Source organism: Pseudomonadaceae bacterium SI-3 (assembly GCA_004010935.1).
Taxonomy (GTDB): Bacteria; Pseudomonadota; Gammaproteobacteria; order Pseudomonadales; family Pseudomonadaceae; genus Stutzerimonas.
The window spans coordinates 3387861-3500759 of record CP026511.1 but is presented as its reverse complement, the minus strand read 5'-3'; the positions used below and the strand labels follow the sequence as shown (position 1 = coordinate 3500759).

The 112899-nt window shown below is 60.0% G+C and carries 111 protein-coding genes and 1 tRNA gene (1 of these 112 cut by a window edge); 61 read left to right on the top strand and 51 right to left on the bottom strand.

The window, feature by feature from the left end; translation table 11 throughout:
* Both C1896_16370 and C1896_16365 read right to left on the bottom strand, forming a co-directional pair.
* On the bottom strand, window positions 1-571 hold the 5' portion of the coding sequence (locus C1896_16370; protein ID AZZ46344.1) for a hypothetical protein. The gene continues 71 nt to the left of window position 1, outside the view; 571 of the gene's 642 nt are visible here — the first part of the coding sequence; its start codon is at window positions 569-571; its stop codon lies off the left edge, out of view.
* 238 nt (window positions 572-809) lie between these two features.
* Window positions 810-1427 (bottom strand): serine recombinase, encoded by a 618-nt coding sequence (locus tag C1896_16365; GenBank protein AZZ46343.1) that lies wholly within the window; start codon window positions 1425-1427, stop codon window positions 810-812.
* A 408-nt stretch (window positions 1428-1835) separates the two neighbouring features.
* Here C1896_16365 and C1896_16360 point away from each other — a divergent pair, with 408 nt between their 5' ends.
* The gene (locus C1896_16360) at window positions 1836-3194 is read left to right on the top strand and encodes a hypothetical protein (GenBank protein ID AZZ46342.1); all 1359 of its coding nucleotides are present in this window, start codon (window positions 1836-1838) and stop codon (window positions 3192-3194) included.
* A 309-nt stretch (window positions 3195-3503) separates the two neighbouring features.
* On the opposite strand, the gene C1896_16355 is transcribed toward C1896_16360, so the two are convergent.
* The 3 genes from C1896_16355 to C1896_16345 are packed head-to-tail and all read right to left on the bottom strand — an operon-like array spanning window position 3504 to window position 5724.
* Window positions 3504-4013 carry a hypothetical protein gene (locus C1896_16355; GenBank protein ID AZZ46341.1) on the bottom strand — a complete coding sequence of 170 codons (510 nt, stop codon included), beginning with the start codon at window positions 4011-4013 and terminating at the stop codon, window positions 3504-3506.
* Window positions 4014-4073: 60 nt separating this feature from the next.
* Window positions 4074-4256, bottom strand: a complete 183-nt coding sequence (locus C1896_16350; GenBank protein ID AZZ46340.1) for a hypothetical protein — start codon at window positions 4254-4256, stop codon at window positions 4074-4076.
* Window positions 4222-5724, bottom strand: coding sequence for an integrase (locus C1896_16345; protein AZZ46339.1), 1503 nt, complete (start codon window positions 5722-5724; stop codon window positions 4222-4224). The genes C1896_16350 and C1896_16345 overlap by 35 nt, the downstream gene beginning before the upstream one ends.
* A gap of 93 nt (window positions 5725-5817) precedes the next feature.
* On the opposite strand from C1896_16345, the gene C1896_16340 reads away from it, so the two are divergent.
* Window positions 5818-9915 (top strand): ATP-dependent RNA helicase HrpA, encoded by a 4098-nt coding sequence (locus C1896_16340; GenBank protein AZZ47706.1) that lies wholly within the window; start codon window positions 5818-5820, stop codon window positions 9913-9915.
* Window positions 9916-10087: 172 nt separating this feature from the next.
* On the opposite strand, the gene C1896_16335 is transcribed toward C1896_16340, so the two are convergent.
* Both C1896_16335 and C1896_16330 read right to left on the bottom strand, forming a co-directional pair.
* On the bottom strand, window positions 10088-12205 hold the full coding sequence (locus tag C1896_16335; protein ID AZZ46338.1) for a TonB-dependent siderophore receptor: 2118 nt from the start codon (window positions 12203-12205) through the stop codon (window positions 10088-10090).
* Window positions 12206-12327: 122 nt separating this feature from the next.
* A complete protein-coding gene (locus C1896_16330) occupies window positions 12328-13338 on the bottom strand; it encodes an MBL fold metallo-hydrolase (GenBank protein ID AZZ46337.1) in 1011 nt (336 codons plus the stop codon).
* A gap of 200 nt (window positions 13339-13538) precedes the next feature.
* Between C1896_16330 and C1896_16325 the strand changes: the two genes are divergently transcribed.
* Both C1896_16325 and C1896_16320 read left to right on the top strand, forming a co-directional pair.
* Entirely contained in the window at window positions 13539-14321 is a 783-nt protein-coding gene (locus tag C1896_16325; protein AZZ46336.1) for a hypothetical protein, read from the top strand.
* A 76-nt stretch (window positions 14322-14397) separates the two neighbouring features.
* Window positions 14398-15141: a twitching motility protein PilT gene (locus C1896_16320; protein ID AZZ46335.1), complete on the top strand. Its 744-nt coding sequence runs from the start codon at window positions 14398-14400 to the stop codon at window positions 15139-15141.
* A gap of 882 nt (window positions 15142-16023) precedes the next feature.
* Here C1896_16320 and C1896_16315 read toward each other — a convergent pair.
* From C1896_16315 to C1896_16305, 3 genes are all read right to left on the bottom strand, one after another.
* Complete coding sequence (locus C1896_16315; protein AZZ46334.1) at window positions 16024-16443, bottom strand: VOC family protein; 420 nt, start codon at window positions 16441-16443, stop codon at window positions 16024-16026.
* An 18-nt stretch (window positions 16444-16461) separates the two neighbouring features.
* Entirely contained in the window at window positions 16462-16881 is a 420-nt protein-coding gene (locus C1896_16310; protein ID AZZ46333.1) for a dehydrogenase, read from the bottom strand.
* Window positions 16882-17042: 161 nt separating this feature from the next.
* Entirely contained in the window at window positions 17043-17345 is a 303-nt protein-coding gene (locus C1896_16305; protein ID AZZ46332.1) for a hypothetical protein, read from the bottom strand.
* A gap of 117 nt (window positions 17346-17462) precedes the next feature.
* Here C1896_16305 and C1896_16300 point away from each other — a divergent pair, with 117 nt between their 5' ends.
* The 3 genes from C1896_16300 to C1896_16290 all read left to right on the top strand — a co-directional run bounded on the left by C1896_16300 (window position 17463) and on the right by C1896_16290 (window position 19391).
* Window positions 17463-17993 (top strand): hypothetical protein, encoded by a 531-nt coding sequence (locus C1896_16300; GenBank protein ID AZZ46331.1) that lies wholly within the window; start codon window positions 17463-17465, stop codon window positions 17991-17993.
* Between the two features lie 100 nt (window positions 17994-18093).
* Window positions 18094-18666, top strand: a complete 573-nt coding sequence (locus tag C1896_16295; protein ID AZZ46330.1) for an RNA polymerase subunit sigma — start codon at window positions 18094-18096, stop codon at window positions 18664-18666.
* Complete coding sequence (locus C1896_16290) at window positions 18663-19391, top strand: RNA polymerase subunit sigma-70 (GenBank protein ID AZZ46329.1); 729 nt, start codon at window positions 18663-18665, stop codon at window positions 19389-19391. The genes C1896_16295 and C1896_16290 overlap by 4 nt, the downstream gene beginning before the upstream one ends.
* A gap of 32 nt (window positions 19392-19423) precedes the next feature.
* Here C1896_16290 and C1896_16285 read toward each other — a convergent pair whose 3' ends face one another.
* From C1896_16285 to C1896_16275, 3 genes are all read right to left on the bottom strand, one after another.
* A complete protein-coding gene (locus C1896_16285) occupies window positions 19424-20623 on the bottom strand; it encodes a 6-aminohexanoate hydrolase (protein ID AZZ47705.1) in 1200 nt (399 codons plus the stop codon).
* 265 nt (window positions 20624-20888) lie between these two features.
* A complete protein-coding gene (locus C1896_16280) occupies window positions 20889-21593 on the bottom strand; it encodes a glutathione S-transferase (GenBank protein ID AZZ46328.1) in 705 nt (234 codons plus the stop codon).
* Window positions 21594-21700: 107 nt separating this feature from the next.
* A complete protein-coding gene (locus C1896_16275) occupies window positions 21701-22279 on the bottom strand; it encodes a hypothetical protein (protein ID AZZ46327.1) in 579 nt (192 codons plus the stop codon).
* Between the two features lie 88 nt (window positions 22280-22367).
* Between C1896_16275 and C1896_16270 the strand changes: the two genes are divergently transcribed.
* From C1896_16270 to C1896_16255, 4 genes are all read left to right on the top strand, one after another.
* A complete protein-coding gene (locus C1896_16270) occupies window positions 22368-22814 on the top strand; it encodes an HIT family protein (protein ID AZZ46326.1) in 447 nt (148 codons plus the stop codon).
* Between the two features lie 113 nt (window positions 22815-22927).
* Window positions 22928-23938, top strand: coding sequence for an ABC transporter substrate-binding protein (locus C1896_16265; GenBank protein ID AZZ46325.1), 1011 nt, complete (start codon window positions 22928-22930; stop codon window positions 23936-23938).
* Window positions 23935-24696: an ABC transporter permease gene (locus C1896_16260; GenBank protein AZZ46324.1), complete on the top strand. Its 762-nt coding sequence runs from the start codon at window positions 23935-23937 to the stop codon at window positions 24694-24696. Before C1896_16265 ends, C1896_16260 begins: the two co-directional genes overlap by 4 nt.
* Window positions 24689-25363: an ABC transporter ATP-binding protein gene (locus tag C1896_16255; GenBank protein AZZ46323.1), complete on the top strand. Its 675-nt coding sequence runs from the start codon at window positions 24689-24691 to the stop codon at window positions 25361-25363. Before C1896_16260 ends, C1896_16255 begins: the two co-directional genes overlap by 8 nt.
* On the opposite strand, the gene C1896_16250 is transcribed toward C1896_16255, so the two are convergent.
* Both C1896_16250 and C1896_16245 read right to left on the bottom strand, forming a co-directional pair.
* Entirely contained in the window at window positions 25345-26610 is a 1266-nt protein-coding gene (locus C1896_16250) for a DUF445 domain-containing protein (protein ID AZZ46322.1), read from the bottom strand. The genes C1896_16255 and C1896_16250 overlap by 19 nt on opposite strands.
* A 129-nt stretch (window positions 26611-26739) precedes the next feature.
* Window positions 26740-27132 (bottom strand): hypothetical protein, encoded by a 393-nt coding sequence (locus C1896_16245; GenBank protein AZZ46321.1) that lies wholly within the window; start codon window positions 27130-27132, stop codon window positions 26740-26742.
* On the opposite strand from C1896_16245, the gene C1896_16240 reads away from it, so the two are divergent.
* The 3 genes from C1896_16240 (at window position 27131) to C1896_16230 (ending at window position 28271) form a co-directional block, all read left to right on the top strand.
* Window positions 27131-27331, top strand: a complete 201-nt coding sequence (locus tag C1896_16240) for a hypothetical protein (protein AZZ46320.1) — start codon at window positions 27131-27133, stop codon at window positions 27329-27331. The two genes, C1896_16245 and C1896_16240, sit on opposite strands and share 2 nt — an antisense overlap.
* A gap of 204 nt (window positions 27332-27535) precedes the next feature.
* On the top strand, window positions 27536-27757 hold the full coding sequence (locus C1896_16235) for a hypothetical protein (protein AZZ46319.1): 222 nt from the start codon (window positions 27536-27538) through the stop codon (window positions 27755-27757).
* 85 nt (window positions 27758-27842) lie between these two features.
* On the top strand, window positions 27843-28271 hold the full coding sequence (locus C1896_16230) for a 3-isopropylmalate dehydratase (GenBank protein AZZ46318.1): 429 nt from the start codon (window positions 27843-27845) through the stop codon (window positions 28269-28271).
* Window positions 28272-28305: 34 nt separating this feature from the next.
* Here C1896_16230 and C1896_16225 read toward each other — a convergent pair whose 3' ends face one another.
* On the bottom strand, window positions 28306-28545 hold the full coding sequence (locus tag C1896_16225; protein ID AZZ46317.1) for a hypothetical protein: 240 nt from the start codon (window positions 28543-28545) through the stop codon (window positions 28306-28308).
* Between the two features lie 10 nt (window positions 28546-28555).
* Between C1896_16225 and C1896_16220 the strand changes: the two genes are divergently transcribed.
* Window positions 28556-29542 carry an alpha/beta hydrolase gene (locus C1896_16220; protein AZZ46316.1) on the top strand — a complete coding sequence of 329 codons (987 nt, stop codon included), beginning with the start codon at window positions 28556-28558 and terminating at the stop codon, window positions 29540-29542.
* A 61-nt stretch (window positions 29543-29603) separates the two neighbouring features.
* Here the strand turns inward: C1896_16220 and C1896_16215 are convergent, their stop codons facing one another.
* Entirely contained in the window at window positions 29604-31463 is a 1860-nt protein-coding gene (locus C1896_16215; GenBank protein AZZ46315.1) for an SLC13 family permease, read from the bottom strand.
* A gap of 296 nt (window positions 31464-31759) precedes the next feature.
* Here C1896_16215 and C1896_16210 point away from each other — a divergent pair, with 296 nt between their 5' ends.
* Window positions 31760-32662 (top strand): alpha/beta hydrolase, encoded by a 903-nt coding sequence (locus C1896_16210; GenBank protein ID AZZ46314.1) that lies wholly within the window; start codon window positions 31760-31762, stop codon window positions 32660-32662.
* A gap of 38 nt (window positions 32663-32700) precedes the next feature.
* On the opposite strand, the gene C1896_16205 is transcribed toward C1896_16210, so the two are convergent.
* A complete protein-coding gene (locus C1896_16205) occupies window positions 32701-33648 on the bottom strand; it encodes an alpha/beta hydrolase (protein AZZ46313.1) in 948 nt (315 codons plus the stop codon).
* A gap of 175 nt (window positions 33649-33823) precedes the next feature.
* On the opposite strand from C1896_16205, the gene C1896_16200 reads away from it, so the two are divergent.
* Entirely contained in the window at window positions 33824-34549 is a 726-nt protein-coding gene (locus C1896_16200; protein ID AZZ46312.1) for an SIMPL domain-containing protein, read from the top strand.
* A gap of 171 nt (window positions 34550-34720) precedes the next feature.
* On the opposite strand, the gene C1896_16195 is transcribed toward C1896_16200, so the two are convergent.
* From C1896_16195 to C1896_16180, 4 genes are all read right to left on the bottom strand, one after another.
* Window positions 34721-35944 (bottom strand): MFS transporter, encoded by a 1224-nt coding sequence (locus tag C1896_16195; GenBank protein ID AZZ46311.1) that lies wholly within the window; start codon window positions 35942-35944, stop codon window positions 34721-34723.
* Between the two features lie 177 nt (window positions 35945-36121).
* Window positions 36122-36853, bottom strand: coding sequence for an amino acid ABC transporter substrate-binding protein (locus C1896_16190; GenBank protein ID AZZ46310.1), 732 nt, complete (start codon window positions 36851-36853; stop codon window positions 36122-36124).
* Between the two features lie 175 nt (window positions 36854-37028).
* Complete coding sequence (locus C1896_16185) at window positions 37029-38018, bottom strand: general stress protein (GenBank protein AZZ46309.1); 990 nt, start codon at window positions 38016-38018, stop codon at window positions 37029-37031.
* Between the two features lie 134 nt (window positions 38019-38152).
* Entirely contained in the window at window positions 38153-38686 is a 534-nt protein-coding gene (locus tag C1896_16180) for a hypothetical protein (protein AZZ47704.1), read from the bottom strand.
* 187 nt (window positions 38687-38873) lie between these two features.
* Here C1896_16180 and C1896_16175 point away from each other — a divergent pair, with 187 nt between their 5' ends.
* Window positions 38874-39086 carry a hypothetical protein gene (locus C1896_16175; protein ID AZZ46308.1) on the top strand — a complete coding sequence of 71 codons (213 nt, stop codon included), beginning with the start codon at window positions 38874-38876 and terminating at the stop codon, window positions 39084-39086.
* 1 nt (window position 39087) lies between these two features.
* On the opposite strand, the gene C1896_16170 is transcribed toward C1896_16175, so the two are convergent.
* Window positions 39088-39618, bottom strand: coding sequence for a hypothetical protein (locus tag C1896_16170; protein AZZ46307.1), 531 nt, complete (start codon window positions 39616-39618; stop codon window positions 39088-39090).
* Window positions 39619-39890: 272 nt separating this feature from the next.
* On the opposite strand from C1896_16170, the gene C1896_16165 reads away from it, so the two are divergent.
* The 3 genes from C1896_16165 to C1896_16155 all read left to right on the top strand — a co-directional run bounded on the left by C1896_16165 (window position 39891) and on the right by C1896_16155 (window position 43891).
* On the top strand, window positions 39891-41012 hold the full coding sequence (locus C1896_16165) for a beta-ketoacyl-ACP synthase III (protein ID AZZ46306.1): 1122 nt from the start codon (window positions 39891-39893) through the stop codon (window positions 41010-41012).
* 421 nt (window positions 41013-41433) lie between these two features.
* On the top strand, window positions 41434-42684 hold the full coding sequence (locus C1896_16160; protein AZZ46305.1) for a hypothetical protein: 1251 nt from the start codon (window positions 41434-41436) through the stop codon (window positions 42682-42684).
* A gap of 82 nt (window positions 42685-42766) precedes the next feature.
* The gene (locus tag C1896_16155; GenBank protein AZZ46304.1) at window positions 42767-43891 is read left to right on the top strand and encodes a GNAT family N-acetyltransferase; all 1125 of its coding nucleotides are present in this window, start codon (window positions 42767-42769) and stop codon (window positions 43889-43891) included.
* A gap of 1 nt (window position 43892) precedes the next feature.
* Here C1896_16155 and C1896_16150 read toward each other — a convergent pair whose 3' ends face one another.
* On the bottom strand, window positions 43893-44819 hold the full coding sequence (locus C1896_16150; GenBank protein ID AZZ46303.1) for a LysR family transcriptional regulator: 927 nt from the start codon (window positions 44817-44819) through the stop codon (window positions 43893-43895).
* Window positions 44820-45209: 390 nt separating this feature from the next.
* On the opposite strand from C1896_16150, the gene C1896_16145 reads away from it, so the two are divergent.
* Together C1896_16145 and C1896_16140 are read left to right on the top strand one after the other, a co-directional pair.
* On the top strand, window positions 45210-47510 hold the full coding sequence (locus C1896_16145; GenBank protein ID AZZ46302.1) for a 5-methyltetrahydropteroyltriglutamate--homocysteine S-methyltransferase: 2301 nt from the start codon (window positions 45210-45212) through the stop codon (window positions 47508-47510).
* 130 nt (window positions 47511-47640) lie between these two features.
* Window positions 47641-48111, top strand: a complete 471-nt coding sequence (locus C1896_16140) for a Cys-tRNA(Pro) deacylase (GenBank protein AZZ46301.1) — start codon at window positions 47641-47643, stop codon at window positions 48109-48111.
* Window positions 48112-48135: 24 nt separating this feature from the next.
* Here C1896_16140 and C1896_16135 read toward each other — a convergent pair whose 3' ends face one another.
* Window positions 48136-49596, bottom strand: coding sequence for a membrane-bound lytic murein transglycosylase MltF (locus C1896_16135; GenBank protein AZZ47703.1), 1461 nt, complete (start codon window positions 49594-49596; stop codon window positions 48136-48138).
* A 274-nt stretch (window positions 49597-49870) separates the two neighbouring features.
* Between C1896_16135 and C1896_16130 the strand changes: the two genes are divergently transcribed.
* Together C1896_16130 and C1896_16125 are read left to right on the top strand one after the other, a co-directional pair.
* Window positions 49871-50170 (top strand): hypothetical protein, encoded by a 300-nt coding sequence (locus C1896_16130; GenBank protein AZZ47702.1) that lies wholly within the window; start codon window positions 49871-49873, stop codon window positions 50168-50170.
* Between the two features lie 66 nt (window positions 50171-50236).
* Entirely contained in the window at window positions 50237-51175 is a 939-nt protein-coding gene (locus C1896_16125) for a glutathione S-transferase (protein ID AZZ46300.1), read from the top strand.
* A 49-nt stretch (window positions 51176-51224) separates the two neighbouring features.
* Here C1896_16125 and C1896_16120 read toward each other — a convergent pair whose 3' ends face one another.
* Both C1896_16120 and C1896_16115 read right to left on the bottom strand, forming a co-directional pair.
* Window positions 51225-52022, bottom strand: coding sequence for an undecaprenyl-diphosphatase (locus C1896_16120; protein AZZ46299.1), 798 nt, complete (start codon window positions 52020-52022; stop codon window positions 51225-51227).
* A 168-nt stretch (window positions 52023-52190) separates the two neighbouring features.
* The gene (locus C1896_16115) at window positions 52191-53198 is read right to left on the bottom strand and encodes a nucleoid-associated protein YejK (protein AZZ46298.1); all 1008 of its coding nucleotides are present in this window, start codon (window positions 53196-53198) and stop codon (window positions 52191-52193) included.
* A 149-nt stretch (window positions 53199-53347) separates the two neighbouring features.
* On the opposite strand from C1896_16115, the gene C1896_16110 reads away from it, so the two are divergent.
* Together C1896_16110 and C1896_16105 are read left to right on the top strand one after the other, a co-directional pair.
* Window positions 53348-54559, top strand: a complete 1212-nt coding sequence (locus C1896_16110) for an MFS transporter (protein ID AZZ46297.1) — start codon at window positions 53348-53350, stop codon at window positions 54557-54559.
* Window positions 54560-54829: 270 nt separating this feature from the next.
* Window positions 54830-55021, top strand: a complete 192-nt coding sequence (locus C1896_16105) for a hypothetical protein (GenBank protein AZZ46296.1) — start codon at window positions 54830-54832, stop codon at window positions 55019-55021.
* 34 nt (window positions 55022-55055) lie between these two features.
* Here the strand turns inward: C1896_16105 and C1896_16100 are convergent, their stop codons facing one another.
* The 8 genes from C1896_16100 to C1896_16065 all read right to left on the bottom strand — a co-directional run bounded on the left by C1896_16100 (window position 55056) and on the right by C1896_16065 (window position 64972).
* The gene (locus C1896_16100) at window positions 55056-56060 is read right to left on the bottom strand and encodes a 23S rRNA (adenine(1618)-N(6))-methyltransferase RlmF (GenBank protein ID AZZ46295.1); all 1005 of its coding nucleotides are present in this window, start codon (window positions 56058-56060) and stop codon (window positions 55056-55058) included.
* Window positions 56061-56102: 42 nt separating this feature from the next.
* Complete coding sequence (locus C1896_16095; GenBank protein AZZ46294.1) at window positions 56103-57272, bottom strand: MFS transporter; 1170 nt, start codon at window positions 57270-57272, stop codon at window positions 56103-56105.
* A 174-nt stretch (window positions 57273-57446) separates the two neighbouring features.
* Window positions 57447-57740, bottom strand: a complete 294-nt coding sequence (locus C1896_16090; GenBank protein ID AZZ46293.1) for a hypothetical protein — start codon at window positions 57738-57740, stop codon at window positions 57447-57449.
* A gap of 71 nt (window positions 57741-57811) precedes the next feature.
* A complete protein-coding gene (locus C1896_16085) occupies window positions 57812-59194 on the bottom strand; it encodes a sodium:proton antiporter (protein ID AZZ46292.1) in 1383 nt (460 codons plus the stop codon).
* 357 nt (window positions 59195-59551) lie between these two features.
* A complete protein-coding gene (locus C1896_16080; protein AZZ46291.1) occupies window positions 59552-62386 on the bottom strand; it encodes a valine--tRNA ligase in 2835 nt (944 codons plus the stop codon).
* A gap of 158 nt (window positions 62387-62544) precedes the next feature.
* Window positions 62545-62910: a DNA polymerase III subunit chi gene (locus C1896_16075; protein ID AZZ46290.1), complete on the bottom strand. Its 366-nt coding sequence runs from the start codon at window positions 62908-62910 to the stop codon at window positions 62545-62547.
* A 126-nt stretch (window positions 62911-63036) separates the two neighbouring features.
* Window positions 63037-63456 carry a DNA polymerase III subunit chi gene (locus C1896_16070; protein ID AZZ46289.1) on the bottom strand — a complete coding sequence of 140 codons (420 nt, stop codon included), beginning with the start codon at window positions 63454-63456 and terminating at the stop codon, window positions 63037-63039.
* 22 nt (window positions 63457-63478) lie between these two features.
* Window positions 63479-64972 (bottom strand): leucyl aminopeptidase, encoded by a 1494-nt coding sequence (locus tag C1896_16065; protein ID AZZ46288.1) that lies wholly within the window; start codon window positions 64970-64972, stop codon window positions 63479-63481.
* A 185-nt stretch (window positions 64973-65157) separates the two neighbouring features.
* Between C1896_16065 and lptF the strand changes: the two genes are divergently transcribed.
* Together lptF and lptG are read left to right on the top strand one after the other, a co-directional pair.
* The gene (lptF, locus tag C1896_16060; GenBank protein AZZ46287.1) at window positions 65158-66279 is read left to right on the top strand and encodes an LPS export ABC transporter permease LptF; all 1122 of its coding nucleotides are present in this window, start codon (window positions 65158-65160) and stop codon (window positions 66277-66279) included.
* Window positions 66272-67333 (top strand): LPS export ABC transporter permease LptG, encoded by a 1062-nt coding sequence (lptG, locus tag C1896_16055; GenBank protein ID AZZ46286.1) that lies wholly within the window; start codon window positions 66272-66274, stop codon window positions 67331-67333. The genes lptF and lptG overlap by 8 nt, the downstream gene beginning before the upstream one ends.
* A 77-nt stretch (window positions 67334-67410) precedes the next feature.
* Here lptG and C1896_16050 read toward each other — a convergent pair whose 3' ends face one another.
* The 3 genes from C1896_16050 to C1896_16040 form a co-directional block, all read right to left on the bottom strand.
* Window positions 67411-67908, bottom strand: a complete 498-nt coding sequence (locus C1896_16050; GenBank protein AZZ46285.1) for an RDD family protein — start codon at window positions 67906-67908, stop codon at window positions 67411-67413.
* Window positions 67909-68006: 98 nt separating this feature from the next.
* On the bottom strand, window positions 68007-68219 hold the full coding sequence (locus C1896_16045) for a cold-shock protein (GenBank protein AZZ46284.1): 213 nt from the start codon (window positions 68217-68219) through the stop codon (window positions 68007-68009).
* Between the two features lie 439 nt (window positions 68220-68658).
* Window positions 68659-68745 (bottom strand) — tRNA-Leu (locus C1896_16040).
* A gap of 113 nt (window positions 68746-68858) precedes the next feature.
* Here C1896_16040 and C1896_16035 point away from each other — a divergent pair.
* From C1896_16035 to C1896_16010, 6 genes are all read left to right on the top strand, one after another.
* Window positions 68859-69908 carry a tRNA preQ1(34) S-adenosylmethionine ribosyltransferase-isomerase QueA gene (locus tag C1896_16035; protein AZZ46283.1) on the top strand — a complete coding sequence of 350 codons (1050 nt, stop codon included), beginning with the start codon at window positions 68859-68861 and terminating at the stop codon, window positions 69906-69908.
* Window positions 69905-71038: a tRNA-guanine(34) transglycosylase gene (locus tag C1896_16030; protein ID AZZ46282.1), complete on the top strand. Its 1134-nt coding sequence runs from the start codon at window positions 69905-69907 to the stop codon at window positions 71036-71038. Before C1896_16035 ends, C1896_16030 begins: the two co-directional genes overlap by 4 nt.
* 41 nt (window positions 71039-71079) lie before the next feature.
* On the top strand, window positions 71080-71409 hold the full coding sequence (locus C1896_16025; protein AZZ46281.1) for a preprotein translocase subunit YajC: 330 nt from the start codon (window positions 71080-71082) through the stop codon (window positions 71407-71409).
* Between the two features lie 67 nt (window positions 71410-71476).
* A complete protein-coding gene (gene secD, locus C1896_16020; protein AZZ46280.1) occupies window positions 71477-73345 on the top strand; it encodes a protein translocase subunit SecD in 1869 nt (622 codons plus the stop codon).
* A gap of 12 nt (window positions 73346-73357) precedes the next feature.
* Entirely contained in the window at window positions 73358-74266 is a 909-nt protein-coding gene (secF, locus tag C1896_16015) for a protein translocase subunit SecF (protein AZZ46279.1), read from the top strand.
* 72 nt (window positions 74267-74338) lie between these two features.
* A complete protein-coding gene (locus C1896_16010) occupies window positions 74339-74872 on the top strand; it encodes a hypothetical protein (GenBank protein AZZ46278.1) in 534 nt (177 codons plus the stop codon).
* Window positions 74873-74921: 49 nt separating this feature from the next.
* Here the strand turns inward: C1896_16010 and C1896_16005 are convergent, their stop codons facing one another.
* Window positions 74922-75737 carry an inositol monophosphatase gene (locus C1896_16005; protein AZZ46277.1) on the bottom strand — a complete coding sequence of 272 codons (816 nt, stop codon included), beginning with the start codon at window positions 75735-75737 and terminating at the stop codon, window positions 74922-74924.
* A 152-nt stretch (window positions 75738-75889) separates the two neighbouring features.
* On the opposite strand from C1896_16005, the gene C1896_16000 reads away from it, so the two are divergent.
* The 19 genes from C1896_16000 (at window position 75890) to der (ending at window position 92475) form a co-directional block, all read left to right on the top strand.
* Complete coding sequence (locus C1896_16000) at window positions 75890-76666, top strand: tRNA (cytosine(32)/uridine(32)-2'-O)-methyltransferase TrmJ (GenBank protein ID AZZ46276.1); 777 nt, start codon at window positions 75890-75892, stop codon at window positions 76664-76666.
* Window positions 76666-77442, top strand: a complete 777-nt coding sequence (cysE, locus tag C1896_15995) for a serine O-acetyltransferase (protein AZZ46275.1) — start codon at window positions 76666-76668, stop codon at window positions 77440-77442. The genes C1896_16000 and cysE overlap by 1 nt, the downstream gene beginning before the upstream one ends.
* Before the next feature lie 183 nt (window positions 77443-77625).
* Entirely contained in the window at window positions 77626-78117 is a 492-nt protein-coding gene (iscR, locus tag C1896_15990) for a Fe-S cluster assembly transcriptional regulator IscR (protein ID AZZ46274.1), read from the top strand.
* A 30-nt stretch (window positions 78118-78147) separates the two neighbouring features.
* Window positions 78148-79362, top strand: a complete 1215-nt coding sequence (locus C1896_15985; protein AZZ46273.1) for an IscS subfamily cysteine desulfurase — start codon at window positions 78148-78150, stop codon at window positions 79360-79362.
* A gap of 47 nt (window positions 79363-79409) precedes the next feature.
* Window positions 79410-79802, top strand: a complete 393-nt coding sequence (locus tag C1896_15980; GenBank protein AZZ46272.1) for a Fe-S cluster assembly scaffold IscU — start codon at window positions 79410-79412, stop codon at window positions 79800-79802.
* Window positions 79803-79812: 10 nt separating this feature from the next.
* Entirely contained in the window at window positions 79813-80136 is a 324-nt protein-coding gene (iscA, locus tag C1896_15975; GenBank protein ID AZZ46271.1) for an iron-sulfur cluster assembly protein IscA, read from the top strand.
* 7 nt (window positions 80137-80143) lie between these two features.
* The gene (hscB, locus tag C1896_15970) at window positions 80144-80665 is read left to right on the top strand and encodes a co-chaperone HscB (GenBank protein ID AZZ46270.1); all 522 of its coding nucleotides are present in this window, start codon (window positions 80144-80146) and stop codon (window positions 80663-80665) included.
* A 41-nt stretch (window positions 80666-80706) separates the two neighbouring features.
* A complete protein-coding gene (gene hscA / locus C1896_15965) occupies window positions 80707-82569 on the top strand; it encodes a Fe-S protein assembly chaperone HscA (GenBank protein AZZ46269.1) in 1863 nt (620 codons plus the stop codon).
* A gap of 5 nt (window positions 82570-82574) precedes the next feature.
* A complete protein-coding gene (gene fdx, locus C1896_15960) occupies window positions 82575-82913 on the top strand; it encodes an ISC system 2Fe-2S type ferredoxin (protein ID AZZ46268.1) in 339 nt (112 codons plus the stop codon).
* Window positions 82914-82926: 13 nt separating this feature from the next.
* Window positions 82927-83124 carry a Fe-S assembly protein IscX gene (iscX, locus tag C1896_15955; protein ID AZZ46267.1) on the top strand — a complete coding sequence of 66 codons (198 nt, stop codon included), beginning with the start codon at window positions 82927-82929 and terminating at the stop codon, window positions 83122-83124.
* 161 nt (window positions 83125-83285) lie between these two features.
* Window positions 83286-83717, top strand: coding sequence for a nucleoside-diphosphate kinase (locus C1896_15950; protein AZZ46266.1), 432 nt, complete (start codon window positions 83286-83288; stop codon window positions 83715-83717).
* A gap of 20 nt (window positions 83718-83737) precedes the next feature.
* A complete protein-coding gene (gene rlmN / locus C1896_15945; protein AZZ46265.1) occupies window positions 83738-84886 on the top strand; it encodes a 23S rRNA (adenine(2503)-C(2))-methyltransferase RlmN in 1149 nt (382 codons plus the stop codon).
* Between the two features lie 11 nt (window positions 84887-84897).
* Window positions 84898-85656 (top strand): type IV pilus biogenesis/stability protein PilW, encoded by a 759-nt coding sequence (locus C1896_15940; protein ID AZZ46264.1) that lies wholly within the window; start codon window positions 84898-84900, stop codon window positions 85654-85656.
* Window positions 85653-86642: a DUF4115 domain-containing protein gene (locus C1896_15935; protein ID AZZ46263.1), complete on the top strand. Its 990-nt coding sequence runs from the start codon at window positions 85653-85655 to the stop codon at window positions 86640-86642. The genes C1896_15940 and C1896_15935 overlap by 4 nt, the downstream gene beginning before the upstream one ends.
* Window positions 86643-86644: 2 nt before the next feature.
* Window positions 86645-87757, top strand: coding sequence for a 4-hydroxy-3-methylbut-2-en-1-yl diphosphate synthase (locus tag C1896_15930; GenBank protein AZZ46262.1), 1113 nt, complete (start codon window positions 86645-86647; stop codon window positions 87755-87757).
* 14 nt (window positions 87758-87771) lie between these two features.
* Complete coding sequence (locus C1896_15925) at window positions 87772-89055, top strand: histidine--tRNA ligase (GenBank protein AZZ46261.1); 1284 nt, start codon at window positions 87772-87774, stop codon at window positions 89053-89055.
* A 40-nt stretch (window positions 89056-89095) separates the two neighbouring features.
* The gene (locus tag C1896_15920; protein ID AZZ46260.1) at window positions 89096-89737 is read left to right on the top strand and encodes a GTP-binding protein; all 642 of its coding nucleotides are present in this window, start codon (window positions 89096-89098) and stop codon (window positions 89735-89737) included.
* A 4-nt stretch (window positions 89738-89741) separates the two neighbouring features.
* Complete coding sequence (gene bamB, locus C1896_15915) at window positions 89742-90890, top strand: outer membrane protein assembly factor BamB (GenBank protein AZZ47701.1); 1149 nt, start codon at window positions 89742-89744, stop codon at window positions 90888-90890.
* A gap of 106 nt (window positions 90891-90996) precedes the next feature.
* Window positions 90997-92475 (top strand): ribosome biogenesis GTPase Der, encoded by a 1479-nt coding sequence (gene der, locus C1896_15910; GenBank protein ID AZZ46259.1) that lies wholly within the window; start codon window positions 90997-90999, stop codon window positions 92473-92475.
* Window positions 92476-92479: 4 nt separating this feature from the next.
* Here der and C1896_15905 read toward each other — a convergent pair whose 3' ends face one another.
* A complete protein-coding gene (locus tag C1896_15905; protein AZZ46258.1) occupies window positions 92480-92671 on the bottom strand; it encodes a hypothetical protein in 192 nt (63 codons plus the stop codon).
* A gap of 168 nt (window positions 92672-92839) precedes the next feature.
* Between C1896_15905 and C1896_15900 the strand changes: the two genes are divergently transcribed.
* Both C1896_15900 and C1896_15895 read left to right on the top strand, forming a co-directional pair.
* Window positions 92840-93988 (top strand): aminotransferase, encoded by a 1149-nt coding sequence (locus C1896_15900; GenBank protein ID AZZ46257.1) that lies wholly within the window; start codon window positions 92840-92842, stop codon window positions 93986-93988.
* The gene (locus tag C1896_15895) at window positions 93976-94770 is read left to right on the top strand and encodes an amidohydrolase (GenBank protein ID AZZ46256.1); all 795 of its coding nucleotides are present in this window, start codon (window positions 93976-93978) and stop codon (window positions 94768-94770) included. The genes C1896_15900 and C1896_15895 overlap by 13 nt, the downstream gene beginning before the upstream one ends.
* A 51-nt stretch (window positions 94771-94821) precedes the next feature.
* Here the strand turns inward: C1896_15895 and C1896_15890 are convergent, their stop codons facing one another.
* The 6 genes from C1896_15890 to leuA all read right to left on the bottom strand — a co-directional run bounded on the left by C1896_15890 (window position 94822) and on the right by leuA (window position 100783).
* Complete coding sequence (locus C1896_15890; GenBank protein AZZ46255.1) at window positions 94822-95202, bottom strand: DUF2784 domain-containing protein; 381 nt, start codon at window positions 95200-95202, stop codon at window positions 94822-94824.
* 3 nt (window positions 95203-95205) lie between these two features.
* Window positions 95206-95868 carry a hypothetical protein gene (locus C1896_15885; protein ID AZZ46254.1) on the bottom strand — a complete coding sequence of 221 codons (663 nt, stop codon included), beginning with the start codon at window positions 95866-95868 and terminating at the stop codon, window positions 95206-95208.
* A 65-nt stretch (window positions 95869-95933) separates the two neighbouring features.
* Window positions 95934-96665: a deoxyribonuclease gene (locus C1896_15880; GenBank protein ID AZZ46253.1), complete on the bottom strand. Its 732-nt coding sequence runs from the start codon at window positions 96663-96665 to the stop codon at window positions 95934-95936.
* Between the two features lie 98 nt (window positions 96666-96763).
* The gene (locus C1896_15875; protein AZZ46252.1) at window positions 96764-97621 is read right to left on the bottom strand and encodes a hypothetical protein; all 858 of its coding nucleotides are present in this window, start codon (window positions 97619-97621) and stop codon (window positions 96764-96766) included.
* 119 nt (window positions 97622-97740) lie between these two features.
* A complete protein-coding gene (locus C1896_15870; protein ID AZZ46251.1) occupies window positions 97741-98799 on the bottom strand; it encodes a hydroxyacid dehydrogenase in 1059 nt (352 codons plus the stop codon).
* Window positions 98800-99112: 313 nt separating this feature from the next.
* Window positions 99113-100783, bottom strand: a complete 1671-nt coding sequence (gene leuA / locus C1896_15865) for a 2-isopropylmalate synthase (protein ID AZZ46250.1) — start codon at window positions 100781-100783, stop codon at window positions 99113-99115.
* Window positions 100784-101080: 297 nt separating this feature from the next.
* Between leuA and C1896_15860 the strand changes: the two genes are divergently transcribed.
* On the top strand, window positions 101081-101482 hold the full coding sequence (locus tag C1896_15860) for a DUF2946 domain-containing protein (protein AZZ46249.1): 402 nt from the start codon (window positions 101081-101083) through the stop codon (window positions 101480-101482).
* 54 nt (window positions 101483-101536) lie between these two features.
* Window positions 101537-103726 carry a TonB-dependent copper receptor gene (locus C1896_15855; GenBank protein ID AZZ46248.1) on the top strand — a complete coding sequence of 730 codons (2190 nt, stop codon included), beginning with the start codon at window positions 101537-101539 and terminating at the stop codon, window positions 103724-103726.
* 57 nt (window positions 103727-103783) lie between these two features.
* On the opposite strand, the gene C1896_15850 is transcribed toward C1896_15855, so the two are convergent.
* From C1896_15850 to C1896_15835, 4 genes are read right to left on the bottom strand one after another with little or no spacing between them, the layout of a single operon-like run.
* Window positions 103784-105091 carry a mechanosensitive ion channel protein MscS gene (locus C1896_15850; protein AZZ46247.1) on the bottom strand — a complete coding sequence of 436 codons (1308 nt, stop codon included), beginning with the start codon at window positions 105089-105091 and terminating at the stop codon, window positions 103784-103786.
* 54 nt (window positions 105092-105145) lie between these two features.
* On the bottom strand, window positions 105146-105688 hold the full coding sequence (locus tag C1896_15845; GenBank protein AZZ46246.1) for a hydrolase: 543 nt from the start codon (window positions 105686-105688) through the stop codon (window positions 105146-105148).
* 19 nt (window positions 105689-105707) lie between these two features.
* Window positions 105708-106526: a peptidase M23 gene (locus tag C1896_15840; GenBank protein AZZ46245.1), complete on the bottom strand. Its 819-nt coding sequence runs from the start codon at window positions 106524-106526 to the stop codon at window positions 105708-105710.
* A gap of 23 nt (window positions 106527-106549) precedes the next feature.
* Window positions 106550-107929, bottom strand: a complete 1380-nt coding sequence (locus C1896_15835) for an exodeoxyribonuclease VII large subunit (GenBank protein ID AZZ46244.1) — start codon at window positions 107927-107929, stop codon at window positions 106550-106552.
* A gap of 137 nt (window positions 107930-108066) precedes the next feature.
* Here C1896_15835 and C1896_15830 point away from each other — a divergent pair, with 137 nt between their 5' ends.
* The 3 genes from C1896_15830 (at window position 108067) to guaA (ending at window position 111895) form a co-directional block, all read left to right on the top strand.
* Window positions 108067-108612, top strand: a complete 546-nt coding sequence (locus tag C1896_15830; protein AZZ46243.1) for a sugar ABC transporter ATPase — start codon at window positions 108067-108069, stop codon at window positions 108610-108612.
* Window positions 108613-108744: 132 nt separating this feature from the next.
* Window positions 108745-110214, top strand: a complete 1470-nt coding sequence (locus C1896_15825; protein ID AZZ46242.1) for an IMP dehydrogenase — start codon at window positions 108745-108747, stop codon at window positions 110212-110214.
* Window positions 110215-110314: 100 nt separating this feature from the next.
* Window positions 110315-111895 carry a glutamine-hydrolyzing GMP synthase gene (gene guaA / locus C1896_15820; GenBank protein AZZ47700.1) on the top strand — a complete coding sequence of 527 codons (1581 nt, stop codon included), beginning with the start codon at window positions 110315-110317 and terminating at the stop codon, window positions 111893-111895.
* 69 nt (window positions 111896-111964) lie between these two features.
* Here the strand turns inward: guaA and C1896_15815 are convergent, their stop codons facing one another.
* Entirely contained in the window at window positions 111965-112813 is an 849-nt protein-coding gene (locus tag C1896_15815) for a hypothetical protein (protein AZZ46241.1), read from the bottom strand.
* Window positions 112814-112899: the final 86 nt, after the last annotated feature.

Below are 112899 nucleotides of genomic sequence, written 5' to 3'. Positions count from 1 at the left end.
AAGGCGGTTCGGGATTCGTGTCTTCCCAATACGTCGCCAGCCCAACCGGCAGGTTCCCTTCCATATCGTCAATAAGCCGCCTTGGGCGGGATCTCATCAAAAGCGGGAGCGCCAATTGGATCGCCTTGACGTAACGCTGGGCATGACGCGCTCCGACCCCAAGCAACTCGCTGACGGTGGCCGTGGTGACTACTTCGACGACCTCAAGAAGCAGCATCAAGTTTTTGACCGAAAGTGGCTTGCTGACCTCATCCGGCCCGTGGTCATGCCAATCCAACCGAGCGATTCCCTCAACGATGTCCATAGCGAAATATGGGTAGCGCCCGAAGCCCGTAGTGGGTCCGATCAGGTCAGCGAACGGATTGGTGATGATCCTGGGCGGCCGGCCTCGATTGGATGTCTTCGCGGGGGTCAGGGAAGCAGCAGCGGGAGCCTTGGGCTTAACGGCGTTCTTCGCCCTTATTGAAATCAAGAAGTCCGCTCGGCGGCGAAGTTTGTCGTCCAGCTCGGTCAGCTCGACAGGGGAAAGCAGTGGTGGCAAATCGGTGGAAATGGAAGCTGGGTTGGGCATGGGTGGTCCTCCTGAAAAGTGGTTGTTCCTTTCAGTGAGGATTTCTCGAAGCCACGGAGCGGCCTCAGGTTGAACGCGACTGACGACCCATCCAACTGCATTGGGCACCTGCCGAACGGCCCGTGGTGCGCTTCCTGGACTTGAGGGTTTTTGGCTACAGCCGTGCTACAGGGCGTTCCTACGTTTACGCAGCAAGGGAATCACCCAGCGAGCGCCTCAGATTTCACCCAGGAACGCTCTACAGCGTCGCTCGGACCCGCTGGACCGTATTTGTTGAGCAGCCCAAGAGGCTCGCAACCGCCCGGATCGATTTCCCTTCATCGAGTAGCGTCCGAATGCGCTTGTGAAGGCCCTCGTCCGTTTTCCTTCCTCGATACGCCCCATCGGCCTTGGCCTTCTCGATTCCCTGGGCCTGCCTTCTACGTCGATCTTCGTAATCTTTGCGGGCAACTGCGGCCAGCATGTCGAGTAGCATCGTATTGATAGCCGCCAGCATTCTCCCGGTGAAGTCATCTGGTGCCGCTCGGTTGGCGCTCATGGCTTGGTGGGATGTCGGCAGATCGAGTGCGACCACAAGAACGCCCTTCCCCTGGAGTTCGGCCCGCAGCTTGGACCAGTCAGATTCATTCAGGCGGGCCAGCCGATCCACTTGCTCAACCAGCAGGACATCCCCAGGCTCGCTATCGGTCAGCAGGCGGAACAACTCGGGGCGTTTGAGGGTGGCTCCGGATTCATTCTCGACGTAGTAGCCAGCCACTCGATGACCGTGGGCCTGGGCGAACTCCCGAAGCTGGTCCTTAGCGCGGGTGGCGTCTTGCTCGGTAGTGGAAGCGCGGAGGTAAGCGCGGATCATCATGGAGGGATGCTCTGTAGCGATTTGGATGTAGCTACATTATGTGCATCGAAAAGAATAGTCAACCGACATTATCGCTACAGCTCAACGCCACGGTTTCAGTTGGGTCCCGGTGTGGCCCTTGATGTATACCCAAATGAACATAGCTGCGAGTCATAGATGGAACAGGGATGCGACATGTCTTGACTGGCCCAACGATGCATAGACCGGTCGGAAATCACTGAAAGGAGGAGCGGCGGCTGGGGGAAGGCCTAAAGGGCATATCGTGGGATAACCTCTGGGATTTTTTTAGCTTTTCACTCGATGTTAGGGCTGCGCTAAAGCTCACACCACTGTGACCGATAGATTTACGGGTTAGGTCTTCCACTATCCGTCGAGCAAGTTATTGTGGGCGGGCCACAGGTGCAAAAAATGAGAAAGCTATTGTCGACTACTGACAGCCTTGGGGCCTACGATTTTATTTCTAACCTTATCGAGTTAAAACACTATACGGCCGGAGCCAAAAAATTTATTGAAGAAGCGCTCCGAGATCCTCTGCCAACATCATGGAGTGACGCCTGGCCCGCCAAAGTAAATATCAGATCTCTGGTTATCCATGAGTTAACCCACTTTACTGATTGCACAACTACCCTTTGGGGCTTGGAACTAACATATCGAAAGTTCCGCTTGATGAATGCGATCTCCGATGGCCACTCAACCAACGACCCACTATCAGTTTTTTTCATTAATATTTCAGAGTTGACATCTCACGCAGACTTAGTCGTAGTAGGCGATCGCCCATTATCCGACGCAACGTCAATGGTACACAGAGTTGAAATACATAAAAAGTTTGGCCCTGTGATATATGTAGATTTCAAATGCGGCGAGGCGGTTTTCCACACTGTACCTTTAAGCATGCTTGCAGTAATTGAAGCTAATGCCTACGCCAACGAAATCCTTGTAAAAATAAAAGCTTGTGAGGAATTGCAAGAGTGTCAAGAAAAAACACAGTACGCACGTAAGGTTGAGAGAGACTTTGAAGCCATTCTGGCAGATAGGGAACAGTCGGAGTATACGGTGCTCTTGCGCCTTTCAAGGACTCACTTTCCCACGCTGTCTTTAAAAGAGCTTTTGATTTTCGTAAGCACTTTATGCCGATTTACACTCGACCTAAGTGATCCGGCGTGCTCGGTGATCAGCAATATTATTGAGCGATCCATAACCAACAGAGCTGGTGGAAGCACTATCAGTCAGGACCTACGCCGCTCAAGCTCAAGAGCAGTGATTTTCTTCAAAACTGTCCTGTTTTTATATGGCTGGATGACGCATTCTAACTATTCAACACGCACGAATATAATGAGACTCCTGCAAACCGAACCAAAGCGGGCCATTTCTAAGCTATGGAATTACCTTCATAGTTCTTTTTCTTTGACCGAGGACATTTCAGAGCTATTTATCTTTGAATCTATGCTCAGTGCCACCATTAATATAGCCAAAGAAACTGATAAAAATATATTAGAGTGCTGCAGTCGCCAAAATAGAGCGCTCATAAATGAAAACCCCTTAGGTCTTTGTGATTTAGATAAACTCCAGTTCTTAGGCTTTTTCTTGGATGACGGTACTGAAATAGAGATGCCAAGCGGGCCCAATATAAACATATCCGGCTATCTTGATGGTCGTTTAGATATCATTTCTAAAGTCGAGTTAATGTGCCGAAGGGAGCTTATTAAAAAGTTCTTTTTAGAGCTCGATGGGCCAATTCAGTATTTTCCAATAAACGATCCAGACTAAGCGCAACCCCTTGTGCCGAAAACTCGGGACGCCCAATACAAAATACATCGCAACGCATCCATGGAGCTTTAGCAAGAAGCGAGGCACCCGTGGTGCTGAAGAGCGCCCAATCTTTACTTACCGATATCCCGCCTCAGGCCGTAAGTAAAGAAGTGTTGTAGTGGTCAACAATTTCCGGGCACAGAATTGAGTTTTCTGACAAAATAACAGAACTAATTAAAGCTATCTGTTTTAAGGTGGGCATCCGACTGCTGGGGGGCTTAGGAGACTTTTGATTGAAAGCCCATACCATGCATAACTATGAGTAAATCAGGTCGCCTGGATCTGTCCTTCGCTCTTCAAGCCCAGGTTTAAAGCTCCAATGAGGGCCTTGCATACCTCTGCGTCCATCTTCATATTGAAGTGTTTTACGTCGTCAATGGATATTATAAAAACTCCACTGACCTTCCACGCAGATTCCTTTTTTGGCAGGCGAACCTTGTCTCGCACAAGCATCTCCCCAAGCTGACTGGCAAAATCGTAGGAACTTACCGAGAGGGTGCAAGACTGGCCGTCCATTAACTCCGTCTGCGGCGAAGTTACTTCATGGAGGACACTGTACCTTTGGCCTAATAAGGAGAAACCTATGTGCGTAACTGTGACGGGGCGTGATCCTCGATTCAAAAACCGGACCTGAATATCAGGCCTATCCTTCCGGGGCCAAACTGAACGGGTTGCTCGGGCCTCAACGATCGGCCTTCGGCTAAACCAGTAAAGACCAACGGCGACAAACACGCCGGCGATCGTGAAGACCGAAGCAAGGTCGGTGAGGGTCAACATCAGGCTTCTACTCGATTGAAGTGTTGATTGCAGCATACGATAGGACCAGCCTGTCGGCACCTACAACAGGTACACATAACGTCCAGTCTCCAGGTGCTTCAACACCTGCGAATACTGGGCTTGGCGATCCATGTAGCGTGTCTGCGGTTCGATTCCCTTGATCAGCGAGCCGAAGGAAATGGTGGCCTCCAGCACGACAGTAGTTTTGCTATCGAGGCTCGTCAGCAGGACCGGTGAGGGCATAAACCGGGAGTTTCTCTTTCAGAATTACAGCCAGCCTATCGACTGGAACCCCGGAGCCATATGTATCAAACGCCAGGGTGCCCGATGACTGCCCAAGGATCGCCTGTACGTACGCCACTGGGACCCCCTCAGCTTGCAGCAGGGACGTGATTGAGTGCCGCAGTGAGTGAAGGGTCAGATCGGGATCATCGTTGCTCAGGATGTCCCGTAGAGCGAAGTTAAGCCCTCGACCAGCAAGGCGGTAGTTCACGCCCAGCACAGTATCCCCCTCGGAGTTCTCAACGAAGCGCAGGAAGGCCCCCAGGTCGAACCCATAGGCCCCATCGGTCAACGGAACGAGCCTCTTGGACTGAGCCGTCTTGAGTTCCTTACCGTTGTTGTCGTTGATGTCGAGAACCCAGACATCCCCCTCTTTGCGTATGTCCTCTTTGGTCAGCTGGGCGTATTCATTCAGCCTTGCCCCGGTGATGACTCCCAGGGACAAAGCCCATCGCTTCCAAGAGTCAGCCGGGAGGTTGTTAACGTGGGCCATCAGAGTAGCTATCTGCTCCTGAGTGAACGCCTTTCTGGTGCTCTCTGCGCCCTTCTTGTACTTGAGGTTCTGGGTGTATGCCTTGGGAATCAGATCGTTGCTCACAGCCCAGCTGAGGACCGTGGAGAGCTTGGTTAGCAGGTTGTTCACACTAATCGGACGCCGGGTCTCCGAGAGCGTCTCCCGAAGGGCAATGAGATGGGCCCGTGTGTGGGTCCTCATGTCCAGATCGCCAAGAGCCTCCGAGAGGGTGCCATGGCAATAGCTGATTTCCGTGAAGCTACTCGGCTTGGTGTTCGCCCGGTGCTCGTTTCGGTAGGACTCAGCGAGGGACTCGAAGCGGACTGGAGGAAGGGCTTGAGGTGGAGCCTGAGGTGGACTTACAGATAGGGAAACAGGTGATGCCTTGAGGCTATCACGATCGGACTCCCTATCTATTTTGTCTATTAACTTCACCAGCTGCCTTGGGTCACCTCCCAGCCTCCGCTCAGCCGCCTGCATGATCTGCCTCGCCATAATCACCCCTTTGGTCTGAGGGACGGTCAGAGCGGCAGTCGACGCGATTCGCCCCAGGTCATCATTGAGGTCCGAGTAAGTCAGACCCATGACATCCAACAATTCCCACTCTGTAGGAGTCGCCAGGAGGTCCTCAGCTATGGACCGAAGGTGGTCGCGTAGCTCAGGCCATGTCGAGTCGGGATTGTCGAGGTGGAAGGCCCTGAGAGACGTCTGGAGCTGCTTACTGGTGGTCATTGCGGTAGGTCGGTCGGTAGTGCGGAGCGAGACAGTACAGGATGCCACAGTGGAGCCCTTGGGTCGGACCCTCAACTGATAAACGCCCTGCTTCCTGAAGTGCCAAGGAGAGGCCAAAACGACCTGAACTTGTGACCGACTTGTGACTGGGTTGTGACTGAGTGTAGCTTCGTGAAGGCCCATGATTGCTGGAGTCCGCGTGGTTCCTGGGGACCCACCACATCCATGCCAAATCTGCGACAATCGCGGCCTTCACGCTATCGCTTACGGCTGTCCATGACCGACGCAACGCCCGCCTTTGATCAACTCCTGAAAAACCTCGACCAGGCGATGTACGCCGATCGCCATCGCTTGCGGCGTCAGCTGCATGACCTGCGCAAGAAAGTTGGCGATGCACCGCTCGAAGACGAGCGCCTCGCCCAGTGGCTCGAACGTTTCCACGCCTCTGCCGCCAAGGCCGAGGCGCGGCGGCAGAGCGTGCCGACCATGCGCTACGACGACAGCCTGCCGATTGCCGCCAAGCGCGAGGAGATCAAGGCCGCGTTGGAAAAGCACCAGGTGTTGGTGATCGCTGGGGAAACGGGTTCTGGCAAGACCACCCAGTTGCCGAAGATCTGCCTGGAAATCGGCCGTGGTGTTCACGGGCTGATCGGTCATACCCAGCCGCGCCGACTGGCTGCACGCAGCGTCGCGACGCGGGTAGCCGAGGAAATCGGCACGCCATTGGGTGAGCTGGTGGGTTATCAGGTCCGCTTCGAGGACCAGAGCAAAGACAGCTCGCTGATCAAGCTGATGACCGACGGCATCCTGCTGGCCGAAACCCAGCACGACCGTTTCCTTGAGCGCTACGACACGATCATTGTCGACGAGGCCCACGAACGCAGCCTCAACATCGATTTCCTGCTCGGCTACCTCAAGACCTTGCTGCCACGGCGGCCGGATCTCAAGGTCATCATCACCTCGGCGACCATCGATCTGCAGCGCTTCAGCGAGCACTTTAATGGCGCGCCCATCGTCGAGGTGTCCGGCCGAACCTTCCCGGTCGAAACCTGGTATCGCCCGCTGGCTGCTGAGACTGACGAGGACGGCAACCGGGTCGAGGACGATCTTACTGTCGACCAAGGCATTCTGGCGTCGCTGGACGAAATCGAGGCGCATGAAAAAAGCATCGGCAAGCGTCCTGGCGATGTGCTGGTGTTTCTGCCCGGTGAGCGCGAGATCCGCGATGCCGCCGAAGTGCTGCGCAAGGCCAACCTGAAGTTCACCGAGGTGCTGCCGCTGTATGCGCGTTTGACTCCGGCCGAGCAGCAGAAAATCTTCCGCCCCGCGGCCGGTCGCAAGATCGTACTGGCAACCAACGTGGCTGAGACGTCATTGACCGTGCCCGGTATCCGTTACGTGATCGATTCGGGCACGGCGCGCATCAGCCGCTACAGCTATCGCGCAAAAGTGCAGCGTCTGCCCATCGAGGCTGTGTCCCAGGCCAGCGCCAACCAGCGCAAAGGCCGTTGCGGGCGGGTCGAGCCAGGCATCTGTATTCGCCTCTACAGCGAGGAGGATTTTCTCGGTCGGCCGGAATTCACCGATCCGGAGATCCTGCGCACCAACCTCGCGGCGGTCATCCTGCAGATGCTGCATCTGCGCCTTGGTCAGATCGAGGATTTCCCCTTTATCGAACCGCCGGATGGCAGGGCGATCAGCGATGGCTTCAACCTGCTGCAGGAACTGTCAGCGGTCAATCGCGAAAACCAGCTGACACCGCTGGGCCGACAGCTGGCGCGTTTGCCCATCGACCCGCGCCTGGGCCGCATGCTGCTCGAAGCGGCGCAGCTGGGCAGCATGGCCGAGGTGCTGATCGTTGCCAGTGCGCTGTCGGTGCAAGACGTGCGCGAGCGACCAGCCGACCGCCAACAACAGGCCGATCAGGCCCATGCGCAGTGGAAAGACCCGGATTCTGACTTCGCCGCGCTGATCAATATCTGGCGCGGCTTCGAGGAACAGCGCCAGGCGCTGGGTTCCAATCCGTTGCGCACTTGGTGCCGGAAGAATTTTCTCAACTATCTCCGCCTTCGTGAGTGGCGTGATGCGCATCGGCAACTGACACTTATCGTGCGGGAGTTGAAGCTCAACGATAACGCGAACAACCGTAGGAGCCAGCTTGCTGCCGATCATGCGAAGCCCGCGCAAACTGCAGCCCCACGTAGGGTGGAAGACGGCGAAGCCTCTTCCACCGACAGACCAGCCCTGACGAAGGATAAGAAGGTCAACGTCAAGCTGGCCGAGCAAGCCGAAGCCAACGAGGCTGCGCAGAAGGCCAAAAGTTACGCGGCCGTGCATAAGGCGATCCTGTCCGGCCTGCTCAGCCAGGTCGGCCACAAGACCGAGGAGGGCGACTTCCTGGGTGCCCGCCAGCGACGTTTCTGGGTGCACCCGTCCAGCGTCATCGGGCGCAAGAAGCCCAACTGGATCATGGCGGCGGAACTGGTCGAAACCACCAAGCTGTTCGCCCGCATGGTGGCGAAGATCGAGCCGGACTGGATCGAGCCGCTGGCCAAGCACCTGATCAAGACCAACCACTTCGAGCCGCACTGGGAGAAGAAGCGCGGCCAGGTGGTGGCCTTCGAGCAGGTCACCCTGTACGGCATGATCGTGGTGGCGCGGCGCCCGGTGCATTTCGGGCCTATCGACCCGCCTGCCGCACGGGAGCTGTTCATTCGCGAAGGACTGGTGCGCGGGGAGATGCACAGTCGCGCCAAGGCACTCACCGCCAACCGCGAGCTGCTAGAGCTGTTCGACGAACTGGAAGCCAAGGCCCGGCGGCGGGACATCATTGCCGATGAAGACACGCTGTTCGCTTATTACGACGCGCGCGTGCCGCAGGACATTTACCAGACCGCCAGTTTCGAAAGCTGGTACAAGCGCGAGAGTGTCAACGATCCGCAGCTGCTGATCATGCGCGACGAAGACGTGCTGGCGCGTGACGCCAGCGAAGTCACTGCGGCGATGTATCCGGATCATCTGCGCATCGGCGAGCTGCAACTGCCGCTGGAGTACCATTTCGAACCCAACCATCCGCGCGACGGCGTGACTCTGCGTGTGCCGGCGCCATTGCTGCCGCAGTTGCGCAGCGAACGGCTGGGCTGGCTGGTGCCAGGGCTGATCGAGGCAAAGGCGGTGGCGCTGGTGCGCAACCTGCCGAAAGCGATCCGCAAGAACTTCGTGCCGGTGCCCGACTTCGTCAAGGCGGCACTCTCGAAAGTCAGCTTTGCGGAAGGCGCGCTGCCTGAGGCGCTGGGTCGCGAGCTGCTGCGCATGACCGGCGCACGGGTTCCGGACGAGGCCTGGGCCGAAGCCGCAGCGGGCCTGGAAAGTCATCTGAAGATGAACATTGAGGTGGTGGACGCACGCGGCAAGTTTCTTGGTGAAGGTCGTGATCTTGCCGAGCTGACCGCACGCTTCAATGAAGCTAGCCAGGCCGCGCTGGCGCCCCCGCAGCAAAAGGCTGAACAGAAACCGGTGGAGGCCAAGGGCTTCGCCCAGGTGGCGGAAAAAGCCCAGGCGAAAATGGCGGGGCTGTCCATGACGGTTTACCCGGCACTGGTGGAAGAAGGCGGGGTGGTCAAAGAAGGCCGCTTCCCGACCCAGGCCGAAGCCGACTATCAGCACCGCCGCGCCCTGCAACGACTGCTGCTGCAGCAACTGGCCGAACCGGCCAAGTACTTGCGCAACAAGCTGCCGGGACTGACCGAACTGGCGTTGTTGTACCGCGACATGGGCAAGATCGATGCGCTGGTCGAGGACATCCTTCTGGCCAGCCTCGACAGCTGCATCCTCGACGGCGAAGCGCAACTGCCACGCGATGGTGCTGCGCTTGCGTCATTGGCGGAACGCAAGCGTGGCGACTGGGCGACCCATGCTGAGCGTCTGGCCCGCCTGACGCTGGACATCCTCAAGCTCTGGCATGGCCTGCAGAAGCGCTTCAAGGGCAAGATCGACCTTGCTCAGGCGGTCGCGCTCAACGACATCAAGGCGCAGCTGGGCAATCTGGTCTATCCCGGCTTCGTTCGCGAAACACCGGGCGAATGGCTCAAGGAATACCCGCGCTATCTCAAAGCCGTCGAACAGCGCTTTGAGAAGATCGGCGCGCAGCTGCAGCGCGATCGGGTGTGGTCCGGCGAATTGGCTGGCTACTGGGAGCAGTACCAGGCGCGGTTGAAAAAGCATCAGCAGGAAGGCAAGCGCGATCCGGAACTGGTGCTGTACCGCTGGATGCTGGAGGAGTATCGCGTGTCGCTCTGGGCCCAGCAGCTGGGCACGAAGATGGCGGTATCGGACAAGCGCTTGAACAAGCAGTGGAGCCAGGTGGAGGCTTGACCGTAGAGCGTTGCAGTCGCGGCTGTTCTTCAGGCCGTCATTGTTTTTCAGGCGTACCCTAAGCAGCCCGCATCATTGCAAGTCGGACCAGTGCTGACGGTGGCATAGGCCGCTAATAAAACGAGGCGCTTATCAACAAGCGCCTCGCTTGTTTCGGGTAGCCGAAGGGCGTTTAGAATCGGTAGTTCGCGCTCAGCTCAAGGGTGCGCGGCGCGCCAGAGGTAATCAGGTCGACCGAACCATGGGCCGAGGCGTAGTACTCCTTATCGAAGACGTTGAACAGGCGCAGTGCCGCATCCCATTGCTCTTGCTGATAGAACAGCGCTGCATCGAATGTGGTGTAGCCGGGTAACTCGGTTTCGTTATCCAGCGAGGTGTACCGGCTGCCGACGTAGTTGGCGCCCATGCCAACACGCCAGTCGGGAGTGAGTGAGCGCACCGCCCACAGGTTGGCGCTGTGGCGCGGCGTGAGCGTTGGCACCTGGCCCTCGTTGGCAATACCGTTGGTCTTGCTGTTCGATTTGGTGATCTCCGCATCCAGGAAGGCATAGCCACCATAGAGCTGCCAGTTGTCCGAGACCTGACCCATGAAGGTGGTTTCGAACCCGTCAGTGCGTTGCTCACCCGCCAGTACCAGCTTGGCCGGGTTGACTGGGTCAGTGGTCTTGATCTGAGTACGCTCCAGGCGGAATACCGCTGCGGTCAAAGTAAGCTGATCCTGCAACAGGTTCCATTTAGCGCCGATCTCGTAGTTGGTGGTTTCCTCAGGCTCCAGTTCCACGTTGGCTGCGCTGACCTGGAACATTTCGCCTGAGGGCTGATAGGACTGGCTGACCGAAAGGTAGTAGGACTGCCTGTCATCCGGCTGCCAGACCAGACCCGCCCGCGGGCTCAGCGTGTAATCGGTACGCTCCAGCTCAGTCTTGCCGTTGAGGTCGTCGCGGAAGGTCTGGTCGAACTCGTCGTAACGCACGCCTAACAGCGCTTTCCAGTGTGGCGACAGCTCGATCAGATCCTGGATGTAGAGGCCTGTAGTTTCTTGCGTATTGAGACCGTCGCCGGTCTTCCGGTTGGCCTGAGACGGCACCGGTTGTAGCGCATCGCCGTAAACAGGCACCCTCGCTACATCATCTTGGTTGAAAAACTGCTGGTCTTTTTCTTGGCGTCCGAACTCAACGCCGTAAAGCAATTGATGATTCATTCCAGCGACGACCGCGTTCTGTTTCAGCTCGGTCTGGTTGAACCATCCATCCTCTTTACGCTGCACATTGCCGCGCTTGAGCTTGACCAGCAAGGTACCGTCCGGGGCAGTGACGAAGCGGTTGGCGTCAGTGTGAGCCAGGGTGTTGTTGCGGTCCAGATCGTAATGGTAATAGCGGCTGGTATTGCTCAGTGTGAAGGCATCATTGATGCGGTAATCGATACCGGCAGTCAGCGAGAAGACTTCGCTGCGGGTGTAGTCCTGATCCGCGTCGGCAGAACCGAAGCGTTTATCGCGGTCCACATCGACCGGGCGGCCGTTGAGTGCCGGAATGCCGAAGTCGATCAGACGCTTGTCGTACAGATATGACGCGCCGAGGTTGATCTCCAGATCGTCGGAGAGCTGGAAGTAGGCAGACGGCGCCAGGGCCTTGCGTTCCAGAAAACCGTTTTCGCGGAAGGTGTCGCTGTCTTCCAGCGCGCCGGTTACACGAAACGCCTTGTTTTTCTGCTCCTGATCGGCCCAGCCGGCATCGAACTGAGTGCGCCGTTTTCCTTCGCTGTCGAAGCTGACACCCACTTCCTGCTCTGGCGTGAATGTAGGTTTTTTGGTCACGCTGTTGATCAGGCCGCCAGACGAGCCACGACCATAAAGTACTGCCGCCGGCCCCTTGAGCACCTCCACGCGCTCGATGTTCGACATGTCCCTGTAGTAAAGCGCGTCATCACGAATGCCATCGATGTACTGGTCGCCAATGGCGCTGAAGCCACGGATGGTGACCTGGTCGCGTTGCCCGTCGCCGTTGCTCAGGCCGATGCCTGGTACGTTCTTCAACGCATCCTCGAGGGAATCGGCGCCTTGGTCCCTGAGCACGCTCTGGGGAACCACATTGACCGACTGCGGAATATCGCGCAGCGGGGCGTCAATCTTTAGGGCTGTCCTGCTCTCTTCGGGCTTATAGCTCGCTTCTTCGCGGGCACCGGTTACTGCGGTGGCAGGAAGCTCAAGCGGGGAAGCGGATTGTGCGTAAACAGCCGGAGCTGCAAGCACGCTGAGCAGCGGCAATAGACGGGTTACATTTGATGGCACGGTGTCATCTCCAGTGGAAGAGGAGGCGACGATAGCGGCGTGTAAACTAAATGTAAATGATAGAGATTATCTTTAGTGGTTGGCTTTACGCTCTTCGTTATAGTTTCCCGCCTCGCCCAACGCTACGAGCCGCCTGGCCGGCTCACGGCTGCTTCTCGCGCATTTTTGCCAAGCCGTTCCACCCGTTGCAGCTGACCTCCTTTGTCCAGCCTGATCCGCAACAGATCTTCGGCCAAAATCAAGTTCGAGCCTAAGTGCTCTGCTGCCTCCACCCGGATGTCGTTTATTGATAAGCCTCTGTTCGGTGCGCCTTGATACCGCGCGCTGAAGTGCGTTAGCACTAGATGCGGCAGCTGGACCGACGCTGCGAACGCGGCGACCTGCGCGGCTGTGCTGTGGCCGAAATCAGCTTTACCGGCTTCGGCGATGGCCTGGGTATAGGTCGCTTCGTGGACCAGCAGTTGCGCGCCTTGGCAGGCCTCGCGTAGAAGTTCGGGCTGGTCGTTATCGCCCGCTATAACGACACGACGCGGTGCACGACTGAACACTAGATAGTGCTCACTACGCAGCGTGCGTCCCTCATGTTCGATGTCCTGACCGCGCATCAAATCGCCCCAGAGTGGGCCGCGCGGCACGCCGTCGCGGTCGAGCTTGTCGACATCGAGGCTAGGATCGGGACGTCTTTCCGTAAAGCTGTAACCCCAGCTCGGGACCCGATGGGACAGGGCAGTGGCCTCGACGCGCATCTGCGAGCTGCACCAGCCGTCGAACGACTCCGTGGCGTGAAACTTCAGTTCGTAGGGTAGCCAGCTCTGGCTCATATCCAGCGTGGCACGTATCCAGTCTTCGATCGCCCGCGGAGCGATGATATCCAGCGGCTCCTGGCGCCGTGCCATGCCAGCGCTGGCGAGCAATCCCGGCAAGCCGTAGCAGTGATCGCCGTGCACGTGGGTGATGAAAATGGCTCGCAAGCCATGCAGCGTCAGCGGCGTATGCAGTAGTTGATGCTGGGTGGCTTCGCCACAATCGATCAGATACCAGCCTTTACCACTGTCCTCCAGCAGCGCTACGCCGCTGACATTGCGGGCCTTGGTCGGCGTGCCGGAAGAAGTGCCAAGGAAGATCAAGTCCATGGTAATGCTCGTGCGTAGTCGTCGCGTCAGTATGGCGGCCGAGTGCCGGCGGAGAAACCTGCACCCGACCGGGGCACCTTGCCGGGTTCATATATCTTTTAGCTACTAAGAAAGCACGAACTTATATTAAGGATTGCTAGTTCGGACCGTTATGCTGCTGGCCTTTGACACGGCCTGTGTGCCTTGAATCGGACGTTCGCATGGAATTCGGTGTAATCGGCTTTGTTGTAGCCGGCCTGCTGGTTGGCTTTATCGTTGGCATGACCGGTGTAGGCGGTGGCTCGCTGATGACGCCGATCCTGTTGTGGTTCGGCGTCAACCCGGCTGCGGCCGTGGGCACCGACCTGCTCTACGCAGCGATCACCAAAGCCGGCGGCGTCTGGGTACACCAGAAGAATCGAAACATCGACTGGAGCATTACCGGCTGGCTGGCGCTGGGCAGTGTGCCGGCCGCAGCGCTGACGCTGTGGCTGTTGAAAGGGCTGCACACGGACCAGGATGCGCTCAACGCGATCATCAAACACTCCCTTGGCATCGTGCTGGTACTCACGGCGCTGGCTGTGCTGTTCAAGAAGCAACTGCTCGCTGTGGCAGCTCGCTTGTCAGGCCCGACCCCCCGGCTATCGCCGCGCGGGTTGAACATCCTGACCTTAGCTGTGGGCGTTGTGCTTGGCGCAATGGTCACGCTGACTTCGATAGGCGCCGGTGCGCTGGGTACAGTGGCGCTGTTCTTCCTTTACCCCTTGCTCGCCACGCGCCGCCTGGTGGGGACTGAGATCGCCCATGCGGTGCCATTGACGCTGGTAGCCGGGCTGGGTCACGCCAGCATGGGCAACATGGACTGGACCATTCTGAGCTACCTGCTGATAGGCTCGTTGCCGGGCATTTATTTGGGCAGCAACCTGTCCGGCCGGGTGCCGGAAGGGGTGTTACGACCTTGCTTGGCAGTCATGTTGGCGATGATCGGCTATAAGCTAATCTGACCTATCGCTTTTTCGGGAGTGACACGCGCCGCGCAATTCTTGGCAGAGCATGCGCGGTTGGCGGTGCCCAGATACCATGACGAATGCAACGTTTCGCTTCTATGCCAGGTTGAACGCATTCCTTGCCGTCGAGCGTCGCGGGCAGGCGTTTCGCTGTTCCTGCGCCGAGTCGGCCACCACCAAGCACATGATAGAAGCCCTCGGCGTACCGCATACCGAGGTGGCGCTAGTCCTAGTCAATGGCGCGCCGGCTGGCCTTGACTGGCCAATCGAGGCGGGTGACCGAATCGCCGTGTATCCCAAGTTCGAACAGTTGGATATCGGCTCCCTGACCGCCACTGAACCCTTGCCGCCGGGTCCGCCCCGCTTCGTGGCCGATGCCCACCTCGGAGGTCTGGCGCGGCTGCTGCGAATGGCTGGCTTCGACACGCTCTACGACAACAATTTTGAAGATGCGGCAATGGCAGAGCTGGCCAACCGTGAACGCCGTGCGCTGCTGACCCGCGACCGTGCGCTGCTGATGCATCGGCTGGTGCTGCATGGCTGCTATGTACATGCAATCAAACCTCAGGACCAGCTACGCGAACTCTACCAACGGCTCGATCTGGCCAGCCATGCCCGGCCCTTCAGCCTGTGTCTGAGCTGCAACGTACCACTGCATCCGGTGGACAAGGAGGCCATACTCGATCGCGTGCCGCCGCGGGTGCAGGCGCGCCATGAGCGTTTTTTGGGCTGCGATCAATGTGATCGGATTTTCTGGGAAGGCACGCACTGGCAGGACATGCGGGCCTTGCTCGATTCCCTGACGCTCGTTGACTAGTGCTCCTTTCGTATCGGTTAATGTTGTCCCCAACCCCTCAGGAGCCGACCATGCAGCGCCACACGATGTCCTGCCTTACGCCGGCCATCCCTCTGCTCGTCTCAGGAGTTGCTTGCCTGGCGATTGGCCTTGCGTCGGAGACGAAAACCTTTCTATGGATGGCGCCCGGCTTTCTGGCGACAGGCTTGGTGTTGATGCTGCTAGGCCTCCGCCGTCGAGGCCACTGACCTGATCAGGCCGTTGCTTGCGCGTTCAGTCCACGGCTCGCTGATTGGACAGGTAGATAGGGTCGGGTGAAAGCGCCTGCCCATCCCATACGGCTTGCAACCCTTGTCCGTGGTCACAACCGTGAAGGCGTGATATCCGTCGTCGCGTCTTCAGCGCAGCGAACCAACGCACTGGGGAAATAGCACTACCGCTAAGACGAGCGTACATAGCCAAATCGGCAATACGTCGGCAAAAGCCGAAGTAGCTTCCCTGGTTGAGTCCCCAGAAAGGCTCCACGGCATGGTCGGCAAAACTGTAACAATTAAAGGGTAAGGGTGTGGCCGGCGACCGCTAAGCCCCGGTGTGCTTGGGGAGTGGTGTGTTATCCACAAAAGCTGTGGATAACACTGTGAACATATATTGGATGACTTGCTCAAACGCCCATCTGGCGCGGCTCAGAACAGATCGACGAGTTTTTGCCCAGTATTGATAAAGCCTTTTTAATCAATAACTTAGGTTTGTTTAGTCTGGCGCTTGCCACACCCTCGCGAGCAGAGCCAATCCGGCCGGGTCTTATGTGCATAAAATTATCTGTCAACGGGTTTTTTAGATAATTTTGCTGCTATAAGACTGGACAAATCCGTTCGAATGAGTCGAGGGGATGGCTGCTTGCCACTAAGCGCAGTTGATCATCCAGGACACGCCGAAGCGGTCGATAAACATGCCGAAACGCTCGGCCCAGAAAGTTTTCTCCAGGGGCATCACAACCTGCCCGCCCTCCGAAAGCGCTGTGAATAGGCGTTCACTCTCGGCGATGCTTTCGGGGTGCAATGAGATCGAGCAACCCTTAATGCCTTCGTATGGTCCTCCGCCACAAGCGGGATCTTCCGGCATGGTATCCGACGCCATGAGCGAGAATTCGCCGAGGCTCAGACAGACATGCATGATTCGGTCGCGATGTTCCGCCGGGAAGTGCCCAGCGTCAGGCGCTTGTGCAAAAGTCATCATTTCCAGTTCGCCGCCGAGTACCTGCTGATACAGCGTAAAGGCGTCACGTGCCTGACCGTCGAAGGTGAGGTAAGGGGTAATTTTCATTCGATTCTCCTGGTGCGGTTAGTGGTTGATTTGCGCGCGTAGGCGTTCTTCTTGCTCGCGTAATTCGGCGGTGAATTCCGCCCCGAAGTCCTCGGCTTCGAACACCTGTCGGATTTCGATTTCCGACTCACCGACGGCCGATACCGGGCAGCGCTTTACCCAATCGATGGCGTCCTGCAACGAGGCCGTCTGGAATAGCCAGAAACCTGCAATTAGCTCGCGGGTCTCGAGGAAGGGGCCATCCACGACCGAGCACTGGCCGTCGTTGAAACGCACCCGCGCACCTCGGCTGCTGGGGTGTAAGCCTTCGCCACCAAGCAGCACGCCCGCATTGGCCAGGGTTTCGTTGTAACGGCCCATGGCTGCAAGAACATCCTCGCTGGGCATCTCGCCCGCTTCGGTTTGCGCGTTGGCCTTGATCATCACCATGAATCGCATCGCTTCGGTTCCTCTGTGAGTTAAGGACGGCCAAGTCGGCATCAACCCATCCGCCGGCACTAATCCCTAGTCGTTCTGAGCCCAGCCAAATCGACAACCAGCCGTCTTTTTCTTCAGGCGATTCTTCATTCAGCGCTGAACCATGCCTGCGTGATACGTGGCTATACATTCCCTGCGCGACGGCTCTGGCCAGCCCAATGCGCGGGTGGCGGGCAGGAGCGATACGTCGACGAACCGATCGAAGCGGTTGCGCTCTCCCACAGATCGGTGATGCGCCGGCCATGGGGCACGGCAGCACATGAGTGAAACAGGATGCCGGACGGCGGGCCGCTCGATGCGAGCGTTGCACTGAGCGCGTCATAGCGTTGCCGATCGATGGTTGGGAATTCCAGGGTGGTCAGATAGGGCATCGCGTGTTCTCTGCGAATGTAGAAAGGCAGTTCGGCATCGGCGCGACTGGTCATGCGCAAAGCTAAGCAGATTATTTTTCAAACTCACTGCATCCAATCGTCTGCCTGACGGGTAGTACAGGTAGCGGCTGCTTGGCCGCCCAATCTGATCACTACCCGGAGACACCAAAAATGGACGCGAAAAAGATCCTCTGCCTGACCGGTCTGACACTGGCCATTGGCTGTTCTGCCAGCGCCTTCGCCCAGATGGACGTACCTGAAGCCGTGCGCGTACCGGACGGCCACAAGGTCGCCATGGAAACGGTTGGCGTCGGCCAGATCACCTATGAATGCCAAGCCAAGACCGACATGCCCGGCCAGATGGCCTGGGTCTTCATGGGGCCGAAAGCGGCGCTCAACGACCGCAGCGGCAAGCAGGTCGGCAAATACTACGGCCCACCTGCAACCTGGGAAGCGATGGATGGCTCCAAGGTGACCGGTACTCAGGTCGCCATTGCGCCAGCCGGCGACGGCAACATTCCTCATCAGCTGGTCAAGGCCAACCCGGCTGAAGGTAAGGGCGCCATGACAGGTGTCACTTACATCCAGCGCGTCGCGACCAAGGGTGGCGTAGCGCCGGCCAAAACATGCGAAGCGGCCAACGAGGGCGAGCGCCAGATCGTTGATTACCAGGCCGACTACCTGTTCTGGGCCAACAAGTGAGCAACGCGCAGTGGGTGAAAAGCCGCTCGATATGAGCGCTGATCGCTTCTATGCTCTGACTCCCCGGCCCGTATGCGTCGGGGGTGTCGATAACCAGCCAATGGCAGATACCGTGTCGCAACCCCCCTTGTTCGATTACGAAGCGGCCCTGCGCGCTTGCGCACGTGGCGAACGATCGGCATTGCAGCAGCTTTACGAGCAGGAAAGCCCGCGACTGCTCGGCGTCGTTCAGCGCATTGTGCGAGATGTGGCCCTGGCCGAAGACATCGTTCACGACGCCTTCATCCGCATCTGGAACAAGGCCGGTACGTACGACCAGGCGCGTGGCTCGGCTCGCGGCTGGATCTTCAGCCTGACCCGCCATCTGGCGCTAAATGCCGTACGTAACAACGCCCGCCACGTCCAGATGGAACCGGACGAGGAGGGCGACATGGAGCACGCCGCCATCGATGGTTGGCAGGAACAAACCGACGCCTTCGATTGGCGGGTAAACCCCGGCAGGATCGAAGCCTGTCTCGAACAACTCGAACCGGTGCGTCGCAATTGCGTGTTTCACGCCTACGTCGACGGCTATTCGCATCAGGAAATCGCCCAGCGCCTGGGTGCGCCACTGGGTACGGTAAAAGCCTGGATTCGCCGCAGCCTGACCGCCCTTCGTGAGTGCATCGGATGAACAACGAACCCAAGGGTCCGAACGAGGCCCTGCACGAACTCGCCGGCGAATATGTGATTGGAACCCTCTCTGCAGAAGACAGGGAAGCGGTCGAAAAGCGCCTCGCTGTAGAGCCTGAGTTGCAAGCAGCAGTCGATTACTGGGAAGCGCGGCTGCTCTACCTGACCGATCTGGTCGAACCGCAAACGCCCTCGCCGCGCTTGTGGAATCGAATCGAGCGCAGCCTGGACGAGACGAGTCGCCAGGCCGCTCCGGCTGTACCCGCCCGCCCGAACAGCTGGTGGGAAAGCCTGTCGCTGTGGCGTGGTTTTGCTGCAGCCGGCATGGCCGCCACGCTCGTGCTTGGGGTCGTGTTACTGACACGCCTGTCGCCTACGCCGTCGCCAACCTGGCTCGTTGTGCTCGCCACCCCACAGGACCTTTCACCGGGTTGGGTCGTGCAGGCCAGCAATCAACCACGTGAAATCGAGCTGATACCGCTGGGTGTCACCGAACTGCCGCCGGACAAGGCCCTGCAACTCTGGACTAAGGCCGAAGGTTGGCAGGCGCCGGTCTCCCTCGGCTTGGTCAAGCCGGGTGAGCCGGTAAGGATTCGCCTCGACGATTTGCCGCCGTTGCAGCCCAACCAGCTATTCGAATTGACGCTGGAACAGCCGACCGGCTCGCCGACCGGGCTGCCGACCGGGCCAATCCAGTTCATCGGGCGTGCGGCCAAGGTCATTTGAAGACGGGGCGCAACAGGCTGCGCCCCATCTGATCAGCGCTTTGCTTTCTCCATGAGATGGTCGGCTAGCGCCTGATAGGCCGGCAGCGAAGTGGGGTCATTGTCCGCATTCTTGGCCGAGGGGTGGGAGGCGAATCGGGCAATCACCATTTCGGCTGTCGGGTCTATGTAGAGGGTTTGCCCGTGCACACCGCGAGCGGCGAACGCGCCATTGGCGTTGTGCAGCACCCACCACATCGCTCGATAGCTGCCGCCTGGTAGCGTCTTGTATCCGGCTTTGGCGAACACCTGCTTATCACCCCCGGTGCGAATGGTCCGAACGACTTCTGCAGGGAACAATTGCGCTCCGTCGTGTTGCCCCTCATCGAGCATCAACTGCCCGAGCCTGGCCATGTCCCGAAGGCCGGCGCTCAGACCGCCGCCGGCAAACGGCGTACCCAGTGCATCGACCGTGTAGTAAGCGTCCTGCTCGGTGCCCAGGCGCCGCCAGAGCCGTTCGGAGACCAGTTCACTGACGGCCTTGCCGGACACGCGGGCGATGACCCAACCCAGTGCATCACTGTTGACGGTCCGATAGCCGAACGCCTCACCGTGGGTACCGCGCTTGGCAACGGTCTGCAGGTACTGGTAATAACCGACCGGCCCTTTGTAGTCGGCAGGCTTGGGCAATGGGTTCGCCGCCGCGCTGTAACTCCAGATCTGCGCGTTGGGATCGGCATAGTCCTCGCTGAAGTCGAGCGCCGTGGTCATGTCCATGACCTGCCGTACGGTGGCATCACCGAAAGCGCTGGAGGCTAACTCGGGAACCAGCTTTGCCATCATGGCCTGATCATCGAGCGTGCCTTCGGCAACCAGTATCTCGGCCAGCAGGCCGGTCAGCGACTTGGTCATCGACATCGCGGCGTGTTTGCGCTGCTCGTTGAGGCAGCCGGCATAGCGTTTGTAGACCACACGGCCCTGGTGCAGCACGATGATGCCGTCGGTGTAGTTCGCTGCCAGTGACTGTTCCCACGTCATTGGCTCGTGGCTGCCGAGGGGGACAAACCTGACGGCATCGATGCTGCTGTCGAGCGATTGGCGTAATGGCGCCGGTGCATCCAACCCTCGGCTGACGGCCTCGGTGGGCAGCAGCTCGCGGATATGGCACACGGTCCAGCGAAGCTTGGGAAAGCTGAAGTAGTTCGAGTCCGGCTGGCCGATCAGTTTTTCAGCAGGAGGCGGAAAGCCCTGCATCCAGCCCAACTTGACCGGGTCGGACTCCGCAGCCGTCAGCTCTGCTTGAGCGCTCGTGCACAGGCTGGCCAGACAGATCGCGGCCACTAGACGCCTGACCCAGCGTTCCTGACGCTGCATCGGTTCTCGACAGTGGGCATCCGGGGAGCGCGGTCTGAGTCGGAAGCTGTTGCCTGCCATACCGTCACCTCACGGTTTTGTTGTGGCGAGGTCAGCCAACAGCCGTCCCCGATAAGCGATCCACTCCGTCAACCCTAGTCCAGCGTCACCCGTGCGGTGGAATATTCAGCCCCTTGGCCACCGCTGGCCGGGCGACGAAGGCATCCAGTACCCGCTGGACGTTGACGAAGCGCTCGAACTCCACCAGTTCACGCGCTTCGTAGAACTCCACCAGCCCGCGGACCCACGGGAATGTAGCGATATCGGCGATGCTGTAGCGCCCGCCCATGATCCATTCGCGACCTTCCAGGCGCTTTTCCAGCACGCCCAGCAAGCGTTGGGCTTCGGCGACGTAACGGTCGCGCGGACGTTTGTCTTCGTAATCCTTGCCGGCGAACTTATGAAAGAAACCGAGCTGGCCAAACATCGGGCCGACGCCGCCCATCTGGAACATCAACCACTGAATCGTTTCGTAGCGGGCTGCGGCGTTCTCCGGCATCAACTGACCGGTTTTCTCGGCCAGGTACAGCAGAATCGCACCGGACTCGAACAATGCCAGCGGCTCTCCGTCCGGGCCGTTGGGATCGAGGATCGCCGGAATCTTGTTGTTCGGGTTCAGCGAAAGGAATTCTTCTGAGCGCTGGTCACCGCTCTCGAAGCTGACCAGATGCGCCTCGTAGGGCAGACCGGTCTCCTCCAGCATGATCGACACCTTCACCCCGTTGGGCGTGGGCAGCGAATACAGCTGCAGACGATCCGGGTAACTGGCAGGCCATTTCTGGGTGATCGTGAAGGTGGATAGATCGTGCATGGAGCCCTCCAGGGAAGCGGGTTATTCGAGTCGGTAGGTTGGTACGGGTTGTTACTAAGGGTCAGGTTTTTTTATCTTTCGTTCGATAGCGATTCCTGGGTAGGCGCCTAGTTCAGAGCATCTAGGAATGTTCCGTGAATCTCGTACGTTGCCTCGAATCCATGAGGGCCCTTCCAATGCTGCGATAAGAGTTTTGTTAAACGGCGGCCATAAGCCGATATAAGCCATTCGTAATCCGTCCATATTTCCGGGCTTAGGTTTGCCGGATCGGTGCTGCTTGCCTTGTTCAGGGCGCAGGGATACCTAGCCCAAGATTCGTTACCGTCTTCAAACGTGCCCAGGATTTTCCGTGCTTTGCGCCTGTAGGGAGCGTGCCTTGACAATGCCGCAAGTTCCGTCAACTTGTGTGATCGAAGGGGTTTTGCAAGTGTGCCATTCGATATCCAGCTCGGATTCTCAAATACCAGAAAGACCTTGATTGCATTCTCTAAGGCAAACGACGCAAGGAGAAATGTCGCACGATCCGTGTTGTCCCAAAATGCTTCGCGCCCAGTCTGGTGGTCTTTTCGCCGAAGGAATCCATGTCCGTAGCTTTCCCTTAGTTTCAAGGCTTGGTCGTGGAGATCGTCCGCCACTAAGAACCAGCTATGTGGGCATGCAAAGCCGACGAATTCCTCATTTGTCATGGTGTCCGTTTCCCTTGTTGTGGCCGTACGCTACGCATCAAAACGCATCCACTATGTGCTTAGGCCGCTTAACTTATCGGAGTCGCTCATGAGCTTAACTACCCCCTACGACCCACAGAACATCTTCGCCCAGATCATTCGCGGCGATGCGCCTTGCTACAAGCTCTACGAGGATGACGATGTACTCGCTTTCCTGGATCTGTTTCCGCAGTCCTACGGGCATGCGCTGGTGATTCCGAAGCGGTCCGCGGCGTGCAACATCCTCGATGTGGATACCGATGCGCTGTGCAAGATGATGGCGGTGGTGCAGAAGCTCGCTCGCGTGATCGTCGAGGAGTTGCAACCCGATGGCGTGCAAGTGGCGCAGTTCAACGGGGCGCCGGCGGGGCAGACGGTGTTTCACATCCATGTACATATCGTCCCGCGCTATTCGGGCGAGGGGCTCGGCATTCACGCTGCAGGTAAGGCCGATCCGGCAGAGCTGGAGAAGCTGCAGGCGCGGCTGGTAAGCAAGCTTGCCGAGAGCGAGCACTGATCGGCACCTGAACTGGCATCGCTGCCGCACCGGTTGCAGCCGCGACCATCGCAGCAGCGAAGAAACACCAAAGTACTATTCGTAGCGAATGCGAGGCTTCGTACCCTGCGGGCATGAAGCCTGCTCCGTGGTCCCTCAACTTGTCTTTTGCTCGTGCATGCCTCGCAGCGCTTCGATGCGGGCGTGTGGTTCTGCTCGCGGTAGTCCCGTTGTTCGTTCAGGCGCAGGGCGAGGCGCAACCGCTGCCGGTGCTGACCCTTAGCGTGTTGCAGTTCGGCACGCCGCATTGGGAACTCGACCATCTCAAGCGTCATGGGCTGGACAAGGCCAATGGCTTCGATCTCAAGGTGCGTTTGGTGGCTGATTTGCCAGCGTCGCGTCTGGCGCTGAGCAGCGGCAGCGTGGATGGCGCGGTAAGCGACCTGCTCTGGGCGCAGGCACGCTACGAGGCCGGGACGTTGTATCGCTACCTGCCGTTTTCCTCGCAAATCGGCGAAGTGCTGGTAAACGACAGTAGCCCTATTCGTACCCTGGCCGACCTGCGCGGCAAGCGCATTGGCGTCGCCGGTGGCCCGGACGGGCTCGGTTGGCAACTGCTGCAGCAGGCGGCGGCGGGGCAGGGGATTGACCTGGCCCGCGAGGCGACGGTGCAGTACGCGGCGCCGCCCCTGCTCAGCCAGGCGTTGCGGCGTGGCCAGGTGGATGCGCTGCTGACCTTCTGGCACTTCTCGGCGCGCCTGCGTGGTGAGGGCGGTGTGCGTATTGCCTTCGGTCTGGCGGATCTGATTGGAACGCTGGGTCTCGACCCCGATCTCCCGGTGCTCGGCTACCTGTTCCCGCAAGCCTGGGCGATTGAACACGATGATCTCTTGCAGCGCTTCTCCCGCGCCTTGCGCGAGACCAAGGACCAGCTGGCAAGTCAGCGCGATCTCTGGCAGGAAATCCGGCCCTTGATGCGGGCCGATAACGACGCGGTGTTCGCTGCGCTGCATGACAGCTTTGTCGAAGGCATTCCCCAACCGCTGGACGCGGCGCGCATCGCTGCGCTGCATCGGCTGTTGCTGCTGACCGGCGCCGAGCCGGAAAAGCTGATGCCCGCGGCGCTGTTTCAGAGCGAACCATGACCGGCTCGCGCTATGCCTGCTGGGTTGCACTGCCGCTGTTGGTCGCGGTGTGGGCCGTCATTGCGCTGACAGCGGACACACCGCTGCTGCCTTCGCCGGCTGAGGTGGCGCATGCGTTCTGGCTCACCGTCCAGAGTGGTGAGCTGCCTCATCATCTGTTGGTCACCCTGCGTCGGGTGCTGATCAGCTTTGCGCTTGCGATGGTGCTGGGTGCGCTGCTGGGCGTCTGGATGGGGCGCTCGCGGTTCGCCAACGCGGTGCTCGATCCGCTGCTGGTGCTTTTTCTCAACCTGCCAGCGCTGGTCACCATCATCCTGCTCTATGTCTGGTTCGGTCTGGTGGAAGCGGCAGCGGTGCTGGCGGTGGTGATCAATAAAGTGCCGAACGTGGCGGTGACGGTGCGCGAAGGCGCGCGCAGTCTCGATCCGAAGCTGGAACAGATGGCCCAGGTCTACAACTTCAACCGTTGGCAGCGGGTGGCGAACGTCTGGCTGCCGCAGCTGTTTCCGTATCTGATGGCGGCGACCCGCGGGGGCCTGGCGCTGATCTGGAAGATCGTCCTGGTGGTCGAACTGCTGGGCCGTTCCGATGGTGTCGGTTTTCAGCTGCACATGGCGTTTCAGGTCTTCGATGTGGCGAGCATATTGGCCTATAGCCTGGCCTTCATTGCCGTCGTACAGCTGATCGAGCTGGCGCTGCTGCAGCCGCTGGAGCGACGCGCATCGAGCTGGCGCAACGCCGGGATGCAGCATGCTTGAGCTGCGCATCGATGGCGTAGCGGCAGACCATCCGGTGCTCGGGCTGATCGACGTACAGGTGCGGGCCGGGGATCGAATCTGCTTGCTGGGCCCCTCCGGCGTCGGCAAGACTACCTTGCTCAACGCCATCGCAGGCCTTGATCCACGCCTGGCTCCGATGATCCGTCTTCAATCCGGGCGGCGCGTCGGCTACCTGTTTCAGGAGCACCGCCTGCTGCCCTGGTACACGGTGCGGCAGAACCTCAAGCTGGTCGGCGCCACCCCAGGCGATATTGATCGGCTACTGGCCGACGTTGGCCTGGGCGATGCAGGTGATCGTCTGCCGGATCAGCTCTCGCTGGGTATGGCGCGCCGCGCCTCGCTGGCTCGGTGCCTGGCCGTCAAACCTGATCTGCTCTTGCTCGATGAGCCCTTTGCCTCGTTGGACCCGGACCGCGCTGCCGAACTGCGCGAGCTGATTGTCCGGCTGCTTGAAGGGCAGCCACAGATGGCGCTGATCTGCGTGACCCACGATGCGCGCGACGCCGATCAGCTCGCCAATCGGCTGTGGTACATGAACGGCAAGCCTGCGAGCCTGCGTTGGGATCGACCGCTGACCGACGGGACCAATGCCAGTCAGATCTGCGACACGCTGCGCTCGCTCAATGCTCAGCCAGCTGCCAGCTGAGTCAGGGCATGCAGCAGCAGCCCGACCAGCCCGCCCACCAGGGTGCCGTTGATGCGGATGTACTGCAGGTCTTTGCCGACACTCTGTTCCATCTGCTCGACCAGTTCGCGGCTCTCCCAGTTTTCCACGCGCTGGGTGATGTATTTGCCGATCTGCCCGCGGTAGCGCTCGAGCAGGCTGGGCGCGGCCGCCATCAGTTGCTCGTTGATCCAGGTACGCATGGACGTGTCGGCGGAAAGCGAGTCGCCCAAGCCTTGGGTCAGGCGCACGATTCTTTTGCCGATGCGTGAATCCGCGCTCTCCAGATCCGCTTCCAGCCACTCGGTCAGCTCACGCCAGAGCGTCTGCAGGTAATCGGTGGTCGCCGGATGTTCAAGCAGCTGAGCGACGATGCGTTCGACTTCCAGCCGATAAGCCGGGTCATGCTTGAGCCGGTCGATGTACTCCGCAACATGCTCGTCGAAGCGCTCCCGTAGCGGATGTTCAGGGTCACCCGCGATCTCTGCGATGACAGCCGATACGCCGTCGACGAACTTGTTCGCCGACCAACCGCCGACCGCCTTGCCGAGTCCCAGATAGCGCAGCGTGCGGACCTCGGCGGTGATGGCGTCGGCCACCAGTGCACGGGTGTCATCGTCCTGCAGCAGCGCATCGACCTTGATCAGCGCTTCATCGAGCATCGCCTGATGTTTGCCCTGTCGGGTAAGCATTTCCAGCACCTGACCGCAGATCGGTGCGAGATCGGCCTTGCGCGCTCGGTTGATCAGCTTGGCCTGTACGAACGCTTGCACGCGTTCATCGTGCAGCGACTCGACGCCGAACCGCGCCATACCGGTGAGCTGGCGGCCAACCGCTTCGGCATTAGCGGGATGGCGCAGCCAGTTGGCTAGCCGGCCGCCGATATCCAGTGCTTCGAGCTTGGCCAGCACCATCGGAGTGGACAAGAAGTGAGTGGTGATGAATGTCGACAGATTCCGCCCGATGCGCGCTTTGCTGCGCGGAATGATCGCCGTATGCGGGATCGGCAGGCCGAGCGGGTGGCGGAACAGGGCGGTCACGGCGAACCAGTCGGCAATCGCACCGACCATTGCCGCTTCTGCAAAAGAGGCGAGGTAGCCCCAGGCCGGGTGACGCGGCTCCATGGCGGTTGCGATGACGTAGAGCAGCGCGGCGAGCAGCAGGAGCAGGCCGGCGACCAGCTTCATTCGTGTGACGGGGGATTGCCAGCGGCGGTGCAGAGGGCTCATGCGATTCCTCTTTGCGGCGAAATGGTGTGCGGGGTGTTACTCAGGCGTATCGGGTACGGCCGACGGGTCTGCCTATACAAGACAGACCCGGCTAGCGAGGAGAGGGTTCGGTAACCGCTAGCGTGCGGTTTATTCCTCGTCGTCTTCCTCGCGCAGCAACACGTAGCTGTCGTCGTCCAACCGCTCGCAGATGTAGAACATGGAGATGCTGCCGTCCTGTTCGGTGACGGCAGCATAATCGTCGGCTTCGACGGTAAAGAACCCTGTTGAGTCGGAGCCAGGTTCGCTGGCGAAAACAGCGGTGAAGAAGGCGTCTTCCGGCATCCCGTCGAAATAGTCAGCGCGCGCCTTGGCGTCCCACTCCTGCGGCGGCTCGAACTGCCCGGTGATGATGACGCGGGCGTCGCCCATGTCGCGTTCTTCACCATCCGGGTCCGTTTCGTGAGCACGGTAGATGGTGCAGTTGAGCGCATCCGGGTCGGCCAGAATACTGTCGCGCGACGGGGTTTGGGTGGCAGGCATGGCAGCAGCTCCGGTCAAAGATTGGATTGTCGGCAGTGTGGTGGAGTCCGGGGGGCGCTGCAATCGCAAGTTGGGAAGGATGCTGGATTCTTTCGATCAAGGCGGGCTGATCGGACCGCCGGTGGCTGAACAGGCGAACGCTATCGGCCGGCTGTTGCTCCAAATGGTTAGACCCTTTCGCACCAACGCAACGAGGTAGCCATGAACCAGAGCGACCAGACTCAGCGTGAGCAGGACAAGCCAGCCGACGACCTGCCGGACGTCACCATGACCGATGCTGGCGAGAAGGAAGCAGGCGAGGATCCTGATTTCGACGACAGCGAGATCGATGACGACCAAGACAGCCGCGGCTGAAGTTGAATGACCTGCGCAGCCGAAACTGCGCAACACCCAGGAGTGCCAGATGGACAAATATCACGTTAACCCGACCCCGATGGGCTGGGAGCTGACCGATCAGCAATCCCAGGAAACGGTATTGCGAACCCTGACCAAGGATGAAATGTTCACCGGCCTGGATAGCTTGATGGAAGGCAAGACCGCATCGGTCGAGGTCTACGATCGCCACGGGACGTTGGAAGAAGAGCGGCCTTATCCGGGCAGCAGTCATCCGGTGTCGACCCGTTAGATCCGGGTGAGCGCATATTTCCGCACGGTGAGCGAACACACCTGTCATACCATCACCGCTTCGCTTATCTGACAGGAGAATCCTTATGCGCATGATGCTCGCGCTCATCCCTGTGTTGGCCTTGGCCGGTTGCTCGTCCTGGCAGGCGGACCCGGAGGACATCACGCCAGTGCCCGAGGAGCGTCTGCGTGGCTTTCAGACACCTGTGGCCAATGGTGGCGAGTTGGTGGTGACCCGCGACTTCGGCATTCGCGGCGGAGGCTGCTACGTGGCTGTGATGGTTGATCGCAGGCTGGCGGCTCGGATCCATGTCGGCGAGCAGGTGCACTTGCACGTGCCGGCCGGGATGCGCATCGTCAGCATCGAATCGGACCCTGAGGACGACACGCTGTGCGGCAAGGGCAGTCTGCTGCGCGAGAAAGCGGCGCGGGTCGAGTCGGGAGAAACGCTGCAGTTCCGCATCAGCAGTGATAACCGCATCGGCTTCGATATCCAGCAGGTCGACGCACAGTAGCAGCGCATCGTTCGCGGCCGGTTTCGCAGTTTGCTCACTGGCGCGAGGCGGTATCACGAAGAAACATTCTTGCACCGGCCTCGCCGAACCCTCCCTCCGGTTTCGTGCTCCCAGATAGGCAAACCGTTGTGCTTGAGCCTTCGGCGTCTGTCTGAACGTTGGTAACAGCCCGCTCCTGCACAACGATCCATACGCCATACGCCATACGCCATACGCCATACGCCATCGCGGCCGCATGGTCGCCTGCCAGGAGTCGATTCGTGAAACGAGCCATATCCTCCCTGATGTTCGTCGCCGGGCTTGCTCTGGTGCCTGCGCTGCACGCTGAACAACAACCGACCTACGGCCCGCACCTTGAAGGGTTTGAATATCCGCACCCGATCAAGCGCTTCGATTTTTCGTCTCAGCGCCAGCCATTGACCATGGCTTACATGGACGTGGCCCCCGCGGGCAAAGCCAATGGGCGGACGGTCGTGCTGATGCATGGCAAGAACTTCTGTGCGGCAACTTGGGAGGAGAGCATCGAGGTGCTCTCGCAAAACGGTTATCGAGTGATTGCGCCTGATCAGATCGGCTTTTGCAGCTCCAGCAAGCCTGAGGCTTACCAGTTCAGCTTTGCGCAGCTGGCACACAACACCCGGGCGCTCTTGCAGTCGTTGGACATCGAACAGGCCACGGTGATCGGTCATTCCATGGGTGGCATGCTGGCGTCACGGTTCGCCCTGAATTACCCACAGATGGTCGAGCAGCTGGTGCTGGTCAATCCCATCGGGCTCGAGGATTGGCAAGAAAAGGGCGTGCCCTATGCGCCAATCGAAGAGCTATACCAGAGCCAGTTGAAGACCGACTTCGAAAAGATCAAAGCCTACCAGCAGAAGTTCTACTACAACGGCAGCTGGAAGCCGCGCTATGACCGCTGGGTAAACATGCTTGCTGGGATGTACGCCGGTGACGGCAAAGAGATCGTTGCCTGGAATCAGGCGCTGATCTCCGACATGGTGTTCACCCAGCCGGTGATCCACGAATTCGACACGCTGAGCGTGCCGACCCTGTTGCTGATCGGTGGCAAGGACCGCACCGCACCGGGTGCCAATCGAGCGCCGGAAGACGTCGCGCAACGCCTGGGCGACTACCCCGAACTTGGCCGGCAGGCCGCAGCGATGATTCCCGACGTGACCCTGGTGCCTTTTCCTGAACTGGGCCATTCACCGCAGGTCGAGGCGCCGGATGTGTTCCATGAGGCGTTGCTGGATGGGCTCAAGACGCGTTGAGCCACGCCGCGAGTGCGGTGGCCGGGACGCCGATCTCCGTGCCGGCTGTGGATGGATACCTCTAGAGAGGCCAGACCCAGAGGATGACGGGCACGGCCACCAGCACCACCAGAATCGACAGCGGTAGCCCGAGCCGCCAGTAGTCACCGAAACGGTAGCCGCCGGGCGCCATGACCAGCGTGTTCGACTGGTGCCCGATGGGCGTCAGAAAGGCGCAGGAAGCACCGATGGCGACCGCCATCAATAGCGGGTCGGCAGAGGCGTCCATACCGCGCGCGAGGGCGATCGCCACGGGCGCGGCGAGCACCGCGGCGGCGGCGTTGTTGACCACGTTCGACAGCAGCATCACACCCACCATCAGGATCGCCACGGTGGCTGCCGGCGGGGCGGCCTGGCCAACGTCCAGCAGGGCATCGGCGATCAGGCGCGAGCCTCCGGTGCTTTCCAGCGCTTCACCAATGGGCAGCATCGCGGCAATCAGGACGATGATCGACATGTCGATGCTCTTGTAGATGTCCCCGGTGGGCACCAGCCCGACTAGAATCATCGCCAGGGCGGCACCCACCAATGCGACGGCGGACGGCACCATGCCCAGCGCAATGAGCACCAGCGTAGCGGCAAAGATGCTGCTGGCGAGCAGCACCTGCCGAGGTGCGGTGATCCGCAGGCCGCGCGATGCCAGCGGCAGGCAACCGAGACTGTTAAGCGTCGATTGCAGCTGATCCTCACGCGCCTGCAACAACAGGATGTCGCCCGCGGCAAAGCGGATCTTGCCCAGCCGCTGTTGCAATCGCTGCCCTTGGCGAGCCACGGCCAGGATGTTGACGCCATGGCGCTCACGCAGTGCCAGACCGGAGGCGCTGGTACCGATCAAAGACGAACTTGCAGTCACGATGGCCTCGGCCAGTGCGCGCTCGGCGTTGCGGTCGGCTTTGGAATCGGCGGCTTCGGGCTCTTTGTCAGGCTCACCGTTCCGTTTCAGCTGTTTGTCCTGTTCGGCTTTTTCACGGGCTTCCGCCTTGCTGTCGGCTTCGGCAGCAAGGCGCAGGTGGGTCACATCGAGAAAACGTTTCAGGCTGTCAGAGTCGGCTTCGACCAGCAGGATGTCGTCGTCGCGTAGCACTTCATAGGTCGACGGCATACGGTGGGACTTTCCGGCACGTACCAGCCCGGTGACCATCACATCGACCTCGTCGCCGCCCGCAGCGATCAGGTCATGCAGGGTGCGGCCAGCGTATTTGCTGTCGGCCGGAATCTGCAGTTCGGTCAAGTAAGCACTGATTTCGAACAGTTGCTGCTCACCGCTCGGGTCCTCGCGACGAGGCGTCAAGCGCCAGAGCAGAGCGATCAACAGCACCCCGACGAGGGTGATCGCGAGGCCCACCGGCAGAAAGTCGAACATACCGAACGGCGCTTCGCTGACTTCACGCCGATAGCCGGCAATGATGATGTTCGGCGGCGTGCCGATGAGGGTCAGGGTGCCGCCGAGCAAAGAGCCGAAAGCCAGGGGCATCAGCAGATAGGAAGGTGAGCGGCCGCTCTGGCGCGACATCCAGACGGCTACCGGCATGAACAGCGCGAGCGCGCCGACGTTGTTCATGAAGCCCGAGCACAGGGCGACGATACCGGACAGCGTCAGCACCTGGATCCAGGGTCGATCGCCGACCTTGGTCAGGTGCCGCGCCAGCGAATCCACCACACCGGCATTGAGCAAGCCGCGGCTGAGCACCAACACAGCAGCAACAGTGATCACCGCCGGATGGCCAAGGCCCATGAACGCCTTTTCCGGCGGCACGATGCCGGCCAGGGTAACCACCAGCAAGGCGGCAAGGGCGACAATGTCATAACGCCAGCGATTCCACACGAACAGCCCCAGGGTGGCAGCGAGCACGGCGAATACGATCAGCTGATCGCTTTGCATGGATAACTCCGATAACGGCTTTTGCCGCAGTGAACGGATGACGGTTAAGGGCCGAACGGCCGGATCTAGACGGGTTGCGCCAAAGCGAAGCGGCAAGGCGGCGATACACTAGCCGTTTGAGCGGGTGCTGAGCCAGCGCTGCGTTCGACATTAGGCGGTATGCGCCGGTATCGAGCCAGACACTGATGTGGTTGGAGGTCAAACTCGCCCCAGCCAGGGTGTTTTCCCGTCTCGGTCACTGGCAAGACCCGCTCCGGTAGGCAAGGATGTAGAAGACTCCAGAACGAAACCTGCCCATGCCCAAGCAACTTTCTCTGCATTGCCGCGATGGCTACCCGCTCGCTGCGCAACTCTGGCTGCCACCGGGACAGGCACGTGGCTCGGTGATCGTCAGCAGCGCCACCGGTGTGCTGGCGCGGTATTACGCGCGCTACGCCGGCTTCCTGCGCGAACGCGGCTATGCGGTGCTGACGTATGACTATCGCGGTATCGGCGGGTCACGCCCGGCCAGCTTGCGAAAGGCGAACATCCGTTGGCGCGACTGGGGCGATCTGGACTTTGATGCGGCGGTGCGTTGGATGCGTCAGCGTGGTCCCGATGGGCCATTGGTGGCCGTCGGTCATAGCATCGGTGGTTTTCTGCCGGGTTTTGCCGAGTCCGCTACCGAGGTCGATCGTTTTCTCAGTGTGGGCGCGCAATATGCCTACTGGCGCGACTATGCCGCCGCGCAACGCTGGCAGATGTTTGCCAAGTGGCATCTGTTAATGCCGGCGGTGACGGCGCTGTGCGGGTATTTTCCCGGCCGCCGACTGGGCTGGCTGGAAGACCTGCCCGCAGGCGTCGCGCGCGAATGGGCATTCCGCCAGGCAAGGTTGGAACAGAGCTATCCGGAGCATGAACGGGCCGAGGTGCTACGCCGCTTCGCCGCGATCAGCGCGCCGATCCTGGCGGTGAGCCTGAGCGACGACGAGTACGGCACGCCCCCGGCGATCGCCCGCGGGCTGTCCTACTACCGCAATGCCGCCGTGCAGCAGGTCCAGCTGAGTCCGGCGGTACTGGGCATGGAGCAGGTCGGGCACTTCGACCTGTTTCGTGAGCGCCATCGAGACGGTTTCTGGCAGGCGAGCCTGGCCTGGATCGGGGAAGGTCGCAATCCCTGGTCGGGCGAGGCGCAACCCTCAGTCAGCGAGGCGTGCTGAGCGCGACGTTTTAGGCCTGTTTGGCGGCGAAGACGGCGCTAACTGCGGTTGGCCTGGGTGACTGGGTGCGTCTGATTATCGGCACTGTGCACGGCAGGCTCGTTCAACAGCTGGCGGACCGCGTCCGCATAGGCGCGGCGGCCGACGCGCATGGCGTTGTTGTGGTTGCCGCCCTCGATCAGCAGCAGCTGTTTGGGGTTCTGAGCGGCGGTGAAGAGTTCTTCGCTGAAGCGCGCCGGTACGTATTGATCAGCCGTGCCATGAACCAATAACAGCGGCATGCCGACCTGATCGATCTTGTCGATGGAATCGAATTTCTGCGACACCAGCCAGCGGACTGGCCAGGGCGTGTCAGCCACCTCCGTTGCGATATCGGCCAGGCTGGTAAAGGTGGATTCGACGATCAGCGCACGCGCTTCCGGCGCTTCGCCACGGCGTTCGGCTTCGCGTCCCAGTTCGGCGGCGAGGTCCACCGCCACCGCACCACCCAGCGAATGGCCATAGATCAGACGCTTGTCCGCATCGGGCTGCAGAGTTTTCAGATGGTCCCAGGCGATACGCGCGTCCTCATATACGCTGGCCTCTGACGGCAGCTCGCCGAGGCTTTGGCCAAAGCCACGATAGTCGATTGCCAATACGGAGAAGCCCAGTGAACGTATCTGTTCGAGTCGGAACAGGTGCCCGGTGAGGTTCCAGCGAGAACCGTGCAGATAAAGGATCGCCGGCGCGTCTCGCTTGTCAGCCGGCCACCACCATGCGTGGATGTTCTGGCTGTCGCCGAATGCAGGCGCGCTTAACTCCAGCTCCTCCACACCGCCTGGTAGGCCGCGGTACCAACTGGCGGTACCGGGCTCGATGCGAAACACCAGTTCGCGCTCTTTCTGTTCGAGCATCGAGCAGCCGACGGGCAGCAGGGTGAACACTGCGGCGACGATCAGCGAAACAAAGGTGCGGGCTCTGGTGCGGAAAAATGGCAATTTCGACATGCAGCGGGAAGTTCTCCTTCGGGAATCGACATTGAGCGGCCAGTTGGCGAGGCACGCAAGCGGCTAGCGACGGCAAGTCATTACTACAGATTGCAGCGTTGCGCTGGTGACCACACGCCATCGAGCGCCAGTGCGGAGTAGCATCACGGGTTCCTATCCGTAATGGAGCTTCATCGTGACTACAGCACGTATCGGTTTGCTGCCCGCCCTGTTGATCGCCGCTGCGGTGGCCTTCGCCGGTTGGTCCGTTGGGCAGGGCGTGGAGCGCTTCCGGATGGCGGATCGCTCGGTGACGGTCAAAGGCCTGGCTGAGCGGGACGTGGCGAGTGATTTTGCCGTCTGGACACTTGGCTTCCGCCGTGCCGGCAATGACTTCGCCAGCGTTCAACAGGGCCTGTCAGAGGACCGCAGTCGGGTCGTGGCGTTTTTGCACGAACAGGGTTTCAGTGATGACGAGATCGAGGTCCGCCCGTTGCAGGTGCAAGACTTGCTGGCGCGCGAATGGGCGCCGCAGGAAATCGCCCTGCGCTTCAACGGCAGTGGTCAGGTGCTGGTGAAATCGGCACGTGTCGAAGCGGTCGGCAAGGCTGCCAATGGCGTCGACCCGCTGATTCTGGCCGGCATCCAACTGGATACCGAACAGAACGGATTCAGTGGCCCGCGCTACCAGCTGCGTGGCTTCAACGACCTCAAACCGGCGCTGTTGGAAGATGCCACCCGCAACGCCCGCGAGCAGGCTGCAAAGTTCGCCGAAGATGCCGGCGCGCAACTTGGTGAACTGAAGACCGCCAACCAGGGCGTGATCCGCGTGCTCGATGATGACGGCAGCGACATGGACACCGGCCGCACGCCGGGCAAGCGTCTGCGCGTGGTCAGCACATTCGAATACGCGCTGCAGTAATTTTCCCTTTGCTGGGACGCCACAAGGCCCGTCGCGGTTGTAGAAGGATTGACCTCATGTGGCGGGAGGCTCGATACCCCTCCGAACATGGCGCTGTTTGCGGTTCTTTTTTGCGGGTCAATCAGCAGGCGTTTCGGTTTTGCCAGTTCACGATTCGATGAGGTCATTCGCTCAATCGCAGGCGGTGGCGGCTCCCCTGGTTTCTTCGCTTCCACTGTTTGCGGTCCAGGCCCACCAGAACACCAGCAAGCCGACGGCGCCGGTAGCGGCGCCGATGTAGCCAGTCGAGGTCCAGCCAAGCCCTGCGCTGATCGCCAGCCCGCCGAGCCACGGCCCGAGGGCGTTGGCGACATTGAAGGCTGAATGGTTGGACGCAGCTCCAAGCGTCTGGGCTTCGCCGGCCACGTCCATCAGGTGGGTCTGCAGGGGCGGGCCGAGCGACACCATAGTGCCTACCGCAAACGCGGCTGGGAGGATCGTCCACAGCGAGTGTGTAGCGAGCGGGAACATCAGTAGGACCAGGATGCTCCACAGCAACAGCCAGGCAACAGCCTTGAACCCCAGCCTGTCGAACAACCAGCCGCCAAAGAGGTTGCCGACGATGCCGCCCAGCCCGAAAGCGGCCAGCCCCACCGGGATCCAGTTCTGGCTGACGCCAGTGACCTCCAGCATGGTTGGTGCCAGGTAGCTGAACACGCAGAACATGCCTGCGAAACCGATCGAACTGATGGCCAGCGCCAGCCACACCGGTTTTCGATTGAAATCACGCAGTTCGCGCATCGGGTTGTTACGCGGCTCGCTGCGGTCGAGCGGCAGGAAGATCGCCACAAGCAACACCGTCAGCAGCGCGATCATTCCGACCAGACCAAACGCCCAGCGCCAGCTGAGCCATTGCCCCAGCCAGGTGGCGGTGGGATTGCCGATCAACATGGCGATGGTGAGGCCCGCTAGCACGCGGCTGACCGCCTTGGCCCGCTGGTCAGGTGCAACCATCGAGGCGGCGACCAGCATCGCCACGCCGAAGTAGGCCCCATGGGGCAGGCCGGCGATAAAGCGGAACAGCATCAACGAGTGGTAATCCGGTGCGATGGCGCTGGCGAAATTGCCCAGAGCGAAAAAGCCCATCAGCAGCAAAAGCAGGTGCCGGCGGAACATCCGCGAGCCAAGGATCGCCAGCAGCGGTGCGCCTACCACGACACCCAGGGCATAGGTGCTGATCACATGGCCCACTTGCGGCTCGCTGATCCCCAGGCCCTGCGCGACGTTGGGCATCAGCCCCATGATGGCGAATTCGCCGGTACCGATGGCGAACCCACCCATGGCCAGGGCCAGCTCGATCAGCAATATGGCGCGCGCCGAGAATGTCGACTTGCCTGTGGCGTTCACTTGGGTCATCGGTGCCTCAATGGGATGGGTCGATTAGCGGACACGCGCCGCTTGCGTCGAGCGGCACTGGGCTAGCGGGATTAGGGCGAATAGGTAGGCAGCGATCGTAGGTTGAAGTTCGTCTCAGGATTGAGGGGGCAGAGCGCGCTTATGACGCAACAAGGTCGAACATGCGAGGCCGAGCGGTTATCGATACTTCGCCAGGATCGCCTCGAACTCGACGTCGTGCTGCATCTGTTGCATGACGTCAAGTATCTCGCGGGCCGGGACGTCAGTCTCAACACGCACGATGCAGTGAATAGAGGACTCCGAGAGCCGGTCGATTGCCTTTAGTCTGCGGTCTACGGGTCTGTCTCGATTGAACCAATCCAGTGCTACCTGAGTGCTGATCGCATAACGCTCACGTCCGGCAGCGAGTTTTTTCAGCACTAGGTGCTCCGTTCGTGCATCGTCGCGAATCAAGGTACCGTCTCGAAACGATGCGTCCGCCTCCGGGTAGAAGAAGCCGAGCACCGTACCGACCCGTCGGCCGCGCAGGCTGGAAAGCTTGGCTGGAGGTGTTTCAGGCTGGGCCACCAGAATGCTGCGCTGCGTCATGAACGGGACGCTCCAACGATAACTTGCGTGGTCTACCGCCAGCCAGGCCGGGTTCATATAGCAGCTGACATCGACTGCGCCCTCGGCCAGCAGCGGCTGGATGCGCGTTCGTGACATCACCAGTTGCTCGGCTTTACGCCCGAGCTTTTCGGCGATGCGCCTGTGCAGGTCGTGAAGAATGCCGTCAACCGGCTGGCCGTTCTCCAGATGAATCATGGGCATGGTCGAGCTGTCGCTGACCGAGAATCGCAGTGGACGCTCCGCAGCCTGCGCCAACGCGGAAAAGAACAGAAGGGACACGGCAACGGACAGTGCGCGCACGGTTGGAACGATCCTTCGTCGATGACCGACCCGTAGGGGTTAGTCCATGTTCGAGAAGGCGAGGATTATCGCGACATCGTTCCGCTTGTGTCCATTCAGTGCATGAATAATGCGAAGCGAGTCGTTTCTGGTTCTGCCTGAAGTAACGCTGCAGCTTCAGGCAGAACCACAGGCGTTACGCCTTGCGGCTAGGCGGCGCCATAAATTCCGGTCCTACCGGATCGGTGATGTGCTCGGCAAGAAGTGCATCGATGTCCGTCAGGTCCTGTGGGCTCAACGACCACCCGAAGGCATCGTCGATGCCGTCCAGCTGGTCTGGTCGACGAGCGCCCCAGAGCGCAATGGTCGGGCCTTGGTCGAGCACCCAACGGATGGCGAGCGCCAGCACGGATTTGCCGTGACGGTCGTGAGCTAGCGCTTTCAATGCCTCGACTGCAGCGAGGTACTGCTCGAAGCGCGGCGACTTGAACTTCGGGTCGGACTTGCGCAAGTCGTCACCATCGAAGGTGGTGCTGTTGGTCATCCGCCCGGAAAGCAGACCGCGGCACAGGGCGCCGTAGCCGAGCACCACCAGGCCGTTATCCCGAGCGTAGGGCAGTACGTCGGCTTCGATGGCGCGCTCGAAGAGGTTATACGGTGGCTGCACGGAGGCCAGCGGCGCGGCTTTACGAAACCTATCCATCTGCTCGGTGGAATAATTGCTCACGCCGATCGCTAGGATCTTGCCTTCCTGGCGCAGCTTTTCCAACTCGGCCGCGGTTTCTTCGATGGGAACCAGCGGGTCCGGCCAATGCACCTGATACAGGTCGATGCGGTCAGTGCGCAGCCGACGCAGCGAGTCTTCGATTTCCTGGCGGATACGAGCGGGCGTCGAATTGCGCCGCGGGCCGCCTTCGCTCCAGTCCAGCGCGACCTTGGTGGCGATCACTGCCTGGTCGCGCACGCCCTCAAGGGCCTTGCCGACGACCTCTTCGGAGTGACCGAAGCCGTACACCGGTGCGGTGTCGATCAGGTTGATGCCGCGTTCCAGGGCACTGCGAATGGTGGTGACGGAGCGGTCGTCATCCGCGCCGCCCCACATCCAGCCACCGATGGCCCAGGTGCCCAAGCCAACACGCGACACAGGCGTGGCGATGCCTTCGATCGATAGCGTTTCGATGCTCATAAGTGCTCCTCTGTTTTAACGGGGGCGACCAGCTCAGCGGTTGGCCAGATCACGGTTACTGACAGCTGCAGCCATCCGATGTGCGATGCGTTGGGTACAGGAGAGACGTCGTTCAGACGCTGCGAAACTGAAACTCAGCTGCAGGCAGCAACGGCTTCGGTTAGCAGTTTGGGTGTGTCCTGGGCGCCCATGGCTTGCGCAGCGGCCAGAGGCGTCACGCCGTTCATGTCGGCCCGGCTTGGGTCTGCGCCGAGCTCCAGTAAGAGCTCGACAATGTCACTGCGATTGAACATGGCCGCCATCATCAGGGCGGTCTTGCCGTCGGGCGAGGCGCTTTCGACATCGGCACCCTGATCGAGCAGCAGTCGTGCCATTTGCAGGTTGCCCTTGAAGGCAGCGCCCGCCAGCGGACTCTGGCCCTTGTCGTTGCGCAGCTGGGGGTCGGCACCGTTCTCAAGCAGCACGCGCGAGGCGTCGAAATGGCCGTGGTAGCTGGCGAGCATCAACAGGCTGTCGCCATTGTGGTTGCGAATGTTGGCGGGCAAGCCGCGACCGAGCAGATCGGTGAGGCGCTCGGCATCACCGCTGCGGGCGCTTTCGAAAACCTGAGCGGCGAACGCCAGCGCGGCGTCGTCCAGTTCGGGCTTGGGGCTCGGTTGATCCGTCATCTTGATGTCCTCGGCTTTCAGAGTTGGGCGCAGCGGCGCAGACGCGTCGAGCTGCCGAACGGTCTGCACGGGCAGCTGCGTTTCTATCCGACCGATAGGTCGCGCAAATGTGCGAAACGGGCGCAAGGCTGCACGGCCAGATCGGCTATGGCAGTATTTGCCGCCCATCTGCCGATGAATTGCTGCAATGAAAGCTGAAGACTTGGAACGCCTGGTGACCCAGACGATGCCCTACGGCAAATACAAGGGCCGGCTGATCGCGGATCTTCCGGGCAACTACCTGAACTGGTTCGCCCGGGTCGGCTTCCCGCCCGGGGATCTGGGTCAGCTGCTGGCGCTGATGCAGGAGATCGACCACAACGGTCTGTCGCCGCTGCTCGAGCCATTGCGTCGCCGCTGATTCACGCCTGGCTTTGGGCCTGTAGCGCCGCCAGCGCGGGCGCGGCGTAGATACCCACTTCTACTGCCAGGGCCATGACCCGCTCGATGTCGCAGGTATAGACGAGTACGGCCTGCAACTCATCGTCCAGTGGCTCGCTGAAGTCCACCAGCACGTAACCGCCTTTTTCCGGGTAAAGGCTGCTGAGCTGGGTCTGGATGCGGTTGAGCGCCTTCAATGGCTCGGTCTTGGCCAATTGCTTGGGCTTGAGAATGAAATTCACGTCCGGGCCGAACGAACCGACAATCTGCTCGAACAGCGCCTGGTAGTCATCGGCCTGGAACAGCACGGTATCCGGCAGGCTGCCGACAATCATCCATTCGCCCAGCGGGATGGGGAAGTCATCGTCGTAGATGATGTCCGGGTTGGCCTGCAGAAAGGCCTGAGGGTCGGCATAGGCTTGAGCCGCTTCGTCAGCGAGCCGGTTGATCTCGTCGTCGCTCATGCAGCCCGAACTGATCAGACGGATCAGTTCGGCAAGTGGGTCTTTCATCGGGGAAACATTCCTGCTGTGCGGGGAGCGCAAGGATAACCGAAAGCCTGCCCAGGCCCAGCCTGCTGGCTTTTGGGCGGCAGCGATGTCCGCCGTCGTGCCTCGATAACCTTTGGCTGCTTTTACGCGCTGAGCTGCAGATTCTGTTCGGTTTTCGTGCACAATAGCCGCCATATAAACAGACGCGGCATGAACGATCGCATCGGCGCTGGCCGGCTTCGCTCCTGTTCCGACGCCCGATTACGATCAGCCAATATTCGAGAGGAACGACTGTGCATAACGTCGTCATCAGCGGTACCGGCCTTTACACCCCTGCCCAGAGCATTTCCAACGACGAGTTGGTCGAGTCGTTCAACACCTACTCGCGTCGTTTCAATGATGAAAATGCCGCTGCGATCGAAGCGGGTGACATCCAGCCGATGCCGGAATCCAGCTCGGCGTTCATCGAGAAGGCGTCCGGCATCAAGAGCCGCTTCGTTACCGACAAAGCTGGCATCCTCGATCCGGATCGCATGGTTCCGCGCATTCCCGAGCGCAGCAACGACCAGTGGTCGATCCTCTGCGAAATGTCAGTCAAGGCCGCTCAGCAAGCCCTTGAACGGGCTGGCAAAACCGCAGCTGACATCGATGGTGTGATCGTCGCCTGCTCCAATCTGCAACGCGCCTACCCGGCAGTCGCTATCGAAGTGCAGGCAGCGCTTGGGATCAAGGGTTTTGGCTTCGACATGAACGTCGCCTGTTCTTCGGCGACCTTCGGGATCCAGAATGCCGCCAACTCGGTTCAGCTGGGGCAGGCGCGCGCAATACTGATGGTCAACCCGGAGATCTGCACCGGGCACATGAACTTCCGTGACCGGGACAGTCATTTTATCTTTGGCGATGCCTGCACGGCCGTCATCGTCGAGCGTGCTGATCAGGCCACCTCGGCGCATCAGTGGGACATTGTCAGCACCAAGCTGGCGACCGAATTCTCCAACAACATCCGCAACAACTTCGGCTTCCTCAATCGCACCGCCGAGGAATACATGACCAACCCGGACAAGCTATTCGTTCAGGAAGGCCGCAAGGTGTTCAAGGAGGTCTGTCCGATGGTGGCTGAGTTGATCGGCGAGCATCTGAAGGAAAACGAAATCGAGGTCAGCGAGGTCAAGCGCTTCTGGCTGCACCAGGCCAACCTCAACATGAACCACCTGATCGTGCGCAAGCTGCTCGGTCGCGATGCCAGCCCGGAAGAGGCGCCCGTCATCCTCGACACCTATGCCAACACCAGCTCTGCAGGCTCGGTGATTGCCTTCCACAAGCATCAGGATGATCTGCCAGCGGGCAGCCTCGGTGTGCTCAGCTCATTTGGTGCGGGTTATTCGATCGGCAGCGTAATCCTGCGTAAACGCTGATGCCTGGCTGCCGGCGTCAGCGGTGGAGCAGCGCCTGTCAGCGTCGACTGCAGGCGCTGCAGATCCGGTGGCTACGCCACATAGCCGTATTTTCCTCAAAGCCGCCTGCTCACGCTGAGCACGATCGGCCTCGATGGCGCCTGGATCCACGCCGGCGCTTTATGCCATGGCGGGCTCTCCCATGGACCTAGGCGCGGGGATGAGAAACGGCCGCTTGAGCTGACGATGAGCCTTGGCCTGCAGTCGGCGCAAGCGCAATGCCGGCGTAGAGCTTGTGCTGAGCCTGGCTGAAAGCTCCTCCGAAACAAAACCTTCATGGCGGCGACACGGCCTGGTAACAAAGAGCGACGAAGATTCCCCCAGCACAAACGAGCCAGCAGGCTAGGAGTGCCTAGATGTCAATTTATCGAGGGGATTTCTGATGAGTCGAACCGTTTCCAAGCAGATCGCATCGGGGCTGTGCACCGGCTTGTTGCTTGCTGTCAGTGTGCCAGCCAGCGCTGCTGTCGATGCGAAGCTGCTTGAAATGCTCAGGGCCAACGGCTCGATCACCGCGACCCAGCATGCCGAACTGGAGGCTGAACTGGCCAAGGAGCAGCGAGAGCAAGCGGCGGCATCTACTGCAGCAAATGATTTCAAGGAGAAGCTGGGCTGGGTCGCTAGGACCAAGATCAAGGGCGATCTGCGCCTGCGTCAAGAAATGGTGAGCGTCGAAGGCGGCACCGGTGACGAGGAGGACGAGAACCGTCAGCGCCTGCGTATGCGCCTGGGCTTCTACTCCGAGGTCAACGACGACGTGGACGCCGGCATCCGCATCGCCACTGGCAGCAGTGATGATCGCCGCTCCACCAATCAGACCATGGAAGACTACTTCGACAAGAAAGATATCTGGCTGGACCTGGCCTATCTCGACTGGCACCCGGGCGAGTCCGACAATCTGCACCTGTTCGGCGGCAAGATGCCCCAGCCCTGGGTGAGTGTCGCCGACGTGATCTGGGATGGCGATATCAATCCCGAGGGCTTCGCTGCTACCTACACCCTGCCGGTCGGTGGTCTCGACGTGTTCGCCAACGCCGGCTACTTCAACATGGAGGACAACGTCGATGGCGAGGGCGTGGAGTTCCGCCACGATGCCCAGATGTACACCGGCCAGTTGGGTGCGCATTTCGACCTGAGCGACTCGGTGGCATTCACGCTCGGCGGCAGCCTCTATGCGTTCGACAACGAAACGGCAGACGACGCTGCCAGCGTGCTGACGCAGTTCGGCAACACCACCAACGAGTTCCAGCTCTGGGAAGGTTTCGCCCAGATGAGCCTGAAAAATCTGCCCGTGCCCGTTTCCGTCTATGGCCAGTACGTGGTCAACACCGACACCGACAGCGATCAGGATACCGCCTGGCTGGCGGGCTTCACCGCCGACTATAACAAGCTGGCCTTCGACTACAACTACCGCGACGTACAGCGCGACTCGGTGGTCAGCATTTTCACCGACTCCGACTTCGCCGCTGGCCTGACGGGCTCCCGTGGCCACAAGTTCAAGCTGGGCTATGACCTGGGCAAGAACGTCTCTGTGGGCGCCACCTATTTCATGGCCGAGACCGATTCTCTGGACGGCTTCGCGGATGACACCAGTGTCGACACCCTGCAGCTGGATCTGGTCACCAAGTTCTGATCGCCAGGCTGCATTGAGGCTCCCTTGAGCCCCGCCTGCGCGGGGCTTTTTTTCGTTTGCGCACTGAGCCACACTGACGCGCATGCCTATCCAGACGATTCGCTCCCTCTCCAACCTTGACCCGGCCCGCTGGGATGCGCTGCTCGACCGCCGGCAACCCTTTCTGCGCCACGCTTTTCTCGCCTCGCTGGAGGACAGCGGCAGCGTCGGTGGCCGCAGTGGCTGGGGTCCGGCGCATCGCCTGCTGGTCGATGCCCAGGGGCGCTGGCGCGCGGCCATGCCGCTGTATCGCAAGGCCAACTCCAACGGCGAGTACGTATTTGACTGGGCCTGGGCCGACGCCTGTCATCGGGCTGGCATTGAGTACTACCCGAAGTTGCTGTGTGCGGTGCCGTTCTCGCCAGTGACCGGCGCGCGCCTGTTGGGTGACTGCGAGGCGGCGGGCCAATTGCTCGACCAGCTCACCGCCGGCTTGGCCGAAGGGGGCTATTCGAGCCTGCACGTGAACTTCACCGAGCCGGACGCCGATGCGATTTTCCAGGGCCGTGATGGTTGGCTCGAGCGCATCGGCTGCCAGTTTCACTGGCACAACCGCGGCTACCGCGACTTTCAGGATTTCCTGGACGGCCTCACTTCGCGCAAGCGTAAGCAGCTGCGCAAGGAGCGCGAGCAGGTAGCGGGACAGGGGATCGAGTTCGAATGGCGTGAAGGTCACCAGGTCAGCGAACAGGAGTGGGATTTCGTCTATGCCTGTTACGCCAATACCTACCATGTGCGCGGCCAGGCGCCGTATCTGACTCGCAGCTTTTTCAGCCTGCTGGCCGAGCGGATGCCCGAAGCCATCCGGCTGGTACTCGCCGTGCAGGGCGGCCAACCCGTGGCCATGGCGTTCAGCTTGATCGACGGGCAGGGCCTTTATGGCCGTTACTGGGGCTGCCTGGCCGAGTTCGACAGGCTGCACTTCGAAACCTGTTTTTATCAGGGCATCGATCATGCAATTGCCGAGGGCCTGGCACGCTTCGACGCTGGCGCCCAGGGCGAGCACAAGCTGATTCGCGGCTTCGAGCCGGTGATCACCCGTTCCTGGCACTACCTGGAGCATCCGGGGCTGCGTGCGGCGGTCAGCGAGTTCCTACAGCAGGAACGTCTGGGCGTGTTGCGCTATGCCGAGGCCGCGCGCGACGCGCTGCCCTATCGGCAGGAATGAGCTATTTCGTCTTCGGCGCTGCGCTGACCCCTTCAAGCGTAGAGAACGAGGTGTCCTTGGCGGTCAGCAGGAAATCGCGCATGAATGGCGAGTCCAGCATGTCGGCACGGATGCCGGCATAGAGCGTGGCGAACAGGCCTTTCTCGCCCAGGCGCTTTGCCGTCACATAGCCGCGAGCGCTGTATTCATGCAACGCCCAGTTGGGCACGCAGCACACGCCGCGCCCGGAAGCCACCAGCTGCATCATCATCACGGTGAGCTCCGAGGTGCGAACCTGAGCCGGTTCGACATCGGCCGGCTCCAGAAAGCGCGTGAAGATGTCCAGTCGATCATGTTCCACCGGATAGGTGATCAGGGTTTCGCTGGCCAGGTCTTCGGCGCGTACGAACGGGCGGGATGCCAAGGCGTGCTGGTTGGCGACGGCGAGCAGCGCTTCGTAGGTAAACAGCGGCACATAGGTGATGCCCGGCAGCTCGATCGGGTCGGACGTCACCACCAGATCCAGATCACCGCGCGCCAGGGCCGGCAGCGGTGCGAAGGAAAACCCCGAAGCCAGGTCCAGCTCGACTTCCGGCCAGGCATCGCGGAACTGATCGATAGTCGGCATCAGCCACTGAAAGCAACTGTGACATTCGATCGCCATATGCAAACGGCCCGCGGTGCCGCCTGCCAGTCGGGCCAGGTCGCGCTCGGCGCTGCGCAGCTGTGGCAGCAAGCTGTCGGCCAGTTGCAACAGGCGCAAACCCGCACTGGTGAAACGTACGGGACGCGTCTTGCGCACGAACAGCTGCAAGCCCAAGCGTTCTTCAAGTTCCTTGAACTGATGGGACAGTGCTGATTGGGTCAGATGCAGCCGCTCGGCGGCCTCCACCAGGCTGTCGGTTTCGCGCAGTGCATGAAGCGTTTTCAGGTGGCGTATTTCCAGCATGCTGGGGACTTCCTGCTATTTCGTGGGCGGGGCCTAGGTTCGAGAGGGTGCTAGCTAAAGCAAGACTGAGGTGACTTGAGCAAATCTCATCGCGGCGGCGAAGTGTGTCCCAGCGCGCCGATCGTTGTCGAGCCTACATCTCGAATGAACTTGGCAGGGCAATGAGCATGAATCGGGTGCTGGCAGAGCCATTCGACAACCCGCAGGTTCGAGCCGGGATTGGACGGCGCGTAGCGACTGCTTATCGCATCTCGGTCCGTTCGGTTTGAAAAAGGGGCAGCAACGATGACATGAATATATCTAATGATTATCTTTAGTTGCGTGAGTTTGTTTCATTTATCTCGGGCCGTCACAATTCGCTCATCGAAAACGAACGAATTGGAGATTGTCATGGCTGTTGCGCATTCCCTGGGCTTCCCACGCATTGGTGCCGACCGAGAATTGAAAAAGGCGCTCGAAGCGTACTGGAAGGGTGACCTCAGCGAGGCCGAGCTGCGCCGGGTCGGTAGGGAGTTGCGCGCGGCCCATTGGCAGCTGCAGGCAGATGCTGGCATTGAGCTGCTGCCGGCGGGCGATTTCGCCTGGTATGACCAGGTGCTGACCCATTCGCTGATGTTTGGCGTTGTGCCTGAGCGCTTTCGTCCGGCCGACGGTCAACCGACCCTGGAGACCCTGTTTGCCATGGCGCGTGGCGTAACTCACCAGTGCTGCGGCGGTGGGCAAGCGCAGGAAATGACTAAATGGTTTGATACCAACTATCACTACCTGGTCCCCGAATTCAGCGTTTATCAGTCCTTTGAGCTGTCGTGGACGCAGTTGTTCGAGGAAGTGGAAGAGGCCAGGGCCCTGGGCCACGCAGTCAAGCCGGTGCTGATCGGGCCGTTGACCTATCTCTGGCTGGGCAAGGCCAAAGGGCAAGCGTTCGACAAGCTGGAGCTGCTCGAACGCCTGCTTCCGGTCTATGGAGAAGTGCTGGAGCGGCTCGCTGCGCAGGGAGTGGAGTGGGTGCAGATCGATGAGCCGATTCTGGTGCTCGACTTGCCGCAGGATTGGAAGAACGCCTTTGAGCGAGCCTACAACCTGTTGCAGCGCGCTCCATTGAAGAAGCTGGTCGCAACCTATTTTGGCGGATTGGAAGACAACCTTGGCTTGGCCGCGGCGTTGCCGGTCGATGGCCTGCATATCGACCTGGTGCGTGCACCGGATCAGTACCCGGTCATCCTAGATCGACTGCCGGCATACAAAATCCTCTCTCTGGGCATCGTCAACGGACGAAACGTCTGGCGGTGCGATCTGGATAAAGCCTTGAGCGTGCTTCGTCACGCTGCCGAGCGGTTGGGTGAGCGACTCTGGGTCGCGCCGTCCTGTTCGTTGCTGCACGCACCGGTAGATCTTGCGCGGGAAGACCAACTGGATGCTGAGCTGCGTAGCTGGCTGGCATTTGCCGTGCAGAAATGCGCGGAGGTTGCCGTGCTGACGCGAGCGGTCAATCAACCGGACGATGCCCAAGTACAGGCCGCGTTACAACAAAGCCGTGAGGTTCAGGCGAGCCGCGCCGAGTCTCCACGGATCCACAAGCCCGCCGTGCAGGCGCGCTTGGCTGCGATCAAACCCAGGCACAGCCAGCGGCAATCCGCTTTCGAAAGCCGCATCGAGAAGCAGCGTGCTCGGCTGGATCTGCCGGCGTTCCCGACGACCACCATCGGCTCGTTCCCGCAGACCCCGGCGATCCGTTTGGCGCGTCAGGCGTTCAAGCAGGGCAAGTTGGCCCTGACCGACTATACCGAGGCGATGCACGCCGAGATTCGTCACGCAATTGCCGTACAGGAGCAATTGGGTCTGGATGTGTTGGTACACGGTGAGGCCGAGCGTAACGACATGGTCGAGTATTTCGCCGAACAGCTCGACGGTTATGCCTTTACCCGCTTCGGTTGGGTGCAGAGCTATGGCTCGCGTTGCGTGAAACCGGCGGTGATCTACGGCGATCTGAGCCGTCCGGCTGCGATGACGGTGGAGTGGATTCGCTACGCGCAGCAGCAGACCAGTAAGGTCATGAAGGGCATGCTGACCGGGCCGGTAACCATGTTGATGTGGTCGTTTACTCGCGAGGATGTCAGCCGTGAGCAACAGGCGCGGCAGCTGGCGCTAGCGATCCGGGACGAGGTCTGTGATCTCGAAGCGGCGGGCATCAAAATCGTCCAGATCGACGAAGCGGCATTCCGCGAAGGTCTGCCGTTGCGGCGCGCCCAGTGGGGGCACTATCTCGATTGGGCGGTCGAAGCGTTCCGTCTGTGCGCCAGCGGTGTGCGCGACGAAACGCAGATCCACACGCACATGTGCTACAGCGAATTCAACGATGTGATCGAGGCGATCGCCGCGATGGATGCTGACGTCATCACCATCGAGACCTCCCGCTCGCAAATGGAGCTGCTGGAAGCGTTCCGCGTCTTCGACTACCCCAACGACATCGGTCCCGGCGTCTACGACATCCACTCGCCGCGCGTCCCGGATACGGCTGAAATGGTCCAGTTGCTGCAGAAGGCCGCCGAGCGAATCCCGGCCGAGCGGCTTTGGGTCAACCCGGATTGCGGCCTGAAAACCCGCGGCTGGGCGGAAACCGAGGCGGCTCTGGTCAACATGGTCGCGGCTGCCCGCCAGTTACGGGCAGCGCACCGGGCCAAGGTGGCCTGACCGCTTGTCTGCTGGCGTGGCGGGCCGATCTGTCGACCCGGCCGCGACGCAACAGCAACGGCCCGCACATTGTGCGGGCCGTTGTGTTTTTGGCTAATGTAGCGACCTTTCCTCGACGATTCTTTTCGCCATGACGCCCGCTATCGATCTGCTGAAAAAGGCCAAGGCCGACTACCGCATCCACAGCTACGAACACGATCCTAAATCGGCATCCTATGGTCTCGAAGCCGCTGAGAAGCTCGGCCTCGAACCGGCGAGAGTGTTCAAGACACTACTCGCCAGCAGCGAAAAAAATGAGCTTCTGGTGGCTGTCGTGCCGGTTGCTGGTTCGCTTGATCTCAAGGCGCTGGCGCATGCGGCCAAGGTGAAGAAGGTCGACATGGCCGATCCCATGGCGGCGCAACGCGCGACCGGCTATCTGGTCGGTGGCATCAGTCCGCTGGGGCAGAAAAAGCGGCTACGCACGTTTATTGACGTGTCGGCGCAGGCGCAACCGAGCATCTATGTCAGCGCCGGACGGCGAGGGCTGGAGGTGGAGTTGGCGGCTGAGGTGCTGGCCGAGCATACCGCAGGCAGCTTCGCCTCTATCGGAAGAGGCTGAGGCTGAGGCTCAGGGCCGGAAGGATCAGAGCGGCGGAAGAATCTCACCGAGTTCTGTGGAGTTGATACCGGGAACGTGGATCTCGTTGTTCACCAGTTGCTGGCCTTCCATTTGCGGCTGAGTCACCCAGGTGAGGATGTCGTAATAGCGGCGGATGTTGGCCACGAAATGCACCGGCTCGCCTCCGCGTGCGTATCCGTAGCGCGTCTTGGTATACCACTGCTTCTGCGCCAGCCTTGGCAACATCTGTTTCACGTCCAGCCATTTGTTCGGGTTCAGGCCCTCGCTTTCGGCCAGTTTGCGCGCATCTTCCAAATGGCCGCCACCGACGTTGTAGGCGGCTAGGGCGAACCAGGTACGGTCCGGCTCCTCGATGCTGTCAGGCAGGTTGGCATGCACCTTGGCGATGTATTTTCCACCGCCGCGAATGCTTTGGACGGGGTCGAGACGATTGTTCACGCCCATGGCCTTGGCGGTATTGAGGGTCAGCATCATCAGCCCCCGCACGCCGGTTTTCGAGGTCGCTTCGGGCTGCCAGTGGGATTCCTGATAACCGATGGCGGCAAGCAGACGCCAGTCGACTCCGTGCTCCTTGGCCGTTTCGCGGAATACCTTTTCATAGCGCGGCAGACGTTGCTGCAGGTGCTTGGCAAAGGCATAGGCGCCAACGTAGCCGAGCACGTCGACGTGACCGTAATAGCGTTCTCTCAGGCGCTGCAGTGTTCCGTTCTCCTGCGCCTGGGTGAGGAACTGGTTGGCCGCTTCGAGCACGCTGTTGTCTTCGCCTTTGCCAACGATCCATGCCAGGCTGCTTTGCTCACCGAGATCGAATGCCGCTCGTGCATTGGTGAAGTAGACCTGATTCAGCGCCAGCTCATTGGACTCGACCAACGTCAGATCTACCTGGCCCTCATCGACCATGCGCAGCAAATCGACCACCTCAACCGCATCCGATTCCTCATAGCGAAGATCCGGAAATTCGCTCTGTAGCGCCTTGAGTTTCTCGGCTTGGCTGCTGCCCTTGAGCACCAGAATGCGTTTACCGACCAAGTCTTCGGGTTGGGTAGGGCGGCGCTGACCCCGGCGATAGACGACCTGAGTGGTGACATCCAGGTAGGGCTGGGTGAAGCGCGCCGAGTCCTTGCGTCCTTCGCTTGCTACCAGGCCGGCCGCCGCCAAGGTTGGACCACCAGGACGATTCAGGCGGGTGAAGATTTCTTCGATGCTGTCGGCGGTCTCGATCTGCAGCTTGACGCCGAGATGGCTGGCGAAGCGCTTGACCAGCTCATACTCGAAGCCGGCTTCGCCGTTGCGATCCTGGAAATAGGTGGAAGGGCTGTTGCGGGTGATCACGCGCAGAACGCCTTCCTCCTTAATTCGCTCGAGTGCGCTGGGCGGTTCAGCGCAGCTGCTGAGCATCAGGAAGAGTCCGGCCGCCAGCAACCAGGAGGTGCAGCGAGTGCGGAATGCAGTTTGGGCAAACATCGGCGCAGTATACGCAAAGGCGAACCGCCACCATATCTCGACAGGATCGACGGACTTTGCTAGGCGAAACGACGAACCCTTGCAGCCATCGCCATCCGCGGCTTGGCTGCCGGGCGCTCGCTGACGACAACTGTGTCGGAACATTGCGGAAGCGTTCAAACGCGACGGATTCGAGACCACGCTGCACGCTTTCGGCTTTTTGGTTGGCAAGAGCAGCCTTGCCCTGGCAGGCGCGGCCCTGGAAAATCCAACCATCTTCTCGAGAGCCTGCTACATGAGCATCGCTGCTAGCAAACCCTGGTTCGTCTATCTGGTACGCGCCGCCAACGGCTCGCTTTATTGCGGGATCAGTGACGATGCCCAGCGCCGCTTTGCCGCTCACCAAAGTGGGCGAGGGGCGCGGTTCTTCTATTCCAGCCCGGCTGTGGCACTGGTCTATGTCGAGACGCTTGGCAGCAAGAGCGACGCGTTGCGGCGTGAGCGCGCCATCAAGCAAATGAAAAAGTCGGCCAAGGAGGCGCTGGTTTCGGTGCAGTCCGGCAGTGGCCCGGTGAATGTCCAGGCAATCAGCTGAACGGGTAGGCTGCCTCTGTTCGCGCGGGTAAGCTGCCGTTCTACCTAACGACTGGCGGAGCCTGCTATGCACGAAGTGATCCTGCACCACTATCCCACCTCGCCCTTTGCCGAAAAAGCGCGACTGATGCTGGGTTTCAAGCAGCTGTCCTGGCGTTCGGTGCAAATTCCTCCGGTCATGCCCAAGCCTGATCTCACGGCGCTGACAGGCGGCTATCGGCGTACTCCGGTACTTCAGGTCGGCGCCGACATTTATTGCGATACCGCACTGATTGCGCGTCGCCTCGAAGCTGAGAAAGCCACGCCCGCGCTGTTTCCCGAAGGGCAGGAGTTCGTTGCGGCGACGCTGGCACAGTGGGCTGACTCGGTGCTGTTCCTGCATGCCGTGAGCCTGGTGTTTCAGCCGGAATCCATGGCCATGCGTTTCGCTCAAGTGCCTAAAGCGTTCATCGAGGTGTTCAGTAAGGACCGCACCGCCTTGTTCAGCAGCGGCTCGGTGGCTCGCATTCCGCTTGAACAGGCGAAGAATCACTGGCCGGTCCTGATGGCGCGCCTGCAACAGCAATTAGCGCGTGGTAGCGGAGAGTTTCTGCTTGGTGCTGCACCTTGCGTAGCGGACTTCGCTGTCGCCCATTGCCTTTGGTTCCTTAAAGGCACACCAGTGACGGCGCCGCTGGTCGATGCCTATCCGGACGTGGCGGCCTGGCTTGGCAAGGTGCTGGCAGTGGGGCATGGCTCGCTGTCCGAGCTATCGCCGGAAGAGGCCGTGTCGATTGCTCGCGACGCGACGCCTGCGGACTTGCCGGATGAGCCGTTCTCCGAGCCCAATGGATTCGAGGCGGGGCAAGCCGTGACCATATCCGCAGTGGATTACGGCACCGATCCGGTTGAAGGTGAGCTGGTCTTCGCTGGTGTGGAAGAGCTGATTCTGCGACGTGAGGATGAGCGTGCCGGCGTCGTCCATGTGCACTTCCCTCGCATCGGCTATCGCATCGACGCCCGTTGATGCTTCTGGCCCGCGCAAACCCGTTGCGCGGGCCTTCTTAAGCCGCTCGTCAGAGCGCGATGAATAGCAGCGTTACACCCAGCAGCAAGCGATAAATCACGAAGGGCAGCATACCCAAGGCGTCGAGCGCCTTGAGGAACAGCTTGATGCAGAGAAACGCCGCAACGAACGACAGTGCGGCGCCGATGAAAATGTCATTCCACGGCGCGGCTTCACCTGACTGGGCTAACTCGACCGCTTTCAACCCGCCTGCAGCGAGGATCAGCGGTATCGACAGTAGAAAGGAGAAGCGTGCCGCGGTCTGCCGGGTGAATCCGAGCAGCAGGGCCGCAGTCATGGTGATACCCGAGCGGGAGGTGCCGGGAATCAGCGCTAGCGCTTGGGCAAAGCCGATGATCAGCGCGCTTTTCCAGGTCAGCTGATCCATTTCGGCGACACGCCGGCCCTTGACGTCCGCGTACCACAGCAGCAGGCCGAAGATGATGGTCGTAGCCGCGATGAACAGCATCGATCGGGTGTACTGCTCGATGTAGTCCTCGAGCAGCAAGCCGATGATGCCCGCCGGCAATGTGCCGATGATGATCGCCCAGCCGAGACGGCTTTGCGCGCTGACCTGTCGGCGGAACACGTGCGCCAGCCAGCCACGGGTGGTCGCGATCACCTCGTGACGGAAACAGATCAAGACGGCGAGCAAGGTGCCGACGTGTACCGCGACGTCGAATGCCTGGCCCTGGTCGGGCCATCCAAGCACTTGCGAAGGAAGGATGAGGTGCGCGGAAGACGAAATCGGGAGAAATTCAGTGATGCCCTGGACCACGGACAGAATAATCAGGTGCAGCCAATCCATTGTGAATCCTTAGCCGTAGCGGGTCGTACAGGGTTGCAGCAGCAGCCATCTGACTGGCAGATGGCCGTTTCATTCCAGCGAGGAGACAGATTTTCGTAGCGGCGTGCTTGGCTCCGGCTTCCGACAACCCTCAGGAGCCTGCGGTGTGCAGGCTTCGCCGCTCAGGGCTTATCCCTTGCGCCGCTTGAGCTGATCGGTCAGCTGCGTTGGCAGGTTGCGAATGATCAACATGTCGCGGGCTTCGTCGTATTCGACTTTCGAGCCCAGCAGGTGTGATTCGAAGCTGATCGACAGTCCTTCGGCCCGGCCAGTGAATCGCTGAAACTGGTTCAGGGTGCGCTTGTCAGCGGGGATCTCCGGCGAAAGGCCGTAGTCCTTGTTGCGGATGTGATCGTAGAAGGCGCGTGGGCGCTCCTCGTCGATGACGCCGGACAGCTCCTCCAGCGACATGGGCTCGCCGATCTTGGCCTGACTGCTGGCATAGCCCACCAGCGCGCTGGTCTTCTCGCGTGCCTTTTCGTCGGGCAGGTCTTCGCTTTCGACATAGTCGCTGAAGGCTTTGAGCAGCGTGCGCGTTTCACCGGGGCCGTCGATACCTTCCTGGCAGCCAATGAAATCGCGGAAATACTCCGAGACCTTCTTGCCGTTCTTCCCCTTGATGAAGGAAATGTACTGCCTGGACTGCTTGTTGTTCTTCCACTCGGACAGATTGATCCGCGTCGCCAGATGCAGTTGACCCAGGTCCAGGTGCCGGGCTTCGGCGACATCCAGCGCGTCGGTAACGGTTACGCCATTGCTGTGGTGCAGCAATGCGATCGCCAAGTAATCGGTCATGCCTTGCTGGTAGTGGCCGAACAGCACATGGCCGCCAGTGGAAAGGTTGGATTCCTCCATCAGCTTTTGCAGGTGTTCCACGGCTTGCCGGCTGAATGCAGTGAAATTCTGGTTGCCGTCCATGTACTGCGTCAGCCAGCCGCTAAAGGGGTAGGCGCCCGATTCGTCATGGAAGTAGCCCCAGGCTTTGCCCTGCTTGGCGTTATAGCTTTCGTTTAGATCGGCCAGCAGGTTCTCGATGGCTTGGGAATCGCCCAGCTCCGAGTCACGGGCATGGAGAACGGCAGGTGTGCCGTCCGGCTTTTTTTCGATCAGGTGAACGATGCAGTGGCGAATCGGCATGGAGGTACTCGCGTCGAGAAGGCAGACAGGCGGCAGTTTACCCGAGCAACCCTCCGCTCGCCGTTCGCCTGATTAAAAAGGGGGAGGTGGATGACGAGGTGGTTGCGAGTAAGATGGATCCCCCTCGATTTTTGCAAAGCGTGTCAGTGATGAATGCGATTTGGCGCAACAGTACCTGGATCCTGCTGGGTGGCTCCTTGATCCTTGCCCTTTCCTTGGGAATCCGACACGGATTCGGCCTTTTCCTGCCACCCATGAGCGCGGAATTTGGCTGGGGGCGTGAGACCTTTGCCTTTGCCATCGCCCTGCAAAATCTGATCTGGGGCCTGGCGCAGCCGGTTACCGGCGCGCTGGCGGACCGTTTCGGTGTGGCCCGTGCGGTGCTGCTCGGTGGCGTGCTTTATGCGGTCGGCCTGTTGCTGATGGCGGGTGCGGATTCCCCGGTATCGTTGTCCCTCAGTGCAGGCCTGCTGATTGGGCTGGGGCTTTCCGGAACATCGTTTTCCGTGATCCTTGGCGCAGTCGGGCGCGCGGTGCCGGTCGAAAAACGCAGCATGGCGATGGGTATAGCCAGCGCAGCCGGGTCGTTCGGTCAGTTTGCCATGCTGCCCGGCACGCTCGGTCTGATCGGCTGGCTTGGCTGGTCGTCGGCCTTGCTGGCGCTGGGGCTTTTGGTGGCGCTGATCATGCCGCTGGCGTTGATGCTGCGCAGTGGGCCAGCAGCGCCAGTGACCGGCCCGCAGCAGACGCTGATGGAGGCGCTGCGTGAAGCGGTCAGCCACTCGGGCTTCCGCCTGCTGGCGCTGGGTTTCTTCGTCTGCGGGTTTCAGGTCGTATTCATCGGCATACATTTGCCCGCATATCTGGTCGACAAGCAGTTACCTGCGATGGCCGGCACGACGGTGCTGGCGCTGGTCGGGCTGTTCAACATCGTCGGTACCTACACAGCGGGCTGGCTGGGCGGTTGTTATTCGAAGCCGAAATTGCTGACCGCGCTTTATCTGGCCCGAGCGGTGGTGATCAGCGCGTTCTTCTTCGCTCCGCTGACGCTCTGGACCGCCTATGCCTTCGGCATCGCCATGGGGTTGCTGTGGCTGTCCACCGTGCCCTTGACCAATGGCACGGTCGCTACGCTGTTCGGCGTGCGCAATCTGTCGATGTTGGGCGGCATCGTGTTTCTGTTCCACCAGATCGGCTCGTTCTTCGGTGGCTGGCTGGGCGGCTGGGTCTATGACACGACTGGCAGTTACGACCTGGTCTGGCAGATTTCCATCGCACTGAGCCTGATGGCTGCTGCGCTCAACTGGCCAATTCGTGAGCAACCCGTCGAGCGCGTGCGCTTGGCTGCAGGTACGGCCTGATGCGCCGCGCCTGGTTATGGACAGGCGGCGCCGTGTTGGCGTCGCTGCTCTTGGTTGCGGCTTGGTGGGGCTGGCAGCAGGGCGGCCTGGCTCTGCTACAGCTGGGTGTAGGTATCTGCTGATCAATCGTTCGGGTAGTTTTTGCCTCTGGTAGGGAATCAATTGCGCAACGGGTGGCTCCAACAGGCGAGACGAAGGAAGGTTGTCGTTGAATCGTAACCTAAGGCCTGTAAAAAGCTGCGGCATGCAGTTATCTGGAGCTACCGAACCATGTCCACACTTACCGAACTCGCCCAACAGATCGCCCAGCTCTATCCGCTGCAGGACAAGCGCGTCGGCAAGCGCTATCGCGTTGTCGGCGAACTCGCCGGGATGACCGAGCTGGAGGAAATCAACGGGGAGCCTCGGTATATCCAGACGCTGGCCCTGAAAGATCGCCAACGCTGGGATATTGCCGTCTGAGGTGAAATGTTTCAGCTGATCGTGGCGGAAACGATCAGCCTGACTGGCGATTCGACCAGCGATCAGCACGCCACTTCGCGCGCTGTTCATCATCGAGGTAGCTCCAGGCCACGAAGCGACTGCGCTTTTGCCCCTGGGACATTTCGCATACGCGGACCTGCTGGGCGCCGAGCTTTTTGAGCCGAGCCTGTAGCGGCTGTACGTTGCTTGCTTTCGACACCAGCGTGCTGAACCAGCAGACCTGTTGGTTCACGCCGCGACTTTCTTCTGCCAGCAGCGCAATGAATGCTGCCTCCCCGCCTTCACACCAGAGTTCTGCCGCCTGACCGCCGAAGTTAAGGGTGGGCAGTTTGCGCTTGGGGTCGAGCTTGCCAAGGTTGCGCCACTTGCGCTGGCTGCCACTGCTGGCCTCTGCTTGGGAAGCATGGAAGGGCGGATTGCAAAGCGTGACGTCGAAGCGGTCGTCGGCCTGCATCAGGTTTTCAAATACGTGGCGGGGGTGCTGCTGCGGGCGCAGCGCAATGCTCTTGCTCAGCTTATTGGCGGTGACGATCGTACGGGCCGACGCCAGTGCAGTTGCGTCGATATCCGACCCCGTGAAGCGCCAGCCGTACTCGCGCAGACCGATCAATGGATAGATGCAGTTAGCGCCAGTGCCAACGTCCAGCGCATGAATGCCTGTGCCGCGAGGAATCTCTCCAGCATTTTCGTCCGCCAGCAAGTCGGCTAGACCGTGCAGATAGTCGGCCCGGCCTGGTACCGGCGGGCACAGGTAACCCGGCGGTATATCCCAATGCACGATTCCGTAGAACTGCTTGAGCAGTGCCCGATTGAATACGCGGACCGCATCCGGGTCGGCAAAATCGATGCTCTCCTTGCCGTAGGGATTGATAACGACGAACTTCGCCAACTCGGGGTTGCCCGCTATCAGCGCTGGAAAGTCATAGCGCCCGGTGTGGCGGTTCCGTGGGTGCAGGACGGCCTTTTTGACCGCAGGCGTGGCCTTGTGCGATGGCGGTGTGGCTGGTCTGGATGTCATGTTCGGCTGTCGCTAGCGGTAAAAACCGTATTGTCCCAGCTTTCAGGCTCGACGTGGCACCAGCAGCATCCAGATCAGCCCCCACAACAGCGCGCCGGCACCGAGCCAGAAGGCGCTGTGCAGAGAGCCGCCCATGCCTAGCCAGACGCCAGTGAGCCAGGGGCCGGCCAGCTGGGTCAGGCTGTAGAGCGCAATCAGTGCTGCTGACAGTCGCGGTCCCTGGTGCGGATGAAGGGCGCGTGCCAGGCGTTGGGTCAGCAACACGGTGCCAAGAAAGGTCCCGCCGACCAGTACGGCACATAACAAAATCCCCCACGCGCCGGGCAGTAAGAGCGCAGCCAGGACACCGGCCAGTTGCGTGACATAGCTTAAGCGCAGTGCCAGTGTGTCGCCGAACAGAGCGCCGAGGCGATTCCAGAGCCAGGGTGAAGGCAGGGTGGCCACTGCCACCACCAACCAGCTGCTTTCCACCAGCAAGTCGCCTGGTTCAACCTGCAGCCGGGCAACCATGGGTAGAAAGGTCATCGGCAAGATATAGCCCATGCCGGCGCCGGCATACGAGAGAAACAGGGGAGTGCTGGCACGATCCAGCAGGCGTCCGCTTGGAGCCTGTGTCGTTTCCGTGGGCGCCTCGTCCGGCGGCATGTCGAGGTTCGCCAACTGACGCCAGCCCCACCAGGCTAGGGGGATAGAGAGCAGTGCCGCGGGCCACCAGCGGTCGGCGCCCTGCAGTACACCGTTGCTCAGGCTAACCATGAAGCTGGACAGGATCAGCCCCACGCAGACGCCGAGATAGACGAGGCCGCTGGACGACACGCGACGATGACGCGCCAACCATTCCAGAATCAACGAGGGTGCCTGGACAAAGACCAGGCCGTTGCTGATGCCATTGAGCAGGCGCAGCGTCGAAAGGGCTTCCACCGATTCGGCCTGGGTCTGCGCCAGCGTTGTCACGATGTGCAGCACCAGTGCCCACGGCAGGCTGCGACGTATCTGCGTGACCTGATGCCAGCGCAGGGCGAGTAGCGCGCCGACCAAATAACCCAAGTAGTTCCAGGTGGCGATACTAGCGCCCTGTTGTACGGTCAGTAAGCCGTCCTCTACCAGCCACGGAAGAAGTGGCGTGTAGACAAAACGTCCCAGTCCATGGACAACCAGCAGCAAGGCGGCACCAGCGAGCAGAACCGGGAACAGGGCGGGGCGTTGAGACATTGACGACTAACCGTGCAGGCGAAGAGGTCCACAGCTTAGCGGCACGCCTGGCGAACGACCACGCTACTGATGGTTAAAGGGGATTTGCGAGCACGCGGGTAGCATGAGTACGCACCCGCTCGACCTGCCGGGTCCACTGAGCGGTATTAGAGAATGTAAGTATTCCGCGGGCAGTCACGGATAGCCGAGAACGGATTTGATCTGCGCCAGGTTGCGTTCGATCCATAGCGGGTCAATCGCGCCCCAGTCATGGATCTGGTAATGGCCGGCGTTATGCCGCTCGCCGTCGTCCTGAGTGAAGCGGCAATCAATGTCCAGATCGGCAAGGGCCGCTAAGGTGTCCTGTGCCGTTCGGCGCGGCATTCCGGTCGCTACCAGAGCAGGCACGCTCGTGGCTGCACCGCTGTCAATCAGCCAGGCGACATATAAACGGCGATAGAAACTGCTCTTGGTTTTGCTGACTGTCATCACGATTCCCAACGTTAACGGCTAGGTTCGCTGAGCGGCTTCGTGCGCTCAGCGAGCTAGACGGTTGTGCATCAACGCAGTGCGAGCATGCCTATATAGGTCACGGCGCCGGCTGTGTAACCAAGGAAAGCCAGCAGGCTGACGCGCTTGACGTACCAAGTGAAGCTGATCTTTTCCATGCCCATGGCTGCTACGCCTGCGGCTGAACCAATGATGAGCGTGCTGCCACCCGTCCCGGCGCAATAGGCCAGCATCTCCCAGAAATTGCCGTCTACGACGAATTGCGACAGCCAGGCGACTTCGGCGGCGGGTGCTGCATCCAGCGTCTCCGGGCTGATCAACGGATACATCTTCATCGAGCCGGCAACCAGTGGCACGTTGTCCACCACCGCCGACAGCAGGCCGATGCTGTAGTTGATCGGATAAATATGTCCGAGGGTGTCACGCAGCGCCGTGGCGACCTGGGTCAGGTGACCGGCTGTAGCGAGCGCCGCAACCGCCAGAAGGATGCCAAGGAAGAACAGCACGCTCGGAGTATCGACCTTGCGCAGAACGCCCACGACCGAGAGCGGGTGCTTGTGATCGTCTTCTTTGTGACGATGTAGAAATTCGGTAGTGACCCAGAGCACGCCGAGTCCGAACAAGATGCCCATATACGGCGGCAAGTGGGTGACGGTCTTGAAGACCGGCACGAATACCAGCGCGCCGATACCGAGCGCCAATACCAGATTGCGCTCGAACGCCGTCGTGGCTGGCGGATTACTTTCGGCCAGGTGCGCTCGGGCGCCAGGGCGGGGCACTTCGCCGCGCATGCTAAAACTGAGAATCAACAGGGGGACCAGCAGGCAGACCAGGCTCGGGATAAACAGCCCGACGATCACGCCAGAGGCGGTGATCTGGTTGCCGATCCAGAGCATGGTCGTCGTAACGTCGCCAATCGGTGACCAGGCGCCGCCAGCGTTGGCAGCTATCACCACGACGCCGACGAACAACCAGCGTTCTGGGCGGCCGCGGATCAGTTTGCGCAGCAGCGAGACCATGACGATGGTGGTGGTCAGGTTGTCCAGTGCGGCGGACAGAAAGAAGGTTAGGAAGCCGATGATCCACAGTAGATGCACGCGCTTTCGCGTCTGGATACGGTCAGTGATGACCTTGAAACCTTCGTGCGAATCGATGAGTTCGACGATGGTCATGGCGCCGAGCAGGAAGAACAGGATCTCCGAGATTTCGCCCAGATGGTGCCGCAGTGATTCGACTACATAGGCTGACGGATCGGCCAGGTCATGGCCGGCTGACGGCAACAGCGGCACGATGGATTCCGCGCCGAGTATCAATGCGGTCCAGCACAGCACTGCTGTGAGAATCGCCGCGGCGGCCTTGTCGATTTTCAGCGGATGCTCGAAGGCTATGCATAGATAGCCCAGAACAAATAGAACAGCCATGAGTACATACATCGGAGGGGCTCCATTTTTTAAAAACCGTACCGGGCCATTCGGATTGTTGTTCTGGCTCGGGGCTGACAGGCTTAAAAAATGGGCGACTTGCGGTGCGAGAGAATTAAGTAACCGTGATACGGAAGGTAATACCTGCGTCGTGGACGGCTGCGCGTAAAGCAAACTACCTGGGCTTGCTTCGCTGCTGACTTACTTCATGTCGTGGAGCTTTCCGCGTTGGTTCAGGCCTGTCAGTTGCAATTCGTTATTGTCGTGTGCGGCATAGTGTATCAGCGGCACTGAAGGCGACTTGTCATCAATCAAGAGCAGATGCCTAAGCAAAAAGGCCAGCACATCAAGTGCTGGCCTCTGGCTTCGTTACAGGCTGGCGATGCGCTCGCGCTGCTCGAGCAACCGGGCTTTGGCCTGCTCGGCCTCGGCCAGTTTGGCGCGCTCCTTGTCGATGACCTCGGCCGGCGCCTTGTCGACGAAGCCGGCGTTGCCGAGCTTGCCACCGACACGCTTCACTTCGCCGTCCAAGCGGCCAATTTCCTTGTCGAGGCGGGCAAGTTCGGCGTCCTTGTCGATCAGGCCTGCCATGGGCACCAGCACCTGCATGTCGCCCACCAGCGCCGTCGCTGACAGCGGCGGTTCTTCGCCTTGAGTGAGGACGCGAACGCTTTCCAGTTTGGCCAGTTTCTTCAGTAGCGGTTCGTTATCGGCGAGGCGACGCTGGTCTTCGGCCGAGGCGTTGGCCAGCACTACGTCGATGCGTTTGGCCATTGAGATATTCATCTCGCCGCGGATCTGGCGGACACCCAACATGAAGGCCTTGACCCACTCGATATCACCTTCGGCGGCTTCGTCGATGCGCTCCGGATTGAATTCTGGCCACGGCTGCAGCATCAGGGTCGGGCCGGATTTGCCTGCGAGCGGCGCGACGCGCTGCCAGATTTCCTCGGTGATGAACGGCATGAACGGATGTGCCAAACGCAGTGCCGTTTCCAGTACGCGCACCAGGGTGCGGCGAGTGCCGCGCTGGCGTTCGACGCTGGCGGTCTCGTCCCATAGCACTGGCTTGACCAGCTCCAGATACCAGGCGCAGTACTCGTCCCAGATGAACTCGTAGAGCGCTTGCGCTGCCAGGTCGAAGCGGAAGGCCTCGAGCTGGCGAGTCACCTCGGCCTCGGTGCGCTGCAGCGCGGAAATGATCCAGCGATCCACCGACGACAGCTCGACGGGCTCGTCGTTGGCGCCGGTGTCCTTGCCTTCGGTGTTCTCGAAGACGAAGTTGGCGGCGTTCCAAATCTTGTTGCAGAAGTTGCGGTAACCCTCGACGCGGCCCATGTCGAACTTGATGTCGCGACCCGTGGAGGCGAGCGAGCAGAAGGTGAAGCGCAGGGCGTCGGTGCCGTAGCTGGCGATGCCCTCAGGAAACTCGGAGCGGGTCTGCTTGGCGATCTTCTCCGCCAGCTTGGGCTGCATCATGCCGCTGGTGCGCTTGGTCAGCAGCTCGTCGAGGGTGATGCCGTCGACGATATCCAGCGGGTCTAGCACGTTGCCCTTGGACTTGGACATCTTCTGACCTTGGCCATCACGCACCAGGCCGTGTACGTACACGGTTTTGAACGGGATTTGCCCGGTCAGGTGCGTGGACAACATGATCATCCGGGCGACCCAGAAGAAGATGATGTCGAAGCCGGTGACTAGTACGTCAGTGGGGTGGAAAGTCTTGAGGAATTCGGTCTGCTCTGGCCAGCCGAGGGTGGAGAATGTCCACAGCCCAGAGCTGAACCAGGTGTCCAGCACGTCCTCGTCCTGACGCAGTTCGACGTTGTTGCAGAGGTTGTACTTGCTGCGCACCTCCACTTCGTCACGGCCGACATAGACGTTGCCCGCTTCGTCGTACCAGGCTGGAATGCGGTGGCCCCACCAGAGCTGACGGCTGATGCACCAGTCCTGAATGTCGCGCATCCAGCTGAAGTACATGTTCTCGTACTGCTTGGGCACGAACTGAATCTCGCCGCTTTCCACGGCCGCGATGGCTTTCTCGGCCAGCGGCTTGGTGGAGACGTACCACTGATCGGTCAGCCACGGCTCGATGATGGTGCCCGAGCGGTCGCCGCGCGGCACTTTCAGCGCGTGGTCGTCGATCTTTTCCAGCAGGCTCATGGCGTCGAACTCGGCGACGATGGCCTTGCGTGCATCGAAACGGTCCATGTGCGCGTAGCCGTCCGGTAGGCTGGCGTCGACCTTGTCGTTCACTGAACCGTCAATGTTGAACACCTGGGCGCGGGCCAGGATGCAGGCGTTCTGGTCGAAGATATTGATCAGCGGCAGGTGATGGCGCTTGCCGACCTCGTAGTCATTGAAGTCATGGGCCGGGGTGATTTTCACGCAGCCAGTGCCGAACTCAAGGTCGACGTAATCGTCGGCAACGATCGGGATCAGACGATTGACCAGCGGCAGCATGACGTGGCGGCCGATCAGGCTCTTGTAGCGCTCGTCCTCAGGGTGCACGGCGATGGCGGCGTCGCCCAGCATGGTTTCCGGACGAGTCGTGGCGACCACCAGATAATCCAGACCGTCGGCGGTCTTGCAGCCATCGGCCAACGGGTAGCGCAGGTGCCAGAGGTGACCTTTCTCGTCGTGATTTTCCACTTCCAGATCGGAGATTGCGGTGTGCAGCTTGGTGTCCCAGTTAACCAGGCGCTTGCCACGGTAGATCAGACCATCCTCATGCAGCCGCACGAAGGCTTCCTTTACGGCGTTAGACAGGCCCGCATCCATGGTGAAGCGTTCGCGCGACCAGTCCACCGAGGAACCCAGACGGCGGATCTGACGGGTGATGTTGCCGCCGGACTCTTCCTTCCACTCCCAGACCTTATCGAGAAACTTCTCGCGGCCCAGGTCGTGGCGGTTGACGCCCTGCGCGCTCAGCTGACGCTCGACTACCATCTGAGTGGCGATGCCGGCGTGATCTGTACCCGGCTGCCACAAGGTGTTGCGGCCCTGCATCCGTCGGAAGCGAATCAGTGCATCCATGATGGCGTTGTTGAACCCATGGCCCATATGCAAGCTGCCGGTGACGTTCGGCGGCGGGATCATGATGGTGTAGGGCTCGCCTGAACCTTGGGGTGCGAAATAGTTATTCGTTTCCCAAGTCTGGTACCAGGAGGTTTCGATGGCGTGCGGCTGGTAGGTCTTGTCCATGCGGCGGGACCCTTAGAACGGCTGATCGGAAAAGCGGGCAAGTATAAAGGCAAAGTGGATGATCGACAGGATTGCGATGCCGCTTTTGTCCCGCCGGCACAGCTGAGCCGCGCGTAAGTATCTATTCCGGCGTGGCGTTTGCCTCGGTTGGATGCAACTCAGGAACGATGGGACTTGATCAGCTGCTCGGCGCGCGCTTCCAGGCGGACGCGCAACTCGGCTTCGATCTGCGGGACATAGTCGTCGATGACCTCCTGCAGAATGAGTTGCGCAGCATTGCGCAATTCATGGTCGAGATGACGCTCGGCGAGCGTCCTAAAAGCTGTACGCACGGCAGGTTCGCGCGGCTCGACCTCAGGTTCGGCGGCCGGTGCGGGTGGGTGTTCGACGATTTCCGAAAGCAAGGGAAAGCTGTCCGGGTCCAGCGTATCGCTCAGCAGTGGCGGGTCTTGGTCACCCAGCAGCGCACGAATGGATTCCAGATCATCAAGAAGATGGGCTTTTGGGGGGCGCGATTGCGTCATGTACGGGGCATCCGGAATTGAGCGTCCAGGCGTGTTAGGGGGTGGTCCTGATCGGGCATTGGCCCAGTAACTATCGTTGCTGATCGGCGCTGACGTGGCGGCTCCATCGCGTTCGGCCAGTGCGCCTTAAAGCTCGACTCTCTTTGGATCATAGCCACGCTGCCGATAGAGGCGAAAATTGTCCCGGCAGACGGTCAGCAGCTCAGGCTGCTGATTGACGATTTCGATTACCCGGCTGAACTGATCAGTGTGCGGCGATAGCGTAGGTGAGAGGTTGATCAGCAGGCCTTGTGCCGCAGCGGGTGGCTGCTCCGTGCCAATCACCACGGGTGCGTGTGGATCGTCATCATGAAACTCATGCGGAATGAAGCGCTCTGCACGAAACGTCCAGAGCAGCGCGTCTAGTTCGCTGCACTGCTGGTTATCCTGACAGCGAATAAATACCGATAGGCCGTGCTGCCAGCCTTTGCTCGCCAACTGGCAGGCCGCTCTAGCACGACCCACCGGCTGGCTGTCCGGCAGCACGTAGAACTCGATTCGAGTCATGCCCGGTATCCGCTCGCTTTGCTCATGCCTGCTCGGCTCGGTCCAGCAGGTACTGGGTCAGCAAGGGGACCGGGCGTCCCGTCGCGCCTTTTTCCTTACCGCCACTGATCCATGCGGTACCAGCGACGTCCAGATGCGCCCAGGGGTAGGCCTTGGTAAAGCGTGATAGGAAGCAGGCCGCAGTGATGGTACCGGCCTTGGGACCACCAATATTGGCAATGTCGGCGAAGGGGCTGTCGAGCTGTTCCTGATACTCGTCGAACAATGGCAGTTGCCAGGCGCGGTCGTCGGCTTTTTGGCCGGCGCCCAGTACTTGCTGCAGCAGTTCGTCGTTGTTGCCCAGCAGGCCGGACGTGTTGCTGCCCAGCGCTACGATGCAGGCACCGGTCAGGGTCGCGACATCAATTACCGCGCGCGGCTTGAAACGCTCGGCATAGGTCAGGGTATCGCAGAGCACTAACCGACCTTCGGCGTCGGTGTTGAGGATCTCAACGGTCTGCCCGCTCATGGTGGTGACGATGTCGCCGGGGCGGGTAGCGTTGCCGCTCGGCATGTTCTCTGCGCAGGCGAGCAAGCCGACCAGATTGATCGGCAGCTGAAGTTCCAATGCGGCGCGGAAGGTGCCGAGCACGCTGGCAGCACCGCACATGTCGTACTTCATTTCGTCCATGCCCTGGCCGGGCTTGAGGCTGATGCCGCCCGTGTCGAACGTGATGCCTTTGCCGACCAGGGCGTAGGGCTGCTCGCCTTTTTTGCCGCCGTTGTATTGCATGACGACGATGCAACCGGGCTGATCGCTGCCCTGGGACACGGCGAGAAACGAACCCGCGCCAAGTTCACGCAGCTTCTTTTCGTCCAGAACCTCGACTTTAAGGCCTTTGAAGGTTTTGCCGAGCTGCTTGGCCTGCTCGGCCATATAGCTCGGATGGCAAATATTCGGCGGCAGGTTGCCGAGGTCGCGGGCGAAGCTCATGCCGGCGGCAATCGCTGCGGCGTGACGAGCAGCCTGCTCGACGCGTGCCTGATCCGCTTTGTCAGTTAATAGGGTGATCTTGCCGAGCTTGGGTTCGTCGTTCTTCTTGCTCTTGAACTGGTCAAAAACGTACTGACCATCGGCCAATACTTCGACCAGCATGCGAGCGCGGGCATAGGTGTCACGGTCTTTGACCTGGACATCTTGCAGGGCGAACGTCGCATCGCTGCCAGCAAGACCTTTGAGTACGCCGAGTGCTGCGCCGGCAATCTTGCGCCACTGGCGCCCGTCGCGCTCGTCATCCTTGCCGGTGCCAACCAACAGGACGCGATCCGCCTTGAGGTTTGGCAGGTTATGCAGCAGCAGGGTCTGTCCCGGTTTCCCTTTCAGGTCGCCGCGCTTGAGCACCGCACTTATGGCGCCTCCACTGGCCTGGTCCACAGTCTGGGCTGTCGCGCCGAGCAGACCCTCTTCGCCAACAGGCAGAACAAGGGTGGCTGTTTTGGCTGCAGCGGCTTTGGTGTTCTTTACAACGAATTCCATGGCGTCGAGTCCCCAAGACAAAGAGTCGGGTTTGCAGGATAATGCCGGGCTTGTTTTCCGGTGGTTCGTCTACCGGGGCGCTGGAAAATGCTGAGTGAATCCAACGTCCTGTTACGGGCGGGCCGGCTGCTTGGTGGCTAGTTTGAGCGTAGCCGCCGGAGCCTGACAACCCTGGAGTGTCCGGTTTGATCGTCTTTCGTTACCTGTCCCGTGAGCTTCTGGTTACCCTGAGCGCTGTAAGCGCCGTGCTGCTGGTGATCATCATGAGCGGCCGTTTCATCAAATATCTGGCGCAGGCCGCACAGGGGCTGCTCGATCCGGGTGTCCTGCTAATGATCATGGGGTTCCGTCTGCCGGGATTCCTGCAGTTGATTCTGCCGCTGGGCCTGTTTCTCGGCATTCTGCTGGCCTACGGCAGGCTCTACCTCGACAGTGAGATGACCGTTCTCTCGGCTACCGGCATGAGTCAGCGCCGCCTGCTGACATATAGCCTGGCGCCGGCTGCACTGGTTGCCGGCCTAGTCGGTTGGTTGAGCCTCGGACTGGCGCCGCAGGGTGTGGCTGAGGTGGATCGCATCCTCAACGAGCAGGACTCGCTGACCGAGTTCGACACGCTGGTGCCGGGCCGCTTCCAGACACTGCGCGACGGTACCCGTGTGACCTATACCCGCGAGCTGACTGCTGATCGCACCGAGTTGGCTGGTGTGTTCATCTCCGAAACCAACCTTTCCAGCTCCACTGGCGATAAGCGCGGGCTCTCCGTGCTGGTAGCCGAACGCGGACGCCAGGAAATTCAGCCTGACGGGAGCCGCTATCTGATTCTTGAAAACGGCTATCGCTACGACGGCAATCCGGGTCAGGCAAACTACCGGGCGATCCAGTACGACACCTATGGCGTGCTGTTGCCCAGGCCGGAGGTCAGTGTCGAGCTGAGCGAGCGTGAGTCAATGCCGACGCTCGATCTGCTTGGGAGCGACGATATTCGTTTGCAATCCGAACTGCAGTGGCGCCTTTCTTTGCCGCTATTGGTGTTCATTGTCACGCTGCTCGCGGTCCCGCTGTCGAAGGTCAATCCACGCCAGGGGCGCTTTCTGAAGCTGCTGCCTGCAATTCTTCTGTATATGGCTTACCTCGCGTTACTCATCGCTGCACGTGGCGCTTTGGACAAGGGTCGAATATCCCCGGCCTTGGGGCTCTGGTGGGTGCATGGAATCTTCTTTGCCATAGGGATGTTGATGTTGTACTGGGAACCGCTGAGGCTTGCCATTAGCAAGCGCCGCAGCCTGTCGAGGGCCGCCCATGCGTAAGCTTGATCGCTACATTGGCATCCATGTTCTGCTGGCGATTCTGACGGTGCTCGGCATCATTGTCGGTCTGGCCTTGTTGTTCGCCTTCATTGACGAGTTGGGTGATGTGAAGGGTGGTTACGGCACCTTGAACGCCGCCGTTTACGTATTACTGACCACGCCATCGCGGATCTACGAGATGCTGCCTATGGCGGCGTTGATTGGTTGCCTTATTGGCCTTGGCACGCTTGCGAGCAGTAGCGAGCTGACCATCATGCGTGCCGCAGGCGTGTCTTTGGGGCGAATCGTGTTGGCTGTAATGAAGCCAATGCTGCTGCTGCTGCTGATAGGGGTGCTGATCGGGGAATATGTATCGCCGTGGAGCGAGAATATTGCGCAAGCCAGCCGTTCCTCGGCACAGGGTGCTGGTGAGGCGCAAAGCAGCAAACGCGGGCTCTGGCATCGTCAGGGTGATGAATTTGTGCATATCAATGCAGTGCAGCCGAGTGGTTTGCTCCTTGGAGTTACCCGCTATCGTTTCGATGAGCAACGGCAGCTGCAGTCGGCAAGCTTCGCCCGCCGAGCCCGTTACGACGGTGATCAGTGGCTACTCAGTGATGTCGCGACGACGCACTTTCGAGGTGATCATACCGAGGTCACGAAGGCGGCTCAGGAGGCGTGGGATGTGCAGTTGACGCCCCAGCTGGTCAGTACTGTTGTGATGGAGCCGGATGCATTGTCCATCACGGGGTTGTGGCGCTATATCCACTATCTGGGTGAGCAAGGGTTGAACAATGGCCGCTATTGGTTGGCGTTCTGGAGCAAGGTGTTGCAGCCGGCGGTAACGGTGGCGCTGGTATTGCTGGCGATCTCGTTTATCTTTGGGCCGTTGCGCTCCGTAACGCTTGGCCAGCGCATTTTTACCGGTGTCATTGTTGGCTTCGTGTTCCGCATTTTGCAGGACCTGCTGGGTCCGGCGAGCCAGGTATTCGGCTTCTCGCCGCTGCTGGCGGTGGCTGTGCCAGCGGGCATCTGTGCGCTGGCAGGTGTCTGGTTGTTGCGGCGTGCGGGTTGATTAGAATCCGCAGCAAGCTCCAAAGCCTTGAGCTGTCTCAGTCGTGCAGGAGAGGGAGATTGATTCCGGGCTTAAGGCTATTTCTTATGGATGTTTTTCGGTAGCTGCACGACTTGGCTCTCCGAATAGATGTCGTGCCAGGTTCGGTGTTGCTTGTCCCAGAGCATCCACCAATAGCCCAATCCCAGCGCAAGCCAGGACATGATCGCAATCAGGAAGCGCAACAGGGCCTGCCACAGGTCGATGGCGCTGCCATCGGTGTTCTGGATGCGCACCCCCCAGACCTGCATGCCGAGCGTCTGACCGTTATGCGTCCAGAATTTGGCAAAAAATGCGAACAGGGCGAACAGTAAGAGTGTCGAGAGGATGGGGTCTATATCCAGGTCGCCTGCTTCCGCTACTGCTCTAAGTCCTTCGCTCCCATAAAAAAAACGCAAGATCACTTGTTGGTAGAAAAGCGTGACCACCATCATCAGTGCAATCGACAGAAAAGCATCGTAGAAGAGAGCGGCGAGTCTACGAATCAGGCCGGCGGCAGGAAACTGGCCCTGCGGGCTTAGCGGGTGGTTGCGCATGCTTGTTGTCTCGCGAGGGAAGGCGGTGGCGCATTCTACGGAAACGCGCGCATAAAAAAGCCCCTGATGTTGTCATCAGGGGCTTTTCGGGGTGGGGCTTATTCCTGGATTTGAACCTGGTCAGCCTGCATGCCCTTTTGACCTTGTACAGCTACGAAGCTGACCTTCTGGCCTTCTTTCAGGCTCTTGAAGCCGTTGCCTTCGATCGCGCGGAAGTGCACGAACAGATCCGGACCGCTTTCGGGAGTGATGAAACCAAAACCTTTTTCGTCGTTAAACCACTTGACGGTACCGTTCTGACGATTCGACATAGCTTTGTATCCTTGAAACTCAATAGTGGAAACGCCTCTGCATGTGCAGAAAGCGGAGACTGGTTGCAAGGAGTAAAGAGTCGAACGGATGTAGCGGATCTGAAGATCTACTGCATCAGGCCACGATTCAACAGCGACCCATGCAAACACAGTGGGCACACTCTACGATAACTCGCTGGGCGATGCCAAGCCCTTTGGAGTCATAGAATGACGCCCACTGCAAGCGGTGCTTTCAGTGCTTTTTGGTGTTGCCGAAATTCGTGTTATCGCAGTTTGATTCAGCCGGTGCAGCCAGCGGTTTCGCCAGTGTGAATCTGCATTTCAATGATGCGTAAGGCTTGCTTCGGCAGGCTGCTGTTGGCCTGTCCTAGGGGTGAAGCCGCTGTTCAGCTGCGGTTCCCCTTCACCAGAAGTAATAGCTGCCTCTGGTCACTGATAATGGTGCCTCGAGAGAGACTCGAACTCTCACGTTGTTACCAACGGCGGATTTTGAATCCGCTGCGTCTACCGATTCCGCCATCGAGGCACAGTGGCGGCGCAGTATAGGGATGCATTGCGAAGCGGTCAATCGTCTGGCGTGGTCAGAATGAGGTGTTTCCGCTAAGCTTTGCGCCCCTGATGCCCCGTGCTGATCTTTCAATGCAAGTCTCCGCTTTTTCCTTCGATCTCCCCGATTCGCTAATTGCCCGACATCCTTTAGCCGAGCGTCGTGCCAGTCGGTTGCTAACGCTCGATGGTCCGAGCGGTTCTTTGGGTCACCATGGTTTCGTCGAGTTGCTCGATTACTTGCGTCCCGGCGACCTGATGGTGTTCAACAACACGCGGGTCATTCCGGCGCGCCTGTTCGGCCAGAAAGACACTGGCGGCAAAGTCGAGGTGCTTATCGAGCGCGTGCTCGATGGTCGTCGGGTGCTGGCGCATATCCGCTCCAGTAAATCCCCCAAGGCAGGCGCCAGAATTCATATTGAGGGGGGCGGTGAGGCGGTGATGCTGGCGCGGCAAGATACGTTGTTCGAACTGGAATTCGAGGAAGACGTGCTGCCGTTGCTCGAGCGCGTCGGCCATATGCCTTTGCCGCCCTACATAGATCGGCCGGACGACGTGGCAGACCGAGAACGCTACCAAACGGTTTATGCGCAACGGGCGGGCGCAGTTGCTGCACCAACGGCGGGATTGCATTTCGATACGGAATTGCTGGCGGCCCTACGTGATAAAGGCGTTGAGAGTGCGTTTGTGACGCTGCACGTAGGGGCCGGCACCTTTCAGCCGGTGCGTGTCAAGCGTATCGAAGAGCACCATATGCATCGCGAATGGCTCGAGGTCGACCAGGGTGTCGTCGATGCCGTGGCGGCTTGCCATGCTCGCGGTGGTCGGGTGGTGGCCGTCGGTACCACCAGCGTGCGATCGCTTGAGAGTGCTGCGCGCGACGGTGTGCTCAAGCCATTCAGTGGCGATACCGACATCTTTCTTTACCCGGGCAAGCCGTTTCATGTTGTCGATGCGCTCGTCACTAACTTCCATCTGCCTGAATCAACCCTCTTGATGCTGGTGTCGGCGTTCGCTGGCTATCCAGAAACGATGGCCGCCTATGCCGAGGCTATTGCCAAGGGTTATCGCTTTTTCAGCTACGGTGATGCCATGTTCATCACTCGCAATTCGGCCCCGCGCGGCCCCGAGGATTCCCAATGAGTCGTACCTGCCACATGTCTTTCGAACTGCTCGCGACCGAGGGGCGGGCGCGCCGCGGGCGCCTGACCTTCCCGCGTGGCAGCGTGGAAACCCCGGCGTTCATGCCGGTGGGTACCTACGGTACTGTGAAAGGCATGCTACCGCGTGACATTGAAGGGATCGGGGCGCAGATCATCCTCGGCAATACCTTCCATTTGTGGCTGCGACCCGGTACCGAAGTGATCAAGGCGCACGGAGACCTGCATGATTTCATGCAGTGGCAGGGCCCGATCCTGACTGACTCCGGCGGTTTCCAGGTGTTCAGCTTGGGTGCGATGCGCAAGATCAAGGAAGAGGGCGTTTATTTCGCCTCGCCGGTGGATGGGGCCAAGGTTTTCATGGGGCCGGAAGAGTCGATGCAGGTGCAGCGTGATCTTGGCTCCGACATCGTGATGATCTTTGATGAGTGCACCCCCTATCCGGCTGACGAAGACGTCGCACGGCGTTCAATGGAGTTGTCGCTGCGCTGGGCCAAGCGCTCCAAGGACGCTCACGGCGACAGTCCAGCTGCACTCTTCGGCATCGTGCAAGGCGGCATGCACGAGTCGCTGCGCAAGCGCTCGCTGGAGGGGTTGTGCGAGATCGGCTTTGACGGTCTGGCGATCGGTGGCCTCTCCGTCGGGGAGCCGAAAGAGGAGATGATCCGCGTGCTCGACTTTCTGCCGCCACTGATGCCAGCGGACAAGCCTCGTTACCTGATGGGCGTCGGCAAGCCAGAAGACCTTGTTGAGGGCGTGCGCCGAGGGGTGGACATGTTCGATTGCGTGATGCCGACCCGCAATGCGCGAAACGGGCACTTGTTTACCGATGTCGGGGTAGTCAAGATCCGCAACGCTTCGCACCGCTACGACGATTCTCCACTGGATGCCGGTTGTGATTGTTACACCTGCAAACACTTCTCTCGCGCCTATCTGCACCATCTGGATAAATGCGGCGAAATGTTGGGCAGTATGCTCAATACCATCCACAACTTGCGGCACTACCAGCGCCTGATGGCTGGTTTACGCGACGCTATCCAACAGGGTACATTGGCGGCCTTTGTCGACGCCTTCTATGCCAAGCGTGGCCTGCCAACGCCGCCGCTTGCGTGACGAATCCATAACTAAACTGATCTCTGCAACAGGAGTGCTACATGAGCTTTCTGATTCCCGCCGCCTATGCTCAAGAGGCTGCCGCTGGTCCCGCTGGTAGCGGTTTCGAGTGGCTGTTTCTGGTCGGCTTTCTGGTCATTTTTTATCTGATGATCTGGCGCCCGCAGGCCAAGCGCGCCAAAGAGCATAAGAACCTGATCGGCGGCCTGCAGAAGGGCGACGAAGTGGTAACTTCCGGTGGTATCGCTGGCAAGGTCACCAAGGTTTCCGATGACTTCGTCGTGATCGAAGTCTCCGACTCGGTGGAGCTGAAGTTCCAGAAGGTGGCGATCGCCGCAACGCTGCCCAAGGGCACGCTGAAGGCCATCTGAGCTGACTTCTACTCAACACCAACGACGGGGCGCGCAAGGCGCCCCGCGTCATTAGACGGGCTGCGTCATGCTCAATAGATTCCCCCTCTGGAAATACCTGCTGATAGTGGTAGTGCTTGGCATTGCCTTCATTTATTCGGCACCCAACCTTTATCCAGATGATCCTGCGGTGCAGGTCACTGGCGCTGCGACTTCGCTCAATGTCACTGAAGCCGATCTAGATCGTGCCAGCAAGGCGCTTGCCGAAGCCGGTATCGAGGTCAAGTCGGCGAACCTGGACGAGCAGGGGCGGGGCGGCCTGTTGCGATTGACCGATCAGGACGATCAGCTGCCTGCCAAGGACGTAGTGCGTCGGGCGCTGGGCGATGCTTATGTGGTTGCGCTCAATCTCGCACCCACGACCCCTGAGTGGCTACGCGATTTGGGTGCAAGCCCGATGAAGCTAGGCCTGGATTTGTCTGGCGGTGTGCATTTCCTGCTCGAAGTCGACATGGAAAAAGCCATCGAGACCCGCCTCAACGTGTACGAAGGCGAGATCAAGAGTCTTTTGCGCAAGGAGCGCGTGCGCTATCGCAGCCTCCCTCAGCTGGAAAATGCTGTGCAGCTCGGTTTCGCTGACGAGGCCACGCTTTCTGCTGCCCAGTCTCTGATTCGCAAGAGCTTCAACGATTTCGAGCTGACCTCCACTGAGCGTAATGGCCAGCAGGTACTGCGCTTGGCGATTACCGAGGCCAAGCTGGCAGAAATTCGTGAATATTCAATCAAACAGAACCTGACCACAGTCCGTAATCGGGTCAATGAACTGGGCGTTTCCGAGCCGCTGGTTCAGCGTCAGGGTGCTAATCGCATCGTCGTTGAGCTTCCAGGTGTACAGGATACCGCCGAAGCCAAGCGTATTCTGGGCAAGACCGCCAACCTCGAGTTCCGACTGGCCGCCGAAGCCGATGCTGCCCGTGCAACAACGGAGAGCTTTGAGTTTCGTGAGGAGGGGCGTCCGCCTGTCCAGCTTGAGCGCAACCTGATTATTACCGGGGACCAGGTTACCGACGCTCAGGCGAGCTATGACGAGAATGGCCGGCCTCAGGTCAACATTCGCCTGGATGGCCATGGCGGCGATCTGATGAATCGCGCCACTCGCAACAATGTCGGGCGCAGCATGGCAGTGGTGTTCATCGAGCAGCGGCCTACTACTCGCTACGTCAAGCAGATGGTTGACGGTGTAGAACAGGAAGTTCGCGTCGAGACCTTCCAAGAAGAGAAGAAAGTCATCAGCTTGGCGACCATCCAGTCGCCGCTGGGTAGTCAGTTCCGTATCACGGGTCTGGACGGCCAAGGCGAGTCGTCCGAGCTGGCACTGCTGCTTCGTGCCGGTGGCCTGGCCGCGCCAATGTACTTTGCCGAAGAGCGCACCATCGGTCCGAGCCTGGGCGCCGAAAACATCCAGCTCGGTGTTGAGGCGGCGATGTGGGGCTTCCTCTTCGTCGCGGTGTTCATGGTGCTGATCTACAAGTTCTTCGGGGTGCTGGCTACGGTCGCGCTGCTGTTCAATATGATCGTGCTGACGGCTTTGATGTCGATGCTGGGTGCCACGCTGACGCTTCCGGGTATCGCCGGTATCGTGTTGACGATGGGCATGGCGGTTGACGCCAACGTGCTGATTTTCTCGCGTATCCGGGAGGAAATAGCCAACGGCATGTCGGTGCAGCGTGCCATTCATGAGGGCTTCGATCGGGCATTTTCGGCGATCGTTGACGGGAACCTGACGACCCTTCTGGTTGGGGGCATCCTGTTTGCAATGGGAACCGGTCCTATCAAGGGGTTCGCCGTTACGCTCTCGCTCGGGATCATGACTTCCATGTTCACCGCCGTCGTCGTGACTCGCGCCATGGTCAACCTGATCTACGGTGGCCGCGATCTCAAGAAGTTGTGGATTTAAGGGGCTAGCACGATGAAACGCGTAATTAATTTCATGGGCGTACGTCACGTGGCGTTTGCCCTGACCGTAGTGCTCACGCTTGTGTCCCTAGCTAGTCTGGCGGTGAAAGGACTGAATTTTGGTCTGGATTTCACTGGCGGCACGCTTATCGAACTCTCGTACGAGCAGCCGATCGCTCTGGATCAGGTGCGCTCTCAACTAGTTGGTTCAGGTTTCAATGAGGCGGTAGTTCAGAGCTTTGGTGCCACCACTGACGTCCTGGTGCGTATGCCGGGCGATGATCCGCTGCTGGGCGAGCGCATCGCCGAAGCGTTGAGAGGTGGCGACGCGGGCAGCGCTGTAACGGTTAAGCGAGTCGAGTTCGTTGGGCCGGCGGTGGGTGAAGAACTGCGGGATCAGGGCGGTCTGGGCATGTTGCTTGCCCTCGGCGGCATCCTGGTTTACGTCGCATTCCGCTTTCAGTGGAAGTTTGGCCTTGGTGCCGTGCTGTCGTTGTTCCATGACGTGATTCTGGTGCTGGGAGTGTTTTCCCTGTTTCAGATCTCCTTTGATTTGACGGTGCTGGCGGCGGTGTTGGCAGTCATCGGTTATTCATTGAACGACACCATCGTCATCTTCGACCGAATCCGGGAAAACTTCCGCATGCTGCGTAAGGCGGAGTTGCTCGAGAACATCAACATATCTACCACCCAAACACTGCTGCGGACCCTTGCTACCTCCGTGTCCACACTGCTTGCGGTGGGCGCGCTGATGTTTTTCGGTGGCGAGAATCTGTGGGGGTTCTCGCTGGCTCTGCTGATTGGGGTCGGTGCTGGTACCTACTCATCCGTCTACGTGGCTGGCATGTTGCTGGTGTGGCTGAATCTGACGCGTGAAGATCTCATCCCCCCTGTTGTCGAAGAGGTGGACGAACTCCCCTGACTTGGAACTTCTCGCGGCATAACAGGTCCAACGCGCCGCCGCGGGCCTCGCCCGTAGAAGAAGGAAGACGCAGTGAACAAGTCGATGCTGGTGGGTGCTGTTCTGGGGGCGGTTGTGGTGAGCGCAGGTGGTGCCTTTGCAACCTACACCTTGGTCGATCGAGGGCCTGAGTTTGCCAGCGTGCTGGCCGTGAGGCCAGTCAAGGAGACCATCCAGACTCCTCGTGAGGTGTGCAAGGACGTGACGGTCACGCGCCAGAGGCCCGTGCAGGACAGCAATCGTCTTGCTGGCACGGCCGTGGGTGCGGTCGTTGGTGGGCTGCTCGGTAACCAGGTTGGCGGCGGCAGTGGCAAGAAGATTGCCACGGTCGCTGGAGCCGTAGGCGGTGGCTACGCTGGCAATCAGGTGCAAGGCCGCATGCAGGCGAATGACACCTATAGCACAACGGAAACTCGCTGCAGTACGGTCACCGATAGCCATGAAAAAATCGTCGGCTACGAGGTGGAGTACGATCTCGAGGGCAAGACTGGGCAGGTTCGGATGGATCGCGATCCTGGTCAGAGAATTCCGGTCCATGATGGTCAGCTGGTGCTGACGCAGCAGTGACAAGACATAAAAAAACGCCCAGAAGGGCGTTTTTTTTGGGGGATTGTGGTTACCGCTTCAATGCTGGAGTCAGATGAGGCTGGATGGCGGTTAGCACCGCCTTAAAGCACTTAGTGTTGCCCGCGACGATCTGGCCTTTCTCCAGATATTCATGGCTGCCGCTGAAATCGCTGACCAAGCCGCCAGCTTCTTGAATCAATAGCGCGCCTGCGGCCATGTCCCATTCGGACAGGCCGAACTCCCAGAACGCGTCATAGCGACCGGCTGCGACGTAGGCCAGATCAAGGCTGGCCGCTCCGGCGCGGCGAAGCCCTGCGGTTTGGCCTACCAGGCTTCGGAACATATTGAGATAGCTATCGAGGTTGTCCAGCTGGCTGTCGCGGAACGGGAATCCCGTGCCAAGGAGTGCACCTTCCAGGCTTTTCCGAGCGCTGACACGCAGGCGGCGCCCGTTGAGTGCGGCACCACGGCCCCGGCTGGCAGTGAATTCTTCCTGGCGAACCGGATCGATCACCACGGCGTGTTCGATGCGACCACGGTATTTGCAAGCGATGCTGACTGCGTAGTGAGGCACGCCGCGCAGGAAGTTGGTGGTGCCGTCCAGCGGGTCGATCACCCAGAGGTAATCTTTGCCGTCCCCGCTGCCTTCCAGCTGCCCGCCTTCCTCGCCAAGGATTCCATGGTTTGGATAGGCTTTGCGCAGCGCAGCAACGATCAGTTGTTCGGCTGTGCGGTCGATTTCCGAGACGTAATCGCGCGCGTCCTTTTCGCTAACCGAGATCACGTCCAGGCGCTCGGTGGAACGAACAATCATTTCGCCAGCGCTACGGGCGGCGCGCAGCGCGATATTCAGCATGGGCTGCATCGATCAAATACCTGGTCGTTTAAAGAAAGCCGGCAATTCTATCAGAAACCTATGCGGCGTGTTGCTCGGCAAGGGCTCGTTCAGACGGTTAATGGCGAAGCTGCGGATCCTTCCTGTAAGCTTTCGGTCTGCTTCCTGATAGAGAAAAAACCGTGTCGCTACAGAGCATTCGCGTGGTGTTGGTCAATACCAGTCACGCCGGGAATATCGGGGGTGCGGCCCGTGCCATGAAAAATATGGGTTTGTCCCGCTTGGTGCTGGTGGATCCGGAGGACTTTCCGAGCCCGAACGCCGTCGCTCGGGCCTCGGGTGCAACCGATATTCTTGACTCCGCGGAGATCGTTGCGACGCTCGAGGAGGCGTTGGTGGGCTGCAGTCTCGTGCTGGGCACCAGCGCACGCGATCGCCGCATACCCTGGCCGCTGCTGGATCCGCGCGAAACCGGAACGGTCTGTCTAGAGCAGGTCGAGCGGGGCGGTGAGGTTGCGTTGGTGTTTGGGCGGGAATACGCCGGGCTTACCAACGAAGAGCTTCAGCGTTGCCAGTACCATGTACATATCCCATCAGATCCTGACTTCAGTTCGTTGAACCTGGCTGCTGCGGTGCAGGTGCTCGCTTATGAAGTGCGCATGGCCTGGCTGGCAGCGAACGATCAGCCGACCAAGCAGGAGAAGCTCGAAACAACCTCGATGCTTGATACCCAGCCGGTTACGGCTGATGAGCTTGAGCTTTATTACGGTCATCTAGAGCAGACCTTGGTCGAAATTGGCTTCCTCGATCCCCAAAAACCCCGGCATCTCATGCCTCGCCTGCGCAGGCTTTACGGCCGTAGCGGTATAAGCAAGCTGGAGATGAATATTCTGCGCGGAATCCTTACCGAAACCCAGAAGGCCGTCCGCGGCGAACCCCACAAGCGGAGAAGTGATTGATGTTCGAAGGCATGCGCGAAGATATCCAGAGCGTTTTCCATCGCGATCCGGCAGCGCGTAACGCATTCGAGGTCATCACCTGTTATCCGGGTCTGCACGCTGTCTGGTTTCATCGGGTGTCTCACTGGCTTTGGGTGAACGACTGCAAGTGGCTGGCACGCATGAATTCGAATCTGGCGCGTTGGCTGACGGGCATCGAAATCCATCCAGGCGCGCAGATAGGACGCCGTTTCTTTATCGATCACGGGATGGGCATCGTCATCGGTGAGACGGCGCAGATCGGTGATGACGTGACGCTCTATCATGGGGTGACCTTGGGCGGTACAAGTTGGAGCAAGGGCAAGCGTCATCCAACACTTGAGGATGGGGTAATCGTTGGGGCGGGGGCGAAAATTCTTGGCCCGTTCACGGTGGGTGCAGGCGCCAAAATCGGGTCCAATGCAGTAGTGACTCGTGCGGTTCCGGCCGGCGCTACCGCGGTCGGTATTCCGGGTCGGGTTATTGCCAAGTCCGATGACGAGCAACAGGCCAAGCGCAAGGCCATCGCAGAGAAGATTGGTTTCGATGCATACGGTGTGACCGAGGACATGCCGGATCCGGTGGCGCGCGCTATCGGCCAGTTGCTCGATCATGTTCAGGCAGTCGAGGAGCGCATGGACGGTATGTGTAAGGCGTTGACCGCACTTGGCAGCGATTATTGTGCAAAGCAGATGCCCGAGCTGCGTGAGGAGGATTTCGCTGAGGTCAAGCGGGCGGGCGAAGAGCCCCGCTCCTGAAAGTGCGGTAGGGCGGGCGTGCTGTTATGATGGATTCCTGTCTGCGGGCAAGTCGGTGGAGTCTACGCCCCGTAGAGATCATCTCATGCGGCTAAAGTCCGAGTGATTTAATGGGACTTATAGTTGATCTAAATAGTCGGGTATTGCATACTTGCCTCAAACCATGATGCTTGGTGCGAACCGATGCGATTGACTACCAAAGGCCGTTACGCCGTCACTGCGATGCTCGACCTTGCGCTGCATGCGCAACACGGGCCGGTATCCCTTGCGGATATTTCCGAGCGGCAAGGCATCTCGCTTTCCTATCTCGAACAGCTGTTCGCCAAGTTGCGTCGTGGCAGCCTGGTGACCAGTGTTCGCGGGCCAGGTGGTGGCTATCAGCTCTCGCGTGAAATGGCGGGCATTCAGGTCGCACAAGTCATCGACGCGGTCAACGAGTCGGTAGATGCAACACGCTGCCAGGGGCTGGGTGACTGTCATTCGGGAGACACCTGTCTGACCCACCATCTCTGGTGCGATTTGAGTCAGCAGATCCACGAATTTTTGAGTGGCATCAGTCTGGCGGATCTGGTGAAGCGCCGCGAGGTTCAAGAAGTGGCTCTGCGTCAGGATATGCGCCGCGCCAATAGCCAGACTCCGCAACTGGATAAGATTGAAGCGTCCGCCATCGAATGAGCAGGGCGACAGCCTGATAGGAGATACCTGATGAAGTTGCCGATTTACCTGGATTACTCCGCTACTACGCCGGTCGATCCTCGCGTGGCCGAGAAGATGGTCGAATGTCTGACTGCCGAAGGCAACTTTGGTAATCCGGCGTCGCGCTCTCACGCTTTTGGCTGGAAAGCCGAGGAAGCCGTCGAGAATGCGCGCCGTCAGGTCGCCGAGTTGGTCAATGCTGATCCTCGCGAAATCGTCTGGACATCTGGCGCGACCGAGTCGAATAACCTGGCAATCAAAGGCGCGGCGCACTTCTATGCGTCCAAGGGCAAGCACATCGTAACCAGCAAGATCGAGCACAAAGCCGTTCTTGATACGACTCGCCAGCTCGAACGAGAAGGGTTCGAAGTGACCTACATTGAGCCAGGCGAAGACGGCGTGATCACTCCAGCAATGGTCGAGGCGGCGCTGCGTGACGACACCGTGCTGGTGTCCATCATGCACGTGAACAACGAGATCGGAACGATCAATGATATTGCCGCCATCGGCGAGCTCACCCGGTCGCGTGGTGTTCTGTTCCACGTGGATGCCGCCCAGTCGACTGGGAAGGTGGATATTGATTTGGAGAAAATGAAGGTCGATCTAATGTCCTTCTCTGCTCACAAGACCTACGGTCCCAAAGGTGTCGGTGCTCTGTATGTGCGGCGCAAGCCGCGTGTACGTCTTGAAGCGCAGATGCATGGCGGTGGGCATGAGCGCGGTATGCGCTCGGGCACTTTGGCTGCGCATCAGTCGGTTGGCATGGGTGAGGCGTTCCGCATTGCCAAAGAAGAAATGACCGCAGAAAACGAGCGTATCACTCGGCTGCGCGACCGCTTTTTCAAGCAGGTTGAGCATCTGGAAGAGTTGTACGTAAATGGCAGTATGACCGCACGGGTGCCGCACAATCTGAACTTGAGTTTTAACTACGTCGAAGGCGAGTCGCTGATCATGGCGCTCAAGGACCTGGCGGTTTCCTCTGGTTCGGCCTGTACCTCTGCTTCGCTGGAGCCGTCTTATGTACTCCGCGCGCTGGGTCGCAATGACGAACTGGCACACAGCTCGATCCGTTTCACTTTCGGTCGCTTCACCACCGAAGAGGAAGTCGATTACGCCGCGCAGAAAGTCAGCGAGGCGGTAACGAAACTACGTGAGCTTTCACCCTTGTGGGACATGTTCAAGGATGGCGTCGATATTTCGCAGGTCGAGTGGGCAGCCCACTGATTCGAACGGTCGAGTTCCGCATAGCCTGATTCAATGAGGATTGCACCATGGCATACAGTGACAAGGTCATTGACCATTACGAAAATCCCCGCAATGTCGGCAAGTTCGACGCTGAGGATCCTTCCATCGGCACCGGCATGGTCGGCGCTCCGGCGTGTGGCGATGTGATGCGCCTGCAGATCAAGGTCAACGAGCAGGGCGTGATCGAAGATGCCAAGTTCAAGACCTACGGTTGCGGTTCGGCCATCGCTTCTAGTTCTCTCGCCACTGAGTGGATGAAGGGCAAGACGCTGGAAGAGGCGGAAACCATCAAGAACACCCAGCTCGCTGAAGAGCTGGCGCTGCCACCGGTCAAAATACATTGCTCGGTACTGGCAGAAGATGCCATCAAGGCGGCCGTTCGCGATTACCGTGAGAAAAAAGGGTTGCCGCAGGCCTAAGGGGGTATCGATGGCTATCAGCATGACAACCGCTGCTGCCGATCACGTGCGCCGTTCTCTGGAAGGGCGCGGCAAGGGGCTTGGGGTCCGGTTGGGCGTACGTACCACCGGCTGTTCCGGCCTGGCTTACGTGCTTGAGTTCGTCGATGAAGCAGCTGCAGAGGACTCGGTCTTCGACAGCCATGGCGTGAAGGTGATCATCGATCCGAAGAGCCTCGTGTACCTCAACGGGACGGAGCTCGACTTTGTCCGCGAGGGGCTGAACGAGGGCTTTAAGTTCAACAACCCTAACGTGCGTGGCGAATGCGGCTGCGGCGAAAGCTTCAACATCTGAGGACGCTGTGGGAACTCCCTGTCACTACGCGCTGTTCGAGCTGCAGCCGACATTCGATATCGATCCGGAGATGCTGTCGTCTCGTTACCGCGAGCTGGCGCGTAAGGTTCATCCCGACCGGTTTGCTGATGCTGGTGAGGCCGAGCAGCGTTACGCAATCGAGCGCTCGACGAATCTGAACGAGGCCTATCAGACCTTGAAAAGCCCGTCGCGTCGGGCTCGCTACCTGCTGACGCTCGAAGGTCGCGAGATGCCGTTGGAGGCGACCGTTCAGGATCCCGCTTTCCTTATGCAGCAGATGCAGTGGCGCGAAGAGCTCGAGGAGTTGCAAGACGATGCCGATATCGCAGGCGTAGCTTCCTTCAAGGCTCGCCTCAAAGTGGCTCAGCAAAATCTCAATGATTCTTTCGCCGGCATCTGGCGGGATGAGTCGCAGCGCGAGGAGGCGGAACGGCTGGTGCGCCGCATGCAATTCCTCGACAAGCTGTCCCAGGAAGTGCGCCAGTTGGAAGAGCGCCTCGACGATTAACCCCGCGTAGCGCCAGACGCTGCGCCCGATATCAGACAGACATGGCCTTACTTCAGATAGCTGAACCCGGACAAAGCCCGCAACCTCACCAGCGTCGCCTGGCGGTTGGCATAGATCTGGGCACTACCAATTCACTCGTTGCAGCCCTGCGTAGTGGCGTTACTGCACCGTTGGCCGATGCTGATGGAGAGGTGATCCTGCCGTCCGCGGTGCGTTATCACAGCGCTCAGGTTGAGGTGGGGCGGGCGGCGAAAGCTGCTGCGGCCAGCGATCCGTTGAATACCATTCTGTCCGTCAAGCGTTTGATGGGGCGCGGTATTGGTGACGTGAAGCAGCTGGGTGGGCAGCTGCCGTATCGATTCAGTGAGGGGCAATCACAGATGCCCTTCATCGAGACAGTGCAGGGCGCGAAAAGTCCGGTAGAGGTCTCTGCGGAGATACTTCGCGCGTTGCGTGAGCGTGCGGAGGCGGTCTTGGGGGGCGAGCTGGTCGGTGCGGTGATCACGGTGCCGGCATATTTCGATGATGCGCAACGTCAAGCGACCAAGGATGCTGCGCGTCTTGCTAATCTCAACGTGCTGCGTCTGCTAAACGAGCCTACCGCCGCCGCCGTTGCCTATGGTCTGGACCGCGAAGCTGAAGGGGTCGTGGCGATCTATGACCTGGGGGGCGGCACCTTCGATATTTCCATCCTACGTCTGACCAAGGGTGTGTTCGAGGTGCTGGCTACTGGTGGCGATACCGCGCTAGGTGGGGATGACTTCGATCATGCGGTTGCCGGCTGGATTCTGGCTAAGGCTGGTGCCTCACAGGATCTCGATCCGGGCACCCAGCGTGAAGTGCTGAAAATCGCCTGTGATGCTAAGGAGCAGCTCAGCGAAACCGAAGCTGTCGAAGTACGCTACGCCGGTTGGCAGGGCGTTCTGACACGTGCCATGTTCAACGAACTCATCGATCCGATGATCGCTCGCAGTCTCAAGTCGTGCAGGCGCGCGCTGCGTGATTCGTCTGTAGAGCTGGAAGAGGTCCATGCGGTGGTCATGGTAGGCGGCTCCACTCGTGTGCCGCGGGTTCGTGAGCGGGTTGGAGAGATGTTTGGCCAGGATCCGCTGACCGATATCGATCCCGATCAGGTGGTCGCGATCGGTGCAGCAATTCAGGCTGAGACGCTGGCCGGCAACAATCGCGATGGAGAGGAGCTGTTGCTGCTGGATGTGATCCCTCTGTCGCTCGGGCTGGAAACAATGGGTGGTCTGATGGAAAAGATCATTCCGCGCAATACCACCATTCCGGTCGCTCGAGCCCAGGAGTTCACCACGTACAAAGACGGCCAAACGGCCATGATGATTCATGTGCTGCAGGGCGAGCGTGAGCTCATTGCCGATTGCAGGTCTTTGGCTCGCTTCGAGCTGCGGGGCATCCCGCCAATGGTGGCCGGGGCGGCGAAGATCCGTGTCACCTTCCAGGTCGATGCGGACGGCCTGCTCAGTGTTTCGGCGCGTGAGCTGGCGTCCGGCGTCGAGTCGAGTATCCAGGTGAGGCCGTCTTATGGGCTGACCGATGGCGAGATTGCTCGCATGTTGGAAGATTCGTTTCATAAGGCAAGTGAAGACAAAACGGCCCGAGCGCTTCGTGAGCAGTTGGTCGATGCGCAGCGATTGCTTGAGGCGGTTGAGGGGGCATTGGCGGTTGATGGCGAGCGTTTGCTAGATGATGAAGAGCGCGCGGCGATCAAGTCGCAGGTGCACGAATTGCGTGGGCTTCTTGATAGTCAGGATGGCCTCGCCATCGAGCGCCAGGTCAAGCGTCTTAGCCAGATTACCGATGCCTTTGCAGCACGCCGACTAGATTCCACCGTCAAGGCCGCGTTGGCCGGACGGCGGCTTAACGATATCGAGGATTGAACCAGATGCCGCAGATTGTTTTCCTGCCTCATGCCGACCACTGTCCGGAAGGGGCGGTAGTAGATGCTCAGCCCGGTGAAACGGTGCTCGACGCTGCGCTGCGAAATGGCATCGATATCGAGCATGCTTGTGAAAAATCCTGTGCCTGCACGACCTGCCATGTGGTGATCCGTGAGGGCTTTGCTTCTCTGGAAGCCTCCGACGAGCTGGAAGATGACATGTTGGACAAGGCGTGGGGGCTCGAGCCTACGTCCAGGCTGTCCTGTCAGGCTGCTGTCGCGGATATCGACCTGGTGGTCGAGATTCCGAAATACACCATCAATCAAGTGTCCGAAGGTCATTAAGGCGAGGTGAATCATGGCGCTTAAATGGTCTGACGTATTGGATATCGCGATTGAGCTGGCTGAGCGCAAGCCTGACGTGGATCCCCGCTACGTGAATTTCGTCGAGCTGCATCGTTGGGTTGTCGAGCTACCGGGTTTTTCTGACGATCCGACGCGCGGCGGCGAGAAGGTTCTGGAAGCCATACAGGCGGCCTGGATCGAAGAAGCCTAATCGCACGCCGCCCGCTGGACACTGTTACAGAATTAACCGGCGCTGACTGCTTATTGTGGTCAAGTTCAGGCTTGAGGCTACCCTTATATTTTTCGTCGTGACCCGCGTATAATTCGCGGGTTTACTCGTTCGCTTTAACCTATCGTTTTCTGGAGTTTCAAATGGCCCTGCAACGCACTTTCTCCATCATCAAGCCTGACGCCGTCGCCAAGAATGTTATCGGTGAAATCACCTCTCGTTTCGAGAAGGCTGGTCTGCGCGTCGTCGCTTCGAAGATGGTCCAATTGTCCGAGCGTGAAGCGGGCGGTTTCTATGCCGAGCACAGCGAGCGCGGTTTCTTCAAAGATCTGGTCGCTTTCATGGTTTCTGGTCCGGTCATCGTTCAGGTTCTAGAAGGTGAAGACGCGATCGCCAAAAATCGTGAGCTGATGGGCGCTACCAACCCGAAGGAAGCAGCTCCTGGCACTATCCGCGCCGATTTCGCCGTCTCCATCGATGAGAACGCTGTTCATGGTTCCGACTCCGAGGCGTCCGCCGCTCGCGAAATCGCCTACTTCTTCTCTGCCACCGAAGTGTGTGCCCGCATTCGCTGATCAGGCGAAGGTGAATCCAGATGACACCGATTACCGGTAAAGTAAATCTGCTGGGGCTGACCCAGCCTCAGCTGGAAAGCTTCTTCGATTCAATAGGGGAGAAGCGCTTTCGTGCCGGTCAGGTCATGAAATGGATTCACCACTTTGGCGTCGATGACTTCGATGCCATGAGCAATATTGGCAAGGCCTTGCGCGAAAAGCTCAAGGCCTCTGCCGAGATCCGCGGCCCCGAAATTGTAAGCGAAGACATTTCCACCGACGGCACTCGCAAATGGGTGGTGCGGGTGGCTTCGGGTAGCTGTGTGGAAACTGTCTATATTCCCCAAGGTGGACGGGGCACGCTCTGCGTTTCCTCCCAGGCAGGCTGCGCGTTGGATTGCAGTTTCTGCTCGACGGGCAAGCAAGGTTTCAATAGCAACCTCACCGCTGCCGAAGTGATCGGTCAGGTGTGGATTGCCAACAAGTCGTTCGGCACGATACCGGCGAAGGTTGATCGCGCCATCACCAATGTCGTCATGATGGGCATGGGCGAACCCTTGCTCAACTTCGATAATGTCGTAGCCGCCATGCAAATCATGATGGACGACCTCGGATACGGTATATCCAAGCGCAAGGTGACGCTTTCGACATCAGGCGTGGTGCCGATGATCGAGGAACTGTCCAAGGTCATCGACGTGTCGCTGGCGCTGTCACTGCACGCACCGAATGATGAATTGCGTGATCAGTTGGTCCCGATCAACAAGAAATACCCGTTGGAGATGCTGCTCGCGGCTTGTCAGCGCTATATTTCCAATCTGGGCGAAAAGCGTGTTCTAACGATCGAATACACGATGCTGCAGGGCGTCAACGATCAGCCTGAACATGCGGAGCAGATGATCGCCCTGCTGGCGAAAATTCCCTGCAAGATCAACCTGATTCCCTTCAACCCCTTTCCGCATTCCGGATATGAGCGGCCGAGCAACAATGCGATCCGTCGTTTTCAGGACATCCTGCACAAAGCCGGGCACAATGTGACGGTGCGTACCACTCGCGGTGAGGATATCGATGCGGCCTGCGGCCAGCTAGTCGGGCAGGTGTTGGATAGAACACGCCGAAGCGAGCGCTACATCGCAGTGCGCCAGCTGCAATCCGAGCCAGTGACGGCGCCCATTGCTACGAACCGTTCCTGAGGGGGATTTTGATGACCTTGCGCGTCGCGCTGCTGTTTGTGCTCGCCAGCCTAATGGTTGGCTGCGTATCTTCCGGGTCGGTAAATCCGATGCGTACCTCCGAAGGTCGCGACGAAGCGCGAGATGCCTATATTCAGCTTGGCATTGGCTATTTGCAGCAAGGCGAGGCTTCTCGTGCCAAATCGCCGCTACGCAAAGCGCTCGAGTTGGATCCAAACAGTGCAGATGCCCACGCGGCATTGGCCTTGGTATTCCAAAACGAGATGGAAAATCAGTTGGCAGACGAGCATTACCGCAAGGCCCTGTCTGGCCAAAATGACGCCCGTATCCTTAATAACTACGGCAGCTTCCTTTTCGAGCAGAAGCGCTATCCCGAAGCGATGGAGCGTTTCGCAAAGGCAGCCGAAGATAATCTCTATTCTGGGCGCTCCCACGTCTTTCAGAACATGGGCATGACCGCATTGATGCTAGGTCAGCGAGAGCAGGCCGAAACCTATTTCACTCGCGCCCTGCGCCTCGACAGTCGGCAACCACGCGCACTGCTCGAACTAGCCATGATGGCGTATGAAGACAAGCAGTACGTTCCTGCAAAACGCTACTACGACGGTTTCAGCAGTCTTTCCGAGCAGAATGCCCGCAGTCTGTTGCTGGGCATCCGTTTGGCGAAAATCCATCAGGACCGCGATCAGGCGGCAAGCCTGGGTTTGCAGCTCAAGCGCCTGTATCCGGGGACGCCTGAATATCAACAGTTTCTTTCGGAGCAACGATGATAGCGCCCCATTCTGAAGCCGCTGCCCCGACGGCCCTGGCCAACCCTGGCGAAACGTTACGCGCCGCACGCGAAGGCAAAAACTGGTCTCTCTCTTCGGTAGCCAAGCAGCTTAATCTGTCGGAACGATCGCTCACCCAGATCGAGGCGGGTGACTTCAGTCAGCTGCCTGGTCACACATTTGCCCGCGGTTACGTTCGTGCTTATGCCAAGCTTCTGGGCCTGGACCAGAATCGTCTGGTACAGCAGTTCGACCAACATACCGGTACGGATGCCACTGGCAGTAGCGTCAACAGCCTCGGCCACATCGATCAGCCCGTGCGCCTATCGCGGAGCATGGTGCGCTTCTTTACCTTCATCCTGACGCTGGTAATCGGCGTAGGTGCATTCTTGTGGTGGCAGGATCGCTCGGCCCGTACCGAGTCGGGCCCGTCGGTCTCCGCGCTTGAGCGAATTGAGGTCGAGGCTGCAGACGGTACCACCGAGATTCATCTGCTCGACCGAGCTGAGGAGCCTGTTGAGCCCGTAATCGAGGAACCGATTATCCCGATCCCATCGGAAACCGGCGACGAGGCCCAGGTAGCCAGCACCGAAACGTTGCAGTCAGATGCGCAGCCGGCAGTCGAAACGGCAGCTGAAATGCCAATGCAACAGGACGAGACTGCACCGTCCAGTGAGGCGCCGGCCGCTGCGGAGGCCGACGCAACGCCAGCCCAGGTCGCCGAGGTGGAGGCGGTCGCACCGGGGGAGGGCCGGTTGACCTTGGACTACACGGCGGATTGTTGGACACGGGTTACCGATGCGAACGGCGAAGTTCTCTACAGCGGCCTGGCCAAGGCTGGGAGCAGTCGCACCCTGGTCGGTGAAACCCCGCTAGATCTGCATCTGGGCTTTGCGTCTGGTGTGCAGGTCAGCTTCAACGGTGAAGCCGTCAGTCTTTCTGGCAAAACGCGCGGCGAGACTGCGCGTCTCAAGCTCGGACAGTAATCATGCATAGTGAGTCTCCTATCAAGCGTCGCCCTACTCGAAAAATCTGGGTAGGCAACGTACCGGTCGGCGGCGATGCGCCTATCGCCGTGCAAAGCATGACCAATACCGAAACCTGCGATGTGGATGCCACGGTTGCCCAGATCGAGCGGCTAGGGAATGCCGGAGCTGACATCGTGCGTGTGTCAGTACCTTCGATGGAAGCAGCCGAAGCGTTCGGCAAGATCAAGCAGCGCGTCAGTTTGCCGTTGGTAGCAGACATTCATTTCGACTATCAGATTGCTCTACGCGTCGCCGAGCTTGGTGTCGATTGCCTGCGCATCAACCCAGGTAATATCGGGCGCGAAGACCGTGTCCGCGCCGTCGTCGAAGCTGCGCGGGACCGCGGCATCCCGATCCGCATTGGCGTCAATGCCGGTTCGTTGGAAAAGGATCTGCAGAAAAAGTACGGCGAGCCAACACCCGAAGCGCTCGTGGAATCTGCGTTGCGCCATGTCGAGCATCTCGACCGGCTGAACTTCCCTGATTTCAAAGTCAGCGTTAAGGCCTCTGACGTGTTCATGGCTGTGGCTGCCTATCGTCTCTTGGCTGACAAAATCGAGCAGCCTTTACACCTGGGTATTACCGAAGCCGGTGGCTTGCGTTCGGGTACGGTGAAGTCGTCGGTAGGTTTGGGCATGCTGCTCGCCGAAGGCATCGGCGACACTATCCGAATTTCGCTGGCAGCCGACCCGGTAGAAGAAATCAAGGTCGGTTTCGACATTCTCAAGTCGCTGCGTCTACGTTCACGTGGGATCAATTTCATCGCCTGCCCAAGTTGCTCGCGCCAGAACTTCGACGTGGTCAAGACCATGAACGAGCTTGAGGGCCGGCTTGATGATTTGCTTGTGCCTATGGACGTCGCGGTGATTGGCTGCGTTGTGAATGGACCCGGAGAAGCCAAGGAAGCACACATAGGTCTTACGGGTGGCACGCCGAACAACCTCATCTATATCGATGGCAAGCCGGCACAGAAGTTGAGCAACGACAATCTGGTCGATGAACTGGAGCAGCTGATTCGTCGCAAGGCTGCGGAAAAAGTCGAGACAGACGCTGCGCTGATTCTGCGCAGCTGAACTAAGGAAACGAATTGAGCAAGTCCCTGCAAGCCATTCGTGGCATGAACGATATTCTGCCGGCCCAGACGCCGGTCTGGCGCTACCTCGAGACGACCTTCGCACAGTTGCTCGATAGCTACGGTTACAGCGAGATTCGTCTGCCGATTCTTGAGTTCACCGATCTGTTCGCCCGTGGGATCGGTGAGGGGACCGACGTGGTCGACAAGGAAATGTACACCTTCCTAGACCGTAACGAGGAATCACTGACGCTGCGTCCAGAGGGCACTGCCGGTTGCGTGCGCGCGGTGCTCGAGCATGGCATGACTGGGGGCGGGCAGGTACAGAAACTCTGGTACGCGGGGCCCATGTTCCGCTATGAAAAGCCGCAGAAAGGCCGCTATCGTCAGTTTCACCAGATCGGCGTTGAGGTGTTCAATCAGCCGGGACCGGATATCGATGCCGAGCTGATCGTGCTTACGGCTCGTCTTTGGAAGAAGCTTGGCCTATCCGGTGCAGTCACCCTGCAGCTGAACAGCTTAGGTTCCAGCGAGGCGAGGGCGACCTATCGGGACGCACTGGTGGCGTACCTGCAACAGCATTTCGAGCAACTCGACGAAGACAGCCAGCGCCGTCTGACGAGCAACCCGCTGCGTATTCTCGACAGCAAGAATGCTCAGACCCAAGCACTGCTCGCCGATGCGCCGACCTTGCATGACTATCTCGACGAAGAGTCACGTACACATTTCGCGGGACTCAAGGCCCGTCTCGAAGTGGCAGGAATCGACTACCAGATCAATCCCAAGCTGGTGCGGGGCCTGGATTACTACGGCAGGACGGTGTTCGAGTGGGTGACCGATAAACTGGGCTCGCAAGGTACCGTTTGTGCGGGTGGTCGCTATGACGGGCTTGTCACTCAATTTGGCGGCAAGCCGACGCCGGGCGTAGGTTTCGCCATGGGCATCGAGCGTCTGGTGTTGCTACTCGAGACGCTCGGATTGGTGCCTGAGGAGCTTAATCAGCCGGCCCATGCGTACATCTGTGCCTTTGGTGAGGCGTCCGAACTGGCTGCACTCGGCCTCGCGGAGCGATTGCGCGATGCGTTGCCCGGCCTGCGCTTGCTGGTCAACGCGGGCGGCGGAAGTTTCAAGAGTCAGTTCAAGAAAGCTGACAAGAGCGGCGCCCGGTTCGCACTGATTCTGGGTGACGACGAACTGGCCGGTCGCGTGGTAGGTTGCAAGCCGCTGCGCGACGATAGCGAGCAACAAAGCATTGCCTGGGATGCTCTGCCCGAGTGTCTGGCTGCCTGTTTGGCGTGAGCAAACAGGTCCGATTTCAGCGAATGTAAGGAGTGACAGTGTGACCTCGGGTACCGAAGAAGAACAACTGGCGCAAATCAAGGAATGGTGGCAGCGGAACGGCAAACCATTGCTGATGGGGGGCGCGCTTGCTCTGGTGCTGGTATTTGGCTGGCAGTTCTGGCAGAAGCACCAGCTCAATCAGTCCCAGAGCGCCTCGACCATCTACCAGCAGTTGCTGAATGCCGCGTTGGAAGAAGGGAAAGCAGATACCGCCGAGATTTCGCGCTTGGGCAATCTGCTGCAGAAAGAATTTGCAGGTTCTCACTACGCTCAGTACGGCAGCCTCTTCGTCGCCAAGGTGGCGGTGGAGTCCGGACGTCTCGACGAGGCCGCAACAGAGTTGCAGGCGGTGCTGGACAAGCCTGCCGACAAAACTCTGGAAGAGCTGGCTCGCCAACGTTTGGCCCGTATTCTGGCGGCTCAGGACAAGGCTGAAGAAGGGCTCGCACTCTTGGAAGGCGACGCGGTTGAAGCATTTGCCGCCAGCCGCGAAGAGTTGCGGGGTGATCTGCTGGTCAAGCTTGAGCGTCCTGACGAGGCCCACGCTGCCTATTCCAAGGCGAAAGAATTGCTGTCGCAGGATGCTGCAATTGGTGGCCTGCAGCTGAAACTTGACGATCTGGCTCGTGGAGAGGCGTGAATTGATGCGTTGGAAAACTGCAGCATTGCTGACCCTGGCCGTCCTGGCGGCGGGTTGCAGCAGCAATGACAAGAAAGAACCCGAGCCCGCCGAACTGGTCAAGTTTGACGCTGAAATCCAGCTGAAAGAACAGTGGAGCCGCTCCATCGGCGATGGTCAGGGCGAGACCTATAATCTGCTGACTCCCGTTGTCTACGGTAACGAGATATTTGCTGCCGACGTTGAAGGGTTGGTCGTGGCAATGGACCGTACGACCGGCAAGGTCAACTGGAAGAACGACCTGGAAGTCCCGATCTCGGGTGCAGTGGGCGCTGGCTATGGTCTGGTTCTGGTCGGTACGCTACGGGGTGAGGTATTGGCGCTGGATGTTGCGACCGGCGAAGAACGTTGGCGCAGCCAGGTCAGCAGCGAGGTACTTGCTGCGCCTGCCGTGAACGGCGATGTCGTAGTGGTCCAGACTCAGGATGATCGCGTCATTGCGCTCGAAATCGACACCGGAGCGCAACGTTGGAGCTACGAAAGCTCGCCGGCGGTGCTGACGCTACGCGGTACTGGAGCGCCACTGCTGACCAATGAACTGGCAATCGCCGGCCTTTCCAGTGGAAAGGTGGTGGCGCTGGACACCCGTCGCGGGTTGCCGATCTGGGAGCAGCGGGTCGCCATTCCACAAGGTCGTTCCGAACTTGAACGCGTAGTCGATATCGACGGCGGGCTGCTACTTTCAGGCGGAACCTTGTATGTCGCGTCCTTCCAGGGCCGCGCCGCAGCGTTGGATCTGGAAAGCGGTCGGATTCTTTGGCAGCGCGATGCGTCCACCGCGACCGGCCTTGCGATGGGGTATGGCAGTGTCTACGTGAGCCAAGCCGACGGCACGGTGCTGGGCATCGATGAGCGATCGACAACCGTGCTGTGGAGCAACGATTCGCTGCTACGTCGGCAGCTTTCCGCTCCGGCGGTTTTTTCCAGCTACGTCGTGGTGGGAGACAAGGAGGGCTATTTGCACTTCCTCAGCCAGGTTGATGGGCGTTTCGTCGCGCGAACTCGCGTCGATAGCGCCGGGGTGCGAGCTCGACCCGTGGTCGAAGGTGACTGGCTGTATGCCTACGGTAACGATGGCAAACTCGTCGCGATGACCATTCGCCAGGCGGATTGACGGCCTCACGTCATGCGCCTTGTTCCGTCCAGACGGAACAACAAATATTCGGCCGCTGCCTTGCAGCGGCCTTCGTGTTTTCTGAAATATCGCAGTGGAGAGCCGTATGGTTCCCGTAATCGCCCTGGTGGGCCGCCCGAACGTTGGCAAGTCCACCCTGTTTAATCGTCTGACCAAAAGCCGTGACGCCATTGTCGCGGAATATGCCGGTCTGACCCGTGACCGCCAGTATGGCGAAGCCAAATGGCAGGGCCGCACTTACATCGTCATCGATACCGGCGGCCTTACCGGGGACGAGCAGGGCATTGACGCCAAGATGGCCGAGCAGTCTTTGCAAGCCATGCAAGAGGCCGATGCGGTCATGTTCATGGTCGATGCACGTGCCGGTATGACACCTGGCGACCAGATGATTGCCGAGCACCTGCGCAAGATGAACAAGCGCCACATCCTGGTGGCGAACAAGGTCGACAGCATCGATCCGGATATCGCCCGAGCGGAATTCAGCCCGTTGGGCCTGGGTGACGCCCTGCCGATCGCTGCTGCCCATGGCCGTGGTATCACCCATATGCTCGAGCAGGCACTCGGTGTGTTTCCCAAGGACAACGCCGAAGTTGCCGAAGACGAGGGTGAAGAGGGCGAGGCGGTTGCCGAAGGAGAAGAGCCCAAGCGCATCCCTGGACCAAGCGAAAAGGATGGCATCAAAATCGCCATCATCGGCCGGCCCAATGTGGGCAAATCGACGCTGGTCAATCGCATGCTCGGCGAGGAGCGGGTCATCGTTTATGACCAGGCCGGTACAACCCGCGACAGCATCTACATTCCGTTCGAGCGTGATGACGAAAAGTACACACTGATCGATACGGCCGGTGTGCGTCGCCGCGGCAAGATCTTCGAGGCCGTGGAAAAGTTCTCGGTGGTCAAGACGCTGCAGGCGATTCAGGACTCCAACGTCGTGATTTTCGTCATGGATGCCCGTGAGGGCGTGGTCGAACACGACCTGAACCTGCTTGGTTTCGTGCTAGAAAGCGGCCGCGCGCTGGTTATCGCGCTGAACAAGTGGGACGGCATGGAGCCGAGTGAGCGCGACTATGTGAAGACCGAGCTGGAGCGCCGATTGTTCTTCGTCGAGTTCGCCGACATCCATTTCATCTCCGCTAAACATGGCACTGGCGTTGGCAATTTGTATAAGTCGGTGCAGGCTTCGTTCGCTTCAGCCGTGACTCGATGGCCCACCAGCCGTTTGACGCAGATCCTTGAAGACGCGGTTCGCGAGCATGCGCCACCGATGGTCGCCAGCCGTCGAATCAAGCTTCGCTACGCACACCTGGGCGGCGCCAACCCGCCGCTTATCGTTATCCATGGCAACCAGGTCGACTCGATCCCCAAGTCGTACACTCGTTATTTGGAGAATACTTACCGACGCGTACTGAAGCTGGTCGGTACGCCCATCCGTATCGAGTACAAGGGCGGCGAAAACCCTTTCGAAGGCAAGAAGAACACCCTGACCGACCGTCAGGTAAACAAGAAGCGTCGCCTTATGTCCCACCACAAGAAGGCCGAGAAGAAGCGCCGCGACAAGCGCTAGTTTCTCAGGTCTCATCGAACGACTGGTCCATGTCCAAGGCCAGTCGTCCATGCCTCGGCTTGCCGACTTGGCGGGACGGGTTGCCTACCACGGTCGTGTGTGGTGAAACGGCTTGCAGCACCACGCTTCCGGCACCGACATTGGTGCCCTCGCCGATTGCGATATTGCCGAGTATCTTCGCTCCTGCGTCGATCATCACACCGCTGCGTATCTTAGGGTGCCGGTCGCTGCTCACCCTGCCGGCCCCGCCCAACTCTAGAAGCCAATGCCGCAGGCCCGGACGCCCTCGTACCCGCCCGCCATGATCGGCTATTCTGTTTTCCCCTGCCGAAGCCCCGTACGGCAGGCCTGTCGGAAGGCTGTCATGCTCATCAGTAAGTTGCCCAATGTCGGCACCACCATTTTCACCACCATGTCGCAGCTGGCGGCTGAAACCGGCGCGTTAAACTTGTCGCAGGGATTTCCCGACTTCGATGGGCCTGATGCGCTGCGCGAAGCGGTTGCCCGTCATGTGATGGAAGGGCACAACCAATACGCGCCAATGACCGGCTTACCGGCACTGCGCGAGCAGGTGGCACTTAAGGTCAGCTCGCTATATGGCCGTCAGGTCAGCGCCGAGGGCGAGGTAACGGTCACGCCCGGGGCGACGCAAGCAATCTTCTGTGCGATTCACGCGGTCATCCGTCCAGGCGATGAAGTCATCGTTTTCGACCCCTGCTATGACAGCTACGAACCTGCCGTGGAACTCGCCGGCGGCGTCTGTGTGCATCAGACGCTGAGCCTGCCGGACTTTGCCATCGACTGGCAGAAGCTCGCCGAGGCGATTACCCCACGCACCCGACTGATCGTGTTGAACACGCCGCACAATCCCAGTGGCGCCTTGATCGAAATGGCTGATCTGGATCGCCTGGCGGGGCTGATCCGCGACCGCGACATCTATCTGCTCAGCGACGAAGTCTACGAGCACTTGGTTTTTGACGGTCGGGAGCACGCCAGTGTGTTGCGTCATGCTGAGCTGTATCAGCGCGCCTTCGTCATCAGCTCTTTCGGCAAGACCTACCACGTCACCGGCTGGAAGACTGGATACGTAGTTGCGCCCGCCGAGCTCAGCAACGAGCTGCGCAAGGTGCATCAATACGTCAGCTTTACCGGCGTAACCCCGTTGCAGTGGGCGCTTGCCGATTTCATGGCGGCGCATCCCGAGCATCTGGCGGCACTGCCTGCGTTCTACCAGGCCAAGCGTGATCTGTTCTGCGATCTGCTGGCCAACTCGCGCTTCCGCTTCACGCGCGCCGCGGGCACCTATTTCCAATTGGCCGATTATTCCGCGATTCGCCCGGATCTCGACGACGTAGCCATGGCGGAATGGCTGACCCGTGAACACGGTGTGGCCAGTATTCCGATTTCGGTGTTCTACCAAACGCCTCCTGCAGAGTCGCGGCTCGTCCGCTTCTGCTTCGCCAAACGAGAGGAGACGCTGCGCCAAGCAGCAGAACGACTATGCGCGATCTGACTAATTTACCCGACCTTGAACTGGCCCTGATCCAGACGACGCTCGTCTGGCAGGACGCCTCTGCCAATCGTGAGCGCTTCATCGGGTTGCTGGATGATGCCCGCGGCGCGGACTTGATTGTGTTGCCCGAGATGTTCACCACGGCCTTTTCGATGAACTCCGCCGAGCTCGCCGAGCCTGAAGAAGGCCCGACCTACGCCTGGCTGCGCGAGCAGGCGGCCCGTATGGAGGCGGTGATCACCGGCAGCGTAATCATCGAGGCCGCCGATGGCAGCCATCGCAACCGTCTGCTCTGGGCCCGGCCGAACGGCGAAATTCTGCATTATGACAAGCGCCATCTGTTTCGCATGGCGGGGGAGCATAAGCACTACACGGCGGGCGAAAAACAGGCTCTGTTCGAACTCAACGGCTGGCACGTGCGCCCGCTGATCTGCTATGACCTGCGCTTTCCGGTGTGGAGCCGCGATCCCCATGACACCGACCTTCTCCTTTATACGGCCAATTGGCCGGCAGCCCGGCGTAATGCCTGGAATCGCCTGTTGCCAGCACGCGCGATCGAGAACCTCTGCTATGTCGCGGCGGTGAATCGGGTCGGGGAAGATGGTAAAGGCTACCCCTACAGTGGTGACAGCCAAGTACTGGACTATCTCGGTGACCCGCTGCTGAAGGCCGGTGACGCCGATGGGGTGTTTCGCGCTTCACTTCGCGCTGCCGATCTGGCCAAGTTCCGCAGCAAGTTTCCTGCCTACCACGATGGCGACGCGTTTGAACTGAGCCTATAGGCGCTCAGCCATGCTTACGATGGTATGGTTGCTAGCGCGGGCTAAACGGCTTCAGCGTTCTGCGGCGTGTCGGTGACGATTGCGCCACAGCAGGCCCCCGTAGATCAGTAGGTTGACGACGACCACCACGGCGGCCAGCAGGTACTGCACCGGTACGCTCAACCAGGCCGGATAGATCAGCGGCAGCAAATAGTGCTCGACGAAGCCGGCGTCGTAGCCTGCGTCCCCTGCCAGCCGCCTTAGCAGGTTTTCCCAATGGGTGAGTGGGCAGGGGCGCCCGCTCAGCTCTACAAATATTCCCCACGCCATCGCGGGCAGATGCAACAGCAAAAAGCCGCGCTTCCAGGCGACCAGCAAGCCCCCCAGCAATACGAAGAGGATAAAGCCGAGGTGCAGCATCAGCACGGCATCGGCCCCAATACGATAAAGCATGGCTTACTCAGCCCTGGCCGAACGCTCCAGCTGAGCGATGTGTTTGTCTTGAATGCGCGCCAGAAGGGTGACAGAGAGGCCTGCGCCGATCAGCGCCATGAGCATGTCCGACTGGGTATCCCATGGATCGCCCTGCGTTCCCAGGAAGTCCTCGGCACCTTGGCCTGCGACAAGCGCTACCCACCATTCGATCAGCTCATAAAAGGCACTGAATGCCAGGGCGACGCAAAGTGCTAAAAAGCCCAGCATCTTGCCGCCGGTAATGAAGCGATGACGCAGCAGAACTTCCCGCGCCAGCAAGGCGGGTGTTACGCCCTGAATGAAATGGCCCAGCTTGTCATAAGGGTTGCGGGCCAGATCAAACCAGTCCTGCACCCAGAACCCCGGCGGCACGCGGGCATAGGTATAGGTGCCACCAAGAATCAACACCAGCGCATGGATCGCGATCACCCAATAAAGCAGGTGGGTCAACGGAAAGCGCCGATGACTCCAGATCAGCAGTGGGGCGGCGATCAGCACTGGCGCTACCTCGAGCAGCCAGGTTGCGCGGTCGTAGGGTGCAACAGCGGAACAGATCAATGCCAGCAGTACACCCGATCCCAGCGCTGCGTAAAGCGTACGGTCTTGCATTGGCGTCGCCATGATTAACGGTAGAGCCGGCAGCATGCAGTGCTTGCCGGGTTAGCCGCAACTGTAAGCGCGGCGAGCCCCGGCTTGGCAAAGTGTGCCAGCTAACCTTCTCGGCCAGGTGCTGAGGCCGCACGCGAAAGCGAACGGCCGCAGCGCCGCAAATCGACTGCTCCGATGTATGGGTTGGCGTTGCCCTGAACGCAGGCGACGCTGCGGTTGCGCCACCGTTCCCACTCGTCGATTGGGAATTGGCGATTCCATATGTCATACAGGCGGCGATCCTGCTTCGACAGCCGCAGGCCGTAGCGCTCGCTCATGTACAGGTAAGTGCGGGCAATGGCGCCGCGGGCGTAGGCCGGTGGCATGGCCGTGCGTTGCTTGAAGTTCACCACGAAGGGGCAAGCGCCGTACTGGCTGGGCTTCTCGCTGAGCATGCCGAAGCCGTAATTGCTGCGGTCGCCGTTCACTTCACCAACCACCGGTACCAGATTGTGCAGATCCGCTTCGGCCTGGCTGAACACCGGGTCGGTAGACGTGCAGTGTTTGCGTCCACCGTCCTGCCAGCATTGGCGCTGATGGCCGATCACCCATGCGGGAACGATGTGCTCCCATTCCACCCTCGCGGCACGCTTGGGCTGCTTGCGCGGAATGTAGCCACAACTGGCCAGGTCGATCTGTTTGCCCTTGAAGGCACAGCGGCAATAGAAATCCACGGGTCGCTCGGCGTACAACTGCCAGGCGATTTTCTTGGCCTCGCGAAAGGTGCGTGGAGCGTCAGCGTGTAGCTGAACAGGAAAAAGCAGGGCGAGCAGAAGCAGGCTGTAACAGCGCATGGGATTCTCGACGACTGACTGAGAAATGCATCCATGCGGGGCGCGCTATCTTACCTATTGCTCTGATAAATCCACATATAACAATAACTTACATAATGTCATTGAGCCTGCGTGTGACCCAGCCGGTTGATCCGCAGCGACGCCAGGATGATCAGCCCGCCAACCGTCAGCAGCAGAAGATTGGTCTGCGTGCCCCAGAACAGCAGATTGAGCACCAGCCCCACAGGCACCGCCATGTTGTTCATCACCGCCAGGGTGCCGGCGTCCACCAAAGTGGCGCCCTTGTTCCAGCAGAATTGCCCGAGTGCGGTGGCCAGCACACCCATCCATATCAACACTGCCCATTGTTCGGTTGTGGTGGGCAGTTTTTCCGGGTTGCCGAACAGTAGCCAGGCCGGCAGTACGATCAGCAGCGCACCCATGAAGAAGTAGCCGAAGCGACGATGGAGTGGAATATCGGATGGATAACGCTGTGCCAGATGCTTGTAGCCAACCTGGCCGGCGGCAAAGGTGAAGTTAGCCAACTGCATCAGCAGGAAACCACCGAGAAAGTCGCGAGAAACACCGTCATAGCGAATCAGCCCGGCACCGAATACCGCAACGGCGGCTGCTACCAGTGCCCAGGGGTTGAAACGGCGGTTCAACGCGTCGTCAATCAACGTCACGTGCAACGGCGTCAGTACTGTGAATAAGAGGACTTCGGCGACCGTCAGTACGTTGAAGCTCAGGTACAGGCAGAGGTAGGTGACGCCGAACTGCAACGCGCCGACGAGCGTGACGCCCGCTATGAAGCCCGGTGCAACGCCGCGCCAGCGAGTCAGAGCCAGGAATACCAGGCCGGCCAGCACTACGCGGGTCAGCACAGCGAAATAGCTGTCCACCTGGCCAGCGAGGTAGGCGCCGATCAGGTTGAAGGAAAACGCCCACAGCAGGGTGACGAAAATCAGGTAGCGCATGCCGACTCCTCAGAAGGTCGGCGACCTTAGCGGCTCGGCGGCAAAGAGGGAAGGGCCGGTTTGAGCCCGCTATTTTTGATCACGGGCGCGCTTCGCCAGGCGCGCCCGTGGTGGACGGATTACGCAGACTTCAGCGAGGCCATGTCGATGACGAAGCGGTATTTCACGTCACTCTTGAGCATGCGGTCGTAGGCCTCGTTGATGGTCTGGATATCGATCATCTCGATATCCGAGACGATGTTGTGTTCGGCGCAAAAGTCGAGCATCTCCTGCGTTTCGGCAATGCCGCCAATCAGCGAGCCGGCCAAACGACGGCGCTTGAAAATCAAGCCGAACACGCTCGGCGAGGGATGCGGCGAAGCCGGTGCCCCCACCAGGGTCATGGTCGCGTCGCGCTTGAGCAGCGACAGGAAAGCATCAAGATTGTGGGGCGCTGCAACGGTATTGAGAATGAAGTCGAAGCTGTTCAGGTGCGCGCTCATCTCGTCCTGGTTCTTCGACACCACAACTTCGCTGGCGCCCAGACGCAGGGCGTCTTCCTTCTTGCCGGGCGAGGTGGTGAACAGCACGACATGCGCGCCCATGGCATTGGCGATCTTCACCGCCATATGCCCAAGGCCTCCGAGACCGACCACGCCGACCTTTTGACCAGGGCCAACCTTCCACTGGCGCAGCGGCGAATAGGTGGTGATGCCTGCACATAGCAAGGGCGCGACAGCGGCAAGCTTGTCTTCAGTATGTGAGATGCGCAGGACGAATTTCTCGTTCACCACGATGTTGTCGGAATAGCCGCCAAAGGTGTTCTCGCCACCGCCGAACGCGGGACCATTGTAGGTGCCGACAAAACCATTCTCGCAATACTGCTCGAGGCCCTCGCCGCAAGAGGGGCAGCTCTGACAGCTGTCGACCAGGCAGCCGACGCCAGCGATGTCGCCGACCTTGAAGCGGTTGACCGACTCGCCAACGGCACTGACCCGGCCAACGATCTCGTGGCCCGGAACGGAGGGGTAGAGGGTGTTGTGCCATTCGTTGCGGGCGGTGTGCAGATCCGAATGGCAGACGCCGCAGAAGAGAATGTCGATCTGCACATCGTTCGGCCCTACGGCACGGCGCGAGAAGGTATGAGGTGCGAGTGGTGTGCTTGGATCAAATGCGGCGTAACCGATGGTTGTGCTCATGAGCGCTCCTGTGGCGTTTTATCGGGTGGCGGAAGTGCTCAAGCCTATGCCTATAGCGAACAGGACCGGTTGCACAATCCTGCCGATGACTCACGCATTTCTGCTGGAATGAGATAGACCTGGCCCAGGCGCAGGTGTTCGGTACGTGATGCGCCGGGTTCTTTGGCGAGGGATTGATCGTCTGTCATGCTGCGACGAAACGCTGGGGCAGATGCTGCCGTCAGAGTAGCGGCAAGCGGTGGGCCATCGTGCCGCCTCCCAGGCGGCTCTAGTTGCAGCGTGGCGGGCCCTACGCAGAACCCGCCATTTCCGGTCAGGCTGCTTTCAGCTCGGCCTCACGCAGTGCCCGGTTGAGGGCGCTGAACAAGGCGCGAATGCTGGCGGTGGTGATGTTTTCGTCAATGCCGATGCCATGCAGCGGGCGCTCGCCATCCAGACGCACTTCGATATAGGCCGCGGCCCGTGCATTGCTGCCGGCACCGATCGAGTGCTCGTGGTAATCCATGATCTCCAGCTTCACCGGCAAGCCGGCGACCAGCGCTTCCAGCGGCCCCTTGCCGATCCCGCGCCAGTGCATGGTTTCACCCTCGCTGGTGACTTCCACCTCCACAGCGCTGGTGCCGTTTTCTTCCTGCAAACGATGGCTCTTCAGGGCGTACGGCGCCGTGGCTTGCAGGTATTCACCCTCCAGCAGGGAGTAGATCTGCTTGGCGTTCATCTCCAGTCCCAGACGATCGGTTTCCTTCTGCACCACCTGGCTGAACTCGATCTGCATCCGGCGCGGCAAGCTGATGCCGTACTCCTGCTCCAGCAAGTAGGTGATGCCGCCTTTGCCGGACTGACTGTTGACGCGAATCACCGCCTCGTAGCTGCGACCGATGTCAGCCGGGTCGATTGGCAGGTAGGGCACTTCCCACACGCCATTCGGATCCTGTTGGCTGAAGCCTTTGCGAATCGCGTCCTGGTGTGAGCCGGAGAAAGCTGTGTGAACCAGATCGCCGACGTAGGGATGGCGCGGATGGACCGGCAACTGGTTGCATTCCTCGACGACCTTGCGCACGGCATCGATGTCGGAAAAATCCAACTGCGGATCGACACCCTGGCTGTACATGTTCAGCGCTACGGTCACCAGATCGACATTGCCGGTGCGCTCGCCGTTGCCGAACAGGCAGCCCTCGACGCGATCCGCCCCGGCCATCAGGCCCAATTCGGTGGCAGCAACGCCCGTGCCGCGGTCGTTGTGGGTGTGCAGGCTAATCAGCACGCAGTCGCGCTTGTTGATCTGGCAGCCAAAATATTCAATCTGGTCGGCATAGATATTCGGAGTGGCGGCCTCAACGGTGGCCGGCAGGTTGAGGATCAGCTTCTTCTCAGGCGTCGGTTGGAATACGTCGATCACCGCGTTGCAGACCTCGACGGCGAAGTCGGTCTCAGTGGAGCTGAACACCTCGGGCGAATATTCGAAGCGCCAATCGGTTTCCGGCGCCGCATCGGCGAGACGCTTGACCACCTGCGCAGCGGCGACGGCGATGTTCACCACACCAGCCTTGTCTTGGTTGAACACGATGCGGCGGAAGCTCGGTGCCGTCGCGTTGTAGTAATGAACGATGGCCCGTTTGGCACCCTTGAGCGATTCGAAGGTGCGGGTGATCAGGTCCTCGCGAGCCTGGGTCAGCACTTGAATGGTGACGTCATCCGGAATATGCCCACCTTGGATCAGCTCGCGAACGAAATCAAAATCGGTCTGCGATGCCGAGGGAAAGCCCACTTCGATCTCCTTCAGGCCGATCTGCACCAGCGTCTTGAAGAAACGCATCTTCTTCGCCGCGTCCATCGGCTCGATCAGCGACTGGTTGCCGTCGCGCAAATCGGAGCTCAGCCAGATCGGAGCCTGAGTGATGGTCTGCGATGGCCAGGTACGGTCAGGCAGATTGATCACCGGAAACGCGCGATATTTGTTTGAAGGATCTTTGAGCATGGTCATGGCGATTTCCTTGAGCAGCTCCCCGAAGCGCGGCGCGAAGCAGGGAGGGCAGAGCAGGTCGATGCGTATTTATGGTCCGAATGTAGGGCGCAGCTATCGGGTATTGCAACCGTCTCCGAAAAAATGGTTAAAAACACTAATAAAAATCCATAAAGGAAAATAAACAGTCGATTGGTCGCCGTAATCGAAGATTGATTGCTCGGCTCGATTGCGGCCCCGTGTCGCACTCACCCTGCGCCTCGGGGCGTGCGATCATCCGGCCACGACGAGCAGTAGCCGATCCACGGCAGGATTTACGTGAGACGCAAAGGACAGTTCACAGCGGGTCTCTGGCTTGGCCTTTTTGCCATGCTGATGATCCATGTGGGACCGCTCTATTCAGCGTCGCAGCTTAAGGCTGCCCATCCCGACGCTGCAGCTCCGATCGCGCACCAGCATCATCATCACGATGCAAAAGGTCATCCGTCAGCGGTGCATTCTCCATCGCGCTCGGATAGCCAGCCGGCCTGGCTCGCTTCGCTCGACCTCTGTGGTTACTGTGAGCTGTTGACGCTGAGTCCGCCGTTGGTGCTGGCCTTCGCACCTGCGTTGCCTTATTTCCCGCCTGTTTACGCACGGCTGATTCCTCAACAGCCGCTGCCGGCCATGCCACGCCTCACCGGCGGATATGCGCGGGCCCCACCCGTATTCCACTGCTGATTTCCGAGCCGCTAACGCGCGGTTCCTCCTAAATCTCAGAAGTGGAAGATCTTTATGTCCAGAATCACCCCTGTGCGGGCGGTAGCCTCGCGTCTGCCCGTCAACCTTTCCCTGCATCCTTTGCGCTTGCGTTGGCAGTTGGCTCACCTCGCGCTGTTAAGCGCCTTGGCGGGCCAAGGCATGGCCGCTGAAGCCAACCCCGAATCGACCATCCAGCTCACGCCCATGATCATTACCGGCGTGGCGCAGCAATCCCCGCTTAAAGTGGTCACCGATCCCAAGATCCCGCGCCAGCCAATGCCGGCCAGCGAAGGCGCGGATTATCTGAAGACCATTCCGGGCTTCTCCGCGGTGCGCAACGGTGGAGTAAACGGCGATCCGGTGTTCCGCGGTATGTTCGGCTCTCGGTTGAAACTGCTCAGCAATGGCGGCGAAATGCTTGGTGCGTGTCCGAACCGCATGGATTCGCCGAGCTCCTATATCAGCCCGGACACTTTCGACAAGCTAACCGTCATCAAAGGGCCGCAAACCGTGCTCTGGGGGCCCGGCGCTTCGGCGGCCACGGTGCTTTTCGAGCGCGAGCCGGAGCAGTTCAGCGAACCCGACTACCGCCTCAACGCCAGTCTGCTGACCGGCTCTAACGGTCGCTTCGACCGCAACTTGGACGCCGCCGCCGGTAGCACACAGGGCTACGCGCGGCTGATGGCCAACAGCTCGCAGGCTGACGACTACGCGGACGGCGATGGCGATACCGTGCCGTCGCGCTATGACAAGTGGAACACCGATGTCGCGCTCGGCTGGACGCCGGATGCGGACACCTTGGTCGAGCTGACCGCAGGCCGTGGCGACGGCTTCGCCCGCTACGCTGGACGGGGCATGGATGGCAGCCAGTTCCAGCGTGAAAGTCTCGGGCTGCGCTTCGAGAAGACCAATATCGGCGAGACGTTCTACGGGCTGGAGGCGCAGGTCTATTACAACTACGCCGACCACGTCATGGACAACTACAGCCTGCGCGACTTCGTTCCGACAATGATGATGACCCAGCCGACCCTGTCGCGGGTCGACCGCCGCACGCTCGGTGGCCGACTGGTCGGCACCTGGCAATGGTCAGATGTCGCCTTGAAGGCCGGCATTGATGCGCAGCGCAGCGAGCATCGCAAGGTCATGAACCCGACCGGTGCAGTCAATCAGATGGTGGCGGCGGCGGGTAGCGACGCGCTGCCCTGGGTGCCGGATGCCGTCCTGCACAGCTACGGCCTGTTTGGCGAGCTGACCTGGCAGCTCAGCGAACGCGAGAAAGTCATCAGCGGTCTGCGGCTGGATCTGCACGAGGCGACCGATGAGCGAGCATTCTTCAACAGCCATCACCCGACGCTGAAGAACATGATGGGCATGCCGGTCAGTGAGGATTGGACCAATCCGACGGCAGGGGATACCCGGCGTGACACGCTCTACAGCGGCTTCATGCGCTATGAAAAAGAGCTCGCCAGCATGCCGGTCACCGGGTACGCCGGCCTCGGTCATGCCGAACGGTTCCCTGATTACTGGGAGCTGTTCGTCTCCAACCCCGGTCCGGTCGGTAGCGTGCAGCCGTTCGATTCTGTGCGGCCGGAGAAGACCACGCAGCTGGATATCGGCCTGCAGTACGCCGATGGCCTGCTGCAAGCCTGGGTCTCCGCGTACGCCGGCTTGGTCGAAGACTACATCCTGTTCAGCTATGTGCCCGGCGTGATGCCCAGCATGCTCCGCGCGGAGGTAAGCAACATTGACGCCGCCATTGCCGGTGGCGAGATGGGCGCAAGCTACCGGTTCACCCGCAACTGGAAAGGCGATGCGAGCCTTGCCTACGCATGGGGAAAGAACCGCAGCGATGACCGTGCCATGCCGCAGATCCCGCCGCTGGAGGGGCGGTTTGGCCTGACCTACGAGCGTGACGACTGGAGCACCAGTGGCCTCTGGCGAGTGGTCGCGTCGCAGGGCCGGGTTGCAAAAAACCAGGGCACCGTCGTCGGCAAGGACTTCGACGAGAGTGCCGGCTTTGGCGTGCTGGCGGTCAACGGTGCCTATCGTTTGGATCAGCACTTCAAGTTAAGCGCGGGAGTGGACAATCTGTTGGACAAAGCCTACAGCGAGCACCTCAACCTGGCCGGCAGCGCGGGCTTCGCCGACTACGGGCTCGACGCAACCCGTCGTGTCAACGAGCCGGGCCGCACCTATTGGGCGCGGGTCGACATGAGCTTCTGACACGCATTTTCAGCAGGCATGAAGCAGCCAGCGGTGGTCTTCCACTGCTGGCTGCAATCAGCCGTCCTGGATCTTGTCGTCGTCGAGCCGGTCGCTCGGTTGGGGCAACTGCGGCATCGGTCGGCTAAGCAGCTGGCTGACCGAGCCATAGCCCTCGCGCATGTCCGCACCGCTCGGGTGCTGGAACACGCGCAGGCCGAACTCGGGCAGGATCGCCAGTAGGTGATCGAAAATGTCTGACTGGATGGCCTCGTACTGGGTCCAGGCGACGGTGTTGGTGAAGCAGTAAATCTCGAGCGGCAAGCCGTCAGCGGTAGGGCTGAGCTGGCGCACCATCAGGGTCATGCCTTGGTGAATGCCTCCATGGCTGCGCAGGTAGCGCTCTACGTAGGCACGGAAGCTGCCAATGTTGGTGATGCGTCGAGTATTCACCGGCTCCTTGCCGCGCTCTTCAAGCTTGGCATTCCACTCGTCAATCTCTCGGCGTTTTTCGGTGAGGTATTCATCGAGCAGGTTGAAACGATGCAGGCGCTCGCATTCGTCGCTGCTGAGAAAATGCACGCTTTGCTGATCCAGAAATAGGCTGCGCTTGATCCTGCGGCCGCCGCTTTCCTGCATGCCCCGCCAGTTCTTGAACGAGTCGCTGATAAAGCGCTTGGTCGGGATGTTGCTGATGGTCTTGTCCCAGTTCTGCACCTTCACGGTATGCAGCGCGATGTCGATGACGTCGCCATCGACATTCAGCTGCGGCATTTCCACCCAGTCGCCGACGCGGATCAAATCGTTGGAGGTGATCTGTACGCTGGCCACCAGCGAAAGGATGGTGTCCTGGAAGATCAAAAGTAGGACCGCGGCCATGGCGCCGAGGCCGGACAGCAGGATCAGTGGTGAGCGATCGATCAGAGTGGCAATGATGAGAATGGTCGCGACCGCATAAATCACGATCTTGATGACTTGCAGATAGCCCTTGATCGGGTGCACATGCGCATCCGATCGGCGCCGGTACATCATATTGATGATGTCCAGCAGCGCGCCCAGAGCGAGCGCGATGGTGAGTACGATGAAACCACCACACACGTTGCGCACCACCGTGACAGCTGCTTCCGGCAAGCCCGGTACAGCGTTTACGCCAACGGAAAGCACCAGCGCCGGTACGATGTTGGACAGCCGACGGATAATGCCGAAATCCTGCAACTCGGTTTCACGTGAGCTGCGCAGCACCTTGTACAGGCCGCGGACGAGGATCCGTTTGACCACCCAGTTGGCGAGCCAGGCGGCGAATATCAGCGCGGCGCTGGACACAAGTGTCTGCAGCTCTGCATGTTCGCTCAGCCATGCCAGCCAGGTGTTCAATTCTTCTTGCATGCGTCCTCACTGTCATTTGGCGTCCGGCAAGCGGAGACCTAGAAGCTGCTCATATCAGCGAATGAACTCGCGGCTGATGGAACGGAATAGCTCGGTACCCGCCTGCTCCATCCATTCGAACGCGACCATCTCTCGCGAAACGATGCTGGCACCGGCCTGCTGCATGCGTGCCAGGCCCAGCGCCTTATCACTGGCGCGGCGCGATCCGACAGCCTCTTCGACCACGAATACCTGATTGCCGCGAGCCAGCAGGTCGAGCGCGGTCTGCAGTACGCAGATATGGGTTTCGATGCCGCTGATGATGACCTGCTTGCGGTCGCCACCGGGACGCCTGAACAGTTCGCCATCGCGCGCTGCGGAAAAATGCAGCTTCTCGATGATCGCCTCGTCAGCCATGCCATCGCGCAGGGCTGCGATCGTAGGCCCGAGGCCCTTGCTGTACTGCTCGGTGACCAGCACCGGCACACCGACGCGTTGGGCAACCTGGATCAGCCAGGCGCTGTGCTCGGCCAACGTGGTGTGGTCTTCGATGGCGGGAAATAGCCGTTCCTGAATGTCGATGATGACAAGCGTCGAATCCTGCGCATTGATGAGCATAAGGGGTCCTTGGGGCGGGTCAGGGTTTGAACGCACCGATGAAGATCGACGGGTCGACCCGTGCATCGTTTAGGCTGACGTTCCAGTGTAGATGCGGGCCGGTGGCTCGGCCGGTGGAGCCGACCTTGCCGAGCACGGCACCACGGGCAAGCTCGTCGCCGACCTTCACATCAATCTGCGACAAATGACAGAACATGCTGATCAGGCCTTGGCCGTGGTCGACGAACACGGTTTTGCCATTGAAGAAATAATTGCCAGTGAGAATGACCTTGCCGGCAGCCGGTGTCTTGATCGGTGTACCGGTCTTTGCTGCGAAATCCAGCCCGGAATGCGGATTGCGCTCTTCACCATTGAAGAAGCGGCGCAGCCCGAACGGCGAGGACAGCGGGCCGTTGACCGGCTTGTCGAACAACAGGTTACTGGGCTGGCGTGGGCTGAACTGCCTATAGGCCCGTGTCTGTTCGTCCAGTTCGCGCTCGATACGTTTGAGGTCGGCCGGGTTGGGGTTGACCTGGCGCTGGTTCTTTAAGGTGATGCGCTGTTCGCGGTAGGTGCGAGGTTCGACACGGAAGCCATGTGCTTGGCCGTCGACATCCAGCGACTGCTGACCGGCTTTGACCGACAGCGGAACGCCGACAATGGCGATCCAGCGCTTGTCATCTTCGCGAACCACCAGCACGGGTTTGCCGTCGTACCGTGCTGTTGGCGCGCTGGCATCGTTACCCAGGTCGATTACCGCGACGCCGCCGGGTACGGGTTTGTTGAGCAGGCGGGTGAGAAAACCTTCGGCGTGGACGGGAAGTGAAAGGCAGAGCAGCAAGGCAAGGGCAAAACGCATAAGAGTCCTGGGCAAAAAGTGGGTTAGTCCAGCAGTGACAAGGTGACGGGCGTTTGATGATTGTCTTCGACCCTGACGTCCAGCTCGCCTTCGCCCAGGCGCGCCTTGAGTCGTTGGCCGGGCTGGGTCTGGCCCGCATGCCGAATAGCCTGGCCGCGCTCGTCGAGCAGGATGCTGTAGCCACGTGACAAGGTGGCGAGCGGGCTGACGACATTCAGCGTCTGCGCCAGTCCCTGTAAATGTTGGCGATGGCCTTTCAGGGTGTCCTGCATTGCTCGGGGTAGGCGGCTGGACAGATGATCGAGGCGTTGGCGTAACAGGTTCAGGTTTCGGCCTGGGTGCTGGCCCGCAAGGCGTGTTTCGAAGCGGGCGAGGCGCTCCTGCCCGGCGCAGAGTCGACGGTCGATGCCGCGCAGCAGGCGATGTTCAAGATCGTCGATGCGCTGGGCCTGTTGTTGCAGGCGCTCGCCTGGGTGTCGCAGCCGGCGTGTCAGGCCTTCGAGGCGCGATGCCTCGCGGTGTAAACGGTCCCGCATCCGCAGCAGCAAGCGCTGGCGCAGGCCATCGAGTCGCTGGCGCACGTCGGCGCTGCTGGGTGCTAGGAGTTCGGCTGCCGCGGAAGGCGTCGGCGCGCGTACGTCGGCGACGAAGTCGGCAATGGAAACGTCGGTTTCATGGCCTACGGCGCAAACGATCGGCGTCTCGCAGGCTGCCACGGCGCGTGCGACCACTTCTTCGTTGAAGCACCACAGGTCTTCCAATGAGCCGCCGCCGCGCGCCAGGATCAGGGCATCGAAGCCGCCACGGTCAGCCAGTTCCAGCGCACGGACGATTTGTGCCGTCGCTTCGCGGCCCTGGACCGGGGTCGGTACCAGCGTCAGGGCAACATGCGGCGCCCGTCGACGGAACACCGAAATGATGTCGCGGATCACCGCACCGGTGGGCGAGCTGACGATGCCAATACGCTGCGGGTGAGCGGGCAGGGCGCGCTTGCCGGCGGCGTCGAACAAGCCTTCGGCGCTCAGCTTCTCCTTTAGCGCTTCGAATGCCAGGCGCAGCGAGCCGTCGCCCGCTGGCTCGACGTTGTCGAGAATCAGCTGATAGTCGCCGCGGCCCTCGAACAAGGACACCCGTCCGCGCACTTTTACCGCGAGGCCGTCGCGCAACGCCTGACGCACACGCAAGGCGTTCTGTCGGAATAGCGCGCAGCGCACCTGGGCGCTCTTGTCCTTCAGCGTGAAGTAGACGTGGCCGGATGCCGGCTTGGACAGATTGGATATTTCGCCTTCTACCCACACCTGGGCGAAGACATCTTCGAGCAGCAGCCGCGCGCGACCGTTGAGCTGGCTGACGGTCAGCACTTCACGGTCGAGATTGAGGCGTTGGAAAGGATCTTTGAGCATGCCGGGATGATAAGGGAAAAGTATGGTTAGGCGCTGAGGGCGAATGGCCAAACGGACAACAGGCGACGCCGCGTCGTTGACCTACGCTGAGTAGTCATTATGCTGCGCCGCTTTCTTCGCCTCCTTTCGAGTCAGTCATGAGTCACAGTCAAGCGATCGTCGTGCCGCGTATCTCATCCTTTCCTGGCCATGAGGCCAAGGCGCGAATGATCCTGCGTTGGCTTGCCGAGCGGCGCATCGTCGAGGCGCTGCCAACCACCTGTGGGCGCGGTGTTGGCGGCATGGCCTATGCGCTTGGATCGGGTGCGCGCAACGTTGTGCTGCACCCTGAGCGGTTGCCGTTCGCTGAGCCGATCAATGGCTTGGAGGTTGTGACCAAGCGCTGCATCTACACGCCGACCCGGGCGTTTGCCGAGGAGGCCGGATGCCCTGAATGTCGGCAAGAGATTGGTGAGGCGCTGTTCGAGAGTCTCGACGAGTGGATGCCTGCACAGACCGACACCTTCACCTGTCCGGAATGCGGGTACGAGGATGACATCAACGGCTTCCTGTTCATTCCGGCTTGCGGCTTTTCCAATCTTGGCTTCATCTTCAACGGTTGGGGCGAGGCTGTATTTGCCCAGCCCTTTCTTGACGAGTTCGCTGGACGGCTGGGATTCAAGGTGGCGGTGGTGGTTGCGTAGAGGTGACCGGTCAGTCATTTGTTCGACGTAGCGAAGCGGAACGCGCGCGGCGGACCTTACAACTGCATTGAGCGTAATGGTGTGCGTGGGTATAATGCCGCGCTTCCTTTTTCCCGCCTGGGAGCCCCCGCCATGCTGCGTATCAGCCAAGAAGCCCTGACTTTCGATGATGTTCTCCTGATCCCGGGTTATTCCGAGGTCTTGCCGAAGGATGTCAGCCTCAAGACCCGCCTGACCCGCGAAATCGAGCTGAACATTCCCCTCGTTTCGGCTGCAATGGACACCGTCACCGAAGCTCGCCTGGCCATCGCCATGGCGCAGGAAGGCGGCATCGGCATCATCCACAAGAACATGAATGTCGAGCAGCAGGCCGCCGAAGTGCGCAAGGTCAAGCGCCACGAAACGGCCATCGTTCACGATCCGGCGACCGTGACGCCTGAAACCAAGATCAGCGAACTGCTGCGCAAGGCGCGCGAGCTTGGTTTCTCTGGCTTCCCTGTGGTCTCGGGCAAAGAACTGGTGGGGATCGTCACCGGGCGCGACCTGCGCTTCACGCCGAACGTCGGTGATTCGGTTGCCGCGATCATGACGCCCAAGGAAAAGCTGATCACCGTTCAGGAAGGGACGGGGCTCGAGGAAATCAAAGCCAAGCTGCATGAGCATCGCATCGAGAAGATGCTCGTGGTCGACAGCAACTTCCACCTGCGTGGCCTGGTCACCTTCCGTGACATCGAAAAAGCCAAGACCTACCCGCTGGCCTCTAAGGACGGTGAAGGCCGCCTCCGTGTCGGCGCCGCCGTCGGCACAGGTGCCGATACCGCCGAGCGTGTCGAAGCCCTGGCTGCTGCCGGCGTCGATGTGATCGTCGTCGACACCGCACACGGCCACTCTCGCGGTGTGCTCGATCGCGTTCGTTGGGTCAAGGATAACTTCCCGCAGGTCCAGGTCATCGGCGGCAACATCGCCACTGCCGAAGCCGCGCTGGACCTGGTCAAGGCTGGCGCTGACGCGGTCAAGGTCGGCATCGGCCCAGGTTCGATCTGCACCACGCGCATCGTCGCTGGTGTCGGCGTGCCGCAAATTTCCGCGATCGCCAACGTCTCCGCCGCGCTCGAAGGCACCGGTGTGCCGATGATCGCCGATGGCGGCATCCGCTTCTCCGGTGATCTGTCCAAGGCCATCGTGGCCGGCGCCAATGCCGTGATGATGGGCTCGATGTTTGCCGGTACCGAGGAAGCTCCGGGCGAGATCGAGTTGTTCCAGGGCCGCTCCTACAAGGCCTACCGCGGCATGGGCTCGCTGGGCGCCATGTCCCAGGCGCAGGGTTCGTCGGATCGTTACTTTCAGGATTCCTCCGCTGGTGCCGAAAAGCTGGTGCCGGAAGGCATCGAAGGGCGCGTGCCGTACAAGGGCTCGCTGGCAGCAATCATTCACCAGCTGATGGGTGGCCTGCGCGCCTCCATGGGCTATACCGGTAGCGCGACCATCGATCACATGCGCACCCACCCGCAGTTCGTGCGCATCACCGGTGCCGGCATGGCCGAGTCCCATGTGCATGATGTGCAGATCACCAAGGAAGCGCCCAACTACCGGGTTGGTTGATATTTCTGTCGCTGGAGGCTGATCGCTGAGCGGCTGGATGGGCAATGTCTCGTTCAGCCGCTTGCGTTCAGCCTTCAGCCGTTTTTTCCAGGGGAAAAAAATGGCCCATCAAGACATTCACGCTCACCGCATCCTGATTCTGGACTTCGGCTCGCAGTACACCCAGCTGATCGCCCGTCGCGTGCGCGAACTCGGCGTCTACTGCGAATTGCATCCGTTCGACATGAGCGATGAGGACATTCGCGACTTCGCGCCGCGCGGCATCATCCTGGCTGGCGGCCCGGAGTCTGTGCACGCCGAAGGTAGCCCGCGCGCGCCGCAGGCCGTGTTCGATCTCGGCGTACCGCTGTTCGGTATCTGTTACGGCATGCAGACCATGTCGGAGCAGCTGGGCGGCAAGGTGCAGGGTTCAGATGAGCGCGAGTTTGGCTATGCGCGCGTCGACTTGGTCGGCAAGTCCAAGCTGTTCGACGGCATCGAAGATCACATGGACGACGACGGCGTGTTCGGCCTCGACGTCTGGATGAGTCACGGCGACAAGGTAACGACGCTGCCGGAAGGCTTCCACATCCTGGCCAGCACACCGAGCTGCCCGATTGCTGCCATGGGTGATGATGACCGTCGCTACTATGGCGTGCAGTTCCACCCGGAAGTGACCCATACCCGCCAGGGTGGGCGCATTCTGTCGCGTTTCCTGCTGGAAATCTGCGGCTGCGAAGCGCTGTGGACGCCGTCCAACATCGTCGATGATCTGGTCGAGCAGGTTCGCAATCAGGTCGGCTCGGCCAACGTGCTGTTGGGTCTGTCCGGTGGTGTCGACTCCTCGGTGGTTGCGGCGCTGTTGCACAAAGCCATCGGCGATCAGCTGACTTGCGTGTTCGTCGACAACGGCCTGCTGCGCTTGCACGAAGGCGACCAGGTGATGGCGATGTTCGCTGAGAACATGGGCGTTAAGGTGATCCGTGCCGACGCCGAAGCCCAGTTCCTCGACAATCTGGCTGGCGAAGCTGATCCGGAAAAGAAGCGCAAGATCATTGGTCGTACCTTTATCGACGTGTTCGACGCCCAGGCCAGCAAGCTGGACAACATCCAGTACCTCGCTCAGGGCACCATCTACCCGGACGTCATCGAGTCCGCTGGTGCCAAGAGCGGCAAGGCCCATGTAATCAAGTCGCACCACAACGTTGGTGGCCTGCCGGAGGAGATGAACCTCAAGTTGGTCGAGCCCCTGCGCGAGCTGTTCAAGGACGAAGTCCGCAAGATCGGCCTTGAACTCGGCCTGCCTTACGACATGGTCTACCGCCATCCCTTCCCAGGCCCGGGTCTGGGCGTGCGCATCCTCGGCGAAGTGAAGAAGGAATACGCCGACCTGCTGCGTCGTGCTGACCACATCTTCATCCAGGAACTGCGCAACTTCGACTGGTACCACAAGACCAGCCAGGCTTTCGTGGTGTTCCAGCCGGTTAAGTCGGTGGGTGTCGTCGGCGATGGCCGCCGCTACGCCTGGGTCGTCGCCCTGCGTGCGGTAGAAACCATCGACTTCATGACTGCACGCTGGGCACATCTGCCGTATGAGCTGCTGGAGAAGGTCTCCAACCGCATCATCAACGAAATCGACGGTATCTCACGCGTGACGTACGACGTATCGAGCAAGCCGCCGGCGACTATCGAGTGGGAATGATTCAGCAAGCGGTCTGATAAAAACCAAGAAGCCCCGGGTTGCCGGGGCTTCTGCTTTGCAGCGTGCCAGTCAGTGCATGACGGCCGGCGTATCGATACGGCGCCAAATCGCTTCGGAGAAGCTGTAAATAGCGAAGGCCACCAATCCAAGGCCAACCAGCGATAGCCAGAACGTGCCGAAGGGCAAGTTTTGCAGAGCATTCAGAGCATCTTCCAGGCCCGGTGGGTTGGTTGGCTCGTAGTGGCTGCCACCTGTGAAGAGCATGCCGGCAACTACCAGAAAGGCGACGCCGCGTGCGATGAGACCTGCGCGGGAAATGGGGCGAACCCATTTCATGACGTGTTCGGATGCGTAGAAGTACTTTTCGAACTTGGCTTTCCAGCCCTTGATGATGTGGGCAATACCAACGCCCAAGGGTACCAGCGCAACCAGATAGATCAGGTAATTCGAGTATTTCCAACTAAGCAGGCCCGAGAGGAAGTCGCCGCCTGACCCTCCGCTGCCGCCTGACCCTCCGCTGCCGCCTGATCCGCCGATGGAGCTACCAAGCAGCCCAAGGGTGAATAGGGCAAGCAGGGTATAGGCCACGGCACTTCCTACGAGACCTGCCCGGATCACTAAGCCCTTGGCATCGGTGCCATGGCCTTCCGGGTCGGTAATCGCCTGGGTTAGGCGCCACGCCACGTAAGCCACGAGTCCGACAACCATGATCCAGAGCAAGGTCTCCCCAAAGGGCTGCCCTAACAATTGTTGAATGGCGCCTTTGGTGCCGACGGTGTTTCCGCTGCCGATGCCGGCCATAAAGGCGAATATGCCGACGATCAGATAGACAACGCCTCGTGCGGCGTAGCCGCTTCGAGCGAGCCAGGTGATGCCTCGGCTGACTTCGCCTTTGGCCTGGGCTGCAGTGGGGTGCATGGCGCCTCCTCGATATGGATGTCTCCTTAGTAGACGCGCGATCAGGCGCTAGGGTTCGCTGTTATTAATTGAGGGGCTTGCTAGGG

Excerpts from the sequence above, each read along its gene's own strand:
- C1896_16365 (AZZ46343.1), bottom strand. The coding sequence starts at position 1,427 with ATGATGATCCGCGCTTACCTCCGCGCTTCCACTACCGAGCAAGACGCC.
- C1896_16360 (AZZ46342.1), top strand. The coding sequence starts at position 1,836 with ATGAGAAAGCTATTGTCGACTACTGACAGCCTTGGGGCCTACGATTTT.
- C1896_16355 (AZZ46341.1), bottom strand. The coding sequence starts at position 4,013 with ATGTTGACCCTCACCGACCTTGCTTCGGTCTTCACGATCGCCGGCGTG.
- C1896_16350 (AZZ46340.1), bottom strand. The coding sequence starts at position 4,256 with ATGCCCTCACCGGTCCTGCTGACGAGCCTCGATAGCAAAACTACTGTC.
- C1896_16345 (AZZ46339.1), bottom strand. The coding sequence starts at position 5,724 with ATGGGCCTTCACGAAGCTACACTCAGTCACAACCCAGTCACAAGTCGG.
- C1896_16340 (AZZ47706.1), top strand. The coding sequence starts at position 5,818 with ATGACCGACGCAACGCCCGCCTTTGATCAACTCCTGAAAAACCTCGAC.
- C1896_16330 (AZZ46337.1), bottom strand. The coding sequence starts at position 13,338 with ATGGACTTGATCTTCCTTGGCACTTCTTCCGGCACGCCGACCAAGGCC.
- C1896_16325 (AZZ46336.1), top strand. The coding sequence starts at position 13,539 with ATGGAATTCGGTGTAATCGGCTTTGTTGTAGCCGGCCTGCTGGTTGGC.
- C1896_16320 (AZZ46335.1), top strand. The coding sequence starts at position 14,398 with ATGACGAATGCAACGTTTCGCTTCTATGCCAGGTTGAACGCATTCCTT.
- C1896_16315 (AZZ46334.1), bottom strand. The coding sequence starts at position 16,443 with ATGAAAATTACCCCTTACCTCACCTTCGACGGTCAGGCACGTGACGCC.
- C1896_16310 (AZZ46333.1), bottom strand. The coding sequence starts at position 16,881 with ATGCGATTCATGGTGATGATCAAGGCCAACGCGCAAACCGAAGCGGGC.
- C1896_16305 (AZZ46332.1), bottom strand. The coding sequence starts at position 17,345 with ATGACCAGTCGCGCCGATGCCGAACTGCCTTTCTACATTCGCAGAGAA.
- C1896_16300 (AZZ46331.1), top strand. The coding sequence starts at position 17,463 with ATGGACGCGAAAAAGATCCTCTGCCTGACCGGTCTGACACTGGCCATT.
- C1896_16295 (AZZ46330.1), top strand. The coding sequence starts at position 18,094 with ATGGCAGATACCGTGTCGCAACCCCCCTTGTTCGATTACGAAGCGGCC.
- C1896_16290 (AZZ46329.1), top strand. The coding sequence starts at position 18,663 with ATGAACAACGAACCCAAGGGTCCGAACGAGGCCCTGCACGAACTCGCC.
- C1896_16285 (AZZ47705.1), bottom strand. The coding sequence starts at position 20,623 with ATGCAGGGCTTTCCGCCTCCTGCTGAAAAACTGATCGGCCAGCCGGAC.
- C1896_16280 (AZZ46328.1), bottom strand. The coding sequence starts at position 21,593 with ATGCACGATCTATCCACCTTCACGATCACCCAGAAATGGCCTGCCAGT.
- C1896_16275 (AZZ46327.1), bottom strand. The coding sequence starts at position 22,279 with ATGACAAATGAGGAATTCGTCGGCTTTGCATGCCCACATAGCTGGTTC.
- C1896_16270 (AZZ46326.1), top strand. The coding sequence starts at position 22,368 with ATGAGCTTAACTACCCCCTACGACCCACAGAACATCTTCGCCCAGATC.
- C1896_16265 (AZZ46325.1), top strand. The coding sequence starts at position 22,928 with ATGAAGCCTGCTCCGTGGTCCCTCAACTTGTCTTTTGCTCGTGCATGC.
- C1896_16260 (AZZ46324.1), top strand. The coding sequence starts at position 23,935 with ATGACCGGCTCGCGCTATGCCTGCTGGGTTGCACTGCCGCTGTTGGTC.
- C1896_16255 (AZZ46323.1), top strand. The coding sequence starts at position 24,689 with ATGCTTGAGCTGCGCATCGATGGCGTAGCGGCAGACCATCCGGTGCTC.
- C1896_16250 (AZZ46322.1), bottom strand. The coding sequence starts at position 26,610 with ATGAGCCCTCTGCACCGCCGCTGGCAATCCCCCGTCACACGAATGAAG.
- C1896_16240 (AZZ46320.1), top strand. The coding sequence starts at position 27,131 with ATGGCAGCAGCTCCGGTCAAAGATTGGATTGTCGGCAGTGTGGTGGAG.
- C1896_16245 (AZZ46321.1), bottom strand. The coding sequence starts at position 27,132 with ATGCCTGCCACCCAAACCCCGTCGCGCGACAGTATTCTGGCCGACCCG.
- C1896_16235 (AZZ46319.1), top strand. The coding sequence starts at position 27,536 with ATGGACAAATATCACGTTAACCCGACCCCGATGGGCTGGGAGCTGACC.
- C1896_16230 (AZZ46318.1), top strand. The coding sequence starts at position 27,843 with ATGCGCATGATGCTCGCGCTCATCCCTGTGTTGGCCTTGGCCGGTTGC.
- C1896_16225 (AZZ46317.1), bottom strand. The coding sequence starts at position 28,545 with ATGGCTCGTTTCACGAATCGACTCCTGGCAGGCGACCATGCGGCCGCG.
- C1896_16220 (AZZ46316.1), top strand. The coding sequence starts at position 28,556 with ATGTTCGTCGCCGGGCTTGCTCTGGTGCCTGCGCTGCACGCTGAACAA.
- C1896_16215 (AZZ46315.1), bottom strand. The coding sequence starts at position 31,463 with ATGCAAAGCGATCAGCTGATCGTATTCGCCGTGCTCGCTGCCACCCTG.
- C1896_16210 (AZZ46314.1), top strand. The coding sequence starts at position 31,760 with ATGCCCAAGCAACTTTCTCTGCATTGCCGCGATGGCTACCCGCTCGCT.
- C1896_16205 (AZZ46313.1), bottom strand. The coding sequence starts at position 33,648 with ATGTCGAAATTGCCATTTTTCCGCACCAGAGCCCGCACCTTTGTTTCG.
- C1896_16195 (AZZ46311.1), bottom strand. The coding sequence starts at position 35,944 with ATGACCCAAGTGAACGCCACAGGCAAGTCGACATTCTCGGCGCGCGCC.
- C1896_16185 (AZZ46309.1), bottom strand. The coding sequence starts at position 38,018 with ATGAGCATCGAAACGCTATCGATCGAAGGCATCGCCACGCCTGTGTCG.
- C1896_16180 (AZZ47704.1), bottom strand. The coding sequence starts at position 38,686 with ATGACGGATCAACCGAGCCCCAAGCCCGAACTGGACGACGCCGCGCTG.
- C1896_16175 (AZZ46308.1), top strand. The coding sequence starts at position 38,874 with ATGAAAGCTGAAGACTTGGAACGCCTGGTGACCCAGACGATGCCCTAC.
- C1896_16170 (AZZ46307.1), bottom strand. The coding sequence starts at position 39,618 with ATGAAAGACCCACTTGCCGAACTGATCCGTCTGATCAGTTCGGGCTGC.
- C1896_16160 (AZZ46305.1), top strand. The coding sequence starts at position 41,434 with ATGAGTCGAACCGTTTCCAAGCAGATCGCATCGGGGCTGTGCACCGGC.
- C1896_16155 (AZZ46304.1), top strand. The coding sequence starts at position 42,767 with ATGCCTATCCAGACGATTCGCTCCCTCTCCAACCTTGACCCGGCCCGC.
- C1896_16150 (AZZ46303.1), bottom strand. The coding sequence starts at position 44,819 with ATGCTGGAAATACGCCACCTGAAAACGCTTCATGCACTGCGCGAAACC.
- C1896_16145 (AZZ46302.1), top strand. The coding sequence starts at position 45,210 with ATGGCTGTTGCGCATTCCCTGGGCTTCCCACGCATTGGTGCCGACCGA.
- C1896_16140 (AZZ46301.1), top strand. The coding sequence starts at position 47,641 with ATGACGCCCGCTATCGATCTGCTGAAAAAGGCCAAGGCCGACTACCGC.
- C1896_16135 (AZZ47703.1), bottom strand. The coding sequence starts at position 49,596 with ATGTTTGCCCAAACTGCATTCCGCACTCGCTGCACCTCCTGGTTGCTG.
- C1896_16130 (AZZ47702.1), top strand. The coding sequence starts at position 49,871 with ATGAGCATCGCTGCTAGCAAACCCTGGTTCGTCTATCTGGTACGCGCC.
- C1896_16125 (AZZ46300.1), top strand. The coding sequence starts at position 50,237 with ATGCACGAAGTGATCCTGCACCACTATCCCACCTCGCCCTTTGCCGAA.
- C1896_16120 (AZZ46299.1), bottom strand. The coding sequence starts at position 52,022 with ATGGATTGGCTGCACCTGATTATTCTGTCCGTGGTCCAGGGCATCACT.
- C1896_16115 (AZZ46298.1), bottom strand. The coding sequence starts at position 53,198 with ATGCCGATTCGCCACTGCATCGTTCACCTGATCGAAAAAAAGCCGGAC.
- C1896_16110 (AZZ46297.1), top strand. The coding sequence starts at position 53,348 with ATGAATGCGATTTGGCGCAACAGTACCTGGATCCTGCTGGGTGGCTCC.
- C1896_16105 (AZZ46296.1), top strand. The coding sequence starts at position 54,830 with ATGTCCACACTTACCGAACTCGCCCAACAGATCGCCCAGCTCTATCCG.
- C1896_16100 (AZZ46295.1), bottom strand. The coding sequence starts at position 56,060 with ATGACATCCAGACCAGCCACACCGCCATCGCACAAGGCCACGCCTGCG.
- C1896_16095 (AZZ46294.1), bottom strand. The coding sequence starts at position 57,272 with ATGTCTCAACGCCCCGCCCTGTTCCCGGTTCTGCTCGCTGGTGCCGCC.
- C1896_16090 (AZZ46293.1), bottom strand. The coding sequence starts at position 57,740 with ATGACAGTCAGCAAAACCAAGAGCAGTTTCTATCGCCGTTTATATGTC.
- C1896_16085 (AZZ46292.1), bottom strand. The coding sequence starts at position 59,194 with ATGTATGTACTCATGGCTGTTCTATTTGTTCTGGGCTATCTATGCATA.
- C1896_16080 (AZZ46291.1), bottom strand. The coding sequence starts at position 62,386 with ATGGACAAGACCTACCAGCCGCACGCCATCGAAACCTCCTGGTACCAG.
- C1896_16075 (AZZ46290.1), bottom strand. The coding sequence starts at position 62,910 with ATGACGCAATCGCGCCCCCCAAAAGCCCATCTTCTTGATGATCTGGAA.
- C1896_16070 (AZZ46289.1), bottom strand. The coding sequence starts at position 63,456 with ATGACTCGAATCGAGTTCTACGTGCTGCCGGACAGCCAGCCGGTGGGT.
- C1896_16065 (AZZ46288.1), bottom strand. The coding sequence starts at position 64,972 with ATGGAATTCGTTGTAAAGAACACCAAAGCCGCTGCAGCCAAAACAGCC.
- lptG (AZZ46286.1), top strand. The coding sequence starts at position 66,272 with ATGCGTAAGCTTGATCGCTACATTGGCATCCATGTTCTGCTGGCGATT.
- C1896_16050 (AZZ46285.1), bottom strand. The coding sequence starts at position 67,908 with ATGCGCAACCACCCGCTAAGCCCGCAGGGCCAGTTTCCTGCCGCCGGC.
- C1896_16045 (AZZ46284.1), bottom strand. The coding sequence starts at position 68,219 with ATGTCGAATCGTCAGAACGGTACCGTCAAGTGGTTTAACGACGAAAAA.
- C1896_16035 (AZZ46283.1), top strand. The coding sequence starts at position 68,859 with ATGCAAGTCTCCGCTTTTTCCTTCGATCTCCCCGATTCGCTAATTGCC.
- C1896_16030 (AZZ46282.1), top strand. The coding sequence starts at position 69,905 with ATGAGTCGTACCTGCCACATGTCTTTCGAACTGCTCGCGACCGAGGGG.
- C1896_16025 (AZZ46281.1), top strand. The coding sequence starts at position 71,080 with ATGAGCTTTCTGATTCCCGCCGCCTATGCTCAAGAGGCTGCCGCTGGT.
- secD (AZZ46280.1), top strand. The coding sequence starts at position 71,477 with ATGCTCAATAGATTCCCCCTCTGGAAATACCTGCTGATAGTGGTAGTG.
- secF (AZZ46279.1), top strand. The coding sequence starts at position 73,358 with ATGAAACGCGTAATTAATTTCATGGGCGTACGTCACGTGGCGTTTGCC.
- C1896_16005 (AZZ46277.1), bottom strand. The coding sequence starts at position 75,737 with ATGCAGCCCATGCTGAATATCGCGCTGCGCGCCGCCCGTAGCGCTGGC.
- cysE (AZZ46275.1), top strand. The coding sequence starts at position 76,666 with ATGTTCGAAGGCATGCGCGAAGATATCCAGAGCGTTTTCCATCGCGAT.
- iscR (AZZ46274.1), top strand. The coding sequence starts at position 77,626 with ATGCGATTGACTACCAAAGGCCGTTACGCCGTCACTGCGATGCTCGAC.
- C1896_15985 (AZZ46273.1), top strand. The coding sequence starts at position 78,148 with ATGAAGTTGCCGATTTACCTGGATTACTCCGCTACTACGCCGGTCGAT.
- C1896_15980 (AZZ46272.1), top strand. The coding sequence starts at position 79,410 with ATGGCATACAGTGACAAGGTCATTGACCATTACGAAAATCCCCGCAAT.
- iscA (AZZ46271.1), top strand. The coding sequence starts at position 79,813 with ATGGCTATCAGCATGACAACCGCTGCTGCCGATCACGTGCGCCGTTCT.
- hscA (AZZ46269.1), top strand. The coding sequence starts at position 80,707 with ATGGCCTTACTTCAGATAGCTGAACCCGGACAAAGCCCGCAACCTCAC.
- fdx (AZZ46268.1), top strand. The coding sequence starts at position 82,575 with ATGCCGCAGATTGTTTTCCTGCCTCATGCCGACCACTGTCCGGAAGGG.
- iscX (AZZ46267.1), top strand. The coding sequence starts at position 82,927 with ATGGCGCTTAAATGGTCTGACGTATTGGATATCGCGATTGAGCTGGCT.
- C1896_15950 (AZZ46266.1), top strand. The coding sequence starts at position 83,286 with ATGGCCCTGCAACGCACTTTCTCCATCATCAAGCCTGACGCCGTCGCC.
- rlmN (AZZ46265.1), top strand. The coding sequence starts at position 83,738 with ATGACACCGATTACCGGTAAAGTAAATCTGCTGGGGCTGACCCAGCCT.
- C1896_15940 (AZZ46264.1), top strand. The coding sequence starts at position 84,898 with ATGACCTTGCGCGTCGCGCTGCTGTTTGTGCTCGCCAGCCTAATGGTT.
- C1896_15935 (AZZ46263.1), top strand. The coding sequence starts at position 85,653 with ATGATAGCGCCCCATTCTGAAGCCGCTGCCCCGACGGCCCTGGCCAAC.
- C1896_15930 (AZZ46262.1), top strand. The coding sequence starts at position 86,645 with ATGCATAGTGAGTCTCCTATCAAGCGTCGCCCTACTCGAAAAATCTGG.
- bamB (AZZ47701.1), top strand. The coding sequence starts at position 89,742 with ATGCGTTGGAAAACTGCAGCATTGCTGACCCTGGCCGTCCTGGCGGCG.
- der (AZZ46259.1), top strand. The coding sequence starts at position 90,997 with ATGGTTCCCGTAATCGCCCTGGTGGGCCGCCCGAACGTTGGCAAGTCC.
- C1896_15905 (AZZ46258.1), bottom strand. The coding sequence starts at position 92,671 with ATGATCGACGCAGGAGCGAAGATACTCGGCAATATCGCAATCGGCGAG.
- C1896_15900 (AZZ46257.1), top strand. The coding sequence starts at position 92,840 with ATGCTCATCAGTAAGTTGCCCAATGTCGGCACCACCATTTTCACCACC.
- C1896_15895 (AZZ46256.1), top strand. The coding sequence starts at position 93,976 with ATGCGCGATCTGACTAATTTACCCGACCTTGAACTGGCCCTGATCCAG.
- C1896_15890 (AZZ46255.1), bottom strand. The coding sequence starts at position 95,202 with ATGCTTTATCGTATTGGGGCCGATGCCGTGCTGATGCTGCACCTCGGC.
- C1896_15885 (AZZ46254.1), bottom strand. The coding sequence starts at position 95,868 with ATGCTGCCGGCTCTACCGTTAATCATGGCGACGCCAATGCAAGACCGT.
- C1896_15880 (AZZ46253.1), bottom strand. The coding sequence starts at position 96,665 with ATGCGCTGTTACAGCCTGCTTCTGCTCGCCCTGCTTTTTCCTGTTCAG.
- C1896_15875 (AZZ46252.1), bottom strand. The coding sequence starts at position 97,621 with ATGCGCTACCTGATTTTCGTCACCCTGCTGTGGGCGTTTTCCTTCAAC.
- C1896_15870 (AZZ46251.1), bottom strand. The coding sequence starts at position 98,799 with ATGAGCACAACCATCGGTTACGCCGCATTTGATCCAAGCACACCACTC.
- leuA (AZZ46250.1), bottom strand. The coding sequence starts at position 100,783 with ATGACCATGCTCAAAGATCCTTCAAACAAATATCGCGCGTTTCCGGTG.
- C1896_15855 (AZZ46248.1), top strand. The coding sequence starts at position 101,537 with ATGTCCAGAATCACCCCTGTGCGGGCGGTAGCCTCGCGTCTGCCCGTC.
- C1896_15850 (AZZ46247.1), bottom strand. The coding sequence starts at position 105,091 with ATGCAAGAAGAATTGAACACCTGGCTGGCATGGCTGAGCGAACATGCA.
- C1896_15845 (AZZ46246.1), bottom strand. The coding sequence starts at position 105,688 with ATGCTCATCAATGCGCAGGATTCGACGCTTGTCATCATCGACATTCAG.
- C1896_15840 (AZZ46245.1), bottom strand. The coding sequence starts at position 106,526 with ATGCGTTTTGCCCTTGCCTTGCTGCTCTGCCTTTCACTTCCCGTCCAC.
- C1896_15835 (AZZ46244.1), bottom strand. The coding sequence starts at position 107,929 with ATGCTCAAAGATCCTTTCCAACGCCTCAATCTCGACCGTGAAGTGCTG.
- C1896_15830 (AZZ46243.1), top strand. The coding sequence starts at position 108,067 with ATGAGTCACAGTCAAGCGATCGTCGTGCCGCGTATCTCATCCTTTCCT.
- C1896_15825 (AZZ46242.1), top strand. The coding sequence starts at position 108,745 with ATGCTGCGTATCAGCCAAGAAGCCCTGACTTTCGATGATGTTCTCCTG.
- guaA (AZZ47700.1), top strand. The coding sequence starts at position 110,315 with ATGGCCCATCAAGACATTCACGCTCACCGCATCCTGATTCTGGACTTC.
- C1896_15815 (AZZ46241.1), bottom strand. The coding sequence starts at position 112,813 with ATGCACCCCACTGCAGCCCAGGCCAAAGGCGAAGTCAGCCGAGGCATC.